The sequence below is a fragment of the Lysinibacillus sp. NPDC056959 genome, assembly GCF_042674095.1.
Lineage (GTDB): Bacteria > Bacillota > Bacilli > Bacillales_A > Planococcaceae > Lysinibacillus > Lysinibacillus zambalensis.
Map to the genome: position 1 here is coordinate 57672 of NZ_JBHURE010000008.1, position 115343 is coordinate 173014.

Here is a 115343-nt window from a genome sequence, read left to right on the forward strand (position 1 = left end):
CAAGCACAATATCAACCTGCTTCATTTCTTTCATGCAAGAATGGACGGAATGCTGTCGCTCTGCACCACCATCAGGTAAACCTTTAACTTTAGTAATTCCATACCTCTCTAGCATGTCCTGAATAAACAAACGCTCTTCAGGCTTTACCGCAAGCCAAATACCTGTACACTGACTATCCTGTTCAAATACCTCTAGCGTGTGTACGAGGATCGGTTTTTCTAAAAGATTTAAAAATAACTTATTTTGCCCTGCACCCATTCGCTTTCCGCTTCCCGCAGCAGGCAATACTACTTCATATTGCACATTTCCCACTTCCTAGTCATCCTTTGGTTTAGCAAAAATCATTCGACCTGCTGATGTTTGAAGAACACTTGTTACGGTTACTGTAATAGCCTGTCCTATATAGCTACGTCCACCTTCAACAACGATCATTGTGCCATCATCTAAATAAGCAACCCCTTGATTATGCTCTTTCCCATCTTTAATGACCATCACTTGCATATCCTCACCTGGAATTACAACAGGTTTGACTGCATTTGCTAAATCATTGATGTTTAGCACTTTAACGTGGTGTAGCTCACAAACTTTGTTAAGGTTAAAGTCGTTCGTCACAATTTGTGTATCGTAACCCCTTTTCTTCGCAAGGCGCACTAGCTTTAAGTCAACCTCTTGAACATCCTCAAAGTCCTCTTCAGTAATCTCAACATTCGTCATACGCTCATCTTGTAATTTTTTCAAAATATCTAAGCCGCGGCGACCTCTTGTACGCTTTAACGTATCCGAAGAATCAGCAATATGCTGGAGCTCAGTAAGAACAAATTGGGGTACAACTAGTGTACCTTCTATAAAGCCTGTTTCCGAAATATCTGCAATACGACCATCAATAATAACACTAGTATCTAACAGTTTATAGCTTCCTCGTACTTCTTGAGGCTCTACACCTTCCGCTAATTTTTTCTTTGTAGTGTTACCTCGCAAAGTAAATAGCTGGATTAATTCATCTCGCTTTTTAAAGCCAACACGGAACCCTAAATATCCAAGCATAAATGACAGTATAATTGGTAAAACCTTTGTAATAATCGGTAAATCAATACTATCGATTGCAAAACCTAAGAAATAAGCAACGATTAGTCCGATAATAAGGCCGAGTGTACCAAAGAATAAGTCACCAACCGGCACTTTAAATAGCACCTCTTCCATCCAGCTAATAAGCCGTACAAAATAATCCGAAAAGGCAAATGATAATGTAAATAGCAATAGCGCTCCTAAAGCTACTGATACGTAAGGGTTATCAAGCCAAGGATTAGATGATAAATGAAGCAATTCGTATAATGGCGGTAAGAAAACAAGGCCTAATGCTCCTCCAATCAGTAAAAAAGCAATTTGAACAAATTTTTTCACAAACTGTCACCTCCCATTTTTAATATATAATTATACATAGTTTACTGCAGAAAATCTTTTATGACCCTATCAAAGCATCGGTAATTTCATCCATTTCCCGATCATCCCGAGTCTACTGAAAATCAATGACTAAAAATTTTTCACACTAAAAACAGAAATGCCCCTTGGCATCCACTCTGCATTAAACAAGCATTTTCACAGACATTATCATAGACGCCAATACGCCTCTTTGAGTTTCCTACCTTCTATCTATGAATTTAAAAATCCAACACCCTGGTGTTCAATTGCGAAAAAGAAGTTAAAAGTGCATGTCAGAACATTATCCAACATGCACAAACTATTTTATAGCTCTCTAAAGCAAGCATTCAATGCATCTTTTATCGTTTCTACACCAACTATCTCAATACCTTGAGGAAAATCCCAACCACCGATATTTGAAGCTGGTATGAAGGCGCGTTTAAACCCGAGCTTTGCTGCCTCAATCACACGTTGTTCAATACGAGATACACGACGCACCTCACCAGTTAAACCTACTTCTCCAATAAAGCAATCCGTGGCCCTAACAGCTTGATCCTTAAAACTCGAAACAATACTTGTCAATACAGCTAAATCAATGGCAGGCTCATCAAGTTTCACGCCGCCAGCAACTTTAATATATGCATCCTGTGCCTGCAGCATGAGGCCCATTCTCTTTTCAAGGACGGCCATAAGTAGTTGCACACGATTTTGATCGACACCTGTTGCCATTCGTTTCGGATAATTAAAGCTTGTTGGTGTTACAAGCGACTGAATTTCAACTAAAATTGGCCGTGTACCTTCCATTGAGGCTACGATTGTTGACCCTGCCGCCCCCTGCGAACGCTCCTGTAAGAACAACTCAGACGGGTTTAACACTTCCCTTAAGCCCCCCTGAAGCATTTCAAAGATAGCAATTTCATTCGTAGAACCAAAGCGGTTTTTTTGGCTGCGTAAAATACGGTGATTATGATGTCGTTCTCCTTCAAAATACAATACCGTATCAACCATATGCTCCAAAATACGTGGTCCTGCAATTTGCCCCTCTTTTGTTACATGTCCGACTAAAAATATGGCAATTCCTTTTGTTTTTGCTATTCGCATAAGTTCTGCAGTACATTCACGCACTTGTGATACACTACCAGGCGCACTCGTTACCTCTGGATGAAAAACAGTTTGAATAGAATCGACAATAACAAACTTTGGCTTCACATCATCAATCGTCTGATTTAATAGCTCCAAATTTGTTTCAGAATATATATAAAGCTCCTGTGAGATTACCCCTAAACGTTCTGCACGCAGCTTTGTTTGACGGATGGATTCCTCACCAGAAATATAGAGCACACGATGCCCCTTATTTGAAAGCAGCGCAGATACTTGTAATAATAACGTCGACTTCCCAATCCCAGGATCTCCCCCAATCAACACAAGAGAACCTGGTACGATGCCTCCCCCTAATACTCGGTTAAGCTCACCCATTTCTGTTGCAACGCGTGATTCCTCAGCAGCTTCAATTTGCATAATAGGGAGTGCCTTTTGGGTAACCGTAGCAGAGTGTTGGAATGCACCGCGTGGCCCTTTTGCAACGACTTCCACCTCTTCAACCATCTTATTCCATTCCCCACAACCTGGACATCTTCCCATCCATTTTGCAGATTCATAACCACAGCCTGAGCATACAAATTTTGTTTTTTTCTTTGCCAAATTGCATCCACCTCGAATATTTGTTCTTATGTTTATTGTACATCAATTTCGCCTTGGCGTAATTGCATCCGGATTTTTAATTGTGCTCAGTCCTGCACGAGGGCCGACACGATGTCGGTCATTTCAGTAGTGCCACAGGACGTGGCGTGTATACCGATGTAGGTCAGTTAGCCGTTTTCGCACAGACAAAATTGCCACAGGACGCGGCGTCCTTAGACTGAGTTACTCTATTTCAGTAGATTTTGGATACCCTCTAAAAAGGAATCGCATCCATATTCATCTCACACCTTTCGAGGTGGGAGATGAATGTGAATGAAGATAAAGAAGGACAGCTTGGCACTATAGCCTCGCTGTCCTCTTCAAATAAAATGTTTACCCCGCATGAGTGTGCAGTAATATCCGTTCGTATGATATGAATTATTTAGAAGTAGAAACTTCCTCTTTTTTCTTCACAACAAACTCATCATTCACATAATCAATGATCACTTGGTCACCCTTCTCTACATTACCTTTCAGCAGTTCTTCCGATAAACGGTCTTCTACTTGTTTTTGTAATGAACGACGTAGCGGGCGAGCACCATATTGAGGGTCGTAGCCTTCCTCTGCAATTTTTTCAAGAGCCGAATCCGTTAACTCTAACGAAATGTCTTGCTCTTTTAGACGTTTTGTTAAAGAATTCGCCATCATCGCTACGATTTCTTTTAAATGTTCTTTTTCTAGTGAGTGGAAGACGATCATTTCGTCGATACGGTTTAAGAATTCTGGGCGGAATGCTTTTTTCAGTTCCTCCAGCATTGTACCCTTCATATCTTTATACTTCGTATCCGTACCACCGACATTGAAGCCAAGGTTTTTCTGATATTTTAAAGCATCCGCACCAACGTTTGATGTCATAATAACAACTGTGTTGCGGAAATCCACCACTCGACCTTTAGAGTCTGTTAAACGGCCATCTTCTAGTACTTGAAGTAAAATATTGAAAACATCTGGATGAGCCTTCTCAATTTCATCTAGTAATACTACAGAATATGGTTTACGACGAACCTTTTCAGTTAGTTGACCGCCATCATCAAAGCCTACATAGCCTGGAGGTGAACCAACTAAACGTGAAGTCGAATGTTTTTCCATGTACTCAGACATATCAACGCGAATCATTGCGTCCTCATCACCAAACATAACTTCAGCTAATGCTCTAGCCAGCTCTGTTTTACCAACCCCTGTAGGGCCTAAGAAAATAAATGAACCAATTGGTCGTTTCGGATCTTTCAAGCCAGCTCTTGCACGACGAATTGCGCGAGAAATTGCCTCTACCGCTTCTCCTTGACCTACAACACGTTTGTGTAACTCTTCTTCAAGTTGTAATAACTTAGAAGATTCCTCGGAAGCAATTTTAGATACTGGAATTCCAGTCCACATAGATACTACCGCTGCTACATCATCCACTGTAACTTTTGATTCGGCTTTACCTTGCTCTTCCTTCCAATTTTTTCTCGTAGTTTCAATTTCATCTTTTAGCTTTTGCTCTGTATCTCTTAATGATGCTGCCTTTTCAAACTCTTGGCCTGAGACAGCTGCATTCTTTTCAGAGCGTACATTTTCCAGCTTATCTTCAAGCGCTTTTAAGTTTGGTGGCACCGCGAATGAACGTAAGCGTACTTTAGAGCCTGCTTCATCAATCAAATCAATCGCCTTATCTGGTAAGAAACGATCCGAAATATATCGGTCACTCATTTTTGCTGCCGCTTCAATAGCTTCATCTGTAATTTTCACACGGTGATGTGCTTCATAACGATCACGTAAGCCTTGAATAATTTGAATCGCCTCTTCTACAGTTGGCTCATCAACTTGAATTGGTTGGAAACGGCGCTCTAATGCCGCATCTTTCTCAATATATTTGCGATATTCATCTAGTGTTGTTGCACCAATACATTGAAGCTCACCACGTGCTAAAGATGGTTTTAAAATATTTGATGCATCGATGGCACCTTCTGCACCACCAGCCCCGATTAATGTGTGCAATTCATCGATAAATAAAATGACATTACCAGCTTGGCGAATTTCATCCATTACTTTTTTCAAGCGATCTTCAAATTCACCGCGATATTTTGTTCCAGCAACAACCGTCCCCATATCAAGTGTCATGACACGTTTATCACGAAGAATTTCTGGCACTTCATTATTAATAATTTGCTGTGCTAAGCCTTCAGCGATAGCTGTTTTACCGACACCTGGCTCACCAATCAATACAGGGTTATTTTTTGTACGGCGAGAGAGTACCTCGATAACACGTGTAATCTCCTTGCTTCGACCAATAACCGGATCTAGAGTACCTTCACGAGCAATTTGTGTTAAATCACGCGCAAGGCTATCTAATGTAGGTGTATTGGCAGCCTGTGCAGCTTGTTGACCAGATTGAGCATTGTCATTATTGCCTAATAACAATAGCACTTGCTGACGAGCCTTATTCAATCCGACACCAGCATTATTTAATACACGAGCCGCTATCCCTTCACCTTCACGAATAAGCGCCAATAGTAAATGCTCTGTTCCAATATAGGAATGGCCTAATTTACGTGATTCATCGACTGATAGCTCTATTACTTTTTTAGCTCGAGGTGTGTAGTGGACAATTGGGCCAACATCCTCTTTACCCTTCCCTACAAGCTCTTCAATACCCGCTTCAATCATTTGAGGGCTAATATCAATGGCTTCTAATGCTTTTGCAGCAATACCGCCACCTTCGCGGATAAGCCCTAATAGAATATGCTCTGTTCCAATTGATTCGTGCTTCCAACGAATCGCCTCTTCTTGTGCAAGCTGTAATACTTTTTGCGCGCGTTGTGTAAAACGATTAAACATCAAATGAATCCTCTCCTTTTCCCCGAATAATAGGCTTACTCATACTTTCTTGAGATAGTGCCTCACGAAGCATTTCAGCTCGTACGCGATCTCGCTCAGCAGGCGGCAAAACGTCGCCTGCATAATTCTGTAAAAAACCAGGTTGCATACTGACTACACATTCGTTTAATTTGGTCGCTTTAATACCTTCAATTAACTGTAAATCTACTCCTAAACGAACATTGGATAGACAGGTAGCAGCTTCCTCACTCGTTAAAACTCGAGCATATGTTAACGTACCTAAAGCACGGTACACACGATCTTCTAGGGCAAGCTCTGCTTTTTCCATTAACTTGCCTCTTGCATGTCGTTCTTTTTGAATTATTTTTTCAGCAACACTTTGGATGTCCGCTAAAATGTCATCCTCTGTTTTTCCTAGTGTAATCTGATTTGACACTTGGTAAACATTACCTATATTTTCGCTACCTTCCCCATAAATTCCTCTTACCGTCATTCCTAATCGTGTCATTGCATTAATGATTTGATTCATCTGACCCGTAAGTGTAAGGGCTGGCAGGTGCATCATGACAGATGCTCGTAAACCAGTACCAATATTTGTTGGGCAACTTGTTAAATAACCAAATGTATCTCGGAATGCATAAGGCAGAGCTTTCTCTAAGGTACGATCAATTTTATTGGCCTGCTCGTATGCCTTTTGAAGTTGAAAACTCGCTGTCATACATTGAATGCGTAAATGGTCTTCTTCGTTCACCATAATGCTAATTGATTCGTCATCCGATAAGAGCATGGAACCAACTTGCTCTTTTTTTGCAAGCTGAGGACTAATTAAATGTTTTTCTACAAGTATTTGCCGTTGTAAAAGTGTTAAATCCTTAATAGCAAAATATGAAAAATTTTCTTGAAGTTCTGTACTGTCCTTTATTGCATGTGTAACTGCCTGTTCTACATGTAATGCTTCATCCTCTGTAAAGGCTAACGGAAAACGATATCCATCTAAATTTCGAGCAAGGCGGATGCGTGTACTAATGACAATATCTGAATAATCGTCCTCCACACTCATCCATGTTGGTGTAGCACGCTCTAAAAACGATTCAATCATCACGACACATCACCACCTTCAAATTGTACCTGTTTCTCAAGTTCCTTCACTTCATCACGAAGCTTTGCTGCCTCTTCAAAATGTTCTTTATCTACAGCCATCTTCATACGTTTACGAATATCCTCAATTTGCTTTTTGATGACATAAACATTGCTTCGAGCGCCGGGCATTTTCCCTGTATGTTGAGGTCCAGCCTGTATACGATTAAAGAGCTTCGGTAAGTGCTCACTAAAGGTATCATAGCAGCTAGAGCATCCAAATTTACCTTCTTTTAAAAACTGTTTATACGTAAATCCACATTGTGGACATGTTTGCGGTTGCGGTGGTGCTTGCTGCTTTTCACCCACTTTTTGTTGCTGCCATGTAGGTGAGCCAAACCAATTGGATAATAGCTGTTGAATAGATACTGGCTCTTGCTTAAATTCAGCATGAAATGGATGGAACTGCGAGGCGCAGACGTCACAATAATGGTGCTCCACCTTTTGACCACTTTGAACTTGTGTTACAGTAACCGTCGCATTACGCTGCTTACAATGTTCGCAAATCATTTCCATCACCTCTTTTATTTTTGCTGTTCATATTTAATCGTCGTTAGCATCGCTCGTAAAATTTTTGCTCGAATATGATCCCGTAACGGGAGTTGCAAATCGATAGTTGAGCGATCAACTGCTGCTAATATTATGTTCGCTTCTCGCCTTGAAATTACCTGCTCATCAATTAGTCGATAAACTAAATCTTCTGCCATTATTTGTGATGCCCCACCTTCAATTTGCCTGAGGACATCATCGATTAGATCAATTTGTGAATTCGCGCGGACACGTAAAATTCGAATGTATCCACCACCACCACGTTTGCTTTCAACAAGGTAACCTCGTTCGGCGGTAAATCTTGTATTAATTACATAATTTATTTGTGAGGGCACACACTGAAATTTATCTGCAATTTCACTACGTTTTATTTCAATATGCCCTTCTCCACCTAATTCAAGTACTTGCTTTAAGTAGCCTTCTATGATGTCTGATATATTACGCATTTTAGGAATACACCTCGCTTACTACACTGACTTTGACTATCTTTGACTTTCTTTGAGTATATTATACAAAACGCTTGAAAATAATTGCAATTATTTCGCACACAGAAAAAAAATCCACCGAATGCTTTAGCTATAAGATACCCTTATTGGCAAAAGAAAAAACGCAAGCATATGCAACTAGCATATACTTGCGTCTATAAAAATTATACCCAGCGACCAACAATTGGATAACGCCAAGACTCATCAGATAAAGCCTTCACAATACCGATAATTGGCGCGATAAAATACATAATTCCAAAAACAATTAAGAACGGTATACCAATGAGTAAGAAGCTAAAAATACCCGAAATTGTAAGTAAAACTATCATCACTACTTGGAACAGCAAGGCTTGCACAGAAATGCTCTTTACCTCTTCCTCCGAACTAATTAAGAAAAATAGAATAGGTACGAACCATGGCGCAAAAAATGCACTTGCGTGTATGATTACCTTAGACCATTTAGTTTCCATTTATATCAACCCTTCCATATAATTTTTTTATTTTATGTACTATTTTTTACGGAAATACACCTTAAATAGTTTCAATTTTAAATTGGATTTATAAAATTTTTTTGAAAGGCATGTGATACTCGATGGAATTTAATAACACACTTGCAAATGAATATGAAAAAGGTATTCGTCGCACGCTACCTAGCTACGATGCAATGCTACGTTTAACACAAACCTTTTATCAATTTGCATTACCTGAAAACGCTGAATTTTTAGTAGTTGGCTCCGGAAGCGGTAATGAAATTTTACAGCTCGCCGAAAAAAGACCCCATTGGTCATTTGTTGGTATCGATCCATCAGAAGCGATGCTACAAATTGCTGGCGAACGTTTAAAGTCTCTACCTAATAATATTTCTTTATATCAAGGAACTATACTGGATACTAAGCTACCTTCAGTAAAATTTGATGCGGCAAGCTGTGTACTAGTGCTTCACTTTATACAAGATGATCAAGAGAAGCTTGCAACATTAAAAAAAATAGCAAATAATTTAAAGCTTGGTGCTCCATTTGTGCTCGTCTCAAAATACGGGCAGCCGGGTACTTTAGAAACCGAGCTACAATTTGATTTATGGCGCGCTTATTGGCTACAGCATACAAAGCTATCACCATCAGACGTAGCGGAAATGGAGAAATCCATCCGTTCTCTTTCATTTATGTGTGAAGAGGACATATTAGCACTATTACAGCAGGCAGGCTTTACAAAACCATCTAGATTCTTTGCCACTACTTTATTTGGTGGTTGGATATGTTATAAAGAAAGCGTCTAAAATTATTCCTTGTGAAGATCAATACACCTGTTAGGATAGAATTAAAAGAATTGAGGTGAATGCTGTGATACGCACTATTGGAATTACAAAAGATCAAAAACTTATAAAGGACTTTCCGCTTGAAGATATACACAAAAACGAATTTGAATGGTACTGGGTCGATTTTAATTGTCCGACCGATGAGGAAGAACTATTGTTAGATTCGTTTTTCCATTTCCATCCACTCGCTATAGAAGATTGTTTAATGCGTTTACAGCGGCCAAAGCTCGATTTTTATGATGATTTCCATTTCTTTGTTATTCAAAGGATGAACGAAGAATTAACAGCTGAGGAAGTAAATATTTTTGTTTCTAATAAATTTATTGTTACGTTCCACAAAAATGTAGCACCGGAAATAGATCGAGTACAAATGATGTTAGAAAAACAGCCAAAGAATTGGGAACGTGGCACAGTATATTTAACGTACCAGGTAATCGATAAAATTGTTGATAACTATTTCCCACTTGTCTATAAAATTGAGGATCATTTAAATACACTTGAAGATGAGCTTACCTATCAAAGTAACCCTAATGCCATGAAAATTGTATTTGAATTCCGTAGTGATTTGCTCGATTTAAGACGCACCATCTTACCAATGCGTGATTTATTATATCGCATCCTTAACTCATACCGATTTTCACTTAATAAATCAGAACGAGCTTATTTCGGAGATATTTACGACCATCTGCTAAAACTCACCGAAATGATCGAATCTAACCGCGAGCTCACTGCTGATATGCGTGATAGTTATATGGCGATGAGCTCTACTCGCATGAATGGCATTATGATGACCTTAACAATTGTTTCAACTATCTTTATTCCCCTAACATTTATTGCAGGTGTTTATGGAATGAATTTTGACCATATGCCCGAGTTACATGGGAAGTATAGCTACTTTATCGTACTCGGAATTATGATTTTTATCGCATTATTCATGCTGGCAATCTTTAAACTTAAAGGCTGGTTCAATTTATTTAAAACATAAAAGTAAGCCATTTATTCATTTATCGACAAGCTAAAGGCACCTTAGGTTTTTTCTAAGGTGCCTTTCACTGTTAGTAAGGACCACGATCATCAACTTTATCTTCACCTTGCTGTGGAAATAAAAAGTATGCGAGTACACCAGATACTAATGTTGCACAGATAGTAATTAATAGTTGATCTAAGTCTGGTACCTCAGCATAGTAGTTTCTTAACATGTAAACCGACCCAATTGCTACAATTACCATAACTGGAATGACAAATTTGAAACGTTTCTTCTCCATATAATACCTCCTCAACACTATCGTTACGTTCAAGCTAAACAGTTCGTATTTTACAGGTTTCCTATTTCAAATTCAATTTACCTATTACCTTTTTAGTAGTCTATTTCATGACTTTTAATCGACAATCATCTGTAACTAATAAAAAAAATATAGAAATAAACTAAAATTTCAACCAAATATAGCACAAAAAATAGTAGAATATATTAAATACTATATATTCAGCAAATTAACAACCCAAGTAATTTAATAGGTATTTAGTTTACTATTCTATACATACTACGGACCTAAGGAATGGAGCAAACAACGATGAGTTGGTTTACAAAAAAGAACGATTCTAGCTACTCAATTACACTAGCGCCTGAAAATTATAAGAGCGATGTACAATTGGATGTATCAAAACATCCAAATCTTCAAAAACAGTTACAACTTTTAGATTTAACTATTGAGGATTTAGCCATCATAAAACAACTACAGCCTTTAGCTAAGGATTTAGTTCCTGAAATGGTGGATCAATTTTATGCAGCCATTAGTTTGAGCCAAGATTTGTTAAATATTATAAACAGAACATCACAAATCGAGCGTTTAAAAGTTACTTTACATAAACATTTGAGTGATATTTTTGAAAGTCGTATTAATGACTCTTACATTAATGAACGAAAGGCAATTGCCGAAACTCACGTTCGAATTGGTCTACAATCGAAGTGGTATATCGCCTCATTCCAATCATTAACAACGACCTTTATACGCTTTACAAATGAGTTAGATGTATCAAAACACGATGCAATTCGTGCTATCAATGCCTTCTGCAAAATCATTAACTTCGAGCAGCAGCTTGTAATCGAAGCCTATGAAAAAGAAGAGGAACGCATTCGTACAGTAGAAGGTGAAACAAAGCATGCACTTGTTACTACCATTCAAAAAACGGCAGAGGAACTCAATGAGATTAGTGAAGAAACGGCAGCTTCTTTATTAGTCATTTCCTCTCAAACAGATGATATCGCAGTAGCTACGAAGCAAGGTTTAACCTTCGTTGCTGATACACAGGAAAAATCCAGACGTGGACAGCAGCAGCTGCAAGATCAAAATGATTTAATACAAGTAATTTTACAAAGTGTAAACAGTCTCGAAGTTACGATGAACCAGCTACGCACATCTTCTCAAAAAATATCGGAAATTGTAGGACTGGTCACAGGAATTGCCGATCAAACGAACTTATTAGCACTGAATGCTTCTATCGAGGCAGCCCGTGCAGGTGAGCATGGTAAAGGCTTCGCTGTTGTTGCAGAGGAAGTTCGTAAACTTGCTGAAGAAACAAAAAATGCGGTACAAAATGTTTCTCATCTCATTAAAGAAACTGAAAGTAATATTACAACAATGTCGACTTCGGTTACTAACGTTGATCAAAAGATTCAACATAGTGTAGATACGCAAAACAGTTTATCTAAATCATTTAATGATATCGCAGATGCAGTTTCTGGCATTCAGCAGCAGTATGTAAATACATCCAGAGATATTTCAGCCATCTCTAATTTGATTACTGAATTGTCACAAGGCGCTACACTTGTTTCTTCTTCTTCCGATTCACTTATTAACGTAGTAAATGAATTACAAATGTAAGCACGAAAAAGGGAAACTGACAGCATACGTCAATTTCCCTTTTATTTTTAATGCGGTAACTCGCGTTTTTGTTTACGATGTTCGCGTCTTGCTGGTCCCGTTTCAAACAGACGTTTTTCCGCATCTGTTTCAGGATAAATTGCCGGAACTGGCTTAGGTTTACCTTCATCATCAACTGCAACCATCGTTACAAAGGATTCCGTCGTTAATTTCTCCTCACCAGTTTCAATGTTTCGTGAAATAACTCGAACATAAACTTCCATTGAAGACCGTCCAGTTGACGAAACAATGCTTTCAATTTCTAAAATAGCCCCTACATGTGCTGGCGATAAAAAGTCAACCGAATCGATAGAAGCTGTGACTACATGACCTTTTGCATGCTTCATTGCTGTAATAGCAGCAATTTCATCAATATACGCTAACACTCTTCCACCAAAAATGGAGTTGTGATTATTTGTATCTGGCGGTAATACGAGACGAGTCTGAACAGTACGTGACTGGCTCATCGGTATTGCGTTGTTTGACATAATTCTTGCGACTTCCCTTCATGAATGTTCTTTCGTCATCGTATCGCAGAACAAGAGTCGATGCAAACTAGAACGATTTTTTCATCGTAATTAATTTCATATCTGTCATTTCTTCGATTGCCCACTTAATGCCTTCACGACCGTAACCACTCATTTTTACGCCACCATATGGCATATTATCAACCCTGAAAGTCGGAATATCATTAATCATAACAGCACCTGCCTGTAATTCATCCGCTGCATATAATGCATCTTGTAAAACATTCGTATAAATTCCAGCATTTAAGCCAAGGTCCGACTCATTCACTAGTCGAATAGCGTCGTCTAATGTTTCATATGAAACAATTGAGACGATTGGCGCGAATGTTTCCTGACAAACAATTTTCATATTTGCCGTCACATTCGTCATAACAGTAGGCGTTAAAGTACGTTCCGTAAATTTTCCTCCTGTAGCAACTACCGCCCCTTGTGACTTTGCTTCCTCAATCCATTGACGAATACGCTCAACTTCTTTTGGGTTAATCATTGCACTAACATCAGTATTTGTATCTAGTGGGTCACCTACCACTAATTTCTCTGTCTCAGCAACAAACGCCTTTGTAAATTCATCCATAATAGATGTGTGTACATAAATACGTTGTAAAGAGATACAAACTTGTCCAGCAAAATTAAAGGCACCACCGACACAACGCGAAATAATTTTATCAATTGGTGTCGACGGCTCGACAATTACTGCCGCATTGGAACCAAGTTCTAAAGTAACTTTTCGCAAACCTACTTTTTCTTTAATGCCCAATCCAACCTTACCGCTTCCCGTGAATGTCACCTTTTTAACAAGCGGGTGAGTCACAAGTGTATCACTTAGCTCCCCACCGCTACCTGTAATAATTTGAAGCGCACCATTAGGTAGACCAGCTTGTTGGAAAATTTCCGCCACTACGATAGAACTTAATGGCGTTTGCGTCGCTGGCTTTAATACAACCGTATTTCCAACCGCAAAGGCAGGACCTAATTTATGTGCCACTAAATTAAAGGGAAAATTAAAAGGTGTAATGGCTGAAATTACACCTAGAGGCTCTCGCTTTGTCCAGCCAATACGATCTCCTGCCCCAGGTGCAGCATCCATTGGTACCGTTTCACCCTTTGCTTGCTTAGCTCCCTCTGCAGCAAATTGGTATGTTGCTATTGTACGTTCTATTTCAGTTAAACCTGCTGATATTGGTTTACCTGCCTCTAAAGCTAAAATTTCAGCTAATTCCTCTTTACGCTGGCGCATTATGTCGACCACTTTATACAATATTTCGGCACGTTCGTAGGCTGTTGTCTTTTTAAACGTTTGGAATGCCTCCTGAGCACCTTCGATTGCTCTTTCAACGTCAGAAATTGACGCCTTAGCTACCTTTGCGATAATCTCACCACTATAAGGTGATTTCAATTCATATGTTTCCTTTGTGCTTTGCCACTCGCCATTCATCCAAAGTTTTGTTTCCTTCATCCTTCAAATGCACCTCCAAAATCAAATTCTTCTTTATTTTATCACGAAGAACTTGCTGCTACAGCTGCTGCACTTACTGCTGCGAACATCGCTGCCTGCTGTGCTTGAATTAGCAATTCAATGGATGACATGATTGACATTGATAAGGATTGTTGTACATTCGCCATATCATAAATAGCAATTTGCGTGGCCATAAATAACACAAATTCACGATGCCATTTTAAAAGTTTCATACCCTTTAACTCATGATATAAATCAACAATCTGTTGAAGCTGTGCTTGATTCACTTCAAGGATTGCTAAAAAGCCCAGTAATGGATAATGCATCGCCTTGACCTTTACATCTTGATTTTTTAGTGTGTCACGGATCGTAACAACATTAGGCACTAACTTATTTTCATATTGAGGTGATAAGAAAGTCAGTACTTGTGATAGCCATTGAAGCTCATTACCTGCATTAAAATTATACGTACGCAATTCTTTATAATAACGATTCATTGTTTCTGCACGTAGCTCAACATCATCAGATTGGCTACTTAACAATACTGCATAGGGAATATCATCGTACGACGTTAAAAACCGGTGGTGCTTGCGGATTGCATCAAATAATGCGCGTGCTACCTGTGCATGTGCGCGTTTCTCACTTTCCTCTTCCGTTAAAAACTGTGCACCTATAAAACTAAAATTCCCGCTTCTGAATTTTACCTCTTTCATTATGCTAACGTTCGTCAGTAAATTTTTCACCGCCCGTTCTGTATCCTCTTGATCCATCAAATTTGCAGCAATACTATAACCTACCGTCGTTCTTAACGGAGATGACCATGACGTTTGCTTTTTCATTTCTTGTAATACTTTTTTATATTTAACGGAATCAAAGGGTTTTCCAGATGCCACATATTTGCTAGCGATTGCCAACACAATTTTACGATCAACCGTCCGACCGACAGCCTTTGAGACATCCTCCACCGTACTTGTAAACTGATTTTCTATCATAACAAAGTCCATGTTTAACACGCTCCTTTTTCCATATTTACGTAATATATTATCGAAAAGATTCAGATGTTTTTTAAAAATCAGCACATACTTAAAACCTTCCATACGCTTTTTCCAGAAGAATGAACATAAAAAAAAGCGGCAATATTCTTGCCGCTGTCCTTAAAAGTAAATTTGCTTAATTGCTTGTTCGGTGCACTTAAAATAATCCTAATTCTTTTAATTCCTCTGCGGAAAAGGCTCTTGACCTTGTTAAAAACCTCTTACCTTCAACACCTTCCAGTGAAAACATACCACCTCTACCGTCGACAACGTCCAAGATTATTTGTGTATGCTTCCAATAATCATATTGATTTTTATGCATGTAGAAGGAAGCACCACCAATCTCTCCAAGACAAACATCCTGGTCACCTAATAGTAAGTCTCCCTCTGGATAACACATTGGCGAGGAGCCATCACAGCATCCACCTGATTGATGAAACATAATGGGCCCATGCTTTTCTTTCAATAATTCGATTAGTGCTAGCGCTTCTTCAGTTGCTAAAACACGCATGACCACGCTCATGCACCTCCCTACTAATTAGAAGAAGCCAAGTTTGTTTTCGCTGTAGCTAACTAATAAGTTTTTCGTTTGCTGATAATGCGCTAACATCATCTTATGGTTTTCACGACCAACACCCGACATTTTATAGCCACCGAACGCTGCATGTGCAGGATAAGCATGGTAGCAGTTTGTCCAAACACGCCCAGCTTGAATACCACGACCGAAGCGATAAGCCGTATTCATATCACGCGTCCATACACCTGCACCTAAACCGTATAGTGTGTCATTTGCGATTTCTAATGCTTCCTCTTTTGTTTTAAATGTTGTTACGGCAACAACTGGCCCGAAGATTTCTTCTTGGAAAATACGCATTTTATTATGTCCTTTGAAGACAGTTGGCTTAATGTAGTAACCATTTTCAAAACCTGCTCCTACATTATTTTTCTCTCCTCCAATTAGACATTCTGCACCTTCTTGCTTACCAATATCTAAATAAGAAAGGATTTTTTCCATTTGCTCACTCGAAGCCTGCGCTCCCATCATCGTATTCGGATCAAGTGGATTCCCAACTTTAATCGCTTCAACACGTTGTAGGACGCGTTCCATAAATTTATCATAAATAGACTCTTGAATTATTGCACGAGAAGGACATGTACATACTTCACCTTGATTTAGGGCGAATAATACAAAGCCTTCAACTGCTTTATCTAAAAAGGCATCGTCTTCATCCATAATATCTTCAAAGAATATATTTGGTGACTTGCCGCCCAATTCTAATGTAACTGGAATAAGATTTTGTGAAGCATATTGCATAATTAAGCGACCTGTCGTAGTTTCACCAGTAAAGGCAATTTTGCCAATCCGTGGGTTCGATGCTAATGGTTTTCCTGCTTCTAAACCAAAGCCATTCACAACATTAAGTACGCCCGATGGTAATAAATCTTCTATTAATTCAACGAACACCATTATCGAAGCTGGCGTTTGCTCTGCAGGTTTCAACACTACACAGTTTCCAGCTGCAAGTGCAGGTGCTAGCTTCCAAACGGCCATTAATAACGGGAAATTCCAAGGGATAATTTGACCTACTACCCCAATTGGCTCATGGAAATGATAAGCGACTGTATCATTATCGATTTGGCTTACCGCGCCTTCTTGTGCACGTAAAGCCCCCGCAAAATAACGGAAATGATCAATCGCAAGAGGGATATCTGCATTTAATGTCTCACGTACCGCTTTTCCGTTATCCCATGTTTCGGCAACGGCTAGCTTTTCTAAGTTTTGCTCTATGCGGTCCGCAATTTTAAGTAAAATGTTTGCACGCTCTGTTGGAGATGTTTTGCCCCATTCTTCTTTTGCGGCATGTGCTGCATCAACTGCAAGTTCAATATCCTCAGCAGTAGAACGAGCTAATTGTGTAAAAACTTGTCCAGTAACAGGTGTAACATTATCAAAGTATTGTCCTTTCACTGGAGGTGTCCATTCCCCACCAATGTAATTTTCATATTTCTCTTTGAATTGAACTACCGATCCTTCAGTGTTTGGAAATGCATAAACCATTTTACTTCTCCCCTTTACACAAAATAATGAGAAAATAATCTACAAAAATCATCATTTTCATCGAAAAAACGATATTTTCATAGATACCCTCTTACTCAATATATTGTCAGAAACGAAGAATAATTTCAACTTTTTAAAATTTTATTGAATTAATACTGAAATCTATTCTTGAACCGATTATTCCTCGGCATAATAGCCTCTGGAATCGGCTTTGTGATTAGGCTTGCAAAGTAGCTTATATTTGCTAGAAAAGCTTCTAGGATTCACGGTTCGACCAACTATAATGTATACTTAAAAATAATATAAATGTATAGGAGAACAGTATGCGAATTAATAAATATTTAAGTGAAACAGGCATTGTATCTCGTCGAGGCGCAGATAAATGGATAGCAGAAGGTAAAGTTACGATTAATGGTGAGCTTGCTACAGTCGGCAGTCAGGTTGAGGCTGGTGATATGGTTTGCGTTGATGGAAAAGAGGTGAAAAAAGAAGAACAGCTCGTTTATATTGCCTTAAACAAACCAGTAGGAATTACAAGCACAACTGAACGTCATATAAAAGGAAATGTCGTTGAATTTGTCAATCATCCTCTTCGTATTTTCCATATCGGACGACTAGATAAAGAGTCAGAAGGGCTATTATTATTGACTAACGATGGGGACATCGTCAATAAGATTTTACGTGCAGAAAACCATCACGAAAAAGAATATATCGTGCAAGTCGATAAACCTATTACAGAGCAATTTATAAAGAAAATGGGCGCTGGTGTAGATATTTTAGATACTACAACCCTGCCTTGTCATGTTGAAAAAATATCTGATAAAGTCTTTAAAATCATTTTAGAGCAAGGCTTAAACCGTCAAATACGTCGTATGTGTTCAGCGCTTGGCTACTCCGTTAAACGTCTACAACGCATTCGTATTATGAATATAAAGCTTGGCAATTTAAAAGTTGGACAGTGGCGCGATTTAACAGACAAAGAACGAACAGAACTATTCAAACTACTTAAATACACACCAAAATAAAGCCATTTAAGGGGATGTGGGAAATCAACCCCTCGTTTTGCCGAAGAGTCATACCTTATTAATTTGACACCTTAATTTCATTAATATAATCATTTTTCAATAGCATAAGCCGTCTCAAATGATTTTGAGACGGCTACTTTTCTTCTATTCTTGAATTGTCGTGTAAGCCATTTTTCGAATAACTTCCTCGTGCTGTGGATAGTCAGCTAATAACTCATCTTGTGTAAATAATTCGAAATCTTCAAAGTCAAAGCCAGGTGCAACCATACAGCCTACTAAACTAAATGTATTTGCATCCTCTACGGATGAGCCAAATATAGTATTTTTCGGTACTGCAATTTGTGGTACTTCTCCTGCCTCTACATTTAAGCCAAGCTTCTTCGCCTCATATGTACCATCTGGGAAAATCATATGGACAGTTAGTGGGCTGCCAGCATGATAATACCAAAGCTCGTCCGATTTCAAACGATGCAAATGCGATATATCCTGTGAACGTAGTAAGAAATAAATACTCGTATAAATTGGTCTCTGTATATCTCTTACAGTCATATCATCCGATGCCCGAAACGAGGATATATAGTACCCGCCTTCAGGATGCTCTGCTAAATTTAAATTTTCAATAAAATATTGTGCTGAATACTTCATAAAACATCACTCCTTTCTTCCACATTACCAAATAATAAAAGATGAAAGCTACTCCTATTTTGTCACTTTGATAAGTGGTATCCGTCGTTTAGACCTTTTTTTCCGTCGCTTTGATTGTTCTATCCGTCGCTCTGGACCCGCTTTCCGTCATTTCGATTGTTCTATCCGTCGCTTTGGCACCGCTTTCCGTCGCCTCACTCCTCCGTTTATACGAAAAAAGGCGTCTCAGAAATTGAGACGCCTTCTCCCTCTATAAACCACCTAAATAAGCGGCCTTTACTTGGTCACTCTCTTGAAGCTCTTTTGCAGTACCTGATAATACAATACGTCCCGTTTCAAGTACGTACGCACGATGCGCTACTGATAATGCCATATTCGCATTTTGCTCAACAAGCAATACAGTTGTGCCCTCTTTGTTGACTTGCTCAATAATATTGAAAATATTTTTTACCATGAGTGGCGCAAGTCCCATTGAAGGTTCATCCATTAATAACAATTTCGGTTTTGCCATTAATGCTCGCCCCATCGCTAACATCTGCTGCTCACCGCCGGATAATGTACCTGATTGCTGTTTCCGACGTTCGAAAAGACGTGGGAATAGTTCAAACACATGATCCATATCTTTTTTGATGCCAGCCTTATCGTTGCGAAGATATGCGCCTAGCTCTAAGTTTTCCTCAACGGACATATTGGCAAAAACGCGACGCCCCTCTGGAACATGTGAAATACCTGATTTTACTATTGTCTGTGCAGCCTTCCCTGCGATAGAGAAGCCTTCATATTCAATGATGCCACCCTTTGGTTTTAATAGGCCCGACAATGTTTTTAATAATGTGCTTTTACCAGCACCATTTGCACCGATTAACGTTACGATTTCACCCTCATTTACTTCTAAAGAGAGGCCCTTTAATGCTTGAATATTACCATAAAATACATCTATATTTTGTACTTTTAGCATTAGCTGATAACCTCCTCACCAAGGTACGCTTCAATTACCTTTGAATTGTTGCGAATTTCTTCTGGTGTCCCATCTGCGATTAGTTGACCGTGATCGAGTACATATATACGTTCACATATCCCCATAACTAAGCTCATATCATGCTCAATTAGAAGAATGGTTAAGCCAAACTCTTTACGAATAAACGCTATTAATTCCATTAAATCTTGCGTTTCCTGCGGGTTCATCCCTGCTGCTGGCTCATCCAATAAAAGTAGCTTAGGGTTTGCAGCTAAGGCACGAGCAATTTCTAATCGGCGCTGCATCCCATAAGGTAAATTTTTCGCAAGCTCATCCTTATAAACATCTAGACCAAAGATTTTTAGAAACTCAATAGATTGATGCTCCATTTCTGCCTCACCTTTAAAATGATTCGGCAAGCGGAAAATGGAAGACCACATAGAATGCTTTGCAAGCGAATGGTTCGCTACCTTAACATTATCTAAAACAGATAGCTCCTTAAATAAACGAATATTTTGGAACGTACGGCTAATACCTTTTTGTGTTACTTGATATGGTGCAAGCCCGTTCAACTTTAAACCACCAAATGTAATCGTGCCTTCAGTTGGCTTATACACTCCGGTAAGCATGTTAAAACTTGTTGTTTTACCAGCACCATTAGGTCCTATAAGACCTACTAGTTCTCCTTGATCTAGGTACATATTAACGCCCTGTACCGCCTTTAAACCACCGAATTGAATGCCCATGTTTTCAACATTGATAAGAAGGTTTCCAGTCATTATTTTGTACCTCCTTTTTTACCAAACTTAAATAAATCCGTAACTTCCTTTGTTCCCATCAATCCTGTTGGACGGTACAGCATTACTACGATTAATACTAAACTGTAAATAATCATCCGTGTTTCCGGGAAGTTTGCTAGATATGCTGAGACTACTGTTAAGAAAATAGCTGCGATGACAGATCCAGAAAGACTTCCTAAGCCACCAAGGACTACAAAGATTAAAATATCAAATGATTTTAAGAACCCGAAAGTTGTCGGTTGGATAATGTAAAAGTTATGTGCAAAAATGGCCCCTGCAAGGCCGGCGAAGAAGGAACCTATCGCAAAAGCTACAACTTTATAATAGGTTGTATTAATACCCATTGCATCTGCCGCAATTTCGTCCTCACGAATCGATATACATGCGCGTCCATGACGTGAATTCGTAAAGTTTGAGATAACTAAAATTGTTAGAACAACACCTATGAACGCATAAGACCAGTTTGATAAATATAGAACCTGCATCCCTGCCGCGCCACCAACATAGTCCGTATTTAAAAAGATAATACGTATAATTTCCGCAAAACCAAGCGTGGCAATTGCTAAATAGTCACCCTTTAAACGTAATGTCGGAATACCTACGATTAAACCTGCTACCGCTGCTGCTAATGCCCCTAAGAAAATAGCTAATGGGAACGGAAGCAATAGCTTAGTTGTAATAATTGCAGAAACATATGCTCCAACTGCTAAGAAGCCGGCATGCCCAATCGAGAATTGACCAGTAATCCCAATGACAATATGCAAACTGACCGCAAGCATGATGTTAATACACATTGTGATCAGCATATTTTGATAGTAAATATCGAGAATGTTTGTTGAAATAAGGATTTGAACAACTGCATAGATGACTAGCGCTAATACGGCATAGCCCCAGAATACTTTAGACTTTTTCATCATTACCGCTCACCTACACTTTCTCACGGGCATTTTTACCAAAGATACCCGATGGTCTGAAGATTAAAATTAAAATTAAAATAACGAATGCCGCTGCATCGCGCCATAAAGAGAAACCAAGTGCACTTACTAATGATTCCACTACACCTAACAACATACCGCCAACCATAGCACCTGGAATAATCCCAATACCACCAAGTACCGCGGCGATAAACGCTTTAACCCCTGGAATAACACCCATTAATGGATCTATTTTCGTATAGTAAACACCAAAGATAACACCTGCTGCACCAGCTAGAGCAGAACCAATCGCGAATGTTGCTGAAATTGTATTATCTACGTTAATACCCATTAAACGTGCTGCATCTGCATCATGAGAAACTGCACGCATCGCTTTCCCGATTTTAGTTTTATGTACGATGAATTGTAAAAGAATCATCAGTACAATTGCTACAGATAAAATTAATATTGATGTACTACCGATTTGAACCCCGAAAACATCAAATGATTTATTTGTAATAACTTCTGGGTATGCCGCCGGTTGCGCCCCTCTGAAGTAGATCGTTGTATATTCAATTAGTAGCGATACACCTATTGCCGTAATTAAAGCTGCAATACGTGTGGCATTTCGTAAACGCTTATAAGCAATACGTTCAATTAAAACACCAAAGATTGCACAGACCACCATCGCCAATAATAGTGCTGGGAAGAAGCCAAGCTCCCATTTAGCAATTGCGTAAAAGCCAATAAATGACCCAATCATGAAAACATCGCCGTGGGCAAAGTTGATCAGCTTAATAATCCCGTATACCATCGTATACCCTAGCGCTATTAATGCGTAAATACTACCTAGTGAAATACCATTCACAAGCTGCTGTATCCATTCCATGAGCGTTCACCCCTTTTATTTTTTGAAAAATGCAAAAATAGAATTTATACTACATGTTATTATTGAAAATAGAGTAAATTGTGTCGTCTTTAAAAAATTTTTTTCATGGTCTATCTAGCAATCTCGCTTTAGAGAAATTGCGTCCGGATTTTGAACACTGTAAAGGAACTATATCCTCATTCATCTCACTACCTTTAATAGCGAGAGCCTTCATTAAATGAAGATAAAACATAAAAAGGAAGGCGTGTTTACCCGCCTCCCCTTGCCAAGAAAACATTAAGGATTAACTTTAGAGTTGAACACTTGTTTACCGTCTTTAAATTCAAGAACTGTTGCTGTTTTAATTGGGTTATGGTTTTCGTCAACTGAGAAAGTACCTGTTACTAAAGAAAGATCTTTTGTATCAGCTAAAGCATTTTTAATAGCTTCCCCATCCGTAGAGCCTGCTCGTTTAATAGCATCCGCAATGTAGTAAATTGTGTCATAGCCAAGTGCATTGAATGCATCTGGTGCTTTGTCACTGTTCGCTGCTTTAAATGCCTTTACGAAATCTTGGATCTTTTGATCTGGATCTTCTGCAGAATAGTGGTTTGTGATGTACGTGTTATTCAGTGCTTTCCCACCAGCTAGTTCTACTAAAGTAGGTGAATCCCAACCATCAGCCCCCATCAGTGGAACATCGATACCCATTTCACGCGCTTGTTTAACAATTAAACCAACCTCTTCATAGTATCCTGGGATAAAAATAAAGTCTGGTTTAGCTGCTTTAATATTTGTTAATTGTGTACGGAAGTCAGCATCCTTAGCGACATACGCTTCTTCTTCTACAACTTTCCCACCATTTTTAGTGATTGTATCTTTAAATGATTTTGCTAAACCTTTTGCATAGTCAGACGCGTTATCCGCGAAAATAGCTACATTTTTAGCTTTCAATTCACCCGAAGCGAAGTTCGCTGCTACAATCCCTTGGAATGGGTCAATGAAACAAGTACGGAATGCATACTCGTTAACGCTATCATCATCATTAACTGTAATGTTAGGAGCAGTACCTGAACCTGTAACGATCGGGATTTTATTGCTGTTTGCGATTTGAACAGTAGCAACTGTATTACCAGAAGTTGCTGGAGCTAGCATTGCTACTACTTTATCTTGTGTTGCTAGTTTAAGAGCTGCTGCAGTAGCCTCTGAGTTTTCAGATTTGTTATCTACTTTAATAAGCTCAATTTTTTTACCGTCGATTCCGCCCTTATCATTAATTTCTTTAACTGCTAGGTCTGCACCTACACCAATCGAAGAACCATAAGAAGCTACGTTCCCTGAAAGCTCTAAGTTTGCACCGATTTTAATAGTATCACCGTCAGAAGAACCACCACCTGATGATGACCCTCCTCCCGAACTTGAACTATCTCCGCCACCACATCCAGCAAGAACTCCTGCAAGTAGTGAAGATGCAACTAGAAGTGAGCCAAACTTTTTAAGCTTTTTGTTCTCTCTCATAATTTTATTCCCCCTAGAATTTTCTCAAATATTAGATATTTCAGATAATTATAAACAATTAATAGCATTTGCTCAATAACAAAAATAGCCAAAATTATAATTTATAACTATCTATCTTTAAGTGAATCAAAATATTATTCATTTAGGACTTTTACATTGTAAAACATTCCTTATATTTAGTCTAGAGTGATTTTTCTGTATAATTAGTAATTTTCGAATTATCTATTAATTTATTATGAATATTCATACAAACCTATCATTTCTGATTATTTTTTTCGATAAAGTCTCGTAAAAAGAAGTCATAAATTGCATGATCTAGAGTATCAGGCATTAAAATGGTTGTATGTAAATGAAATCACTAATAACTATTTATTACCTAGGAAATAAAGAGAAGTAGAGGGAGTAATCATCGGTCGTTTGCTTTTAGTCGCTAAACCTTCATCAATTATGCCTTGGCATAATTGTGCCCGGAATCGGAAAGAAGTAAAAAAACTTAAAGCTGGATTATTGCTCAGCTCTAAGCTTTTTTTAGTGCAAACACACAGAGGCGTTCGTTAATATTTGTTTCATTTTCAAGATGGACCTCATGGATTAATTCAAAAGGTGTCCCATGATGTAAAAACTGCAAATAATCATATGGTGGGTAGTATAAAATAATATGAATTTCGCGCATATGCAGTTCATAAGACTTCCAAATATTATGAATAACTGTACGGAAAATATTGATTGAAAACGGATTAAAGAAAAAGAAAACCGTGCCGCATGGTTGTATAGCATAGTCTTCCGCTATTGAATGAATAAAGGAAATCGGAGCTTGAGCACTCTTCTTTTGAAGATAGCTCTTTTTATTATTCTCAGCTTCTGCATAAAAACCTGCATCCATTTCTACCCCAATTGTAGGAATATGAAATTTATCATGTACATAAATAGGGACTCTCCCTTTTCCACATCCCATATCGATAAACACTGGATGATCAGGCATTTCATACTCCGAAAATAATTGTTCTAAGCCAACATACGGTGTTGGTTCATAGCGATGGTAATGAGCTAGTTTAGGGAAGCCGTATTGTTCGCCCACCGTGTTAATATGTAAATATTTATCAAATTGATGTTCATTCATACTATTACTCCTAAAAAAGAATGATTAATTTTACCACGATAAAAAGGAAAAACCATACCCAAAAGTTTTGGATATGGTTTTTTTTAACGACCTCTTCGGTTAAATTTTAAAACAAAGAGCAGTGCAACTATTAACAACGCAAAACAAACAATCGCTGTAAGAACTGTATTTTTATCGATAACGGTTCCTTGCTTTAGTTGCTCATCGCCTTGGTTCGGCCACATAGGTCCTCCATTTTGGTCAGGTCGTTGCATTGGGCCACCACCATTTGGTCTTTCTCCCTTATTATCGCCATTTTGATTAAACGGAGGAGCTTGTGAAGGATCAAAATCCTCTGGCATTTGATTCGGATCAAAGTCATCTGGTCTTTGCATCGGAATGTTCATGTCACCCATTTCGCCTGGATTAGGCATTGCCATATTCCCTTGTGTTGTTGCTTCCACAACAAGTTCCCCTGACAGCTGCTTTAAAATAGATTCGGAGCGCTGCTTTGCAAATTCAGGGAGACTCTTTTCCCCTTCTATCGCTTCTATAAATTGTTCTGTTGTAGAGAATTTCGTAGGGTCTGCTTCCACATACGTTGTTAAAAGCAATGCTAATTTTTTGGTAATGTTGTGTACGTTATCTTCTGTTAAGTAATTAGTCACTATCTCTTCTAAATAGTCTTCATATTTAGCACGATACTCTTCATTGGAAAGTAAGGCGTTCAATAGCGGCCGCTCCTCTAAAGTTGTGCCAGATACAGGTGTAGTCACACTAAAGTTAATAGCGCTATCTTCCATCAAATCCCCAGACAATCCAAATCCCATATTGAGTCCACCCTGATTCCGGTCAGCATTTGGCTGTTGCTGTTGACCATTATTCGGAGGCTTCATTTCGGATTTATCATTTATCTGTGCATCATTAGGTGCTTTTATATCGGCATTGTCTTGGATTTTATTGTTGCCACCCATTCTACCACCAACACCAAAGCCGCCAAACGACATATTAAAATCCCATGGTATAATCGAAAACATACCATTTTCCTCATACAAATAGTAATTGTGTTTCATAGTTCCCTGATAACTATCAAGATTTACGAGTGCTGTGTTCATAGCAAAGTAACGCAGCATCTCATCGACATCAATATATTTTTCGATATTACCGCCATTATTAATGGCTTCAATCATTTCAATGAATTTTGATTCATCGACATTGCCTTCGTTCGTTTTTAAGCCAATTCCCGTATAATCAGCAATATCATCACTAATATATTTTAAATCACTGCCTGTCCCATCTGGCTTAAACAAAAATCCATCATTAGAGCCGTAGTTATTTGCCAGGAATGTTTCATCCACCGCTTCTACCCCTAAAAATAAACCTCGATCCTTACCATTCACTGTGACATACATATATGAATGAGCGGGTGTAGGTAATCCCATTTGTTCCATGAGCTCATAAGAAACATATTCTCGCATTAATGTTGTATCACTGAAATTATTGTTTAAATTTAATTTTTTCAAGCCATATAAACTTTGTGTATCATCGTAATAATCGAAATCTATTTTTAAGCTATATCGATCCGAGTCGCTATTTACAATCGAGTTCAGTGATGAACTTCCTTTTGTACGAATAGCTACATTCTCTATTCTCTTGCCATTTACCGTGATATTAGCTTGCTTCAACTCCTTATCTGCTGCACTTTCTAGCATGTCTGTCCAATCTTCCTCGGCTATTTCAATATCTAATGTTGTTACTTTATTTTTATTAAACACAATAGTCTCATAGGAAAACTCGGTATTTTTCGTTTCAATGCCCGCGTTTGGAAGCACAGCAAATACAACAACAAAGAGGAGTAGCAGAATTGCCATACAAATATAGACAACCCGTGTTTTAATCATCATCTGCACCTCTCTTCATAGTAGAAAACTCCTCCAGAGTGGTTACTAAGCAGTGAAATTACCATCATAACTAAGCATTACTGCTGATTTTACTCCAGGTACTTTTGTAAGATTGTCCATCAATTTTGTATTATTTTGTTTAACACGAACTTCATAGGTTGTTTCAATTTCAACATCCGACATAATGGATTTTGATTTTAAAGCGAATTTTTTAGACTGTGCCGCAATAATACGCTCTACTTCCTCACAAGCATAATCTTCTTCAAATTTCACAATTAATAGATATGGATTTTCCACAGTAATTTTGTTTACAAACACTAGTAATACAAGACCAATTAAAACTGCGCCAATAATAACAAGTGGAATAAATCCTGCACCACAAAGAATCCCCGAAACTATTGCCCAGAAAATATAGACTAAATCCATAGGATCTTTAATAGGTGTACGGAAACGCACGATTGATAGCGCACCAACCATACCTAGCGATAACAGCACATTTGAACTTATTCCCATAATCACTAGTGCTGTTGCCATTGTCATAATGAGCAGCGAAATATTGAAGGAATGTGAGTAAATCACTCCGTTAAAGGTTTTCTTGTAAACGGCGTAAATAAACAGCCCCACAAAGAACGCTACAACTAACCCTAAAATTGAATCTATTAATGAAAATGATGCTGTTTTCTCTAAAAAGCTGGATTTAAAAATATCGTTAAATTTTATAGTATCCATTGTTTAATTCTCCTTTATACGTACATACGACTAAGCTGATATTTCGAATATGCTTCAGCACGTGTATCTACTGATTGTAATAAGTACTTAATAATATCTGGCAAGTACTCATCATATTTCACTTCTAAAATAACTAAGTTTGGCTCAAGTACATCAACCATCGGCAGTTTCGGATGAAACATATCTGTATTACGTAAGCTCGATTGTACTTTACTATCAAATGTGACACGCACATTTCCAAAGGGATAGATGTAAGCCTCTCGCTCGTAATCAACAACTGTCATCGGTTTCAATTGGTAATACTTCATTTCCTGATATAAATCTTGTATTAACGCTCGTTTGTCTTTCTCCATCCAAGCGATATCCCCAACGCGCATTTGTTCAAATTCCTTTTGAGATATGGCACACTTCGTTTTAAACGTTAAATTATTACGTTTACTTTTCCGCTCCAAATTTATAATCTCTGTGGACTTACCATAAATTCGTACTCGATATTTATCTCGATTGATAAAGCCCTCTTTTTTCTCATTTAGGACCTTGTTTGCAAAATTATCGAAGTATGTGCTGCGAATTAAATACTTACCATTCATCCCAGCATGCTTGTCTAACTGCATCACATGCCGAAGTTTAGTTTTTAATAATGCATAGTCCGGATAGGAGATGGCTTGTTTAATCTCCTTTCGACCGTTAGGGTTAAACGAAGTAAGAGTTGGCATATAGTTCACTCCTTACATTTTTTCAATTTTGTATTGCTCTTGCTTTTCAGCTAACCAAGACGCATACTCTTCATTTATGCGCTCCTCAAGCACCGTTGCATAAACTTCATCTTTTAGATCCTCGAATACTGCCTCTTCTGTCGGTACTTTATCGGTTACTTTAATAATGTGATAGCCTTCTGATGTTTGTACGATGTCGCTGATGCTACCCTTTTCAAGGCCAAACGCTACTTCCTCAAACTGCTCCTCCATTTGTCCTCGGCTAATATAGCCTATTTCCCCGCCAGCCTCATTCGTTGTTGTATCAATTGAATAAGTTTTTGCTAAATCTGCAAAATCCTCACCGGCTTTTATTTTTGCTAGCACGTCTTTTGCTGTTGCTTCATCCTCCAATAAAATATGACTGGCTACGACCTCTTCCTTTTGTCCATAGCTTTCCTTATTGTCTTCAAAATATTGAGCTACTTCCTCATCTGATATGTCAATGCTTGTAGCAATAACATTTTTTGTAAGTTGATACATGCGAATATTATCCTTCACACTTTGCTCTGTCAGTCCATTTTCCTCTAGTGCCGCTTGTAAGGATTCCTCTCCGCCATACGACTCCGCTAACTCTTCATACTCTTCTTGAATACTGTCCTCAGATACAGAAACACCCTCTTTTTTCGCCTCTAGCTCAACTATTTTATTGGTAATTATTGTTTCTAGTACCTCTGTACCGTATTGTTCACGCAATGCGTCATCTAATTCTGTTTGTAATATCTTTTCACCATCAACCTTCGCCACATAATCGTTACTCTCACCACATCCAGCTAGTAGCATTAATAATGAAGCAGGTAAGGCAATCATTCGGAAAAACCTTTTGTTTGCGGCCATCCTTGATCCCGTCCTTTCTTTTGGTTTCTCGTTTACAATGCCTACTATAAAGGTCTAATGTGTCAGTCAGATGTCAGCTTTAACATTTCCTTCAAAATTTTTTACAAAGAAAAAGCTACTACGCCTTTTAGAGCGTAATAGCTTTTTTTAGTGTTATTTCAAAGCATGTTCCTGATGAATTACTGTCAATTAAGCGTAAATCACCACCTATAGATTGCGCCATCATTTTACTAAGTGATAATCCTAAGCCTAACCCACGGACCGCATATTTTTTATTTTCGCCTCTATAAAAACGCTCAAAGATAAATGCTTGATCTTCTTGAGGAATACCGTATCCAGTGTCCCTTACAGTAATTGATACAGCATCCTCTTTTTCCATAAGCTTTACGGTAACGATCCCTTCTTGCATGGCCTGCTTTGCATTCGTCAATAAATTTGTAACGATTTGCTGTATTCTTACAACATCCGCGTGTACATCAGCAGATTCTGTAAGGAGATCCGTTTGTATCTTAACATTTTCATTATCCTGCATGACTTCCCATTGTGCTACAGCATCACGTACTAATTGATTAACACTTACTGTTTCAAGCTTTACTGGAATTGCATCTACCGCAAAATGATTGTAAGCTAGCAAATCACCGACCATCGTTTTCATTTTCGTCGTTTCTACTAGCGCCATTTGAATAAATTCACTAGCGTCTTGACCTGTAACGACTCCATCTTTCACTGCCTGCAATAATCCACTAATTGACGTAACTGGTGTTTTTAGCTCGTGGGTGACGCCTGCTAATAGTTCCGTTCGAGTCTTTTCTAATTGTTCTAGCTTATTCGCCATTTCCTTAAAAGAACTAACGAGCTCATAAATTTCTTCTTCCTTAATATTTTGAGGCAAATCAAATGTATAGTTTCCTTCTTGCACTTGCTTTGCGGCTTCGGCAACTTGTTTTATTGGATACGCTAAACGTTTTGATAAAAAATAAATAGCACCCCAACCTAATACAGCAAGTGCTCCAATTAATAATGCCAGTTGTCCATATGCTTGGTTAACCTTCGTTAAATTGTCCTTTTTCTCTAAGACAAGCACCCAGCCAACTACCTTTTTGTCCTTTTCAAGTTTTCGTTTTACGACATATTGAGCTAACTCTCGTCCCTCACTCGTTAAAGTTATCTTCTTTGTCCCTTCTTCACTATCCAGTAAGTTGGCAACATTTTTTTCACTCCCCGGAGGCATCGGTCGATTGCTGCTTACTATATTGCCTGCCGTATCTACAACATATAAAACGGGATCAATTTCTCGCATAGTAGATCGCTCACGGTTACTAATAAACCCTGGAATCCCCCCCATAGGTCCATTATTTTGTCCAGAAGTATCTGTTAGGCGAAATACAGTCTCGTCTGCTATAAATTCCATCATCTCTAGTCGATTTTGAAACGTCGTATGTCGAATCCATGCCGCAGAAATAAAAGAGATAATTGCTAGACCTACAAAGAGCGTTAGTAAATAGCGGCTTGTCCAATAGTTGCGTAAAGATACTCGCTTATTTTTTGTGAACACTTAGCTGATACCCCAATCCACGTAGTGTCTTTATTTCTCCCTCTTCCTCATCCCACTCCTTAAGTACCTTTCTGAGTCGCTTCACAGCTAAATCCACCGCTCTATCGCTACCTTCATACTCCCATCCCCAAACTTGATCGATCAGTTGATCACGTGTAAATGTTTGATTTGGGTGTTCTGCCAAAAATAAGAGCACAGATAAATCTCTAGGCGTTAAAATAATTTCTTCTCCTTTAAGTAGCACTCGGTGGCCTTTCATATCAATCTCTAGCTCACCAAAGCGTTTTATTTCTGAAGATCTATAACTTCCTTCAGCACGTCTTAAAACTGCCTTTACTCTTGCTACTACCTCATCAGCTATAAATGGCTTTGCAATATAATCGTCTGCCCCTTGATCAAAACCCTCTAATCGATTATTTACATCGCCTAATGCCGTTAGCATGATCACTGGACAAGAGCTACATTCTCTAATTTCCTTTAAAATGAACCAACCATTTTTTTCTGGTAACATAATATCGAGTAATACTAAATCAGGCTGCGCCTTTTGAAACATATCCGATGCCTGTCCACCATTAAAACATTGCACAACATCAAAGCCTACTTTTTTCAAATATGCCTTCAATACTTGACTTATTGCATATTCGTCTTCTACTACTAATATTTTTGCCATGTCCTTCACCTCGTTACCAGCTCATTCGTATTTTCATTATATCATCGGATTATGTCAGTTAAATGTCAGGAGCTAGTGCGTCTGTTCATTCTTATAGCGAAGTATATTTCCATGTATGGTTCCAACACTTCAAATATCGAGCTATTTACAATTTAAATCTATTGACAATGTCTTCCTAAGCCAATTATCATTGATTGCGAATGATAATCATTGATAATTCATTCGTATAGTAGATTTTTTTAACTAAAAATGATTAGGGGGGAAAAACATGATTATTGTTACAAATCGTATTCAAGTCAAACCCGGCTTTGCTGCAAAAATGGCACCGAACTTTACAAAACCAGGTCCTCTACAACAGTTTGAAGGCTTCCATAAAGTAGAGGTACTAGTTTCAACTGATGATCCGACTTATGACGAAATGAGCGTCAATATGTACTGGGAGACAAAGGAGCATTTCCAAGCTTGGCGTAATAGCGATGCATTCGCTGCGGCACATCACCGTCCTGGACAAAGCTCTGAGGGTGGAAAACCTGAAAACAGTCCAATGATCGGTAGCAAAATAGTTATAGCTGAATTAGCTTCTTCAATTGAAGCATTACGCTAACTTTTAACTTTTTCAGCAGGTGTTCAAACTCCTGTACCTGTCGCTACGCTTTCGGTACGTGTCGGCCCTCGTGCAGGCCTAAGCACAAAGCCGATTCCGGACCCAATTATGCCGAGGCATAATTGATTTTATATCTCCTATCCTCACTATTTCCGAGGAAGCGGGATAATAACTAACATATCTTCTGATTCTATCTAAAAAAACCTGCATTTTTAAAAATGCAGGTTTTTTAATACTTTATCGCATGAAAATAACTAAAACATATCCAAGTATTGATAAACAAACAGAACCGATCAGTCCGGCAATAAACGCCTTTACACCTAATTGTTTAAAGGTTTTTATGTCTACATTTAAACCTAGTCCGGCCATTGCCATCCCGATTAAAATATAAGCGGTATTTACAAATGTTTGCGCTACATTAGCTGGTACGATCCCTAACGAATTAATAGCACTCATCGCTAAAAACCCGAGAATAAACCATGGAATGATTGACAGTGAAAATCCTTCCTTTTCCTGCTTCTTGTCCATTCTCCGATATAAAATACCGATGACAATGGCTACTGGTACAAGCAATGCGACACGTGTTAGCTTAACAATAACCGCCATATCAATTGCTTCATTCCCACCAGCAGAGGCTGCTGCAATAACATGAGCAATTTCATGTAAAGTGCCTCCCGCAAAAATACCATATTCAGTAGGGGTTAAATTAAATACTGAGTATAACACCGTATAGACTAATGTGAATACAGTCCCTAATAATGCAACAATCGCTGCGCCCACTGCTGTCTCTTTTTCATTTGCTTTAATTTGAGGAGCAATAGCGACAACGGCTGCAGCTCCACAAATAGCTGTGCCACAAGCTGTTAATATACCGAGTTTCTTATCGACATGAAATACCTTCGTTAAGCCATATACAACAAGTAAAGCAAATACTAGATTAATAAACGCAATAAGGAAGACACTCGCTCCAGCATTGTAAATATCCATTAAATTCAAACGCATACCTAATAAAATAATGCCGATGCGTAATAATTTTTTACTTGAAAATGTGATGCCTGTTTGCCAAGTATCCTGCACTTTAAAGGCTGCTCTCCAAGCCATACCTAATATAATGGCAATGACAAGCTGCCCTAATATTGAGAAGAACGGAAATGTCGAAATATACTTCGCCACTAAGGCAATAATGAGTGTCAACAATATCCCCTTCATAAACGCAGGGGTCAGGAAACTTTTTAACCTACGTTGTCCATTATCCATATTGTTCACTTCTTTCATCCTTGATGATTATTACTTTATTAGAAAGTTAATCATTAGTAAAATACATATATATAATGGCAATTATTAATATTTCTAATGATAGGAGTGACGATATGCAGTATGATGCTTTAAAAACATTTATCACACTGGTGGAAGTCAATAATTTTACGAAAGCCTCCGAAATACTTCATATTTCACAGCCGAGTGTCAGTTTACACATTAAAAACTTAGAACGAGAATTTCAAACGACCTTGTTTATCCGTTCACCAAAATCTGTACAAATCACCCCAACTGGAGAAATTTTATATAAACGAGCTAAACAGATGCTGGCAATTGCGGAAGCAGCAAAGGAAGATATTTTAACCTATCATCATGAAATCCAAGGGACACTTGTGGTTGGGGCTAGTTTTACAATTGGCGAATATATTTTGCCTCCTATCATAGCTAGCCTACAACAGCAATTCCCCCAGTTAGAGCTTCAAGTTATTATTGGCAATACGAAAGAAATCATTCAATATACAAAATTGTTACAAGTCGATATCGGTCTTATTGAAGGACAGGCACACGACCATGAACTTATTATTCATCCGTTTATGCAAGATGAATTATTTATTGTCAGTGCGAGTAATCACCCTCTTGCAAAGGTACCAACTATTACGGTTGCGGACTTACAGCAGCAAAATTGGGTTGCACGTGAAGATGGCTCTGGCACACGTTATTACTTAGATCATTTATTTAGAGCAAACGGGCTCCAAGTACGTTCACTTCTTACTATTAGTAGTAATCAAGGTGTGAAAGAAAGCGTGATTCAAGGGCTCGGACTTTCATTACTGTCCGCTAGTGTCATTGAGCGTGAATTAAAAAATAACGATATAAAAATCTTACCTCTCGAGGATCAACATTTTACACGAACATTTTCTTATTTGTACTCACCTACAATGAAAAACAAACGCAATGTTGACACTCTTATAGAGGCACTATTAAAAAAAGCTTAAATATATAAATCTTCGGCAAAACAAGGGGTTGATTTCCGTTCCGGCTAGGCGCTTTCCTGGGGGTGTCCGATGAGCCGCTTCGCTTCGCTGCAGGGTCTCATCTGTGACACTAATCCCCAAGGAGTCGTCCAGCCTCCACTACAATCAACATTTGCACGGTATACTTTTTAGCAAAATGTCATCTGTAAATTACGATGATGGACCAAAATTTATTAGAAATCACTTGTATGTAGCAATTACCACAAAGAGGGGGTGATTTCCGTTCCAGCTAAGCAGTTTCCTGGGGGTGTCCGATGAGCCGCTTCGCTGCAGGGTCTCATCTGTGACACTAATCCCCAAGGAGTCGCCCAGCCTCCACTCCAATCAACCATTTCACTTAGTTGTTTCTTCGGGTATGAAAATCACCCTCAGCTAAAGCACTACAACATTCACAAAGATCTTCTTCATCATTTTGTTTTTCAACACTACTCTCTAAGCTCACTGTATAAATCTTGGATTTATACGTTTACGCTCCTGCTTTTGCTCAATAATTTCTACGAATTTCAACGTTGCTCGAGATAAAGGCACACTTTTTAAATAACACATGCCAATGCTTCGTGTTGGAATACTTTCTATTAATGTTAACTCATATAAAAGGCCACGTTGCAAATAATCCTTAGAAAATTCTTTCGTTACACAGGCAATCCCTAAATTACTTCGTGCAAATTCAAGCACTAGATCATGTGAACCAAGCTCAAACTCAGGTTCAATATGGATTCCTCTTGCAAACAAATAATCTTCTACGTACTTTCTTGAATTAGACTTTTTCTCTAAAAAAATAAGTGGAAACTTTAGCAGATCCTCAAAGCTTATACTTTTTGAAGCCAACGTTTTGTACTTCTCGCCACATACAAAAATATCTTGAACCTCTGTGCAAGCGGTTAACTGTAATGTCGGATCTTCTATCGGAAAATTGCAAAGTCCTATATCAACCTCACCAGATTTAATAAAATTACAAATTTCCGAAGTCGTTCCATTTAACATTTGTAATTTTATATTTGGATACATCGTATGAAATGCCTCTAGATAAGGCATTAAAAAGAAACGAGAAATAGTATCTCCTACCCCAATTTTCAACTGACCTGTTGTTAAATTTTTAAATTCTAGCAGCTTCTCCTCGCCAGCATCTAAAAGGCCTAATGCTGAATTTGTATATTCATACAGAAGGCTGCCCTCAGTTGTTAATGTCACCCCTTTAGGTGTGCGATTAAAAAGACGTGTGCCGAGCTCCTTTTCTAATTGCATCATAGCTTGGCTAACAGCTGGTTGAGTCATATATAAATCTTTAGCAGCACTTGAAAAGCTATTATTTTTAGCAACGATACTAAAAACGCGATATAAATCTAATTTCCCTATCATATAAGCACCTCTTATAGCTATTATACGAACTATTAATTTTACTTATATCACTAAAGAGGCGTATAGTAAAACCATATTGATTTAATTTCACAATATTTAACTTTTTTCAGTAGGCGAAAAAGAATCAGCAAGGAGTTTTTTTGTGAAACCCACAACCGGTTCCAGACGCAATCATGCCGAGGCATAACTATTAATCATACATTTATCTATTAATAAGGAGAGATTATTTTGGAACGTGTAGTTGGTACAGTAGTAAGAGGTCTTCGTGGTCCGATTATTAACGAAGGCGATAATATTGAGCAAATTGTTGTTGATACAGTATTAAACGCAGCAAAGACTGAAGGCTATTCAATTGAAGATCGTGACATCGTCACAGTAACAGAATCTGTCGTAGCGCGTGCACAAGGTAACTATGCATCCATCGATGACATCGCAGCGGACGTAGCTGCTAAATTTGGTGATGATACTGTTGGTGTTATTTTTCCAATCCTAAGCCGCAATCGCTTCGCTAACTGCTTACGCGGTATTGCAAAAGGCGTTAAAAAAGTTGTTCTTATGCTTAGCTATCCATCTGATGAAGTTGGGAACCACCTAGTTGATATCGATGAGCTAGATGTAAAAGGGATTAATCCTTGGACAGATACTTTAACTGAGGCTGAATTCCGTGAGCATTTCGGCTATAAAAAACATACATTTACAGGCGTAGATTATATTGAATATTATAAAGAACTAATCGAAGCTGAGGGCGCGTCTTGTGAAGTTATCTTTTCAAACAACCCAAAAACAATTTTAGATTTTACGAAGAGCGTTTTAACTTGTGATATTCATACACGCTTACGCACAAAACGTATTTTAACGGTAAATGGTGCTGAAAAAGTATACAGTCTTGATAATATTTTATCTGAGCCTAATAACGACTCTGGCTTTAATGCAGAATATGGTCTACTTGGTTCAAATAAAGCTACTGAAGATAGCGTAAAATTATTCCCACATACTTGCCAACCAATCGTTGATGGCATCCAAGCAAAGATCAAGGAAGCTACTGGTAAAACAGTTGAAGTAATGGTTTACGGTGATGGTGCTTTTAAAGATCCTGTGGGCAAGATTTGGGAGTTAGCTGACCCTGTTGTTTCTCCAGCTTTCACAGCTGGATTAGACGGCACACCAAACGAAGTAAAACTAAAATACTTAGCGGATAACGATTTTGCGGAACTTCGCGGCGAAGAATTAAAAGCAGCCATTTCTGAGTATATCCAAAACAAAGATGAAGATTTAACTGGGCAAATGGCCGCTCAAGGTACAACGCCTCGTCGTTTAACAGACTTAATCGGCTCTCTTTCAGATTTAACTTCAGGTTCAGGCGACAAAGGAACACCAATGATTTATATTCAAGGTTATTTTGATAACTACACAAAATAAAAAGCTATAAAAAATGAACGCCCATTTTCGCTTGGGCGTTCATTTTTATATAGTGGACATGCTTCAATGTCGACACTATATCCAAAAACTAATTTTTCTATTATTTCATTTAGTGAGGTTGACAGGAATCGAACCTGTGAATCCCTATTTTATAAAGGGACATGCAGCCACTGCATACTTCCTCATATACATTATTTTTTATTGATTTCAAATTAAAGAATTACATTTTTCTCAGTCCTTTTTCTTTTAGTAGGTATGCCTCACTTATTTCAATTGATTAGGTATCACTTCTTCGTTTAACCAATGTTCGCTTGTTCGAACATGATTCTGTCTCACAAATTTCCCTAGATTATATCGAAAATCATCATAATGGAAGGAATCCGCATTTCTAATAACATACCCTTCCTGCTCACCTCCAAGAAGTGATTTTCCTGTAAACGTCTTCTTTATTTTTTCTTCATCGAAAATGCCCCGATATAATACAGGCGCCGTTTCAATCCCCAGTTTAGCTGCATAATGGACTGTCTCATCCCAGCTTAAACACATATTTTTTTCGTTCCAAATACTAAATAAATAAAAGTAACTAGTTAATTCATTGTAGTAAATGGAGTGCTTGGCATAAACGTTTTCACCGCATAATCTCCACGCTTCTGGAATTTGGAATGCAAATGTAGCATGAAACGTTTTTACCCAATGCCTAGATGGATGATCTCCTGAATTTAAGCTTCTAGCATGCATATAGTTTTGATACAGTGTTGTTCCTTCCCCATCTAATTTTTCGGTTACAACAACCTCTTTTCCAATAAAATGATTAACATTTTTAGCAACCTTATCATCATGTGTATACCCTCTACTCCACGGCAAATGAAAGCTTCTTGGATATTTCATCAAATTGGTCATAAACTCACTTCCTTTATTTACATCTACTTCGCAAATTGATCTGCCTCACGAAAGAAATAAAGCTTTGTTAATAAGTCACCATCTAATAAATGATAAATCTTACTCGATCCATTATCGCCTCCATATTGAATTAACATATGAAATTGCACTAAATTAACAACCTTTAAAACAAAGTCTTCTTCAAAGCCAAGTTCTAATAAAAAATGGCATACCATTTGAGCAGATACATTTTCATGTCCATAATATCCATATCTTTGTTGTAATTCTTTATATTTTTTACAAAACGGTTTCCCTACATCATGGAATAGAGCAGCTATTTGTAGTGCAAGCTTGTCACTCTCCATATAGTATTCATTCATATATTCATAAACAAAATACGTATGCTGGCAAAGGAAAAATTGATGATACGGATTTTCTTGATTAAATTGATAAATTTCTTTAAATGATTGGACTGATCTTAACTTCTGAAAAAGCTCCTCATATGTGGTTTCACTTTGGATTAGTGAAATAAACTGCTCTTTTGACATTTCATACGGACTCGCTTCATGTACAATATGCACCTCTTCAAACCCTTCCCCCACTATCGGAAACTCCAAATTCTTTCTCATCTTTTCCATAATTACTAACGGAACTTTTCTCTTTCTTTGTTGATTTCTTGACAAACACAATTCATAAGGTGTATCAAAATAATAACACACAAACTTTACATCACGAGACATTTTACCTATAGAAAATATCCTACGTTCTCTCTCGATATTTGTCGCATCAACAATAACAGATTGCCCTTTGGCCACACATTCATTTAAACGCTCATACAAAACACGGAATACTATTCGCGATTGCTGCCTTGTAGCATCACCAAATAACTCTTGACGTATAGCATCACTTGAAAGAATAAGCGCGTTTTCGCTTTTGGCTAGCCCCTTAACGAACGTGCTCTTACCACTTCCAGGTAACCCAACTGTAAATATCACCTTCATTTTTTCACCCCCTTTCAAGTGTCTATATCGTTTATAGAAACATATTCTTTAGTTAGTAATCGACTTCTATTCTTCTTATTTATCAAAAATTAACCATCAGCTTAGCTTTAAAGTATAGAGATTAATTTTTGATGGTTACAATAACAACAAAGAGACACAGGGATAATTATCATAACGTGGAGTTGATCTTCGTTCCCACCGGACGCTTTCTTAAAGGCATCCGTTGAGCCTCTCGGACCAACATCTGTGCGAAAGCGTAGCGTCAGCGACAACACTACATTAATCATAAAGGTGCGTTATCACAAGGCGCGGCGCCAATTCATAAGGAATTAGCAAACCTCCACCTCCATCACCTTAAACTCATGATGCCATACCAAAAGATAGGTGACCATCCATAAAAAGTAACATTCTCCAAAAGAGAGAAATCAGGCTACAAAAAAGACTGCCCTAACTTTTCAGGAACAGTCTTTTATCAAAAATTTGATTTTCTTTTATAATTTAATTATATCATAAATTTGCCAAAATTACTAGACTATACTTCTTTCCAAACTAGCTGTATGATAAATTTCCCGATTCTAAATCCATATTGAAAGGAATGTGAGTAACATTGGAAAAGCAATATGAACGGACAGAAGAAAATCAGTACCTTGTTCTTTGTTTAAATACAGTTGATCACAAAAAAGAGGAGTTACTACAAAAGGAAAAGGATGTTAGAGACAATGTATTAACATTAAAGAAAACCTTTTGGGATGACGTCAGAGTGAATTTAGATACTCCTGAGGATATAGACGAAACTTATTATGCTATTAAACAACAGGCGGAGCTCTTATCCGATTCTCAACATGCTCAGCAACGTGCCATCAAGGATGTAAAAACTTATGACCGCTTACTGCAATCACCTTATTTTGCTCGCATTGATTTTTTACAGGATGGGCAAAACGAACCTTTAAAGATTTATATCGGTGTAGCAACCTTAATGGATGAAGATAATGAAAACATACTAATTTATGATTGGCGAGCCCCTATATCAAGTATGTATTATGATTACACCCCTGGCCCAGCTACTTATGAAACAGCGACTGACGACATTCAAGGTGAGGTGCTTTTAAAGCGGCAATTTATCATTAAGAATGGTCAATTGCAATCGATGTTTAATACTGGATTAACAATTGGTGATGACTTATTACTCGATATTCTCGCTCAAAATGCAAATGAACATATCCGTAGCATCGTAGCAACGATTCAAGCCGAACAAAATAAAATTATTCGACATGTCAACACGCCTTATCTCATCGTAGAAGGTGTCGCGGGTAGTGGAAAAACAGCTGTTGCTCTCCAACGCGTTGCTTATTTGTTGTATCATTATCGAGACCAAATTACTGCTGATCAAATTTTATTGATTACACCTAATCAGCTCTTTAATCAATATGTTCATACCGTTTTACCGGATTTAGGTGAAGATAATATGCAGCAATTAACCTTCTCCGAATATGCAACAAAACGTTTAGGTCGACAGTTCCAATTGGAGTATCCTTACGAGCAATTGGAGTCACTTTTAACAGAGAAAAATGACTTGCTCTACCAAACGAAGCTTACTACTATTTCTTTCAAAGCTAGCCTCCAATATCGAGAATTGATGGACAAATATATAGAGTACCTTGCCGATGACGGTTTGCTATTTAAAAACATTGTTTTTCGAGGAGAAAGAATTATTACAGCGCAAGAAATTGCTGAGTACTTTTATTCGTTCAATGCGACAATTCCCATTCCAAATCGACTACAGTTAGTGAAAGAATGGTTATTACAACAACTATCGAAAATTGAAAAGACAGAACGGACGAAAGAATGGGTAGAAGAAGCTAGTGAACTGTTAGACATTGAAGAATATACAAAAACCTATAGTGAACTTTTACATGAAGGTCGCTTTTCAGAAAACTCCTTTGATGATTTTGAGCAAGAGCGCAAGAAAATAGCCATCCAAATTGTCAAAAAACAGCTCAAGCCACTTCGTCAATCTGTGAAACAATTAAAGTTCGTTCATTTGTTAGGCATTTATCGTCAACTGTTTGATATGAACAAGACTATTCATCAGCAATTACAGAACTTTTTACCCGACCATTGGGAAGAAATCTGTCAACAAACACTCCCTAATTTAACAAAGCGCATTATTTCATATGAAGATGCCGCTCCATTTTTATATTTGCAGGACAAAATAGAAGGTCAACGAACAAATACGATGATTCGTCATGTTTTGGTTGATGAAGCACAAGACTATTCTCCATTTCAGCTATTTGTATTACAACAATTATTTCCACGTGCACGTATGACTATATTAGGAGACGGACATCAAACTATCCATCCCCATACCTTTAAAAACCCTTCACTGCTGACGCCACAATTGTATGGTGAACAAGCAGAAAAAATAATATTAACGAAAAGTTATCGCTCAACAAAACAAATTATTCACCTTACTTCGAAGATTTTACATGAGAACGCAAAAGTAGAAGCCTTTAATCGAACTGGTTCAGAACCGACGATCACGATTGTTTCGAATGAAATAGATTTAATCGAACAGCTTGTCGAAAAGATTAACAGCTTGTCCCTAAATTTCGAAACAATTGCAGTCATCTGTAAAACAGAGCAAGAGTGTACGAAGGTTTTTGAACAAATGAAAGACCAAGTAGATATTCAGCTCATTAGCCATCATACAAATCAATTTAAAAAAGGTATTTTACTGTTGCCTGCTTATATGGCAAAAGGAATTGAATTCGACGCTGTCTTAATATACAATGCTTCCTCAGCTACTTATTTTAGAGAAACAGAACGTAATTATTTTTACACAGCTTGTACACGAGCTATGCACGAATTGCATATCTATTACATTAATGAGTTAACCCATTTTTTAAAACTTTAATTTCAATAAAAAAGAGAATCTGCATGCTTCGATTGAAGGCTAGCAGATTCTCTTTTTTAAATGTAGTAATTATAATCCTCAGGAATTACACGTTTTAAGAATTTCTTCGTGCGCTCTTCTTTCGGATTAACAAATATATCATGTGGGCTTCCTTCTTCTACAACGACACCACCGTCCATAAAAATCACTCGGTTGGCTACGTCTTTTGCAAAGCCCATTTCATGTGTGACAACAAGCATCGTTGTCCCTTCTGCTGCAATGTTTTTCATAACCTGAAGGACTTCTCCTACTAGCTCTGGATCAAGTGCAGAAGTCGGTTCATCAAATAAAATAATATCAGGGTTCAACGCTACTGCCCGTGCAATACCGACTCGTTGTTGCTGGCCTCCAGACAATTGACTTGGGTAGGCATCATATTTTTCTGATAAACCTACTTTATCAAGCGCTTTTTTGCCAATATCTATGGCTTCTGCCTTTGGAATTTTACGTCCTATAATAAGCCCTTCTGTCACATTTTCTAACGCTGTTTTATTCGTAAAAAGATTGTAATTTTGGAATACAAAGGCTACCCGTTGTCGAATAGAATGTACGTCCTTCTTCTTCACATTTTGAAAATCTACTTGGATATCGCCAAATGTCGCATGTCCCTGGTCGGCTTTCTCTAAAAAGTTAATGCAACGTAATAATGTTGTTTTTCCCGAGCCGCTGGGACCTAAAATAACGACAACATCTCCTTTATCAATGGCTAAATCGACACCTTTTAAAATTTCATTGTTACCAAATGATTTATGAATATTTTTAATTTCTAGCATACTCGTTCACCCCTTAGGCTTTTGCCACTTTGAATTTACTTAAATGTTTTTCATATCGTTTAAAAATGTATTCAACCGTACTACATAAAATTAAGTACACAATGAAAATATCAATATATGCTTCCACGTAATTGTAGCCAACATTGGCAGCTACTTTAGCTTTTAATGTAATTTCAGGTAAGGACATTGCATAGCCTAAAGACGTCGCTTTAATGAGATTGACTGTGGCTGTACAAATATTCGGCATCGCTACTACTAAAGCCTGCGGAATAATAATACGGCGATAAGCTTGAAATGTTGTTAAGCCTACTGCTTGAGCTGCCTCTAGCTGACCTTTATCAATCGTACTTAAAGCAGAACGAAATACTTCTATTAAAATTGCCGTCGTACTAAATGCGAAGACAATAAATGCATACCAGATTGGATTGATTTTATAAATGTCATAGGCAATATTATATTTTTCAAAAATAATTTTAAGTACTAATGGAATACTACTATAAATAATAAAGATTTGAATGATTATCGGTGTACCTCGGACAAAGGAGACATATATCTTTGCTATATGATGAATCACCGGGATTTTATTGACCCGTGTTAGTGCTAGTAGGAAGCCTAGTGGTAAAGCAACAAGCATAGCAACAATTGTCACAAGGAGTGCGATAGGTACACCTGATAATGCAACAAAAAATGTTTCAACTAAAAATTGATAATTCACGGTTACGCCTCCTTATGTTGTTTCTAATGTCTTTTTCCCCTTACCAAAAAACTTTTCTAGCATAGCGAAGAATTTTTCGATAATAATCGACAGGACCCAATAAACAATGGCTAAAGCGATATATATTTCTAATGCATGTGCATTAATATTACTTGCGATAATTAAATTTGCCTTACCGACAATATCAATTAAGCCGATTGTATAAGCAAGCGCCCCTTCTTGTAATAACGCAATCATTCCATTCCCAAAGTTCGGTAAAGCGATAACGAGTGCCTGCGGGAAAATAATACGGCGATAAGCTTGGACTGGCGTTAATCCCACACTAACAGCCGCTTCAAATTGCCCTTTATCAATCGCTAAATAAGCAGAACGAATAACTTCTGACATAATCGCCGCAAACTGTAAAGTGAACGTTACGACTACGAAAATGGCTGTTTCAATTGAATGGAGATTTATGCCGAAGTTTTCCGCTAACGCTGGAACACCATAATAGACGAGGAATAATAAGACGATAGATGGTGTACAACGCATAATCGTTGTATATAAGTTCGCTAATTTTCGCAGCAATTTTATTGAACTTAACTTGGCAGCCGCTAATAGTAAGCCAAATATTGTGCCTAGTACAATGGAAGATCCTGCGACTAGGAAGGTCACTTTTAAAAACGGCAATAATACAGGAATTGAGTTCCAAATGTATGATGAATCAAAATACTTCTCCATTTCCTCACCAACTTCTATATAGATGTACAATAAGAGGTGTGTTGATTAGCCATTTTTAATTACTAAAATTAAGTAGAATACGCTGATTTCCGTTACGCGCTATTTGCTTTCCGGCGGGAGTCAAGTAGACCTTCACTACAATCAGCTAAATATGCTCATATATAAGGTAAATCACAAAAAATCCTTTTTTACCCAACAATTGACCAACATTTTTCCCTAATCAACACACCTGATACAATAATTCTCTTTTTATTAATAAAGACTGCTGAGTATACTGACTCAACAGCCTTTTATTTGGTAGTACCGCTACCGCCTATTAGCGCTTCACGGTTTCTAACACTTCAAATAAATCTCGACCGTAAAACTTAGTGCTTAATTCATTTGTTTTCTTTTGCTCTTTAATTTTTGCTATAGCTTTATCGTAAGCATCTGCAAATTCCTGGTCTTTTTTATTGAATAACGGCCATGTTTTAATAACGGCAAATTCGTTGTAAACTACGTCATCCTTTAAATTATGATAGGGGCCATCTTCTGCTATGACTTGTTGTTTAAATGGACCTTCAATCATGACACCGCCATCGACACGTTTTTCATTTACCCATTGCACAACATCGACAGTGAACGCATCACCAGCCTGTAATTTCACTTTATTGTCTGGGTTGGCTTTATTATATTCATCAATAATTGTGTATTGAGCATTATTCGCAGCAATTGGAGCTAATGAATAACCCTTATTCGCAAAGTCGGCTAATGTTTTTACGCCTTCATCCTCTTTACGTAATACTAAACCCGCACTACTTAAGCCTAAAAATTCTTTAGGGAAAATAAACTTTTCCGTACGTTCTTGCGTAAAGAAGGCATTTTTTATTCCTACTTGATATTTCCCTTGCTCAACACCAATTAGTAAATCATCACTAGTCGTGCCTACAAATTCAAACTTATAGTCAGGTAACTGTTCATCCACTAACTTCATGACTTCCACATCGTAGCCAGTCGGATTTCCGTTATCATCAAGATAACTAATTGGCTTAGATGCCTGGTCAAATGCAACCTTCACTGTACGTACTTTCCCGCCATCCTCTGAATCTTTATCTGAAGCTTCACCTGAATTACAGCCTGCTAAAATAGCAAGTGAAGCTAACCCGAGTGCAGCCAATTGGAAAATCTTTTTCTTTTGTTTAAACATATGTCATTTCCCCTTATTCTCCATTGTTTTGTAATTGATGTTCAGTCGATTTCTGCTGTTCAATTGCGGCATTTGCCAATTTAATAATTGTCATATCATCCATCGGTGGATTATGAAGTCCTGCACGAACATTTCGATAATAACGCTGTAATGGATTCGTTAATTGTAGGCTTTTAGCTCCTACTACACGCATTGCCTTATCGACGATTTCAATTGCCAAATTTGTTACGGTATGCTTAGCAACTGCCATTTCATTTACCAAAAGCTCACGTCTAGCTGGGTCATCATAAGCTTCGGCAACTCCATAGAGTACAAAACGCGCTTGATATAGCTTTAATTCAATATCACCTAGGAGTTGCTGCACATTAGGTAATGTACTAATGGGAGCATTTAAACTATTAGGTTGATAATGATTTGCAAAATGCAGCGCATAATCGCGGGCTGCCTGCGCAATCCCTAAGTATGTTGCTGGTATATGTAGAATCCAACCATTTATTTTGCCGCCACTTGGGTGACTTGGTAACTCTACTAAATGATTTGAAGGAACGATTACATCTTTTAACACTAGGTCATGACTACTTGTGCCTCGCATTGCAGACATTTCCCAGTTCTCTTCGATTGAAAGCCCTTTGGCATCTTTATGAATAAGGAAGTAACCAATTTGATTTTTCTCCTCAACCCATGCTGATGTTAAGAAGTAATCTAGTACTGGGGAGGCTGTCGTAAAGATTTTACGCCCATTTATGAGCCAACCAGCCTCTTTAGAAACAGCATTCGTTCCGGGTCGCCCTCCACGTGTTGGACTACCTGTTGCCGCTTCACTCGCAGCCCTATTTATAATTGCACCGTTCTTTATTTCCTGAGCAAACGAACTTAGTAAATCGTCTGTCCATAGCTTTTTCTCATATAGTTCACCTACAACGCCTAATGTCCATCCTAGCGAGAGTGAAGCATTCTCGTCATAGCTTGCTAACGTTTCTTGAACGAGTACCATATCATAGACTGATAATCCTTCACCGCCAAATTCTTTCGGTAAAGTTAGTTTTGGATAACCAATTTGCAGAAGTAGTTTATGTGCTTCGAATGGAAAACGAGATTGTTCATCTACTTCTTTAGCTTCAGCCTTTATTGACTCCGAAATAGATGCTAGCTGATCAAGCCAATACTGTTGTTGCTTTGTTTTAACAAATAAATTTTTCAAGAAAATCTCCTTCTTCCCAAAATGTATAAAACATATATACTTACTAAGAATTAATGTTGTAAAAAATCTCTAACTACGTTTTGTAGCAAGAGAATGTGTGGTACTGAATTTTCTGATTCGTTGACATTTATAATACTTTTCACATTTAAAAATGTCAATGGGATAATAACAAGTTTTTTTATAAGTTTTATATCCATTACTTACATGTCTTCTTTTTTCACCAAGCCATATTTACAGCATATGCTAACACTATAGAAAGAGGTGCATGTATGACTAATAATATGAATCCAGCCTTAAATAATATACCTATTTCGCCTATGACCCCTCAGGTTATTCAGACGAAATTTGGAGATATTAATGGAGATGGCTTACTTGAAACTGTTCTTTTGATGGGGAATAAAACACCAGATAGCCCTTTGTGGAAAAACCTAACGCTTGCGATATTTTACGGACAGACGCACCAATTCGAAAAAATAATGCTAAAACAAAGCGTCGGGTACAACCCAACTATATTTTTAGGTGACTTTACTGGGAATCATCAAGATGATATTTTAGCTATTTCTGACACGGGGGGTAGTGGCGGTATTATCAATGGTGAAATATTTGCCTCAATAAACGGGAAAATACGCTCAATTTTTGATGCAGAAACGTTTAGTAATACGCTAAAATACACTGTTAATTATCAAAACCAATATAAAGTAGCCGTCCGTAGCATGAATCCCAAAAAACAATATATCATAGATTTACAATACAAAGGTCAGGAGTATTTAGCAGAAATTTATAATCAAGACGGTACACTAAAGCACCCAATTCAAGGATGGGTTGATCCAATCAGCGGATTATATCCGGTCGACTATGAACGAGATGGCATATATGAAATTTTAGCGTATCAGACTATAGCAGGCAGATTTCATGCCGATGGATTAGGTTATGTAGAAAATATTTTGAAATGGGATGGCAATAAATTTAGCGTTGACCGTCAAACTGTAGCGATTTTTGGCGAAGATTTAAAATAAGTTACCATGTCCTTATATAAGGACAAAGCAAGAATTTGCCTGATTTCCGCAATCGAAATTGGACAGATTCTTGCCTTTTCTAGGGTAGACAAGGCTTATTTTTCTACTAATGCAAAATAATTATTTTCGTGATCAGCAAAATTAAAAACTCTACCCATTGGCATCATGACTAAATCCCCTACTTTAACGCCTTTTGCTTGAAAATCTTGATATAGATCTTCTATATGTTCGGCATAAAACATTATAGAAGGTGTCCCTAAATTTAAGTCAGGCTGCATTTTTGCAATGATTTCTTTATTGTGTAAAACAAAGGTAGTTTGAGCTTCTTTAGTAGGAGCAATTTCAATCCAGCGTACTCCGCCCTCTTCCTGATCAGCAACTACAACAAATCCAACTTTTTCTGTCCAAAATTTCACGGCAGTATCTTGATCATTTACATACAACATTACTTGTCCAATTTGTCGAATCATGAAACAATTCCCTCCTCTTTTGAGCATTAGTATACATCAAAAAGTAGCTTTATATGTCATTTAGCGGTTATCGTTTTTAGGAGAATTTTAAAGTATTTATTGAAGAAATCTACTATATAGTGAACAGTTATTATAAAATGCTTAACTTTTATCTTATTTTTGGTAAAATGAGCCTAGCTATCTATTGTTTACATAGAAAGTTAATGTATAGACTTTATCACCATCCACTCAGGCATTATTACTTACTCAATATTCGGTGATAAAAAAGTTTAAAATACTATATCATAGTGAGGATAATTCAAGTGAAACAACTAAGTTTAAGGAAAAAGCTCATTTTTTCGTTTTTAGCAATGCTTCTCATTCCAACACTGTTAATTGGAATTGTGTCTTACCAAAGTGCTGGAAGGCAAATTTCAAAAGAACAGCAAGCAAGTGCAACTGAAAGTGTGCGCATGCTTAATACGAATATTACTAACACGATTGAGCCAAAAGTGAAAGACGTTCAATATTTTTCAAACAAGCTCCATCAATCTTATTTACAAGAAGGTAAAACTACAGAACTTAAATCTCTTTTCCACGAATACATGAACATGCATCCAGAGGTGGAGCTAATTTATATCGGAACCTCTGATGGCAGACTACTGGATGAACCTGCCCAAAAATACCCTAGTGGGTTTGACCCTCGTAAAAGATCTTGGTATACGCAAGCTGTAGATAACAAAGACCAAGTATCTATTACAGCTCCATACGTTACACAGACTACAGGTGATATCGTTCTTACGATTACTCAGGCTTTACCAGACGGCTCAGGGGTAATAGGGCTAGATGTAAATATATCTAGATTAAGTACCATCACGAATGATATACGCATTGGAGAAACTGGCTTTGCTTCACTTTTAGATAGTAATAAAATTTATATTGCCCACCCAAATAAAGAAAGTGGTGCTGAAGCAACAGAAAGCTATATTACTAAAATCTATGAACAAGATAGTGGTACTGTTATAGAGAAAGATCGACAACTTCAATTTGTTACAAATAAGCTAACAGGCTGGAAAGTCGTTGGTACCATGTTTACAGCTGAGGCTGCTAACGCTGCTGCTTCAACATTTAATATCAATTTAATAATTATCGCCATTTCTATTACTGTTGGCATTATTTTTATGCTATTCATGATCAAATCAGTCGTTAACCCGATCAATCGACTTAAACAAAGCGCTATAAAAATTAGCGAGGGCGATTTAACAGAGTTTATTGACAATCATTCGAAAGATGAGATTGGACAGCTTGGAGAAGCTTTTATCGCCATGAAGGTTAACTTAAAAAAACTTATTCGTAACGTTGATCAAAGCTCTCAACATGTTCAAACTTCGGCGCATGGCTTATCTGCGAATGCCGAACAAAATATCGCTGCTTCTGAACAAGTTACTGAAGCTATGCAGCAGGTTGCTGTCAGTACAGAAAAACAAACAACTGGTATTGACCAAAATGCTGTTTCTATTGAGGAAATCGCAAAAGGAGTCGTCGAGATCGCTGATAGCTCCATGCAGGTTTCCGATTTATCGAGCCGTGCTATACAATTGGCCGATGAAGGCGGACAAGCAGTAGAACAAACTGTTAATCAAATGGTCTCGATTCATGAATCTGTGACACAATCGGATACGATGATTAAATCACTCTATGATCGAACAAAAGAAATTGGTTCTATTTTAGAAATTATTAGCGCTATTTCAGAGCAAACAAATCTGCTTGCCCTTAATGCTGCTATTGAGGCAGCGCGAGCTGGAGAGCACGGGAAAGGCTTTGCAGTAGTTGCCGATGAAGTGCGGAAGTTAGCAGAGCAATCTCATCAATCGGCAGAGCAGATTTCTGCACTAATTTCTGGCATTCAGCAAGATACGGCTAAGTCTGTTCAAACAATGATGAAAACTTCAGCCGATGTCCAGGATGGTTTACAGCTAACAGAAGATACAAGTAAAAAGTTTTCAAGTATCATTAAGCGTCTCCACGAAATTGCTCCGAAAGTGGAGGATATATCTGCATCAGCTCAGGAGATGTCAGCAGTAGTCGAAGAGGTTTCTGCAACAGCTATAGAACTAACAGATCATGCTAAAATAAATGCTGCAGCGTCAGAGGAAGTTGCCGCTTCAACTGAACAAACATTGTCTTCGATGCAGGAAATGGCTGTAGCCTCAAAAGCACTTCTCGATATGGCTGATGAATTACAAAGCTATGTGAATCGTTTTAAATACTAAAAAGAAAAGCACGATGTTAATGGAGAACTTTCCAAAAACATCGTGCTTTTTAATAGTAATTTTATCTATTCTCCTCATGACTAAATTGCCATTCAACACCAAATTTATCAGTAAGAGAACCATAACATTTACTCCAAAACGTTTCTTGTAGCTCCATCGTAACTTTGCCACCTTCTTTAAGGCCATCAAAAGCTTTTCGCATCTGGGCCTCATCGCCTGAGACAACGGCTAACGTTACATTGTTTCCAATCGTGAATGGGTGTCCTGGAAATGTATCTGAAAACATTACAGTGCTACCAAAAATCGAAAGTCGCGTATGCATGACAAGATCTTTTGCTTCCTCTGGTAATGGATAACTTGGATTCTGTGGTGAATCTCCAAACGTCATAATTTCAGGCTTGTTTGTATTAAAAACTGTCTCATAAAAAGTTACAGCCTCTCGACAATTTCCATTAAAATTTAAATAAACCTCTACTGCCATTTTCAACACTCCCTTTGTCATTTTCGAAACAATTTTATTTTACACGGTTAATAACTAATAGTACAAATCTTAGAATCAATAAATTACTTTCCTTCTTTTGAAAAACAATAACAGCTTACTCCCCTACAAAAGCTCAGGATTTCCTCTAACTACTTTTAACTTTTGAATAAAGTAAACTTACACCGCCTTCCCACTCTAACAAAAAGTGATATATCTATATATTTCGCTTAATTCCTGTTCTTTCCTGCTATTTTTTTATTAATTTAGATAAAAGCTTTGACATTTACTCGAAAATAATGTAAATTACCAAATGACGAACAATTTAAATCAAAACTTAAAAAATATTCGTATTTTAGGAGTGTTTATAATGGATAACGTATTTGACTATGAGGATATTCAGCTAATTCCCGCAAAATGTATTGTAGAAAGTCGCTCAGAATGTGATACTTCTGTTACTTTAGGCGGTCATACATTCAAGCTTCCGGTTGTACCAGCAAACATGCAAACAATTATCGACGAAAGTCTTGCTGTGAAGCTTGCTGAAAACGGTTACTTTTATATCATGCACCGTTTTAATCCAGAAACTCGTATCGATTTCATCAAAGATATGCAAGCTCGTGGCTTAATCGCATCTATTAGTGTTGGTGTAAAAGATGAAGAATACACATTTATTGAAGAATTAGCAGCTGCTAATGTAGTGCCTGATTTTATGACAATCGATATTGCACATGGGCATTCAAATGCTGTTATTCGTATGATTCAGCATATTAAAAAACATCTACCAACTAGCTTTGTAATTGCTGGTAATGTGGGCACACCTGAGGCAGTTCGTGAACTTGAAAATGCTGGTGCAGATGCAACAAAAGTTGGTATTGGACCAGGTAAAGTATGTATTACTAAAATCAAAACTGGTTTTGGTACAGGTGGTTGGCAGCTGGCTGCACTACGCTGGTGTGCAAAAGCTGCAACAAAGCCAATTATCGCTGATGGTGGTATTCGTACACATGGTGATATTGCAAAATCGGTTCGCTTTGGTGCTTCAATGGTAATGATTGGCTCATTATTTGCAGGTCACGAGGAGTCACCTGGTGAAACAATCGAAATCGACGGTAAAACTGTGAAGGAATACTTCGGGTCTGCTTCTGAATTCCAAAAAGGCGAACGTAAAAATGTTGAAGGTAAAAAGATGTTTGTTGAACATAAGGGCAGCATCAAAGATACTTTAATTGAAATGCAGCAAGATCTTCAATCGTCTATTTCTTATGCAGGTGGCAATAAACTAGATGCCATTCGAAATGTAGATTATGTAATTGTGAAGAACTCTATTTTTAATGGAGATAAAGTATACTAAAAACTATAAGAACCCAAACAAGAATGAAATAAATTCTTGTTTGGGTTTTTTGTTGGTTTCCGTTTCTCCTAGGGCAAATACTGAGCAATTTTTCGGACTACCCGAGCGTTCTCGGCTCTTGGTTGACCGATTCTTTTGTTGAAAACATATCTTTGCAGCAAAAGAAAAAATGCTACCAATGAAGTGTAGCATTTCCCTTTAAATTATAGTTTGTTAATAACAGCGTGGATCGTTTCTTTTAATTCTTCATCATGATCAGAAAGGTCTACAAGATTTGCTACACGCTCACGTAATAATGGACGTTCAATTACAAGCTTTTCATCAAGTACTTGTACTAGTAACTCGATAATAAGACGATCACGTACGTTTAATGCTTCCTCTAAACGCTCTGGTGTAATTTTTCCTGTTTTTGCTGCTTTAGCCATTTTAAAAACCCCTTTTAAATTTTATATTCATGCACATCTATTTTAGCATACAGCTAATTTATTTTAAAAACTTTCTTTCGCTAATATATAGGCTCATTACTATAACTTGTGGTTGATTTCCGTTCCGACTGGGCGCTTTTTTTGCTGCCGCTTCGCTTTCATACAGAAAACATTTGTGTTGCGTCGCTACGCTTTCGCACAGCGCAAAGCTTCCCGAGGGCGTCCACTGATCCCCAAGGAGTCGCCAGCCTCCACTCAACCTATACTCATAACATACGTTTTAACAAATATCATCCACAGCTTTCGGTGATAATCCAATATACACCAAAACTTTACAAATAAATGCTCGTACATTTACGATAATTTGTTATATTCAAATCATAAAATGATGACGCTCAATCATATGATTATTTGTTCTCCATTTAGTTTTTTCATTTTCACTTAGGACGATTTACAAGATTGGAGGAATTCTGTGAACCAAAAGAACTCGACCTACTTACAATTAGTAAAGGCTGTACCGAAATTTTTACAATTGTTTCTAAATGTTTGCCTTGTACTTTTAGCACTCATTTTATCCTTCCTACTTTGCAAAGAACTCATTCAATTCCTAAATATTTTATTATTCAACAATGATGGCGGAGACTATAAGCTTTTCCTCGCTAACATTCTTATTTTCTTTTTGTATTTTGAATTTATCACGATGATTATTAAATATTTTAAAGAGAGTTATCATTTTCCACTAAGGTATTTTATATATATAGGGATTACAGCCATGATTCGATTAATTATTGTAGAGCATGACCATCCCATTAATACATTAATTTATTCACTTATTATTTTAATATTAATTATTAGCTATTTTATTATTAATATTACGCCGCTGGAACGACCTGTACGCTCGTCACTCTTTATGAAAAAAGAACAATAGTTTTATTACAGTAAGCAAAATCCCTGAACCTTAGACAACGAGCTCTATATTCGTTGGCGTCCTTTCTTTTTCATGAAGGCCATCAACTATAAATTAGGTCGACTCCCCTCATTGGAATTAAGGTTCATTTCAAAATGATGGAGTCGCAAAACCCATAATACTGAAAATAATGCCTCGTTGTTTTGATTGTGTATAAAAGGGCTCTTTTGTTCAGTAAACCTTCCTGATGTATACAGTCTTCTTCCTTCAATAATCTTCAAATGATTCACATATACATTCCCACCCTACATGGAATTTATTTTAAGCACGGTTTTTTACATTAATTTCAGTTCTTGATAATAACATATATTACCACGCGCAAAAAACTGTGGTGGACTATTAGTGCTTTTTTAGATCAACTACATAAATCGTTTATCGGCTAGCCCCCTATTCAAGCCATTCAGAAGTAACTATGAACTGATCTCGTTACTTCGTCGATTAGAGCATTAGGAAGTAATTATAAATAACTTAGAAATAGGATGGGTTGAGCACATATAGCTCAGCTCGAAAAGGAATGTACAGCTATGAACTTGGGACAGCATGAATTATTGAAGGGAGACGGAAAGAATGAATCTGATTGATGTATATATTCATGAAGTAACTAGGAGAATCCGCAAAGAAAAACGCGATGAAACCAGTCTAGAGTTAAGATCTACTATTGAAAATATGTTACCTGAAGATTATTCAGAATCAGATATTAAGGAAGTACTTAAGAAGCTAGGAAGTCCTGTAGAAGTTGCAGCAAGCTATCAAAACACACCACGATTATTAATCGGTCCAAAAGTGTTTGATACTTATATTAGGACAATAAAATTAGTTATTCCTTGGGCAATAATTATTACAGTTATTGTACAGATGATAGAAAGTATTGTGCTTTATAATGAAGAAGGTGGCGCTCTTCTGTCTGCTATTATTAATACTATTTCTTTAACTATCGCTCATATTATTTCAGTAATCATCTACGTACTCTTCTGGATTACAGTTACTTTCATTGTCATAGAACGATCATCTGGAGAAAATAATATTCGAATACCCCTTTTAAAGGACCATCCAGATTGGACACCTGATGATTTAACTACAGTTAAAATAATTCCTAAAGAAAAAACGATTTCGCTTAATGATAATATTTTAAGTTTCTTAGGTATTGCTATCTTCTCCTTTGTCTATTTCAATGCTCATCACCTTATAGGAATCTATACTTCTCACAATAAAGGTGGCTTTAAATTTATTATGCCTATATTCAATCAGGAAGTCTTACTCTCCTTTGCACCAATTATTTTAATTTGTATCGTTTTAAGTGTAGCTTTAACATTATGGAAATTGAAGGAAGGCCAATGGACAATGTTAATTGCCGTAGTTAATGCTCTTCTTCAATGTACAGGAATCATTGTTTTTATCCTAATGGCTATTCAACCTGATTTTATACACAGTCCCGCTGTACCTTATATTGCTGCGATTACGGAAACGACCTCCGCTAAGATTTTGGTTGCTATAGATCGAATTTTATTCGTCAGCATAGCTATCACCATCGTAGCAAATGCATATGATATTTATAGTGGCTTTAAAAAGGCTAGAATTTGAAAAAATACGTTTTGGGGCTGACTCTTTCTTGTTGGCCCTTACTTACTCATATATTTTTACTACCTACTAAAAAACGGTTAAAAACTCCCCCAATTGATCAAAATACCGTTATTCTCTAATGTTTTGTATAATAAAGTTGAGAGTTATTAAAATTCATTCATAAATAATTTGCACTAATTCAGACAGAATAAGGGGAAATAATTATGACCATTCTTCTTGTAGATGACAATCAAGTCAATCTATTTGTAATTGAAAAAATATTAAAAAATGCAGGTTATGATAACTGTGTTTCTCTAACATCTGCCTATGAACTTTTTGATTATTTACAGTTAGATGCGCCAAATCCAACAGGAAATTCAGTGGATTTAATTTTATTAGATATTATGATGCCTGAAGTAGACGGTATTGAAGCTTGCAAACGCATTAAGCAAAATGAACGATTAAAGGATATTCAAATTATCTTTGTCACCGCTCTAGAAGATAAAAACACGATTGCGGAAGCACTTGATATCGGTGGAGTAGATTATATTACAAAGCCAATAAATAAAACCGAGCTTCTTGCTAGAATTCGGGTTGCTTTACGATTGAAAGCTGAATTAGATTGGCATACTCAGCAAGAAAAAAAAATACAATACGAATTAGACTTGGCTACACATGTACAAAGAAGCCTTTTGAGCGCCCCTGTAAACGAGAAAAATATTCAAATAGAGGTCTCTTATCTTCCTTCTTCTAATTTAGCAGGTGATATGTATTATTGGCATAAAATAAATGATCACCGATACGCCTGCATTTTGCTTGATATGATGGGACATGGTATCTCTGCAGCACTTGTTTGTATGTTTATCTCCTCTGTCCTAAGAGAAGCTGTTAAACAATTAGAAGATCCCGAATTAGTTATAAAAGAGTTAAACCGTTATATGACAATTTTACGAAACGGAAAAGAGGACAATCTTTTTTATTTCACAGCTATTTATTTAGTGATTGATACAGAACAAAAAACCATTGAATATGTAAACGCCGGTCATCCTTCTGGCTATGCTCTAGTTGATGAAAAAACGCTCGTACATTTAAATCGAGGAAGCTGCGCAGTCGGCTTTTTTGATGAGATTGACGTGCAAAAGCAATTCATTCAATACAATGAGGGCGTGCAAATTATTTTATATACGGACGGTGTGTTGGAGGCAATGGGACCATGTGAAATGGAATCCGAGAAGCATTTACAAACGCTAATATCTACGAAATGGGATCATTCTCGACGTCTGATTGACCATATACTGCCTAAGGAGAAACAAGGTAATCAGCCAGATGATATGTGCGTATTAATGATACAGGCACATTAAACTACATAAAAAGTGGCCGTTGCCTAAGTCTCTACTGTGGGAAACTTGGACAACAGCCTATTTTTTATCTTACTTTATCTTCTGATATATTTTTTCATTGCCTACGATTTCTTTATATTTTGAAATAACACCTTCAAATCGTAGTGTCTCTTTATCGCCTAAGCATAAAAATCCATTATCACTTATACTTTCGGAAAACAAATGATGAACCTGGTTTTGTAACTCAGGTGAAAAATAAATCAAAACATTTCGGCACATAATGACATGAAATTCATTAAACGATTGATCTGTTACTAAATTATGCTGTGCAAATATAATGTTTTTTAACAGTGCCGGATGGAAATAAGCATATTGATAATCTGTTTTATAGTATTCGGAAAAAGCATGGATGCCGCCAGCAAGCATATAGTTTTTCGTATATGCCTGCATTTTGTTAATCGGGAATACTCCTTTTTTTGCCTTTTCCAATACTTGTTCGTTCATATCCGTAGCATAAATAACCGCTTTATCCATTAACCCTTCTTCCTGTAGCAAAATAGCCATGGAGTATACTTCCTCACCTGTAGAACATCCTGCATGCCATATCCGAATTTCAGGGTAATCTCTTAAAAAAGGTACAACCTCTTCGCGAAAAGCCTTAAAAAAACTAGGGTTACGGAACATTTCAGTAACATTTATCGAAAAATCATTCAATAGTTGCTCTAAAAACCCATCTTCATGTATTACTTTTTCAAGTACACGAGAAATCGTTGGGATATTACTCATCCCCATCCTTCTATAAATCCTCCGTGATATAGAAGATCGATTATATTGCCGAAAATCAAAGCCCGACAAACGATAAATAGCCTCTAGTAATAAATCAATTTCTAAATCTGTATGCATTTTTTTCAGCAAAGGAAATCGTTCCATTTTATTAACTCCCTTTAGAAACTAGCCATACTCTTAAAACGGATACTAATTGATCTAAATTTAACGGCTTACTTATATAATCTGAAGCACCCGCCTCTAATGTTTTATCTCGATCATTTTTCATAGCCTTCGCTGTTAAAGCAATAATCGGTAAATTCGTAATCTTCATTTGTTTGCGTATAATCGACATCGTTTCATAGCCATCCAAATTCGGCATCATAATATCCATCAAAATAAGGTCAATTTCATCATTAGCTTGCATAATATCTAAACACTCTATCCCATCTTTAGCAACTAAGATATTCATACCTCGTTTTTCGAGTGCATTTTTTAATGCATAAATATTACGGTAATCATCGTCTACAATTAAAATATTTTTTCCTTGAAAAACTTCTACCTCTTGTTGAGAGAAATCCTGAGTTTCCAATAGCTGTTCTTCCATTAGTTCTTCTAATTCATTGGTAGCCCCTACCTCATGAATAGCAAGTTCAAGACATTCTTGCTCCTCGATGCCATTTGGCAAGCTTGGGATGGTTAGTGTGAATGTACTACCTTGCCCTTCATTACTTTGTAAAGAAATCCAGCCGCCAAGTAATCTTGCAAGCTCTTTACAAATGGACAAGCCAAGACCGGTTCCACCGTATTTACGTATCGTTGCCCCATCAGCCTGTTGGAATGATTCAAAAATAAGCTGATGCTTGTCCCTAGGAATCCCTATACCTGTATCGGAAACTATGATTTCTAACCAGTCAGCACTAACATCCTTCATATTATTTGTTAACTGTTCTTCTCTAAGCTGTTTAATGTCCAGACGAACTGAGCCTTGCTTTGTAAATTTAAAGGCATTTGATAATAAATTCTTCAATATTTGCTGGAATCTTTGTTCATCAGTATAGAAAATATCGACTACATTTTCATCTTTCGAAATATAGAATTGTAGATTTTTTTTCATTGCAACAGGCGCAAAGGTTTGCTCAATTTGTACAGGAACCTCACTCATATTCATTTCATCAAAATTAATATCAAGCTTGCCTGCCTCAACTTTTGATAAATCTAAAATATCATTAATTAGTGCCAGTAGATCTCCACCTGAAGAATGGATAACCTTTGCATATTCGGCTTCCTCTTCTGATAATGTATTTTGGCTATTTTCAGCTAACATTTCAGATAAAATTAAAATGCTATTCAGTGGCGTTCGTAATTCATGTGACATATTGGCTAAAAACTCAGATTTATAATTTGAATTTAGTAACAGCTGTTCCGCACTTTCCTCTAATTCTTTTTTAGCTTGTTCTAATTCTCTCGACTTTAACTCTGCCTCTTTTGTTCTTTCTTCCAATTGTTCATTAATCATTGTCAGTTCCTCTGTTTGCAGCTGCAATTCTTCTGATTGTGTCTGAAGCTTTTCAGATTGTGCCTGTAATTCCTCAGTCAAAGCTCTTGATTCATTCAATAAACGGACAATTTCCATACGCCCTAGGACACTATTGATTGTTAATCCAAAGGTTTCAATAACTTGCTTCACTAATTCCCGCTGTTGCTCATTAAAGCCAGTCATTGTAGCTAATTCAACGACAGCTATGACGTCATTTTCAAATTTAATAGGGACGATAAAAATACTTTTTGGTGGTACTTCCCCTAAGCTAGTACCTATTAAACGGAAGTCTTCTGGAATATCATTATAAATTAAAATCTTTTTTTCTAAAGCACATTGTCCAATTAAACCTTGCCCCAGTTTAAAGCTCTCAATTCCAGCATTATCCCTTGCATCTGCAAAAGCAGCCTTTTTTACAAACTGTATATTGTTATCAGTGGTTTCTCTAACATAAAATGCACCAAGAGAAGACTGCGTTTTTTGCGCTATTTCCGAAAGGAAAGTTTCAGCTAATTTGGTGATGGCAGAAATGCCTTGATATTTTGTGACGATTTCCGCGATATTCAGCTGCAGCCATTCTCTTCTCTCGAGTATATTCAACAACTCATTTGTAGCAGCTGCAAGGTCATTGATCTCATCATTCGTTCTAACATGAATCCTTCCTTTTTGACTGCCCTTGGAAGTAGCGATTTCTTGAATCGTTTGCGTAACCTGTGTTAACGTTTTTACGATTGAACGAGAAATACCATTTGCAATGATAATCGCAACAACTGAAATAAATACAAGTATGCCGAGCAGTGTAAGTGTTACGATACTATTCATTTTGTCCAAGTCATTTACTTTGGCTTGCATACTTGCAATTACCTCTGAACGGAGTGATTCAAACTGAGCTCGTACTGTTTCCATGTCTTTACGACCTACATCTACTTTGAAGAGTTCCCCTAACGCTTCTGCATTGTTTTCTTTTTGAAATTCAATGGATGGTTCTCCTGATGTTGTAATCCAATGCTCTATTGTTGCCTTTATCTCGTTTAACTTCTGTTGTTGTGTTGGTTTATTTTCAAAAAGCTGATAAAGTTCATTAAAATCGGATCTCCACTTTTCACCAGCTTCGTAATAGTTCTCTAAATAGCTTGGTTCACCCGTAATAACAAAGCCCCTCTGGCTCGATTCCATATCTAAAATGTATTTTTCAATGCGATTGGTTACAGCATGTATATGTGAATTATTATTGATAATATAATTTCTTTCTTTTTGTAGAGAGATAATTTGATTATTTAAGATGAGCACTGATGCAAGTAAACAAAGTATGATAACAATATAGCCTAACGTAATTTTCCTTCGTATACCTATCTTTAATTTATTGAACATTTGCTTTCCTACCTTTATCTGACGTAAACTCTACTATCTAGTATTATTGTACATCAAACAGGAACAAAGTTTCTTCCTCTTAGGTTAAGAGAAGAATCTCTTTGCGAGGAATACGTAACAAAGTTCAAATTAAAAGAGCTTATCACCATAATGTGTGGTGATTTCACCTTGGCCAAATTGCGGTTTTAACACAGATAAATTGTCACAGGACGTGGCGTTTTGCGACTGAGTTCCCATATTTCTGTAGTTGTTTGGACACCAACTGAAAGGGAACCATATCCACATTCATCTCATTACCTTTAAAGGTAATAGTCTACTACTGAATGAAGATAAATGGCATACGTTTTTACAATTGTCATCCACAACTTGAAGTTAAAAGATAATAAGTCCCATATTCTTTTCATATATATTATATATTGGCCAATTTTGCCGAGGCATAATTAATAGTAAGGAGAGAACAATTGTGGACATTTTCGTAAGACCTGGGGATTCTCTTTGGCATTTTAGTGAAGTGTTTAAAATACCTCTTCAACTAATTATAGATTCGAATCGAACTATTAAACCTCAATATTTAAGGGTTGGACAGCGTGTTCGAATTCCGGGGTTTGTTACAGTCAATTATCAAATAAAGCAAGGAGATACTTTTTGGCAAATAGCCCAAAGCAGAAATCTCCCATTAGTGGCCATTTTGCTTGTCAATCCTGGTCTTAATCCAAATCAATTACACATTGGGCAGACAATTCGCATTCCCCAACGAATCACATGGAGGCTCATCAATGGGAAACAAAATTATACTTACACGACCATGATGAACGATATTAAAAAACTAATCGATGCTTATCCGTTTCTACAAAGCTCTACAATTGGACATTCTGTTTTACAGCATGAAATTCCAGAGCTTCTAATCGGGAACGGAGCTAAGCGTGTCCATTATAACGGCTCCTTTCATGCAAATGAATGGATGACAACTCCAATTATTTTAACTTTTATTAACGACTACCTACTCTCTCTCACTAATCAAAATACAATTCGCGGTTTATCCCTTCTCCCACTATACCAGCAAACAATCCTTTCTATCGTTCCGATGGTCAATCCCGATGGTGTTGATTTAGTATTACAAGGACCACCTAACGACGAAGCATTAAGAAACCAGCTTATTACTTGGAATAACGGTAACACCGATTTCTCTGGTTGGAAGGCAAATATACATGGTGTTGATTTGAACGACCAGTTCCCTGCAAAATGGGAGCTTGAAAGAGCACGAAATCCAAAAATACCTGGTCCAAGAGATTTTGGAGGCCAACAACCTTTGTCCGAGCCTGAGGCCATCGCTATGGCTGACTTAACAAGGAAGCGTGACTTTGCCAGAGTTCTTGCGTTTCATACACAAGGTAGAGTCATTTATTGGGGGTTTGAAAATCTCGAACCACCAGAATCAGAAACCCTTGTTAACGAGTTTAGCCGGGTTAGTGGCTACGAGCCTATCAATTCGGCAGGCAGTTATGCGGGCTATAAGGATTGGTTTATTCAGGATTGGCGTAGACCTGGATTCACTGTTGAATTAGGTAGTGGTACAAATCCACTTCCACTTAGCCAATTCGACGACATCTATGAAGAGGCATTAGGTATATTCCTTGCAGCATTGTATATGTAATAGATTAGTTTAGTTCACAAGAAGATTTTAATGTTTCGTAAAAAACGATCTTGTTTATGAAATCGAAATAAAATATCCCATTCCCCATTCGCTTTTGAAGTGAATGGGGATTTGATTTTTAGCCTCAATTATTACTCCTGGCAAGATTTTGGACGTATTTGGAAAAATTACTTTGACAGGCAGAGTAATGTTTGTTAATATTACTCTGACAGATAGAGCAATAAAAAAATAAGTAGGTGACTTATGGTTCGAAGTGACATCATCCGCGGACACTTGGATTCCATTATTTTAAGGCTAATATTAGAGAAAGATCGTTATGGCTATGAAATTTCTCAGGAAATAAGTATCCGCACAAATAATCGTTTTCAAATTAAAGAAGCAACGTTATACGCAGTTTTTCAACGCCTTGAGAAAAAGGAAATTATTGAAGCCTATTATGGTGATGTTTCACACGGAGGCAAAAGAAAGTATTACCGTATTACCCCATTAGGTAAAGCTTATTTAAATGAGCTAGTAAAAGAGTGGTCGGAAGTAAAAGAAATTATCGACTTATTTATGGAGGGCTTAGAATGAAAAAAATAAAAAACCATATTGATGAGCTTTTTAAAGACATTCCTCGTAATAAAGAAACCGAGATGGTTAAACAAGAAATCATTCAAAATCTTGAAGAAAAAGTTTTTTATTTGATGGATCAAGGGAAAGAACAAGAGGATGCCATTAACAAAGCCATCGTAGAGTTTGGAGATATTGAAGATTTAAAAAAGGAATTAGGTGTGAAGAAGCCCGAAAAGAAAAACATGGCTAAATTAAATTTAGAATTCTCTATATGGGGTAGCGGCTTAATTATTGTATTTTTTATATTTATTAATCTCTACTATACGCCACATACAATATGGGCAATCTATCCGATCTTCGCAATATTATGGTGGCCCCTATCAATGTACTTCGTTTGGTCACGTAAGAAATGGAGTGAATAAAACATGAAGAACTTTATTAGCTTTTCGATTGTTGGTAGTTTAATGACAATGATTTTTTTAGGAATCGTCAATTATACAACATCACCTCAGACGATTTGGTTCATTTACCCGTGTTTACTTGTTCTGCTTTGGCCCATTACTTTATTTTTCATGTCTAAAAGAATGTATAAGGAATATTCTCTAGTTTGCAGTGCTATGATTATTGCTTTTCTTATCATTGAAAATTATTTATACTCCCCCGATCATATATGGTTCATTTATGCGGTTTATCCAATCATCTGGTGGCCAATTCTTATGTATTTAGAGGAAAAAGCAAAAACATTAAAGATTGCGCTGATTGGCTGTGCAAGTACCATCATTTATTATTCTTTATTAAATATTATTTTATCCCATCCATACCCTTGGGCGATTTATCCTGCATTTTTAGTCATTTGGTGGCCATTAGCTTTATACCACGCACAAAGAAAAACGTTTGTAGCATTCTCTGTTACCGCTACAATACTGATCAGCATCTTTTTTATTACAGTAAACGTTGTCTCTTCTCCAAACGTAATATGGGCTTTTTATCCAATCTTTGTCGCCCTTTGGTGGCCACTTAGTATGTACTTTTATGTTTATAAAAGAAAAATGTACAATTCAACAACTCTCCCTAAAAGAGTCTAAAAATTTCGATTATATTTCACATTCACAGAGGGAATTAGATGAAAAAGATAATGAAATTTATAAAATTCACCGGAATAATTACTATCGTATTACTAATAACAGCGCTTTTATTCCCTACATGGACTGCCCATATTAAAGGTAATAACAGTGTAAGTGCATTAGAGCAAGTAGAGATAAATGGAAGTAATCATGAAGTTATGATACGCGGCAAAGATCAGGATAATCCCGTTATTATTTTTGTCCATGGAGGGCCTGGATGTTCAGAAATATCGTATGCCAGTAAGTATCAAAACTTATTGGAAAACGATTTTACGGTCGTGAATTACGACCAAAGAGCAAGCGGAAAATCCTATCATTTTTTTGAGGAATATTCTAATCTTTCATCGGACTTACTCGTAGATGACTTATTGGCCTTGACGGATTATATATCAGATCGTCTTGGCAAAGAAAAAGTAATATTAATTGGCCATTCTTATGGTACGTATATTGCAACGCAAGCTGCCTCTAAAGCTCCTGAAAAATTTACAGCATATGTTGGAATTGGACAGATGAGTGATCCAGCAGGAAGCGAGATTGACGGTTTGAATTTCGTTATTCAGCAAGCTGAATACGATGGTAATGCAGAGGATGTTCTATATTTACAAGGGTTAACTGAACAAGTTGAAAATGGCGAGATGTTTATTCCACGGAAGTATATTGCAAAATATGGTGGAGCTACAAGACTTATTGATAACCCCGATGGGAATATCATAAGTATGTTATTCAGTCGTGAGTATAACTTATTAGATGTGATTCGTTACAACTATGGGCTATCCTATTCTCAAAAAACTCTATTAGGGGAAGTAATGAAAAACCCATTACCTACTAAAGTAAAAAAACTTGAATTACCATGCTATTTTGTTATGGGTAAATATGATTATCAAACTTCATCTAATGCAGCAAAAAAATACTTTGATATGATTGAAGCCGATAAAAAAGAATTTATTGCCTTTGAACAATCCGCTCATTATCCACAATTTGAAGAGAAGGAAAAATTTTATGAATGGATGTGCGATACGTTTGTGAAATAAATTGGCTCTTCACTAAAACATGGGGTTGATTTCCTTTCGACTGGGTACTTTGTTGTTGTTGTTGTTGTTGTCGCTTTGCTTTCGCACATAGCACAGCTTCCTCGGGGCGTCTGATGGGTCGCTTCTGTGTTCTACAATGACAAGAAATCAGTTCTCTTAAGGATAACGATAGTAGCTCACATTATTTATTTACTATATAATTTAGTTATTAAATATTTTAACGGGTAGTGATACTATGTCAAAAAATGAGCAATTGCACAATGTGGAAACGATTATGAGAGAGATGCTTGAAATACAGAATAAATCAAAAATGTTTGTAAATCTCTTATCTGAGGGAGAATCATTATCGCAAAACCAATTGATCCTCCTACTTCAGCTAAAGATTAATGACGGTATGAAGGCAACAGAAATTGCTGAGTTCTTTAGTGTGACGCCAGGAGCCGTTACATCCATGTGCGATAAACTTGAGAAATTAGAATTTGTAGAACGTATTAGAGAGCAAGAAGATCGTCGTGTAGTAAAAATGGTGTTAACTAATAATGGTGAATTAAAGGTTAAAGATTTATTTTTAAAGTTTCCACAGGAAAAACTGATAGACATGACAAAAATATTGCGTGAGGTTAATCAGTTAATGAATAAAATTTTTTAGGATTTCATAAAATTGAAATCCTTTTTTTATTGCCTAAAAAATCCATAAAAAGCTCCTGGCAATTTTTTTGTTCTTGACAAAACAAGGTGGCATATAATTTAATTGATATATATTTTAATTATTGAAATATATATTAATTAAATTAAAATGAGGTGGTTTTCCGTGATTCAAAAACTACGTACAGTAACCCTTACTAACGGCTCTATTAAAGACTTAGCAGCAGATTGTGAGCAATTAAATATCCGTGGCTCTGTTACTTTACATCAGGAAATACGCGTAAAAAAAATCTCTACTCATGGTCATAGCTCTTTTCATTCCCGCGTTGAAGCACAGATTTTAAATAGTACAGGATCATGCTCTATAAAAGATTTTTGTGAAATTAATGAGGTTAAAAGTGCGGGGAGCTTAAATATCCGCAATGGGCGAATAACAAAATTGAATAGTTCTGGGAAGTTGGCTATTGAACAAAACTTACAAGTAGAACAGTTTCATGCAGTCGGTTTTGTTAAAGCGAATGAAATAGAAGCAAAACATTTTCAATTAAAAATGTCTGGTGGAAATGAGATTAAAAAGCTTATTGCAGATGTGATACATGTAGAAAAAGATTCGTTATCTATATCTTTTCTAAAGAAAAAGTTGAATTGTAAATGTATTAAAGGTGAACAAATACATCTTTCCTATACCGATGCAGAAATTGTTGACGGAGATATTGTAGCAGTAGGCGATAATTGTCATATACAAACACTTTATTATACAAAAAACTATTCAATTGCTAAAAACGCCAAGGTGCAACAAATTATACAGAGGGAAAAGGAATGACATTCATAAAAATCATTCAAAGCTTTTTTTGCTCATTAGCCCTTCTCGTACTATCTGTCCTCTATGCAGGGCTGGTCTTCAGTGCATTACTATCAATAGTAGCCGGCATTTTACGAACATTCGGCTTGGAACAAATACACATGAGCATTTGGAATGGCGCTGAGCTTCCGGTCGCTTTCAGCATTCCGCTAGCACTCTTGGTTTCTTTGTTGCTATTCTTTTGTTCAATGTATATCAAACGTTCTATCCAATTTTGTTATTCCAAGCTTAAGTTTTAAAATTAGAAGCACACCTTTTGTTTGCTAGAAAAAGGTGTGCTTCTAATCATTTATTTTGCTTTTATATAAATAAATATTTGTTTCATAAATTATTGCGATTTTGTCATTAATTAATGTCTATTTGAATATATTAGATATTATGGATGAAAATTATCGCTGCAACTCCATTTGAGAAATAAAAAAATAGAACCTTCCACCCTAAATTAGAATGAAGGTTCTATTTTATTTTGTAGAAACAAATCGTTTACATTCTTTGTTTCTACATCTAATTTTATTTTAAACGAAGCGCCTCGTCTGTTGCTTCGTTAATTTCTTTAAGAAGCTCTGGATTTTCTGCTAATGACTTGCCGTATGATGGGATCATGTCTTTAATTTTTGACTCCCACTCGTTAACATGTTGAGGGAAGCATTTATTGATTACCTCAAGCATGACGTGTACAGCAGTAGATGCACCTGGAGAAGCTCCAAGTAATGCAGCAATTGAGCCATCAGAAGCACTTACAACTTCCGTACCAAATTGAAGCGTACCTTTACCACCAGCTTCAGTATCTTTAATAACTTGTACACGTTGACCAGCTACAATAATATCCCAATCATCGCTCTTAGCATTTGGAATGAAATCACGTAGCTCTTCCATACGTTGTTCTTTAGATAACATAAGTTGTTGGATTAAATATTTTGTTAATCCCATCTCTTTAACTCCTGCCGCTAATAACGTTGTAATATTATGCGGTTTTACAGAAGCAAATAAATCCATATTTGAACCTGTTTTTAAGAACTTAGGTGAGAAACCTGCGAATGGTCCAAATAATAAAGATTTTTTGTTATCAATATAGCGTGTATCAAGATGCGGAACAGACATTGGTGGAGCACCAACTTTAGCTTTTCCGTATACTTTCGCGTGATGTTGCTCAGCAACTTCTTGGTTTTTACATACTAGGAATAATCCACTGATTGGGAATCCACCAATATGTTTCCCTTCAGGAATACCTGTTTTTTGTAGTAATTCTAGGCTTCCTCCACCAGCTCCAAGGAAGACAAATTTTGCTGTATGGTATTCCATTTTACAGCCTTTTTTGTCGTGCACTCGTACTTCCCATGAACCATCGCTAGTACGTTTCATACTTTCAACACTATGATTGTAGTTGATGTCAACGTCTTTATTTTTTAAGTGGTCGAATAACATACGTGTTAATGCACCAAAGTTAACGTCTGTACCAGTGTCAATTTTTGTCGCAGCGATAGCTTCATCTGCTGGACGATCTTGCATAATAAGAGGAATCCATTCCTTTAGTTTTTCTGGGTCATCAGAAAATTCCATACCTTGGAATAAAGGATTTTTTGTCATCGTTTCATGACGTTTTTTCAGAAACTCTACATTGTCTTTCCCTTGTACTAAACTCATATGAGGTAAAGGCATAATAAAGTCTTGTGGATTACTGATTAGTTTATTGTTCACAAGATAAGACCAAAATTGTCTTGAAACATTGAACTGTTCATTAACGTTAATCGCTTTGCTAATATCGATTGATCCGTCTTTTTTCTCTGAAGTGTAGTTAAGCTCACAAAGTGCCGCATGCCCAGTTCCCGCATTATTTAATTCGTGAGAACTTTCTTCACCAGCTTTATCAAGCGACTCAAACACTGTAATTTTCCAATCTGGTGCTAATTCTTTAAGCATTGTCCCCAAAGTCGCACTCATGATTCCGGCACCAATTAAGATAACATCTGATTTAATTTGTCTGTTACTCATTTTTACCTTCCTTATATATTAAGATTTGCAGAAAGGATGTAAGCTCTCCTGCTGTCACAGTAAGCTCTAGAGTAACTTAGGAGTACATCTTTTCTGTATCAATTATTACCTTATTGCAGTGTATCATAATTACATAAAGATTAAAATATCAACTATCTATATGAGAGTTATGTGCATTTTTCGAGCCTTCCCCTTAATAAATCAAGCGAAAAACCTACTATTCCCCCATTAAGAATCACTACCTTTATTTAAGCGTTATGGAATAATCGTCCTAAATTTGGCTAGCGTTTTCATAAAATAATGAGGTTTTTTTTATTATTATATTTATATAATAACATAAAAATATGGAACCAGTCTTGTTTTTGCACCAGCTCCACTATACATAAAAATATATAGAATTTTCTCACTATTTTCTAGTGTTTTATTAAAATTATTTCTTTTTAGTCTAACCAAGAAAGTAAAACTCATTCTATTACAGGACTTTTTATTTTCCAACCACCAATATCAAAATCACCCATCCTATTCATTACACGGTTTACTAACTCTTCATATACCTCCATCATCCTTTGTTTATCCGTTTCCATTAAAGCTTTTAAAATCTACCTTTATTTTTTTCTAATAGCTGCTCCATTTTATTATCAGCACGTTGTAAGACTTGCTTTTTTGTTTAATCTCTTTTTCTCTTTGAATCATCTGTTTATACTTATTTTGAAATAATAATTTCATCTGTTGAAGGTTTTGAATTTCCGCTTCTGTCAATTCATCATTTTCGTCCGTATTTTGCGACCATTCAAAAAGTGTTTTAATTTCTTGAAGTGAAAAACCACATTTTTTTAGTTTTAGAATTGTACTAATGATCTCGATCTGATCCTCGTTATACTCACGATGTTTGTTATTTATTTCTGGACGTAATAGACCTATTTTTTCATAATAACGGATAGTGTCTTTACTAAGACTAGTACATGTAGCAAATTCACCGATTTTTATGAGCATCACCTACTCGTAAATAATTATTTATCAATATCGCCTTGGCGTAATTGCGTCCGGATTTTGAAAGGTATGAGTCTTTACTGAATGAAGATAACCATTAATAGCAATATACAATGGAATATGAAGCGAACGATATGATGACTATATCTAAGCTGTTTTTTTGTTACTAGCCCTTCCGCAACTGCTAATACATGTAACAAAACAAATTCAAGAATTAGCAACATCAGTACTAGAGCTTTGTTCGGTAAAAATATCGTTACAAGAATACAGATAGATAAGACCATAAACAAAAATGTTCGTACTTGATATCCTTTCTCTCTCCATTGCTGCAAGCTTGCAATCCCTGTCAATAATGCGTATAACCCTATCAATACATAAGTAATAATAGCCATTCACATCACCCCATTCTTTTAATATTTTCACTTTAAAAGATGGAGTTAGCTCCATGTCAACACCTTCTGAACAATTACTTTAATACAAGTCAAAATATATCGCAGTTGCTAATTATGTTAAAGGTCAAATATTTCACCAGAGTGTACTTTTAATTGTTCAACACCGATTTTCATTGCACTTTCTTCTGTATCCATTAGTGAAAAACCTTGTGTGATAGGATTCCAATACTCATATGAATAGTCGATATCGCCTTCAAACCATCTGAAGATCTCTATTGTATATAGACCGTCATTTCTTTTAATAATTTCAACCTTATATTCTTCACTTGGAGATAAAATTGATTTTACAACTTCATTCATTGTCTCACCACCACTTAACCCTTTAATGACTTATTCTTTAAACATCCTTTCAATATTATGAAGTTCTATCTTTTCTTCCTCTTTTCGATAATCAAGGTAATCATTTTCTTCAGCAATTATTAGCAGTGAAATTAAATAAAGGAATTGGATAAAAATCCAATTCCAACTATGAATAGACGAGTTTTTTAGCCAGTCCTATGTCCTAAAAAATACAATTCTACTTAAAAAATATTAGCTAAATAGGTTTGAACAGATTCAGGTAATAGTTGAAAGAATAATCCTTCATATTTGATATCGAGTATACCAGCAATAAACATAATAATAATGATGAATATTAAAAGGAGTTTCTTGTTTTTAGAAATCCACTTCAATAGGCTCCCCTCCTCTTAAAAATAACGTTTATAGTTTGCCAATTAAGTATATATTGATTCATGTATTATATAAACCTGTCCTTACAATCATTCTCTGTCACCCAAATTGGATATGTTACATAAATTAAAAATAATGCTGTTGATTTTCTTTTAGTCATGAATTCAATTTAGCTCCTTCGGGTAAACAATAAATAACGAAAGCTTTTGCCTCACCAATGATTGCTTGAAATTTTATAAAGAAAGGAATTGCAATGGTAAACTTTAAATCATTTCGTGGTGTCGTTACTCAGATTGATGATTTCCCTATTGGGCAAAATGGTGAAAAGGAAGGCTGTTATAAATTGATGACGGTAGAAGATAGTACTCAGGGCATCGTCAATTTTGTCGTCTCACCTTCCACTTACTTTGTGAATCAAGAAATTGTGACTCCCGGCGATCGGGTTACTGGATATTATGATGGGAATGCACCTGTCCCTTTAATATATCCGCCTCAATATCGAGCACTTGTTGTTGTAAAGGAAAATAACAATCAAAATGTCAAAGTCGACTTTTTTAATAACCAATTAGTTAGTAGTGATGGTCAATTACAACTAAATATTTCTGCTTATACACTTATCTTGCTCAAAAATGGGCAACCTTTTTCAAAAAGCCTAGCCAATCGAAACTTAATTGTGATCTATGGCCCTACTACAAGAAGTATCCCTGCACAAACCACACCGTATAAAATAATCGTTTGGTGTTAATTTAAGATTAAGAACATGTAGTTGATATACGTTCCGACCAGGCGCTTTTCAGGGGCGCCCCTACCTTATCTAACATTCATGACATACGTAAATATCATTCCGACTTTAGTAATAACATAAAATTAAACCGAACATTAAAAATATACAAAAATTATTTCCCAGGAAAGGTGCTCAGTCACCCCGTCTTTCGCAACACTTCGCATAACGGTGGGATTACTGCAAGCAAACAAAAGGAATAAATGAAGCGGCTTAGTCCTTTCAATTATTGGACTTAAGCCGCTTAAAAGTTATTTTTATTTATTCTGTCACTATTTGTCTTGCATTTCGTGTAATTGCTGCTTGATCTGCTCTAAGTACTCTTTATTTTGTTGGACTGTATCCAAATGCTCACCATATTCCTTTGCATTCATAAATGCATTTTCTGCATGTTCGATTTGATTGAATGCATGCTCAATCGCAATCTCCTCTGGGTGTGACTTTACATGCTTCAACAAACGCTCCGCCTTTTGGACGGAGTTCCCAAACAAAGTGCTTGGGTGATCCTTTTTCCAACTCATATCTGAGTGCTTAGCCAATTCTACCTCTCCCCTTCCTGCCATTTAAATAAATAATCTAGATATAGTATTGTAAAATGAGCAGAAAATATGTACGGACAAAGTGCGAATTAAAAAACAAAAAAAGAAGCACTAATGAATGCTTCCTCTACAAAATTTCTTCAACCATTTTCTTATTGTCAGTATGGATGCCTCTCATCCCTTCAAAAAATGAATATTTTTCACTTAAATATTTTTCTAACTCTTCATTATCATGAGGAAGCTGCTCTAAGTAATACTTCGAGCTGTTTATCCTTTTTTGAATTTCCTGTTGATTTTGCGTTGTCGTACCGTGCCCAGGTACGTGGGTCGTTATTTCATGATTAAGCAAAATATTTTCAGCTTTATTGACCGTATTTACATAGTCTTTATAGTTGCTAAAAATAAATGGAAACTCAATATCTGACAAATAATCGCCAGAAAGAAACAGACCATAAGGCTCAATAACTGTAAATAAACCATCATTTGTATGACCAGGTGCTGGATAAAATGTCATGGTAAAGGAATCGAATTCTACTTTTTGCCCGTCCTCTGAAACGACAATATCTACATTTGGATATTGAGGTAAATAACTTCTATTCAAATAATACCCTTGGTCAAATTGTTTAATTTTTTGCATGATGTCTTCTTTGTTAGGATTTTCATCAAATTGTTTTGAGGCAATTACCTTAGCTTCTGGGAATGCCCCAGAACCAATAATATGATCAAAATCGCTATGTGTATAAACAATATATAGTTGTTTATCACCTCTAACCTCGTTTATATGACTCTTAATGTCGTCAATTTCAGTAGGTAGCCAATTAGGATCTGTCATAATTACTGCTTCATTCGTTTGAATGATTGCCGAAGTAGTCATATATAATGCACTTTGAAAAACTGTAATATTATTATTTTGGAATTGAATCACCATGAACCACCCTTTTCCCCTTATTTTCTTTTGATAATGAGCTAGTTTATATTTTGCCCGCTCTATTCCTTAGTTCGAGCACTCTTTATAAAATCCTTCTTTAGGAAAAAAAGTATGCGAAATCAATTTAAATTTCACATACTCTTAGCTTTTTCTATAGATACAAGTATTCATAATTAACGGATCTATTATTTTTTATCCCTTACTTATGATACGATTTCCCATAACTAGTTTAAATGTAGAATCAAATCAATGTCACCTATACATTAGGTAGAAACCTTATTTCAATCAAGGAGAGTCAACATGAACAACAATAAGGACAACACAGAAGTCATCTTACTTTCTGACCCATCAGAATGTTTAAAGCATCCATTTCATCATAAACAAATTGTCTTTACAGGGGCCCTTTCCACTATGACACGTTCAGAAGCTGCAAAAAGAGTACGAGCTTGTGGAGGAATTATGCAAGGGGCGGTTACACAGGATACAGATTTCCTTATTCTTGGGAACAAACGTCGTGGTATAAGTACAAAACAATTAAAAGCCGAGAAGTTAATGAGCCTCGGCTTAGACATTCAAATAATTATTGAGGATGATTTTAATTGGCTCATTTCAATGCAAGAAGAACTACCTAAAATTTAAATAGCTTAGTGATACGTATCTCCTGATTGAAATTATCTTAATAAATCAAAATTCCTTTGTCTAGAACAGAAGTATTTTGCACCTGATTCCCTAAAATATATAGCTTTTTCAAATTACGCAAATTCACCAAAGGCTCTACATTTGAAATGGCATTATTTTCTAAGTGAAGCTCCTCAATTTGTTGCCACTTTTCCATAAAACTTAATGATTGTAGTGAACTATCTTGTAAAGTGAATGAATGCAGAGCTGAAAAGCCAGCGAAGTAAGGCATAACCTTATCAACTTCGTTCACCCAGTCACCATTGTCTATTTGAAAAGATGCATCATTCAAAGTTAAATGCTCCAGGTTGTTGTTGTTAAACGAATTTTGACTATCAATTTGAAACTTACACTCATTACAATTTAACCTTTTTACATGCTGTAAATTGAATAACTCATTCGTCTCTTCATAAAAAGTTGTCTCATTTAAATTTATTGTTTGCAGATTTGGTAGTCGATTTAAAGAAGCGATGCCTATGAAATCACTTCCCTCCATTGCTGTAAGTTGTTCTAGCTGCGGGTATTTTAGTAATTCTTCTCCATTCAAATACGACTGCGCTCCACTTATTTCAACAGTCAAATATTTTAAAACAGGTGCCTCTAGCTTTGGGAGAAAAGAACTTGTTAATTCTGCTTTTTTTAAATGAGGTGCTACAATCGACGATATTTCACCATGATAACCAGTTATCGATAAATCGGTCAGAGAAGTCAGGCTGTTTACAATATCATGCACTTCTAATTTAAAAAGTGAAGCTAAACGCAATTTTGTCAATGAAGACTTATTTCTAAGGCGTTCTACATTTGTAATATCCATATTTTCAAGATCAAGCGATTGCAGGTTGGGCATGTTTTGTATAAAATCAAGCGTTTTTAAATTTCGTACCGCTGTAAGCTTCAATTCTTGTAATTGATTCAGTGAATAGAATGAGCTAAAATCTGTCGCTTCACTTAGATCTATTGTTAGCGACTCTAAATCCGTTAATGAAGACAACCATTTCAAATCATTGGCAGACATTAAGGACAATGATTTTAATGGCAGTTGATTCAGCAGAGGGAAGTCTGTAACCGTCTCAGTGTAGTACGAAATTTCAAGTGATTGAAGATTGGGAAACTCTAATAATAAAGCAAGTTCATCATTACTCCGAATTTGGATAGAAAGCTCTACAACATTAGACTTATCACTAAAATATTCAGCAATTTTACTAAATGATTCATTAAAGCTACCTGTATAGCTTTTTAAACCTTCCAGATGTCGGAAGCTTACATTTCCACTTTGTGATATTTCATAATCGCCCATCAAATTCAATACCGTCAGACCAGAAAAGGCTTCAAAATCTTTTTGTTCGATTTTTTGTGTATTTAATAACTTATCCATAATGATATAGTTAGAAATTTTGGCTTGCTTATTTGTAAATGGGTCATCAAGACTGTAATCAAAATGCCACTGATCTTCAGAATGGTATGCTGCCAAATAACGGATACTTGCGATTTCTTCTTTAGTTGGCAAAGCTTCACCTTTATCAAAAATATCTTTTAAAAAGAGTAAAAGAACTTCGCTTTCAGGCATTTTTCGAACAGATATTTTCTCACGGTCACCATTTTCTGTTTGATTGCTACTTAAGAGGAAATAGCCAAGGAATGCACAAAGGATTACAATCGGTACCATTAAAAGAGCTTTTAAATTCGTTTTTGGACGTGTAGCTTTATTGGCAGAAGTTGTACCATAATAATTATTAATCGTCTGATCAACATAATAAACTTTATTCTCTTTCAACATTATCTCGGTTTCACAAAAAGGACATTTGAATGATTGTTCCTCTTTATATTCAATTTTCCCATTACAATTCGGACAATTTAATTTAATGAATTCCACTGGCAGTCCCTCCCCAGCTCTATTTCCAATTAAGTTTAGTTATCCGAAAAATAAATGTCAATATTTTCTATTGAATACTAATTATCTCCCTCCTTTAGACCTACAACAAAAAGTCGCACAAGAAATTACCACTGTTTGATATATTTAAATTTACTTTCGCTACTTGAAATACAAGGAATACTTCACTTAAAGAATGATTGTAGTCCTACATAAAAAGGCTACTAGTAAAAAGACAAAATGCTCTTAAGATTTTTTTACTAATTTTTATATTTTCTTACCTACCTGTTTATCACTACTGTAAAATGAAAAGACTGGGACATTCGATACGAATTAAGAAATAATTTAATAAAAATTTATACAAGATAAGGATAAAAATGGGGGTTCATATATATGTCTATGGAACAAACGAGGTATTCTCGACTGGCTAATATAACAAAAATGATTAATATGAAGCTAGATTTACGTGAAGTATTAGAGCAGGTAACAATAGCAATTTCTGAAGAAATCGTCACATGTGATTCTGTGGGCATTTATTTACCACAAAAAGATGGTACATTCAGAGGATATGTAGGAAAACCAGCAGTTATTAATGGCTGGACTTTGAATATGCATATAATTGATACCGAAATAGATTTACTAGCAAAAGAAGTAATTGAAACAAAGAAAACCATCTATATTCCTGATACTTCGAAGGATAGTCGACCTGATCCCAGAGCAGTTGAGGGGTTCCATATTAAATCTTTATTAGTTCTTCCCATCTCCTTTGAACAAGAGTTATTTGGCCTTGTTTTTTTATTTGATTATGGAATTCCAATGAACTTAACAGACGAAGAAATTCAAACGGTCGAGGCATATGTGAATATGGCTGCTGTTGCTATTCAAAATGCAAACAACTTAACTTATAAAGAACGCCTTATTAACGAAAAGCAGTTGCTGCTTGATGTTACACGTGACTTATCAATGTGCTCCTCACTACAAGAAAGCCTTGATAAATGCTTTTTCTACTTAGAGAAATTTTTAGATAATAAAAATATAGGGATTCACCTTTTAGATCCTTTAGCAGAAAAAAGAGTGAAACCGGCTAAGTTGAGTAAGGAAAGTGATTGGACAGAAGAAAATTGGCTAAAGACACATAACAAATTTAAAATTGATCAAAGCAATGATGCTGTAATGCAGGAGGTTTTTGAAACCAAAAAAGCCATTCTTATTCCAAATGTATTTGAGGATGAAAGACCTAATCATGAAGTTTGTCGTAATTTCGGCATAAACGGTTTAGTTATGTTTCCTCTAGTTTCAATGGGGGAAATTTTAGGGCAAATATCTATTGTTAATCTTGAAGAAAAAGCATTTTTCTATTCAGAAACTCAATTACAGCTAGCTCAATCCATTGTTGACACTACAGCATCTGCATTATCAAACCTTATATATATGGAAAAGCAAGAAATCATTATTGAGGAGAGAACCTCAGAAGTAATAGTCAAAAATAAAGAGCTTGAAAAAGTTGTAGCGGAGTTACAGCAGCTTAGCCGTGAAAAAGAGTTAATTCTCAACTCTGCAGGTGAAGGTATCTTTGGATTAGATCTTGATCGAAACATTACATTCTGCAATCCAGCTGGTGCACTCATGTTAGGTTATGAAACAGAGCGAGAATTAATCGGAAAATCCGTCGATATTATTATGAGTGGTAATGAAACGGAAGACAAAATTATTATTTCATCCCTTTTAAATACTAATTTCAACAGCTACAAGGTGTTTTTTAGAAAAGACAACTCCAACTTTCCAGTAGAATATGTAACCTCCTTAATAAAAGAAGGAGACAAAATTGTAGGAGAAGTTGTCACATTTAAAGATATAACTCAAAGAAAGCAACTAGAAGAAAAGATTAAATACCACGCTTATTTTGATAGTTTAACGAATTTACCGAATAGAATTCTTTTAATAGACAGACTAACTCAAGGGCTGAAGTATGCAAAAGCGAACGGAGAAAAATTAGCAGTTCTCTATTTGGATTTAGACCGTTTTAAGTTAGTAAATGATTCGCTTGGACATAGCTATGGCGATCTATTACTTCAAGAGGTTGCCAAACGTTTAAGTACTTGCGTCCTAGAAGATGCAACTGTATCACGCCAAGGAGGGGATGAATTTACAATTTATTTGCCTAATATTAAATGTGAAAATGACATTTTGAAGGTTATTAATAGTATTAATGCTTCTTTCTCTAATCCTTTCAACTTAATAGACAATGAAATATACATTAAAACAAGTATTGGTATAAGCCTGTTTCCTGATAATGGGGATACGACAGATACGTTAATCAAAAATGCAGACACAGCTATGTACAAATCAAAAGAAACACCAGGTACTAGCTACCATTTCTTTAGCGAAGGAATGGATACGAGAACTTTTGAAAGTATCAAGCTTGAAAATGATTTATATAAAGCATTAGAGCGAGATGAACTTATTATCTTCTATCAGCCACAAATAAACTATAAAACAAACAAAATTAAGGGCGTTGAAGCTTTACTAAGATGGAATCATCGAGAACACGGAATGATCACACCAGATAAATTTATTCCACTTGCTGAAGAAACCGGTTTAATTGTCCCTATAGGTGAGTGGGTTCTTAAAGAAGCTTGCAAGCAATTGAAAGAATGGCATAACCAAGGATGTCCTTTCATTAGTATGTCTGTAAATTTATCCGTCCATCAATTCGAACAGAGTAATTTATTTTCTATTGTAGAAAATGTCCTACAAGAAACAGACTTGTCACCTGAGTATTTACAATTAGAACTTACTGAAAATCTAATTGTCAAAAATACAGAATTAACATTAAAAACAATGATACAATTAAAGGGACTTGGGGTAAATTTAGCCATAGATGATTTTGGTACCGGATATTCATCTTTAGGTTATTTGAAAAATCTGCCTATTTCCACATTGAAAATTGATAAATCCTTTGTACAAGAGATGTTAACGGATGATGCAGCGGCGATTACAAATACAATTATTACCCTCGCTCAAAATTTAAAGCTTGAAGTTATTGCTGAAGGGGTTGAAACAAAAGAACAGGCCGATTTTTTATTAAGACAAAATTGTTATTTAATGCAAGGTTATTTATTTAGTAAGCCCATGAAGGCTGAAGATATTGTGAAAAAATATTTCTATTAACTTAACGTTCTATTTTATAAAAAAGGGAGATTTTTAATGAAAGCAGCTCGTACGGTCTTAGAATATTTAAAAGGTAACGGTGTTCAATATATTTTTGGTATTCCAGCAGGTTCAGTCAATGCATTTTTTGATGAACTGTATGATATGAAAGACTTAACACCGATTGTAACAAAGCATGAAGGCGCTGCTTCATACATGGCCGCAGCTTACGCAAAATATACAAACCAGATGAGCGTATGTATTGGTTGTAGTGGACCTGGTGGAACAAACCTAGTAACAGGTGCCGCTAATGCTATGCGCGAGCATTTACCAGTTTTATTTTTAACCGGTGCTGTTCCAGTTAGCACAATCGGCTTAAATGCTTCTCAAGAGTTGGATGCTCAGCCGATCTTTCAACCAGTTACTAAATACAGTGTAACAGTTAAAGAATCAAAGGATTTACTGAAAGAAGTAGTAAAAGCCTCCGAAATCGCTATATCCGGAGTGCCTGGTCCAGTACATATTGCTATACCAATAGATGTTCAACACGAAATAGTGCAAAACATAGAAATACCAGCTCCACCAAAAAGAACAGCAATAGTTCCTGCTATGGATACTATTAAAAATGTAGCTGAAGAGCTAATAAAGAGAAAGAACGGATACATTTTAGTAGGACAAGGCGTAAGAAATTCAGTTGAGCAATTACTAGAGTTAGCAGAAATTCTAAATTGGCCGATTCTAACAACACCGCAAGCAAAAGGATACATTCCAGAGAATCATCCTCTTCTAGTTGGCGTTTTCGGCTTTGCTGGCCACGAGGCTGCCTCAGAATTAATAGCTGATGGAGATGGACAAGTATTGTTAATCATGGGTTCAAGTTTAGGAGAAACAGCTACAAATAACTACAACTTAAATCTTACGAAAAACCGTTTTTCTATACAAATGGACTATGATCAATCGGTGTTCAATCGAAAATATGAGATTGATTTACCTGTGCTAGGTGATATCAATTTAAGTTTACTATTACTTATAGAAGAGTTAAGAACTAAAGGGCTTACAACAAAAGAAACTGCTCTTGAGGGTAAAGAAAATAAAGAGCCTCTTGGAGATATGGAAGAATATAATACGAAAAACGTTCTATTAAGTATTCAAAAACATTTACCATCCTCCACTAGATATACAATTGATATTGGTGAATTTATGTCCTATGTCATTCATCACATGAAGGTTTTAGATAATGATACTTATGATATTAATGTCCATTTTGGCGCAATGGGAAGTGGAATTGGATCTGCCATTGGCTCAAAGTTAGCTGAACCTGAACGCCCTGTTGTATGTATCACAGGTGATGGTTGCTTTTTCATGCATGGAATGGAAATATTAACAGCAAAAGAATATAATCTACCGATCTTGTTTATTGTTATGAATAATGCTCGCTTAGGAATGGTATACCATGGACATGCTCTACAGTTCCACCGTACTCACCCATCTTTTGAGCAAAATCCAATTAGTATTAGTGCATTGGCTTCAGCTATGGACATACCGAATTTCCAAGTAACGGAACTAGAAGATATTAACCAAGATACGATAAATAACTTAATGAATTTAAATGGACCAGCAGTCTTGGAAGTAGTTTTAACAGATAATAACACGCCTCCTATGGGAGATCGAGTTAAATTTTTATCTTCCTTTGGAAAGTAAGAGGTTTTAAACAATATGAAAAGTCATATAGATTGGGAATCATATTCCCCTATATGACTTTTTTTCTTACAGAGATTTTCTATCTCCAATTACTTACTTATTTATGTATTCGTTTGTTTATAAATTTGAGAATGAATGTTGGATGACACCAAGTATAGCGCCTATTGTTTTTCCTTTAAATGCATCTGGAACAGCCTCACCTGTTGGATTTGAGAAATAGTAACTATCGATTTTTTCATCGAAGTGATACCCTATACTCGTTAGAGCATGTTGTAAATCAGAAGGTAATGTTACTAACCCAGTTTGTTCAGTGAAATAATTTGTAGGAAAGACCTTTACGTCAATATCACTTGCTCCAGTATATACTACAAATAAGTCTTTTTCATGTTGAACAATCCACTGACCTTTTGAATATAAAGAAATTCTTGCTCCTTCTAATGAAGATATCGCTTCTAAATTAACACCAAAAATTTCATTTATTATTTTTCGAATTTCTGCCCCTGTTATGTCCCTGTCATATTGATTTAGATAGGAATCTATTACCTCTCTCCCTGTTGATGAAGAAATCTCATCTACCTCTTCCTTCTCTTTTGATAAAATAGGTGTCTCATCTAAATTAATCTTGAAAACTAAATCTACAACATGACAAATCTCAGAACTACCAATTCTTTTTCCATAAGAGTCCAAATACTTGTCCATCACTTCTGCTTTTTTCATTGTTAACCCTCCGATAAAAACCTCACTTACTTATAATACGTTGTTGTAAATTGTCTAAGCGCGGTTCATTAACTTTTATATTTACAAAGAATGAACGGTGACGTGCTTCATGTTCATATAGTTCATTAAACATGTTGTTGTCGATTTTCTCTGTATCTAAAGCTGTTGTACCATCCAAAAGATATACACCCGATAAGAAACCAAGAACAATGCGAATTATATAAATTACTGCTAGAGCAACAAACATCCAGAATTTTCCCATTCTTATTTATCCTTAATTTCCTTTTTCTAGATTATCATAAATTTAATTTAGAGTTAATAAAACCACCTAAAACATTGTTATATCAACGTTATAGGTGGTCTTTTTAATAATCTTACTTATGATACAGTTCACCGTATCATAAGTAGGTGCTTCGTCTACTTTCCTAAAGTAATCAACCTTCACGCCTTTTTGAAAACTAAACTTCCCGCACAAGTTGTATGACACAAGTTACTCCAGAATATAATAAAAGCAATAACGAAATTAAATCCTTTTTAAATTTTAAAAGCTCTATCAGCCAAAATTGAATAAATTATGCTCTCTTGAAATTTAAAAAAACTCCTTACATATTTTCAAACTGAAATAAATAAACTACAATGGATTATAAATGGAGAAAATTCTAAATTATACCCATTTATCTTTATTTATACAACTACAATTTAGAGGAGCACGAAGATGAAAAAGAAGGTTTTATCCTTACTCATGACCATAATAATGGTCCTATCCGTTAGCGTATCGGTGTATGCCGATGAAAAGTCGCCATCAGCGACAAGAGGAGAGATTGTAAAAGCCTTGTTGCTGGCAGCAGACGCTTATCAACCAGGAATTAATAAAGAAGCCATTATGCAAGGCTCTAAAAATGGAGATTTAAGAGAGAATGAGCCAGCTAAGAAGGTTGAAGCTTTAGTCATGTTGAGCAGAGCATTCGGCAAATTGCCAAAGCCTGTCGGAAATGATTTGCGCAGTGGAACATTCGGCGTCGAGTTCTCCGATGTACCGGCTTGGGCTAAGAAAGATATCGATAAACTGGCAAAAGCAGGCGTACTGGCGGGCAACCCTGACGGCACATTAGGCGCAACTGACACTATTACGATCGATGAGTTTCAAAATATAATTTCTAGAATTTGGTCGCTTAAAGGCTCCCATTTAAATGACGATTTTTATGAAGCAATCAATAAAGAATGGTTAAATAAATCGGCAATTCCAGCAGGAGAAATCATGGACGGCGTATTTTCCGAGCTGCACAAGCAAAATAACGATAAAATAGAAAAAATAATAGATGAACTCGCTGGCAAACAGTTCGCAGAAGGAACTAAAGAACAAAAAATTGCCGACTTCTATTCGACAGCGTTGGATTCAAAAAGTAGAAATAAACAAGGGATGGAGCCCATCCAAAAATATGTAAAGGCAATTGACGGGGCAAAAACGCTTGATGAACTCGTTCAAGCAGATCTTATCCTGGAGAAAGAATTGGGTCTAACCTCATTATTTAGCTTTTCAATCATGAACGATGCAAAGAACAGCAGTGAAAATGCTTTGTATTACTCTGGATTAACTTCTGTTCTGGATAAGAACAGCTTTGTAACAGAAGACGCGAAAGCGAAAAAAGCCTATGTTCAATATATGACTAAACTTCTTGTGGCATCTGGCGAGGAAAAGTCTGCTGCGAATGCACTTGCCGAAAAAATATATGATATGGAGAAAAGCTTAGCTTCCGTATCACTTGAGCCTCATGAACAAAGCGACGTCAATAAATACTATAATCCGTATACAATCGAACAATTCGATGACATGTTCAAAACAGTAGATATGAAACAAGTCTTGAAATCGATGAAAATCGACAGTGCTGATAAAGTGATCGTAACCGATGTGAAGCTGGCGCAAAAAGGCACGGATTTCTTGACTGAGACTAATCTTAACGTACTTAAAGCTTACGCCAAAGTGCAATTGATTATGGCAACAAGCGGTTCGTTGTCAGATGAATTCAGAGATGCTGCTATTGAGTTTGACGCAACGTTATTCGGCGTTACAGGTGAAAAAACAGCTAAAGAAATCGCTGTAGCCAAGACAACTGGCACAATGGGCGGATATTTGGAGCAAATGTTTGCCGAGAAACACTTTTCACCAGAAGCTAAAAAAGATGTTGAGCAAATGGTAGAGAAGTTAATTGCTACGTATGAGGAAAGAATTAAATCTCTTGATTGGATGTCAGAGACAACAAAAGCTAAAGCAATTAAAAAGCTGGATACGATGATTGTTAAGATCGGTTACCCAGATAAATGGGATACGACGTTAGATAAAGTAGCTATCAAGACATATGACGAAGGCGGTTCACTGCTCTCTAATACTGTCACAGTAAACAAAGCATACATTGATGACATGAAAGCCAAGCTAGGAAAACCAGTGGACAGAACAAAATGGGGCACGAGCGTATATACTGTAAACGCCTTCTACAATCCTTTTAATAATGAAATTACATTCCCTGCCGGTATTCTCCAAGCGCCTTTCTATGATATTAACGCTAAACCTGAAGCAAACTATGGTGCCATTGGCATGGTCATTGGCCATGAGATCAGCCATGCATTTGATAACAACGGATCTGCATACGACGAAAAAGGAAATGCAAATAACTGGTGGACAGAAGAGGACTTTAAGAAATTCAAAGAGAAAAACCAGAAACTGATTGAGTTCTATAATGGAATTGAGATTATTCCCGGTGTATTGAGCGACGGTCAGCTTACACTAAGCGAAAATGTCGCTGATTTAGGTGGAATGGCAGCTTCATTGCAAGTTGTATCCCAAATGAGTAGTCCGGATTATAAAGCATATTTCGAAAGCAATGCAGAAGTATGGAAATTCACAACTACAAAAGAATTTGCAGCAATGCTGAGCAAAAATGATGTACATTCAGCCAATAAAATCCGGGTAAACCGCACGATTGTGAACTTCCAACAATTCTATGATACCTATGGAATTAAGCCTGGAGATGGCATGTATATAGCACCGGAAGAGCGAGTTTCCATCTGGTAAAAATCCGAACAGATAGAGCTAATTCTGATAGCTCTTACAACAGTGTATAAAGGCAAAGGGATTGTCTAGGACATCCTTTTTAGAGTAAATACACACCGAAATAAAAAACCCCAAGAATGGTGATTTCACAGCATTCTTGGGGTTTGCTTTTTAAAGAGCACATTCAATTATTTAGAGAATTTTTTAGGTTTTTTTATGTAGATATCTTGTGTAATAGATTTTAAAACTCTCTTTTTCACTTGTTTATTTCATATAATTTTTTACTAGCTCATAACATCTTTCTTTCGTATATTGAGCTTCAATTTTATACTTTGTAATTTCTTTCATTTCATCTTCAGCATACTTTGAAGCCGCATTTTTGGCAGAACTCTCTTTGTCTTTAATCCACTCTATTTGTACTTCTTTTAAACTCTGCATGTCACCACTAGAAAGTTGCTGTTTTAACAAAGCATAAATTTCGTTTAAGATATTATCCCATCTATTATATGTTTCTTTTTCTGCTTTTAAAATTTCTGTATTATCTTTATTAGTATACAAATGCTCCAGATCTGCTAAACCAGCATCAATCGAATCTAGCTTCTGTATGTACTCATCTTTTTGACTCCCATTTGTAACTTTTTCTTGTTCTTCTTCAAAGGTAGGTTGATTTGTATCTTCTGGAAATTCAAAGTAAGCATATCGGGCATCTGAAGTAATAATATTTGATTGAACATCTTGACCTTTTGAGTTTTTGGCAACAGCATAAATCTTTATAATATCGTTAGCTGAAAGAGGGTACATTTCCCCTATTTCTAAAACAGTCAATTTAGTGGATTTCCCATTTACATAAACGATTGCATCTTCTATGTCAGAATCTAATTCTAAAGATGTCATATCCCAATCAATATCAATTTTTAGCTTATTAGATCCATTTCCTCGGATTGTCAGTTCGCCGCTATTCTCCAAGTTAGCCCACTGGCCATCATACGTATAACTCCAGGCATAAACACCAGGCAAATACTGCCCCAATAATTGTGTGCCTTCGTTATCCGTTTTAACTTTATGATTATTAATCATAATTTCTATATCCTTTAATGGCGCTTCAGTGTAGACTTCTATTGGCACCAATTTGAATTCTACCTTTTTAAAGAGCCCAAACAAGACTTCCTTTTGTAGAACCGTTATCAAATCTGTACCATGACTATCACTAATGGGATCTGCAAATTCACCATTTTCTAAAGAATTTACTTCCTCTATTAAATTATCACGAATTGCGCTCCACCCATTTTCCTTTACATACAAAGAAAAACTTTCAGCATCATAAATCAAATCTTTAGGAATTTGGAATTCTTCTAAAAACGCTTGATAATCTTCTTGTTTCAATGCGGAATCCATCGCTTCAATCTGCTTCATCGGATCTAACATTTTTGTAATAGCAATATTTGCGATTACAACTAATCCGATCATTACTGCAATACCTATGATTGTAAACTTACTCTTCCTCGACATAGGTTTCTTCTTTCCATTTTGTTTAGAATACTGAGGTCCTACAGAATTATTCGATTCAGATTTTGTTTCCCTTACCGAATTAATAGGTTTACCACAGTTCTCACAGAAATTAGTTTCTTCTGCATTTTGATAACCACAGTGAACACAAAAATCCATTTTTTATTCCTCCTTACATATACATCAGCATATTATACATTTTTTTGAAAAAGGGTACTAGTTTTACTTAAAAAACAGTAACTACCACCCAAATCAAAAGAATAAATACACAAAAAGGGAGGCCAACACACAGCGTTACTCTATGTTAGCCCCCCTTACATTTCAAAAATAAAATGTTTAACTCTCAAACTGAAGTAACCTTCACTTACTTATGGTACGGTTCTCCGTACCTGTTCTAACTAAGTGCGTTTTTAACTAGTAACCTACTTTACACGGAAACGGTCAACACTCTGTTTCAATTCATCCGCCAGCCCATAAAGCATAGCTGCAAAACTGGCTACCTCTTGCATGGCTGCAAGTTGTTCTTCTGATGAAGCGGCGATGTGAGCGGCGTCGGCTGAAGATGAATCTGCGATACCCTCCAGCACTGTTAGTGAAGCTGCAACTAACTCACTTCCTGATGACAGTTGTTCCGAAGCAGCAGATACTTCGTCAATCTGATCGGACACTTTCTGAATCGACTCCACGATCGAACTAAATGTTTGCCCTGCCTTATTCGCGATGTGTGTACCTGCCTGGGCTTCTGTCATTGATTTATCCAAAGAAACCACTGTTTTACTCGTATGATCGCTGATGCCTTGGAGTATGTCAGTTATTTTCTCCGAAGAGATTTTGGACCGTTCAGCGAGTATACGAATTTCTTGAGCCACAACGGCAAAACCTTTACCATGCTCACCTGCTCGCGATGCCTCAATCGATGCGTTAAGTGCAAGCAAATTGGTCTGATTAGCAATGCTACCTATTAATGTAACTATTTCACTAACTTGATCGCTTAATTTCTTCAGTCCATGGATTGCTTCGACCGATGTTTTCAAGTTTTGTTCAATTGTGCTCATTTGAGCAACTGTTGTTTCTATATCCTTCATTCCTGCATTTGCGCTATCTGCTGTAACCGAAGCCAATTCTGAGACGACGGAGGATGCATCTACGATTCTATGAATACCCATTCCCATTTCCTTCATTGATTGTTGACACTCATTAGTATGACGAAGTTGTTCATCGAGCCCAACAGCAATGTTTTGAATAGCACCTGTGATTTCTTGTGTAGCTGCTTCGGTCTGGGCAGCGCTTTCTTGTAATTGAGAAGAAGATACAGCAACTTCATTCGAAGAATTTTGTATGTTATGGGTCAATACCCGAAGTCCGCCAATCATCTGATTAAATGAACTTGCAGCTTTACCAATCTCATTATGGTTCAGTACAGGAATTTCAACCGTTAAATCACCTTTCGAAGCATGTTCAGACACTTCTGCTAAACGTGCAAGCGGGCGCAACATTTTACGAAGAATGAATATAACCAACCCGATTAACATAAGTACAAAAAAAATACCAACCGTGATATTCGTCCATAGAATCCGTTGAAGTTCCTTTTTAACAATCCCGTAATCGAAATCGACACCGAACAACGCAACTGGTTTCCCGCTTCCATCATTAATCGGCGCTAAATACGAGATGAAAGTTCCACCTTCATCAGTGTAAACATCAGTTAATGTGCTTCCGTTTCTCATTGCATCTTCGTAACTTTTAAGAAATTCCGAATCTATTTCATATAACGTACCTAACTCTTCAGCATATTCAACTGGATCCCGACCATATTCTGAGTTATATAAGTACTCTTTGCCATCCTTCTTGATAATGTCCGGTGTTAATAAATAGACATCCACTACCATATTATTGGAATTCATAGAATTCAAAATATTAGGGAGTTCCTGGAATGGTTTTCCCTCCAATGGTTGATGCTCAAGAATTGTCTTCGTTGCTTCGGCAACAAGAGGTTCATTTTGTTGAGTTATGGATTTGAATACTTTTCCATATTCATCAAATTGGCGAAAGTACGCCCCACGTTGATCGCGTATGGACAGGGAAATCATTAATCCGATAACGATAATTATGAGGGCGGAGAGAAATAACGAGCTCGTAAATACTAAACTTCTAGATTTTTCTTTTCTAGAGCGCTTAGTTGTCCTACTGGTATTTAATAATTTTTTTCTTCCAATCAAGGGAAAACCCATTTTCATTACACCTTCTAGTTTAGCTTTTATCTATAATAATACACATAATTGCAATTAGATCCCCGCTTCACGCAAATATTGTAATTCTTTTTATTGTGGTGGAGGGCTTAATATTCATAGTAATACACTGCTTCAAATCAACCAGTTATACATAAGTTATACATAAATTATACAATTATAAAATATGTGGAGCAAAGTTTATTTTAGTTCTCCCTTTATCCCTCGTATGTTCAGCAAAGTTAGCAGCAAAGGTATTGAGCTATATTAGAAAATAATCTAAATTTTCTTTACTTGAATTTTCGCTGTCAGGAAAGAGACAGGGTTTTCTATAACAATTTCAGTCGGATAAAATTTAATAATAATTTAGGATGTATTTTCATAATCTCTATGTGTCATAGCATTATACATAGTACAAGAAAATAAAAACAGCCCAACTAATCTCTTAGCTAGGCTGTCATCTCACAGCTATATCAACTTTAGTAACAATTAACCGTCAGTAAAGTAGATAATCTCACTTACTTATGATACGGTTCACCCTTCATAATTCTAAAACTCCTATAAACCTGCTCCACCAAAACAAGTTTCATTAGCTGATGTGGTAATGTCATCTTTCCGAAGGATTGTTGCTCATCAGCTCGTTTCAACACATCATCATGTAATCCAAGGGAACCACCGATGACGAACGCGATTTTACTTTTGCCGTAGGTCATTAGAGATTCAAGATCTGCCGCCATTTGTTCTGAGGTTTTCATTTTGCCGTTAATGGCTAAGGCGATAACGTATGTATCTGGGCCTATTTTAGACAGAATACGTTCACCTTCCTTTTTCTTGACGATATCCATTTCTGCTTCGCTTAGCTGTTCAGGTGCTTTTTCATCTGGTACTTCGATTATATCCATTTTTGCGTAGCCACCGAGACGTTTTACGTATTCATCTATGCCCATTTTTAAGTACTTTTCTTTTAGTTTTCCGACTGATACAATCGTTATATTCACACGTTATCCACCTTTACATTTCATTTACAAACAAATTATCCACAAAAGTTATCAACATATCCACAAGCCATTCCTATATCTTGTGTAAAGTTATTTACTTGATACAAGATATTCTGCTGGTTGTTCACAGTATCTACATTTTGTGGATAACTTTTTATCCTCTTCGATTTTATCCATAATCGGGAACTCTTTTTGCTCTGCCACAAACATGTCTAAAGCGTGTTCTATATGGTTTTCACAGCTGTATTTTTCCATTTTTACACCTCTTCTTATTTTCCGAAATTTCCACAAACTTATTCACAATTCGGTCTATGTTATCCACAATCTATTGTAACAAAGGACAGGCAAGTATGGAAGAATAGGCTTCATACCGCCACTCGCTATGTTAATGTTATTATTCACAATTTTCTAGTTATCCACAATATTTTCTAAATCATTCTTAATAATTCAACAAAAAAATCAGTGGAGATCATATAATCCCCACTGATTTTTAATTTACAATGAATCGCCATTAGTTAATGTTAATGATAGATCCACTAATTTATCTTGGCGGTATACTTTCATCGTTAATGTATCACCAATTTTTTTGTCATTATATAAATGTTTGCGTAAATCGATTCCTGTTTCAATTTTTTTGCCATCCATTTCAACAATTACATCGTATTGTTTAACACCTGCTTTTGAAGCTGGAGAGTTCGGCACAACATTTCTAATTACAACACCTGTTGTTAAATCATTTGGCAATTTTAATGTTTGTTGTTGGATGTATGACGGAACATCCGTTAAGTCTACTAAAGAAACACCCATTGTTGGACGTTTCATTTCACCATTTTTCTCTAACTCCTCGATAATTGGAATTGCTGAATTAATCGGAATGGAGAAGCCTAAACCTTCAACAGAGGATTCCGAAATTTTCATGGAGTTAATGCCGACTAATTCACCAGCAAGGTTAACAAGTGCACCACCACTATTACCAGGATTGATAGCTGCGTCTGTTTGTAATACTTCTTGCTGCCAATCTACTGAACCATCATTGTTCATGTCAACTGGTACAGAACGATCCTTACCAGAAACAACACCTGTAGTAACAGAGCCATAGAATTCTAAGCCAAGTGGGTTACCAATCGCAATTACTGTCTCACCTTGTTTTAATACATCTGAGTTACCAAATGTCGCTACTGTCTTAACATCTTTAGAGCTGATTGAAATAACTGCTAAGTCTGTCCAAACATCGTGACCAACTAATTGTGCCTCTTCTTTCGTTCCATCTGGCATTGTTACTTCTAACTGTTTTGCACCTTCAATAACATGGTTATTTGTCACGATAAAAGCTCTATCACCTTGAACTTTGTAAATAACACCTGAACCGCTTCCTGCAGGCTGATCTATTGCAGGTTGCGGACTCCAGAATCCGCCACTTGATACTTCTTGAATATTTGTGATTCCTACAACAGCATCTGAAGCCTTATCTACTGCTTTCGTAACATCAGTAGTCACTTCTGTTGCAACTTGATTAATGGTTGTTTCATTTTTACCTGTGCTGCTTGTCGTTGTACCTGGCATTTGATTGACAAGACCAGGCATCATGAGCCAAACGAGTAAAGCGCCTATGATGACACCGATAAGACCAGTAAATAAATAACCACCCTTACCTCCGCCACCGCCTTTCTTTTTATGACGCTTCTCTTGCGTTTCTCGCTCCTCTTGTTCGAGTCGCTCCTGAAGAGGTGATTTCTGTATATCATCATTTTTTAGAAAATCATTGTTTTTATCATCATCTTGAAAATAGCTCATTCTCCTCGTCCTTCCTCTTATTAGTATTTGTTAGTTGTTACCTTAATATTACGATTCAAACATTAAAATCAGATGAAAAATAAATAAAATGGACATAAAAATGGCTGTTCAATGCATTTTCTATAAAATGTGATTGAACAGCCTCATTAAAGCTTCATTTTTATATTGTATAATTCGATATGATTAACTCACATTAAGCCAAAAGCAAATGTAGCTAACGTTATATAAAACATTTCTAACTGCCGTTTCACTTACGTTATATAAAACATTTGCTGAAAAAAGTTACACAGTAACTAATTTTGTCGGCTCTTCTGCATCTGTATCAAATAAATTTAAATACTCTCCGGCAATAATGCCGCAGGATTGCAAAGTTTGTGTGACACTCATGCGCGCAAGCTCTTTCATATTATTATCTTTACTTAAATGTGATAAATAAATATTTGTTGGTTTTTCAAATACTACCTCACTCATTGCTATAGCTGCATCCTCATTTGAAACGTGCCCTACATCACTTAAAATACGACGTTTGATAGACCATGGATAGCGCCCCATTTGCAGCATATTCACATCGTGGTTACTTTCAAATACAAAGGAATCAGCACCTCGAATGATACCCTTCATACGGTCGCTAACATAACCTGTATCCGTAATAACAACAAGCTTACGCCCGTTTTCATGAAAACTATAGAACATTGGATCTGCTGCATCATGTGATACAGCAAAGGATTCAACAGCTAATGAACCAAAATGCTTTACAGTATCCATTTCAAATTCAAAACGTTGCTCTAAAGGTATATCACCAACTAGCCCGTCCATTGCTTGCCATGTTTTGTTGTTTGCATAAATAGGTACATTATATTTTCGTGCCAATACACCTATTCCTTTAATATGATCACTATGCTCATGTGTAACGAAAATGCCACTTAGCTGTTTCATATTACGGTCGATTTTTGTAAATAGTTGCTCCATCTTTTTGCCACTTAGACCAGCATCGACAATAAATGCATGATCTTCATTTTCTACATAAATCGAATTTCCTGTACTGCCACTTGCTAAAACACTAAATCGCATCATTCAACTCCCCAGTCTTCCTCTTCACCTTGTTGCTTGTCTCCTTGAATTTCGATAATTTTTCCATCAATAGCATCAACGAAGTACTCTTCTATTTCTCCGTCCGATAATTTCACTTGTACTTCCCATGTTGGTATCAACACTTGCGTTTTATCTAATTTACTAAATGTCGAGTAACCTAACTTTACTTGCGAAATACTTGAGTCTGGCTTTAATAGCGTTTTATTATAAAGTGTTTGGAAAATTTGAAGTGGTGGAATAACAGTTTCCTGTTGATCCATCTCTTGGAAATTATCAATCATTGTCTGCTCATACTCTACCACTTCGTCATCCATATTCCAGTGTACTTTTAATACGGCACTATCATTGTAATAGAACATTCGATTATTTTTCTTCTGGAAGAAGACTGCGACCCGTTCCTCACGGTCTACCTCCCATAATGCATAAGAATCTCCATCTTTAACGTTTGTGTGGACAAAATCGATAAAACTTGCATCATCATTAATATTTCGTAATTTCACAGGATTGATAAAAATAGCACTTATTTGTGTATGTTTGTCATCCATGAAACTCACTCTCTGATTATTATCAGGAGCAGTATTTTTAAAAACATGCACTTCGCCTGTAAGATAAGAAGCAAACTCGTTACCATTAGGCAGTGGTCCATACGTAATATTATCATCTTTTAAACGGGCTTCTATCGTTTTTTCACCTAGTATTTCTACGCTCTGCGCTTCATTATAACGCTCTAAATACAACCAATATAAGAAGATATTTAAGATTAAAAAAACGAATATAAAAATAGATTTTGTTCTATTCCAATCCATTTTTGACACCCCCTACTACTTCAGGCGTCAGTCTCGTGGATACACCATTACGAATGACAAACCAGCACGGCTCTAATGTCACAATAGTACTTTGATCATAAGTCAAATAGAACCCCACAACAATATCATCTATATCTGATAAAGCAATGTTATTTAGCTTTTTAATTTTTTCAACGACTTCCGTTCCTGACGGGAGTTCTTTCATCTCTCTTTCGGGTGAAATCTCTTTCTCAAAAGAAAAGTATGGACGTTTGTAGACGAAAATACGATTATCTCCCCAAACGGTTGAAATTCGATTTATAGCCTGCTCACTATAAATCGGTAATCCATGTATATATAACTGATAATCTAATTGGTTATTGCTTGTACTTGTTGATACTAAGCGATAATCATCTGTAAAGCCTCCGTGTTCATTGATAAATTCAAAACTATCTTTCAAGAGCTTGGAAGGTTCTATTCTTAAACTACTTTCTGCAGCTGGATTTGCATAGGTCAATGATTTCAATTTTGAATCAAGCACCATCTTTGACATTCCATCTTGATATCTTTCAGTAGTTGCACTTTCATCAGTGCGCCGGACATTTTTTAGATTTGTAAATAATACATCTTTAAATAATTCAGGTTTCTCTTCAATAAAATACGTATACTTTGCTGATTCAACTTTATCATTTGCAATATATAGTGAGGTAAAGCCCTCTCGCTCCACCTCTGTAAAAGTACCATATGTTTTCGCTGGCTCAATAATATTTCGTACAAACTGATTAGCATTTTCTAAACTTACATGCGAACGCATCAATGATTCATTATTGCCACTAATGAAAAACACCTGTAACTCTTTGTTACTATAAGTACTCCAATCTATAATCATACGATTAAAGGTTGTTTCAGGTAGCTCCTTATCAGCAAATTGAAAAATTGTATTAAAGGCAGAGTAAGGAATCTCACCAGTAAAAAAGACAGTCATACAATTATTAGTACGAATCATCTCGTTAACAGAGCCGGCCGTAAGATTATTGTTTACAGGCATTAAATCTAGAACATTCCATCCTTCAAATGTTTTCATAATATCTTCCATGACGCCATTAGAAACCGTTCCGGTAAATTCCTTATCAAAACGATAAATAGCTTTATATGGACGAATGACATCTGCCACTTTTTTTTGTGGTCCAATCAGGATTTCTTTGCCCTCGGTCTTTTCAATATATTTATAATCTGGCGTGTATGTCCAAATCATAAAAGTTAAAGCTACACTTAGCACAACGAGTAGAAATAATACAACTGATTTAACTGGTTCTATATATTTCATTCCCACTCACCTGCCTCGTCAAAGTCATCTAAATTAAGTGGTAATGTGAAGAACACTGTTGTTCCATGTCCTTCCTCACTTTCAGCCCATATTTTACCGTCATGAGCTTCAATCATTTCTCTGGCAATAGCTAGCCCTAGACCAGTGCCTCCCATAGAACGAGCTCGAGCTCGATCTACTCGATAGAAACGGTCAAAAATACGTCCCACATTTTCCTTAGGAATTCCCATACCATCATCGGAAATCATAACCTTCAGCATATCTCCTTGCACTGTAAAGCCAAAGCGAATATTACCTCCATCTGGAGAATACTTAATAGCATTGGAAATGATATTATCGATAACTTGTGTCACCTTATCTGTATCAATCTCTACATAATAAGATGCCTCTGGTAATAAACGTTCAAATCTCACTTTGTCTGACTTAGACATTTCAAAACGATCGATAATACGGTTAAAGAATGAATTGAATAGAACAATGTCTTTATTCAACTCATAATCTGAACTATCCATTCGCGATAACTGCAATAAGTCATTAACTAAACGGATCATACGCTCTGTCTCCGTTTGTGTGACATTCAAAAATGTTGGAGCAATATTTTCATCTTTCCATGCACCATCAGCTAACGCCTCTAAATAACTACGCATCGTCGTTAATGGTGTCCGTAATTCGTGTGACACATTCGATACAAATTCTCTACGATCCATCTCTATTTTTTCTTGCTCCGTAATATCATGCAGTACGGTAATAAGCCCATTAATAAAGCCTGTTTCTTTTTGAATAACCGAGAAATTTGCACGTAAAATATACGGCGCGTCTGCTGTACTGAAATTTAGATTCACCGCATCATTCATATGAATTAAATCCTCAAAACTATACTCTTGGTCAATACCTAAAACAGATGCAATCGGACGACCTAATGTAATATCTCTTGAAATATGCAGCAGTTCTAGTGCAGGATCATTAATAAGAATGATACGCCCTTTTCGATCTGTAGCAATAACACCATCCGTCATATTACTAAGAACCGAATCGAGCTTTCGCCGCTCTGCCTCTGTAGTAGATTGCGCCTCCTGCAAGCGATTCGTTAAATGATTGAAGGTGATTGCAAGCTGTCCTATCTCATCTGTACCATAAACCCGCACTTTTCGAGAATAGTTACCCTTAGCCATAGCCTGCGCCTGCTTACGCATATCTGAAATTGGCTGTGTAATTGTTCGTGCCACTAAAATCCCTAAAAAGATAGTGATCACCAAGGACACGGCCGTACCCCCAAGGAAAATACCGTTAATGTCATTCACTTGTTCAAAAACAGATTCAATATTAGCTTCAATGTAGAGTACCCCTACGATTTCATCATCAGGACCTGCACCCTCTCGAATTGGTGAAGCTAATACCCACACTCGATTTCTTGTTTTACTATCAAGTTTAATGTTTTCAAATAAAGTTTCTGCAGAGATAGCACGGCGCACGAGATCATTATTCGAACGCTGTCCAATCAAACTTTGATTGTCCACCTCAGATGTGGCGCGAATACGTTGTCTATTATCAATGACACGGATTTCTAAAATATCGCCATTAGAAACTTCCCTCAATCCTGTTGAAAACTCCATAACTATCGTTTTCAGGCTATCTTCAAGAGATGGCATACTACTTTCATCACGTTCTTTTAACATTTCTTCACGAATGCTATATTCCATCAAATCGACACGTTGAAAAATGGAGTCTCGAAAGTTTCTTTTTAAATTTTGCTCTAATTCTTGCGCAAAATAGATTCCTATTATTTGCAATGCAAGTAGGATGAGTAAAATGTAAATTAGTACTAGCTTGACATGAATTGATTTAAAGAAGCTCACTTTCTGCATTCCTTTTTACTCCTGTTCAGGATTTCGTAAATAATAACCTACACCACGGCGTGTAACAATCCAAGCAGGATGACTAGGATTGTCCTCTATTTTTTCTCGTAAACGACGAATAGTTACATCAACTGTTCGTACATCGCCGAAATAGTCATAACCCCACACAGTTTGCAGTAAATGTTCACGCGTCATTACTTGACCGATATGCTTACCTAAGTAATGTAATAACTCAAACTCCCTATGCGTTAGTTCAATTGCTTCATCACGTTTCAATACTAAGTAAGCGTCTGGCTGAATAACAAGAGAGCCAACTACAATTTCATTGGATTCTTCCTCGACCTCTTCAGCAGTAGGGGCTACTACCTGTAAGCGACGCATATTTGCCTTTACACGCGCAATCAGCTCTCGTGTACTAAATGGCTTCGTCACATAATCATCTGCGCCCATTTCTAATCCTAATACTTTATCGATCTCAGAGCCTTTTGCCGTTAGCATGATGATTGGAAAATCATATTTTTTTCGTACTTCTCTACAAACTTCCATTCCATCACGCTTAGGTAACATTATATCTAAAAGCATTAAATCCGGTTGCTCTTCCTCAACCTTCTCTAGGGCTTCATCTCCATCATAAGCACAAATAACTTTGTACCCTTCTTTTATTAAATTAAACTGTAAAATATCTGCGATTGGTTTTTCATCGTCAACAACTAAAATGGTTTTGTCCATATATTTCTCTCCCTTTCGCTTTTTATCTATTCTTAAACAATGAGTATTTTATCTATAATGATTTGGCTTTGTAGTTAGGCCTGCAGATGTCTTTTGTGCGAAAGCGAAGCGACAGCAACATGTTTTTGACTGTGCGAAAGCGAAGCGACAGCAACAACATGAGGGCCGACACGATACAGGTCAGTTAGCCGTTATCACATGGATGCGATGATTTTAGGCGAATATCCTATAAGCACTCCTTGGCTTTTTCGTAAAATGTGAAGTTCATAGCCTAAGTTCCTCTTTTTCAGCGGACACCCTTTGAAAAATAACTTCACTCCGTATTCAACTCACCACCTATAAAGGTGGGGTATTTTACTGAAAGAAGTTAAAGTAACTACTCTTAACTCTACCATGCTTTTTGCTTCTATGCATTATTCTAAATCCTAAGACATTATACGATATTGTATTTAACTATATTTCGACAAATATTTCTCGGGAAATAACATAGATTTAAATACAACGTATACAAAAAGACAGCCCTATTTTGGACTGTCTTCTATTCGAACTGATTAACGCCCTACATATGTTAATGGATTTTCTAACGAACCATTTTTTTTAACTTCAAAGTGTAGATGTGTACCTGTTGAATTTCCAGTAGAGCCCATAATACCTATAACAGAACCTTTTTCTACCACTTGCCCTACTTTTACTTCAATCGAAGAAAGGTGTCCGTAAAGCGTTGTATAACCATTATGATGATCAATTACAATACGATTACCGTAGCTGCCTGAGACACCAGCAGCGACAACAACACCATTATCTGAAGCTAAAATATTATAATTATTAGGACGAGCGATATCAATACCACGATGGAGCTCCCCCCAACGTTGGCCCATCCCACTTGAAATATAACCACCCACTGTTGGCCATGTAAACTCACCCGTACCACGTGAAGAAATCACTTTCGTACCAACTACTTCAATTTCATCAACTGGTTGTTGTATAATATTTCCTTTTAACGCAACTTTGGATATACGAGTTCCGTTTTCAGACGTTAATAAATAAGATGTTTCTTTACTTCCATTAACACCTTGTTGTTTTATCACTTTCTCACCTTTATACATCGTCGGATCTTCTTCAACTATTTTCTTAAACGGAATAGTATCAGTAACTTTCTTCTCCTGTTTTACTTCAAGTGTTACAAATGGTTTAGCGACTGTTACGTTTAATGCTTGTCCAATCTGTAAAACTGTATCCACGGTGATACCAGGATTTAAAGCTACTAGCTCAGTTGTTGTTAATCCATGTTTTTGGGCAACCGATCCTAAAACATCACCTGATTGAACTTTATATGTTTCTTGTTCAAGAGAGCCTGTCATTAAATATTTCACGGCTTCCGTAGGCGTTACAATAGCATTGGGTGCTACTTTTTGTATTGCACCTGAAACTTTCTGTTTAAAAGAAACATCTACAAGGCGCGCTTCACCAGTCTGTAATGGTGGAATATTCGTTGATTGTTGGTTAACATATAAACTATTTAGCTCTTGCTGTGAAACATATTGTAGTTTAAGCATACGAATAGTATCTTCATAGTCTTTTGCATCTTTTAAAGAAACTACAGGCTCACCATCTACCGATAATGTAAATGATGGAGCTTGAACTACTAAAGATTGCTCCAATTTCTCCAAAATTTCCACATCTTTAGTTTGATTACTAAATACTTTCTCTGGGATTATTTTGACAGAAGAACTAGCATCGATCGATACCTCTTTGTATTGTTGACTTGCTCCTTTTTCCTTTGACGCAATAATTTCTTCAACAGCTTTCTCATTTGAGACCGCACCTATATATTGATTTCCCACGTAAACGTGATAAATTTTATTCAAATCTTCATTATGATTTTCTTTTGCAAAACCTACATCAAACGTTAAACTTGTCATTAACACTGTAATAATGGATATCTTTTTAATTGAAGAAAATTTTTTTTCTTTTCTTGACCAAGACGAACTCATCAATAAAGCTCCTTCCAACTTTAACCTTTAGCAGGATTAATTACCCACAAGGATTTTTTGCACCAATATACTGTACCATAAAGAAAATACGGTTAGATTGTTTTCATCTTTTTGTAATGTAAATGTATTATTTCTCTACTACTTGTTACAAAATTACTATTTTTGTAGCAATAAATAAAAATAATTGTAAGCGCGGATATTCTCTTCAGTCGTGTCTTTTCAAAGGAGATCTGATGTAAATTTCACTCAATACGTTTCGCTTTCGGTGTACAAAAGACATTTACTGAATTCTTTCTGTAAATTTGGAGCGTTTGAGAAAAATGTAGTATTGTATTTATTTTTAGTATGATTTAAGACTTACCACTTTTTAGTTTATTAATATTCCTATAAAATAGAAAAGAGATATACTAGTTGATTGGAGCGATTAATTTGAATGATTCACAAACCTCTGGAATAACCACTAAAGTAAGAAAGCCCCAAAACAAAAATACTGTTCGTAAACTTATAATGAGGACCATTATGGTGTCATTAGGTGCAGTCATTATGGCACTAGGGCTGGAGCTATTTTTAGTACCAAACAACATTATGGATGGTGGAATCGTAGGCGTATCCATTATCACTTCGCATTTATTAAATTTACCTCTTGGGATTTTTATCTTCATTTTAAACTTACCTTTTATCTTTTTAGGCTATAAACAGATTGGTAAAACTTTTGCACTTTCATCAGGACTCGGAATTACAGTACTCTCATTAGCAACACTTTTCTTACATAATATAAAACCATTTACTCAAGACACACTATTGGCCACAGTTTTTGGAGGCATGATTTTAGGTATTGGTGTCGGAATCGTCATTCGTTATGGTGGCTCGTTAGATGGGACAGAAATTTTAGCTATTTTATTTAATAGTAAAACGCCGTTTTCCGTTGGTGAAATTATTATGTTCTGCAATGTACTCATCTTTACAGTAGCAGGATTTGTGTTCACATGGGAACAAGCCATGTACTCTATCCTGGCATACTATATTGCCTATAAAATGATTGACATCGTCATTCAAGGGATGGAGGAATCAAAATCTGTTTATATCATTAGTGACGAAATTGATGAAATCGGACAGACCATTATGGACCGACTTGGTCGAGGTGTAACTTTCCTTCATGGTGAAGGGGCTTATACGGGTAACGATAAAAAAGTTATTTTTACCGTCATTACTCGATTAGAAGAATCGAAACTTAAATCAATCGTTGCGGAAATTGATGATCATGCATTCCTAGCAATTGGTAATATTGCAGAGGTTAGAGGTGGTCGCTTCAAGAAAAGAGATATTCACTAATGACAAAAGGGGCGTACCGTATATGGCATGTCCCTTTTGTTGTGAAAAAATATAACACCAATGAAATTAAGTATGGCTCTTCGGCAAAACGAGTAGGTGATTTCCGTTCCGACTGAGCGCTTTCCCGGGGGCGTCCGATGAGCCGCTTCACTCGCATTGCTCGCTCCAGGGTCTCATCTGTGACGCTGATCCCCAAGGAGTCGCTCAGTCTCCACTCCAATCACCTACTTCTCTTAGTGTATCTTCTGCATATCACTCTAATATGCGAAAATATAGAAGTTGTAACAGTTGTCTTTTGTATGAAAGCGAAGCGACAATAACAGATGTCTTTGCAAAGATTAGCTACAGCAGCCATAACGTTCACTTTGGAATACATAAAATATATCCGTCATCTCTCACCTCAAAATGACAGCAAAGAGAGATTAGGTATAAAAAAGGACGTACCGCATATGGTACGTCCTTTTTTGATTTATAATTATTTTGCTTCCCAAACGTCCACTAATACGTTCGTTTGTTCACGTGCAGGACCAACAGAGAAAGTAGCGATTTCAATACCAGTTAATTCACTTACACGTTCTACATAGCGTCGTGCATTCTCAGGTAGCTCTTCTAATGTTTTGCAGCCTGTAACATCTTCTGCCCAGCCTGGAAGCTCTTCATAAATTGGTTCACATTGTTCAATAATATGAAGGTTTGCTGGATACTCAGTAATTGTTTCATCTTTATATTTATACGCAGTACAAATTTTCACTGTTTCTAAGCCAGATAAAACATCAATTGAATTAAGCGCAAGATGCGTAATACCACTTACTCGGCGTGAATGGCGCACAACTACTGTATCAAACCAGCCTACACGACGTGGACGACCAGTTGTTGTACCGTATTCACGGCCAACTTCACGAATTTGTTGACCTACTTCATCAAATAATTCAGTAGGGAACGGTCCATCACCAACACGAGATGTATAGGCTTTAGATACACCAATAACACTTGTAACTCGTGATGGGCCAACACCAGCACCAATCGCTACTCCGCCGGCAACAGGATTTGAAGATGTTACATATGGATACGTACCTTGATCGACATCAAGTAAAATACCTTGTGCTCCTTCAAATAACACTTTGCCGCCTTCATCTAGTACATCATTTAAGATTTTAGACGTGTCTGTTACATATTTTGCGATTTCTTGTCCATAGCTGTAATATTCTTCGAAAATTTCTTCGAATGTTACACCTTCAACTTCGTAAAATTTCTCAAACAACTTATTCTTAATTACTAAATTTTGACGTAGTTTTTCTTCAAATACATCCTTGTCTAGTAAATCAGCCATACGGATACCGATACGTGCTACTTTATCCTGATAACATGGCCCAATACCTTTACAAGTTGTACCAATTTTATTATCGCCACGGCTTTCCTCATCAGCGATATCTTGCTTTATATGATATGGCAAAATAACATGCGCACGGTTAGAAATTCGTAAATTATCTGTATTAATGCCACGCTCTTGTAAGCCTCTAAGCTCAGTCACTAATGACTTTGGATTTACAACCAAACCATTTCCGATTACTGAAGCTTTATCTTTATAGAAAATACCTGATGGGATTAAGTGTAACTTATACGTTTCACCATCAAATTTAATTGTATGTCCTGCATTATCACCACCTGCAAAACGAGCGATTGCATCGGCTTTTTGTGAAAGGAAATCTGTAATTTTACCTTTTCCTTCGTCTCCCCACTGTGTTCCTACAACTACAACTGATGTCATAGTCAGCACCTCCGTTAGATACAATTTGTATCTCAATTTTTAAGCCGTTAATTATTGTAACAATGATAGAAACGCCTAGTCAACAAAAATACTTAAAAACACGAACGTAAAATCAAAAAACATGATTCAACGTTCGTGTTTAATAACAGAATGGTATGAATATTATCTAACATTCAGATTAATTCCGTTTTGGTATAGTCGCAAACGTTATGTCCCTCTTTTTCAATCAGCATTTGGCCAACATAGTGTATGGTTGATTTCCGTTCCGACAGGGCGCTTTCCTGGAGTTGTCCAATCGTAACGCAGATCAACTTATATACATGGCATATGTTTTACAAATTTCATTTTCAACTACTGATGATGAGCCAAATACATATTTAGTCACGTGGAGGTGGTGGCGGCATTTGCGACCAATCCACATTAATGAATTTATTGAATTCTTTTTTAAAGGCAAGTGTAACTGTACCTGTCGGACCGTTACGCTGTTTAGCAATAATAATCTCAATCATATTTTTACTCTCGGACTCCTTATCGTAATAATCATCACGATATAAGAAGGCAACAATATCAGCATCTTGCTCAATACTTCCCGATTCACGTAAGTCACTCATCATTGGTCGCTTATCTTGACGTTGCTCAACGCCACGAGATAGCTGTGATAATGCAATGACTGGAACCTTTAATTCACGCGCTAAATGTTTTAAAGAACGTGAAATCTCAGATACCTCTTGCTGACGATTCTCCCCTGGTTTACCACTACCTTGAATAAGTTGTAAATAGTCAATTAAAATCATACCGAGGCCATGCTCTTGTGCTAAACGTCGACATTTTGCGCGAATTTCATTAATACGTACACCCGGTGTATCGTCAATAAAAATTCCTGAATTTGATAAACTCCCCATTGCCATAGTTAGTTTACCCCAATCTTCCGTTGTTAAAGCACCTGTACGTAAAACTTGTGCATCTATATTTCCCTCTGCACAAAGCATACGCATAACTAGCTGCTCAGCACCCATCTCTAAGGAGAAGATCGCAACATTTTCCCTTGCTTGAACGGCAACACTTTGTGCGACATTCAATGCAAAGGCTGTTTTCCCTACAGATGGACGTGCAGCAACAATAATCAAATCGTTACGCTGGAAGCCAGCTGTTATATTGTCTAAGTCACGGAAGCCTGTCGGAATACCTGTAACATCACCTTTTTGTGATTGAAGCTGCTCAATGTTATCAAAGGTTTCCACCAATACATCTTTAACATGCTTAAAGTCACCCGCATTTTTACGATTGGCTACCTCCATCATTTTCTTCTCTGCTTCACCAAGTAATGCCTCTACCTCATCTTCACGAGTATAGCCATCTTCTACTATTTTAGTAGCTACACGAATTAAACGACGTAATAGAGACTTTTCTTCGACAATTTTCGCATAGTGTGCGACGTTAGCAGCTGTAGGGACAGCATTGGCGAGCTCTAGTAAATATGATAGCCCGCCAACATCCTCAATTTCTTTTTTAGCTGATAATTCTTCAGTAACTGTGACAACATCTATCGCTTTTCCCAGATCACTTAACCGTAGCATCGTCTCGAAAATTTGCTTATGTGCATTATGATAAAAATCATCTGCTAGTAAAATTTCAGATGCAGTGATTAACGATTGAGGATCGAGGAAAATCGCACCGATAACCGATTGCTCCGCTTCCCGGTTATGCGGTGGAACGCGATCCATCATCGGTTCGTTCATGGATTGTCGCCCCTTATTCTTCCGTTACATGAACTTTTAAAGTAGCAGATACTTCATGGTGTAGTTTTACAGGTACATTTGTAAAGCCTAGCGCACGAATTCCATCACTTAAAGTCATTTTACGTTTATCAATTTTTATGCCATGCTTTTTTTGAAGTGCATCGGCAACTTGCTTTGAAGATACTGAACCAAATAGGCGACCACCTTCACCTGATTTTGCTTTTAGTTCTACCGTTAAAGCTTCTAATTTTTCTTTTAATGCTTTTGCTTCAGCTAATTCGGCAGCAGCATTTTTAGCTTCCAAATTCTTTTGACCTTCTAATTGACTTAATGCTTGTGCATTTGCTTCAGCAGCATAACCGTTTTTAATTAAGAAGTTTTGTGCATAGCCGTCTGCTACATTTTTTATTTCGCCTTTTTTCCCTTTTCCTTTAACATCTTTTAAAAATACTACTTTCATGATTCAGAACTCCCTTCGAGTACCTCATTTATGGCCTCTTCTAAATATTTTTTTACTCCAGCAATGGAATTTGATTCGACTTGGCAAGCTGCATTAGTTAAATGCCCGCCGCCGCCTAGCTTCTCCATAACAAGCTGCACGTTTACTTCGCCAAGTGATCTTGCACTTATGCCAATTTTGCCATCTGACCGATGCGCAATGACAAAGGAAGCACCGACATCTTTCATTGTTAGTAATATATCTGCGGTTTGCGCAATTAGTACAGAGTCATACACTTTCGCTTCTTCACCTACAGCAATAGCAATACCCGGTTTCACGAACTTAACAGTCTGCACTATTTTAGAACGTTCAATATACGTATCTACATCTTCTTTTAATAATCGCTGTACTAGCACTGTATCGGCTCCATTTGTCCTTAAATAAGAAGCCGCTTCAAACGTACGGGCTCCCGTACGCAGTGTAAAACTTTTCGTATCGACAATAATTCCCGCTAGCAATGCAGTAGCTTCTAGCATATTAATCTTCGCACGTTTTGGTTGATACTCGAGTAATTCTGTCACAAGCTCAGCTGTTGACGATGCATATGGCTCCATATAAACAAGCGTTGGATTTTCTATAAAATCCTCACTGCGACGATGATGATCAATGACCACAACTTTTTCAGCCAACTTCAATAGGTGTGAATCGATGACTAAATTTGGTTTATGTGTATCGACAATAATGAGCAATGATTTTTCTGTCATTTTTGTCGCAGCTTCCTCTGGTGTTAGGAAATGTTCATAGAAATCGGATTTACTCTCAATTTCATTCATTAAACGGGTTACACTTCCGTTTAATTCTTCAAAATTTATGATAACGTAGCCCTTCACATCGTTCATTTGTGCCATTTTACGTACACCAACAGAGGCGCCAATAGAGTCCATATCCGGATTTTTATGCCCCATAACAAACACTTGATCACTATCCTGAATTAAATCGCGTAGTGCATGGGAAATAACACGAGCTCTAACGCGTGTACGTTTCTCAACCGGGTTCGTTTTCCCGCCATAGAACTTCAGCTTTCCTGTAGGTTGCTTGATGGCAACCTGATCACCACCACGACCTAAAACAAGGTCTAAACTTGATTGTGCTAGCTCACCAAGTTCTACTAATGAAGATGACCCCGCGCCTACGCCAATACTTAATGTTAATGACATATTTTTTTGCGCCGTTTTTTCTCGAATTGTATCTAAAATAGCAAATTTTTTCTTTTCAAGCTCCATTAAAATCGATTCGTTTAATACAGCTAAAAAACGATCGGATGATATTCGTTTCACAAATATCCCTTGCTCAGCCGCCCAATCATTAACAATTGATGTCACTAGCGTATTCGTTAAACTACGTGGTTGGTCGTCCATTGCTTGTGTAATTTCGTCATAGTTATCAACAAATAAAATCGCAATAACTGTACTATCAGCATAGTATTGTTTTTCAATAGCTATCTGCTCAGTGACATCAAAGAAATATAATAAATTCTCTTCTTTTTTATAATAAACTCGGTACTTACGATCACGAAGCGTAATCGTATCTTCGTTTGTCTCCTCGGTCTTCATTAGCACGTAAATGTCGTCAGATATATTAACGATTCCTTCACCTACTAAATTCTCCATATTTAAAACATTTTGCATATATGGATTCGACCATTCTATTTCATATTGATCATTGACAAGTAATATCCCAATTGGCATTTCAAGCAATGCCTCTTCCCCAACTTTTTTCATGCGGAAAGAGATGGATTCAATATGCTTTTCCGTTTCTTCAAAGGTAATCTTTTCTACCTTCCACGTATAGGCCATTAATAGAACAAAACCTACTCCATAACCGATACCTATCCCGATATTCCAAATACATAGAAGCACGAACGTCACAATGCCAAAAATGGAAAGAACAAAAAGCGGATAGCGGATTGGTCGTTTTCTAAAAGTCCCCATTACATCAGCCCCTTATTCTTTGGTTTTCCCTTTCACAAGTGAACGTAAGTCGAAACCTAAATCTACGATGCCTAGCAATATCATAATGGATGATAGTGGTAAAGCTAACAAAGTTGCTATCCACTTAACAGCATTAGGCATTTCCTTTTTAGAAATAAAGTAATGTATAAAGGAAATCCCCTGCAGGATTAATAACATCCATAAGATAGAAGAAACATTTAACACAATAATATCTAATGTAGATCCAAACTCCGGACGCACAAATAAATTAATGCATAAAACAATCATGTAATACCATAAAATAGATCGTGGTAAACGCATATTTTGGAACGGTGCAAATTTTGGTACGTCTAAACCAAGACGTTTTAATACAGGTAAATTTAACGTTATGATAATAAATGCTGTCATAAACGCAGTGATTGTTACTGTTGCAGGTATTGTCAGCTCAATTGGTTTTAACATAGCCTCAATTTGTTCTTGCTGAAACACTACTTGACCTGTCACCGTTTTTGCAAGTTCATTTGATTGCTCATAATTTTCGCGTAAAAGATCTATGCTCATGCTAATAATATTGATATTAGCAAATTGAACATAGGCTACATAAACAATTGCCATTGACAGAAGAACAGCCACTCCAGACGACATGAATAGGTAAAGTTTGCTCTTCTTTTGATTAATTGCACTTCCTATAACGATACCAAGTAACGCCAAAATAAAGGCAAATGGTAGCATAATTATGCCACTCGTTAAAGCGGTTAAGATACATCCTACTACTGCTACGAGTATTGATGATGAACGCTTGTAATTTGCGCTATACCAAGTAATCGGTAGTGGGGCAAATAGTAGACCTACTATAAAAATGAGTGGTACATATGCAGAAATAAGCATTAGAATCGTAAAGATTGCGACCGTCATTGAGCCTTGTACAAGCGCCTTTGTTTGATTATTCGGCATTGAAAACCTTCCTTTTTTTAGTCAAACTTACTGACCTTTATTGTACCATTTTTTCAGGTTATTGAACAAAAAACGCTAAGAACAACTTATGCTTTGTCATTAATTTTGTAGAACCAATGACTAAAGCATAAAACACATAGCTATATAGGAGATTTTTTACCGAAAAAGCATAACAAATTCATTTATTGGTTATGTTCTTCTATATATATTATTTTTAAATCTTTTTAGCAATAAAAAAAGCAACTTACGACAGTTACTAATACATGAAAAAAGGCTTTTAATCGAAGTGATTATAAGCCGTTTTGTTTTAAAATGTCCTTAGTCGATTGTTTCTCAATCTCTAACGTTCCATCTTTTCTTTATTCATGTCTATTAAGAGTGTAATAAATTCTTATCATAATAGCAAACGGTAATATATAGAGCAATTACTGAGATAAACCAAGCTACCATAGCATGGGAGTTGATTTCCAACCAACATGACATGCGTTTTAACCATCCTCATCTTTCGGTAAAATAAACAATATTACTAAAATCGGGATACTCATTCTCGATTGCCCTACCCTATGTGATTATTCACAAGTTACACCTTATAAAATTTCCATATCAGAGGTTACAAGGTTAGCGACTCCATTTTCACAAATAAAAAAAGCACAATCAAAGCGATTAAACCTTGTTGTGCCTTTATTTATATCTTATTTGTCTTCTGCTACGAATGGAAGTAATCCCATGATACGAGAAACTTTGATAGCTGAAGTTAATTTACGTTGGTACTTAGCGCTAGTGCCAGTTACGCGACGTGGTAAGATTTTACCGCGCTCAGAGATGAATTTTTTAAGTAAATCCACATCTTTATAGTCGATATTCGTAATGTTATTAGCAGTGAAGTAGCAAACTTTACGGCGTTTGCGGCCTCCGCGACGTGGTGCCATAGTGTGTCTCCTCCTTATCATTTTTTATTTTAGAAGTATTAGAACGGTAAGTCGTCCTCAGATACTTCTATCGGTCCTTTGCTATTAGCAAATGGATCCTCATCTACACGTGTATAATTTGGCTGATTCACAGGTGGTTGATTTTGCTGATAAGCATCGCCTCCAAATGAACCCTGTCCTGGCATAGCACCACCAAACTGTTGTTGTGGTTGACCACCGCCATATGACGGTTGGTTATTACCGTAAGTCTGTCCACCACCATATTGAGGAGATGCAGGAGCACCGCCACCATTACGAGGTTCTAAAAACTGTACGCTATCGGCCACTACATCAGTTGTGTATACTCGCTTACCATCTTGTCCTTCATAACTGCCTGTTTGAATGCGACCTTCAACTCCAATTAAACTTCCTTTTCGCATGAAGTTCGCTAGGTTTTCGGCCTGTTTGCGCCAAGCAACACAGCTAATGAAATCAGCTTCGCGGTCACCTTGTTGGTTTGAGAATGTTCGATTTACAGCAACTGTAAATCTTGTAGACGCAACACCATTAGGCGTATAGCGTAGCTCAGGATCTTTTGTTAGTCTTCCAACTAATACGACACGGTTTATCATCAGAAATGCAACCTCCTTTTTTCAGCATTTTGTTAAATGATTATGCTTCTTGGCGAACCGCAATGTGACGAATGATATCTTCGCTAATGTTAGCAAGACGTGTGTATTCGTTAATTGCATCTGAAGTAGCGTTTACTTTAACGATTTGGTAGAAACCTTCGCGGAAGTCTTGAATTTCATAAGCTAAGCGGCGTTTGCCCCACTCTTTTGATTCGATGACTTCTGCACCGTTAGAAGTTAAGACTTCGTTGAAACGTTCAACTAAAGCTTTCTTCGCTTCGTCTTCAATGTTCGGACGTACGATGTACATTAATTCGTATTTTCTCATCTGTTTACACCTCCTTATGGACTTAGGCTCTCCTGTATACAGGGAGCAAGGAGCAAGTAATAATTATTACTCACATCAATGAATTGTAACATATAGATACATGCCTTTCAAGTCGCAACTAAACAATTCTTTCTATATAATGAACTTAATTCATGAATGAACGGAGGATCTTCATGCTACCAGATAAAGAACCAATCGTAATAGAGTTGGATATAAAAAAACTAATGATGGACAATATAGTTGTCACAAGTGGCCTTGTCATATTATTTGTAGCTATTCAATATATTTGCTTTAAAAATTTTGATTTTTCATTTTGGAATATAATACTTGGATCTATCCTTTTTGTTATTCTATATATTATTTTCATTGTCTTACATGAAGCCTTTCATTTAATTGGCTTTATGCTCTTTGGAGGCGTACCCTTTAAATCGTTAAAATATGGCCTGAATTTAGAGCTTGGCATAGCGTACGCAACAACTGAACAACCGTTACCGAATCATGCAATGAAAAAAGCTTTATTGCTCCCATTCTGGACAACTGGCGTTCTCCCGACAATTGCTGGTTTCTATTTTAATAGTACTGTTTTAGTGTTAGTGGGAGCCTTTTTAATCGCTGGAGCAGTAGGTGATTTTTCCATGTATAAAGAATTGCGCAAATACCCAAAGAACGCGTTAATACAGGATGATCCTCATCTACCTAAGCTTTATGTATATATGCCCGAGGAAAAGAAATAACTTTACTGAACGTCACGTTACATATAGAATCTGCTTGTCTCCAAGCAGATTCAATTTTTTTAACACAAATTTATGGCGTTAAAAAACTATGCTGTGCAGCTGTATATAAATTTCTCCAAATACGATTAATTGAAGATGTCTCCGTAATTGCATCCATGCCAAGTCTACGTATTAAGCTATTGGAAATATCTACACAAGCCGCTGCAATATCTTTACTTATTCGTGAAAATTGTTGTAGTTCTTCTTCAGTCAACTCATGATCTTCTTTATGTTTTTTCCAGTATTCATTCAACATTAAATAATATCGCTCTTCAAGCTGTTTAAAGTTTTTCTGTTGCTGCATCAATAAAAATTGGATTGCACCCATACGTTCGGTACGGCTTGGATCATGCTTCCTTTGCTTTACTAAAACAGACGCCTCTTCTAAAAAATTTTCTGTTATTCCAAGACAAACACTTACAAATGAAGCTTCTGCAAATGCACCAAACGGAAAACTATGTACCGCACTTCCATACTTGTTTTTAATTATGCCCAATTGGAATGTTTCCTCTTCAGGTACCCAAACATCTTGCATACGAATCGTATGGCTAGCTGTCGCTTTTAAGCCCATCGCTCGCCAATCATTAAGAACCTCTACTTGATCACAATTTACTGAGCAACTTATTATTTTATCAGTTCTAATACCCTCATACTCGACAAAGCAATTCATCGTAAAAGTTGTAGCATAATCTGCTCCACTACAATACTTCCATTGACCTGTTACACGATAGCCCCCAACTACTTTTACCGCTATGCCCGAAGGATAGCCGCTGCCTGCTATGACTGCATTTCTTGGTGAAAATATTTTTTCACAAATCTCTTTATTCAATGTTGGAATAAACGCGTTACCCCCTGTCCCTATTGTGACAAGCCACCCAAAGTTGCCATCAAGTGCAGACATCTGTTGGAATACTTTAATGCCCTCTAGTAGCTCTAAATCTTTACCGCCTAATTCCTTTGCAGTGAATAGCTTAAACAATTGCTGCTCATAAATAAGCTCCACTATATCTTTTGGCAATCTACCTAGCTCCTCAATTTCTAAACCACGATCTTTTATTTGTAATATGTTCATACTAATCCTCCAGATTGAAAATTCAGATAAAAATATATACAAAAAAGGCAATCTATTGAAAGATTGCCTCTGTTCGTTTTTTACACATTGAAACGGAATAACATAATATCGCCATCTTGTACAACATACTCTTTACCTTCAAGACGTACTTTACCAGCTTCTTTAGCAGCAGGTTGAGAACCAGCTTCTACTAAATCATCGAAAGCAACTGTTTCTGCACGAATAAATCCACGTTCAAAGTCTGTATGAATGACTCCTGCACATTGTGGTGCCTTCATACCTTTACGGAACGTCCATGCACGTACCTCTTGTACTCCAGCAGTGAAATAAGTTGCTAGCCCTAGTAAATCATATGAAGTACGGATTAATTGGTCTAAACCAGATTCTTTAATGCCTAGTTCTTCTAAGAACATTGCTTTTTCTTCATCATCAAGCTCAGAAATTTCTTCCTCGATTTTTGCACAAATTGTGATAACTTGAGCTCCTTCAGCAGCTGCATACTCACGTACTTTTTGCACATATTCGTTATTATCTGCGTCAGCAACTTCATCTTCTGAAACGTTTGCCACATAAAGCATAGGTTTAATTGTTAAAAGATGAAGTCCTTTAATAACCTTTAGCTCGTCATCTGAAAGCTCTGCAGCGCGTGCTGGACGACCGTTTTCTAATTGTTCTTTAACTTTTACAAGAATTGGTTCTTCGATCATTGCTTCTTTGTCTTTTTGCTTTGCCATTTTGCCAACACGTTGTAATCGCTTATCAACAGATTCTAAATCAGCAAGTGCAAGCTCTAAATTAATGACCTCAATATCGTCAATCGGATCTACTCCACCTGATACGTGCGTAATATTTTCATCAACAAAACAACGTACAACTTGGCAAATTGCATCTACTTCACGAATATGTGCAAGGAATTTGTTCCCTAACCCTTCACCCTTTGAAGCGCCTTTTACGATCCCAGCAATATCTGTGAACTCAAATGCTGTTGGTACTGTTTTTTTAGGTGTTACTAATTCTGTTAATTTATCTAAACGTGCATCTGGTACTTCAACAATACCGACGTTCGGATCGATTGTTGCGAATGGATAGTTTGCAGCCAATGCGCCCGCTTTTGTAATTGCGTTAAATAATGTTGATTTTCCAACGTTAGGTAAACCAACGATTCCAGCTGTTAATGCCATGAATGGACACAACCTTTCTATGATCTGTTCAAATTTGTTCTTTTTTCCCGTACTAACGGATACTGTGAGGTTACAGAAGTCCTCACTGATGAATCACTGTATAACCTTATCTATTATATTGATTCACTCATAAAAAGTCTAATACACATCAATTTCGCCTTGGCGTAATTGCGTCCGGATTTTGAATTGTGCGGGCATAATTCATTCCTTTCAAAATCCGTGACATCCGCCGGAGGCTTTATCTTCAATCAGTGGGTATCAGAACACCTACTGATTGAAGATAAAAACTAGTCTTCACTAGCGGAAATTAAAACCTTCTTCATTTTTTTCTCAAATTCGCGGCGTGGAATCATGACGCTATGCTGACAGCCTTCACATTTAATGCGTACATCTGCCCCCATCCGAATAATCTTCCACTCATTTGTGCCACATGGATGTTGCTTTTTCATTTCAACAATATCATTTAAACCAAATTTCTTTGCGTCCATATTACTCACTTCTCCCCTCTTCATTTCCATTCACACCATAGAACATCATTTTCGGATGAGCCATTGGTATATTATTTTCTTCAAAGAGTTTTGTAACATCACGACGAATAGTACGAGCCACTCCATATTGTTGCTGTGGTAATGTTTCTGCGGCTATACGAATCGTTACTTCTGTACCCTTAACATTTTGTACTCCTAAAAATACAGGTACTGCTACAAGTTCCTTATGAATTTCAGGTAAAGTATTTAAATACTTTTGAATAATAGATTCAGCTCTTTCAAAATTGGCATCCGTCGTCATTTGTAAATCTATATAAATTTTAGAGTTGTTGACAGAGTAATTGACAACATCGCCAATCGAACCATTCGGAATAATAAACTGCTCCCCTGTAGCACCATTAATCTTTGTCGTACGTAAGCCTATCTCTACAACAGTTCCTTCAGCTGCATTGATTTTTATATAATCGCCAACACCAAATTGATCTTCAAAAATAATAAAGAATCCCGTAATGACGTCCTTTACTAAGCTCTGCGCACCAAAACCAATGGCTAAACCGACAATCCCTGCTCCTGCCAGTAACCCTGCTATCTTAATGTTTAATATAGAGAGAATAGCAATGATTGCTGAAAAATATACAGCATAGGAAATGACACTTTGTAATAATCTTGAAATTGTTGTTTGGCGACGTTCTGAATGATCTAAAGGCGAACGCATACGCATTAAAAACACTTTTTTAATAAATTTTTTACCTAATCGGACAGCTAACCACGATGCGATCAAAATAACCGTTATCTTAATTGAAGCAGTCATTATCGTTTCCCAAAGCTTTTCTGACATCAGCTTATCCCATAAGTTATTTAATACCCTTTCACTAAACCAATCCATTATTACCACCTCTTGAATAACTTGCTAAAAATTTGCGTATACTGCATAAAAATCGAGCACTTCTTACAAATAAAAAAGAAAGCGAGTTTTTCTATGAATACTATACCAAAATTGTTACTCCCTTATTCTCTTCATCATGAAAGTAAAAATATCGTTTGGCAATTAAGTACATTATTTTTAGAACATATACCCTTTCATCATGAACGCCTTATTTTCTGTTGTATTGGAAGTGACCGTTGTACAGGTGATACGCTTGGGCCGTTAACAGGTAGCTTCCTAAAAAAGTCAGTTAGTTTTCCCTATGAAATTGTAGGCTCTTTAGAAAATCCTTTGCATGCCCTTAATTTAGACACTACTATGCAACAGCTACACAATCATACTATAAAACCTTTCATTATTGCGATTGATGCATGTCTTGGAAGTGAACAAAATGTTGGACATATTTCTGTACAGAACGGACCTATTTTTCCGGGAAAAGCTGTCAAAAAACAATTACCCCCAATCGGTGACATTTCCATTAAAGGAATCGTCAATGTTGGAGGCTTTATGGAAATGCTTGTTTTACAAAATACAAGACTTCATATTTCCTATGCAATGGCTGAAAAGCTTTCAAGAGCTCTATTGCTCGCTGCCCATCGTTACTCATTGAAAAATATAGAAGATAGCAACCACAATACCGACAATAAGGATACCTGGCAACAAGTTAGCAGCCTTGATTTTAGTTAAACCTGCTATATTTAAACCAATGGCAAAAATCATAACACCGCCTACAGCAGTCATTTCATGAATAAACATTTGTAGTGCAGCCTCAGGTATAAAAGAGCTGATAACACCCGCGAAAAGTGCAATTAAACCTTGATAGACAAATACAGGTATTGCAGATAATAGCACGCCAATACCTAATGTAGATGTTAAGATGATCGATATAAATCCATCGATTAATCCTTTCGTAATCAGTACATTATGATCATTACGCAGACCACTATCGAGTGCACCAATGACGCCCATAGAGCCAACTACAAAGATTAAAGAAGCCGTTACAAAGCCTTCTGCTATACTAATTTGATTATTATCAGTTCGTTTTTTACTGAATAAAGATTCTACCCATTGTCCAAGTCTATTCATTTGCTTATCTAAATCTAACCACTCACCAATTACTGTACCGACCACTAAACTTATCATTAAAATAATAAAATTATCACTTTCAAAGCCCATTTTAATCCCTAAAAGTGCAACTGCTAAGCCGATAATCGATAATACAGTAGACTTCATCGATTCAGGTATATTTTTAAAAATACGTCCTACCAATGCTCCTACCATGATGAGCAGCGCGTTAATGAATGCCCCTAGTAATACCACGTCCCTACCTTCCTTCTCTCTAGATAAATAGAGAGCGCCTTGTAGTTTGGCGCTCTGATTACGTTATCGATATTTCTCTTACTCTTCTTGTAAATTTAGTATTTCTAAAATGCGTTCTAAATCATCTTCAGAGTAAAATTCAATTTCAATTTTCCCTTTATTATTAGCTTTTCTAATTTGTACATTTGTTCCAAAATAATCACGTAACTGTGATTCCTTAGCTGCAACAAATATATCCTTTTTCTTCGGTTGAGTTGTTTCACGTGAAACTTCTTCATTTAAGTTGTGTACTAACATCTCAACTTGTCGCACATTTAAACCTTGTTTAATGACCTTATTAGCCACTTCTGATATTCTTCTTTTATTTTTTAATCCTAGTAATGCTCGTCCTTGTCCCATCGATAATGTTCCATCGTTCATAAACTTACGAACATCCTCTGGTAATGCAAGTAAACGAACGTGATTGGCAATATGTGGTCTACTCTTCCCTAATCGTTTTGATAGCTCCTCTTGTGTTAAATGTAAGTTTTCCATTAAGCTTTGGTATGCCTCTGCCTCTTCAATAACTGTCAGATCTTCACGCTGCAGATTTTCTAAAATAGCTAGCTCCATCATTTGCGTATCTGTTAGCTCTTTTATAATAGCTGGAATAACCTCTAACCCTGCTAATTGAGTTGCTCTATAACGGCGTTCCCCCGCTACGATTTCATATTTACGTCCCTTTTTACGTACGGCAATAGGCTGTAAAATGCCATGTTCCTGTATAGAGTCAGCTAATTCTTGTAAAGTTTCTTCATCGAATATTTTACGTGGCTGAAATGGGTTTGCGACGATAAGTTCTAATTGTATCTCTTCCACTTGCCCACTTTGTTCTAAAGACTCCCCAGGAAATAGTGCACTTATGCCTCTTCCTAAACCTTTAGCCATTTTTAATCACTTCCCTCGCCATCTCTAAATACACTTCTGCACCTCTTGATTTTGCGTCATAAGTGATAATTGGCTGTCCATGGCTTGGAGCCTCACTTAATCGCACATTACGAGGAATAATTGTTTTGTATACTTTTTCTTGGAAATATTTTTTTACTTCATCAATAACTTGTAAGCCAAGGTTTGTACGTGCATCAAGCATCGTCAATAATACACCGTCAATGTATAATTGCTGATTTAAATGTTTTTGCACTAAACGGACAGTTGATAACAACTGGCTTAATCCCTCTAATGCGTAATATTCGCATTGTACAGGAATAATGAGTGCATCTGAAGCCGTTAAAGCATTAATTGTTAGTAGCCCTAATGAAGGCGGACAATCGATAATAATATAATCATAGTCTTCTTTTACATCTTGAAGAGCATGCTTTAAACGTACTTCTCTGGAAATAGTCGAAACTAATTCAATTTCTGCTCCTGCTAATGAAATGGTT

The 115343-nt window shown here is 36.6% G+C and carries 106 protein-coding genes (2 of these 106 cut by a window edge); 29 read left to right on the forward strand and 77 right to left on the reverse strand.

All coding sequences use genetic code 11. The features are described 5' to 3' along the window. The 8 genes from ispD to ACFTQ7_RS11820 all read right to left on the reverse strand — a co-directional run. On the reverse strand, positions 1-304 hold the 5' end (the start) of the coding sequence (gene ispD / locus ACFTQ7_RS11785) for a 2-C-methyl-D-erythritol 4-phosphate cytidylyltransferase (protein ID WP_386829011.1). 389 nt of this gene lie to the left of the window's left edge; only the first 304 of its 693 coding nucleotides appear in the window; its start codon is at positions 302-304; its stop codon lies beyond the left edge, outside the window. A 12-nt stretch (positions 305-316) separates the two neighbouring features. Beyond that, positions 317-1402 carry a PIN/TRAM domain-containing protein gene (locus ACFTQ7_RS11790; protein ID WP_079562391.1) on the reverse strand — a complete coding sequence of 362 codons (1086 nt, stop codon included), beginning with the start codon at positions 1400-1402 and terminating at the stop codon, positions 317-319. Between the two features lie 342 nt (positions 1403-1744). After that, positions 1745-3121: a DNA repair protein RadA gene (radA, locus tag ACFTQ7_RS11795; protein WP_386828868.1), complete on the reverse strand. Its 1377-nt coding sequence runs from the start codon at positions 3119-3121 to the stop codon at positions 1745-1747. Positions 3122-3538: 417 nt separating this feature from the next. Beyond that, a complete protein-coding gene (locus ACFTQ7_RS11800; RefSeq protein ID WP_349660248.1) occupies positions 3539-5983 on the reverse strand; it encodes an ATP-dependent Clp protease ATP-binding subunit in 2445 nt (814 codons plus the stop codon). Further along, a complete protein-coding gene (gene mcsB, locus ACFTQ7_RS11805; RefSeq protein ID WP_386828871.1) occupies positions 5973-7082 on the reverse strand; it encodes a protein-arginine kinase McsB in 1110 nt (369 codons plus the stop codon). The genes ACFTQ7_RS11800 and mcsB overlap by 11 nt, the downstream gene beginning before the upstream one ends. Then, positions 7079-7627 carry a UvrB/UvrC motif-containing protein gene (locus ACFTQ7_RS11810; RefSeq protein ID WP_386828873.1) on the reverse strand — a complete coding sequence of 183 codons (549 nt, stop codon included), beginning with the start codon at positions 7625-7627 and terminating at the stop codon, positions 7079-7081. The genes mcsB and ACFTQ7_RS11810 overlap by 4 nt, the downstream gene beginning before the upstream one ends. A gap of 14 nt (positions 7628-7641) precedes the next feature. Beyond that, positions 7642-8112 carry a CtsR family transcriptional regulator gene (locus ACFTQ7_RS11815; RefSeq protein WP_349660245.1) on the reverse strand — a complete coding sequence of 157 codons (471 nt, stop codon included), beginning with the start codon at positions 8110-8112 and terminating at the stop codon, positions 7642-7644. Between the two features lie 203 nt (positions 8113-8315). Further along, positions 8316-8621 (reverse strand): magnetosome magnetite crystal formation protein family, encoded by a 306-nt coding sequence (locus ACFTQ7_RS11820; protein ID WP_386828875.1) that lies wholly within the window; start codon positions 8619-8621, stop codon positions 8316-8318. A 122-nt stretch (positions 8622-8743) separates the two neighbouring features. On the opposite strand from ACFTQ7_RS11820, the gene ACFTQ7_RS11825 reads away from it, so the two are divergent. Both ACFTQ7_RS11825 and corA read left to right on the forward strand, forming a co-directional pair. Next, the gene (locus ACFTQ7_RS11825) at positions 8744-9427 is read left to right on the forward strand and encodes a class I SAM-dependent methyltransferase (protein ID WP_386828877.1); all 684 of its coding nucleotides are present in this window, start codon (positions 8744-8746) and stop codon (positions 9425-9427) included. A 64-nt stretch (positions 9428-9491) separates the two neighbouring features. Then, a complete protein-coding gene (gene corA / locus ACFTQ7_RS11830; protein ID WP_349660243.1) occupies positions 9492-10451 on the forward strand; it encodes a magnesium/cobalt transporter CorA in 960 nt (319 codons plus the stop codon). A 70-nt stretch (positions 10452-10521) separates the two neighbouring features. Here corA and ACFTQ7_RS11835 read toward each other — a convergent pair whose 3' ends face one another. Continuing rightward, positions 10522-10731: a hypothetical protein gene (locus tag ACFTQ7_RS11835; RefSeq protein WP_079562400.1), complete on the reverse strand. Its 210-nt coding sequence runs from the start codon at positions 10729-10731 to the stop codon at positions 10522-10524. Positions 10732-11037: 306 nt separating this feature from the next. Here ACFTQ7_RS11835 and ACFTQ7_RS11840 point away from each other — a divergent pair, with 306 nt between their 5' ends. Further along, positions 11038-12348 carry a protoglobin domain-containing protein gene (locus ACFTQ7_RS11840; RefSeq protein ID WP_386828878.1) on the forward strand — a complete coding sequence of 437 codons (1311 nt, stop codon included), beginning with the start codon at positions 11038-11040 and terminating at the stop codon, positions 12346-12348. Positions 12349-12395: 47 nt separating this feature from the next. Here the strand turns inward: ACFTQ7_RS11840 and ACFTQ7_RS11845 are convergent, their stop codons facing one another. The 5 genes from ACFTQ7_RS11845 to adh form a co-directional block, all read right to left on the reverse strand. After that, complete coding sequence (locus tag ACFTQ7_RS11845; RefSeq protein WP_079562402.1) at positions 12396-12875, reverse strand: acyl-CoA thioesterase; 480 nt, start codon at positions 12873-12875, stop codon at positions 12396-12398. A 67-nt stretch (positions 12876-12942) separates the two neighbouring features. Next, complete coding sequence (locus ACFTQ7_RS11850; RefSeq protein WP_386828880.1) at positions 12943-14370, reverse strand: aldehyde dehydrogenase family protein; 1428 nt, start codon at positions 14368-14370, stop codon at positions 12943-12945. Between the two features lie 41 nt (positions 14371-14411). Further along, on the reverse strand, positions 14412-15374 hold the full coding sequence (locus tag ACFTQ7_RS11855; RefSeq protein ID WP_386828881.1) for a DUF4003 family protein: 963 nt from the start codon (positions 15372-15374) through the stop codon (positions 14412-14414). Between the two features lie 187 nt (positions 15375-15561). After that, a complete protein-coding gene (locus ACFTQ7_RS11860; RefSeq protein ID WP_386828883.1) occupies positions 15562-15921 on the reverse strand; it encodes a DUF779 domain-containing protein in 360 nt (119 codons plus the stop codon). 21 nt (positions 15922-15942) lie between these two features. Next, the gene (adh, locus tag ACFTQ7_RS11865; RefSeq protein WP_197142579.1) at positions 15943-17463 is read right to left on the reverse strand and encodes an aldehyde dehydrogenase; all 1521 of its coding nucleotides are present in this window, start codon (positions 17461-17463) and stop codon (positions 15943-15945) included. 323 nt (positions 17464-17786) lie between these two features. Here adh and rluF point away from each other — a divergent pair, with 323 nt between their 5' ends. Continuing rightward, positions 17787-18488 carry a 23S rRNA pseudouridine(2604) synthase RluF gene (gene rluF / locus ACFTQ7_RS11870; protein ID WP_386828885.1) on the forward strand — a complete coding sequence of 234 codons (702 nt, stop codon included), beginning with the start codon at positions 17787-17789 and terminating at the stop codon, positions 18486-18488. A gap of 144 nt (positions 18489-18632) precedes the next feature. Here rluF and ACFTQ7_RS11875 read toward each other — a convergent pair whose 3' ends face one another. The 13 genes from ACFTQ7_RS11875 to ACFTQ7_RS11935 all read right to left on the reverse strand — a co-directional run bounded on the left by ACFTQ7_RS11875 (position 18633) and on the right by ACFTQ7_RS11935 (position 31737). Continuing rightward, positions 18633-19133 (reverse strand): cupin domain-containing protein, encoded by a 501-nt coding sequence (locus ACFTQ7_RS11875; protein ID WP_386828887.1) that lies wholly within the window; start codon positions 19131-19133, stop codon positions 18633-18635. A gap of 250 nt (positions 19134-19383) precedes the next feature. After that, positions 19384-20091 (reverse strand): ABC transporter ATP-binding protein, encoded by a 708-nt coding sequence (locus ACFTQ7_RS11880; RefSeq protein ID WP_349660235.1) that lies wholly within the window; start codon positions 20089-20091, stop codon positions 19384-19386. Beyond that, a complete protein-coding gene (locus tag ACFTQ7_RS11885) occupies positions 20091-20870 on the reverse strand; it encodes an ABC transporter ATP-binding protein (protein ID WP_386828889.1) in 780 nt (259 codons plus the stop codon). Before ACFTQ7_RS11885 ends, ACFTQ7_RS11880 begins: the two co-directional genes overlap by 1 nt. Then, positions 20870-21805, reverse strand: a complete 936-nt coding sequence (locus tag ACFTQ7_RS11890) for a branched-chain amino acid ABC transporter permease (protein WP_079562454.1) — start codon at positions 21803-21805, stop codon at positions 20870-20872. Before ACFTQ7_RS11890 ends, ACFTQ7_RS11885 begins: the two co-directional genes overlap by 1 nt. Positions 21806-21818: 13 nt before the next feature. Further along, positions 21819-22694, reverse strand: a complete 876-nt coding sequence (locus ACFTQ7_RS11895) for a branched-chain amino acid ABC transporter permease (RefSeq protein WP_386828891.1) — start codon at positions 22692-22694, stop codon at positions 21819-21821. Positions 22695-22970: 276 nt separating this feature from the next. Continuing rightward, complete coding sequence (locus tag ACFTQ7_RS11900; protein ID WP_386828893.1) at positions 22971-24191, reverse strand: ABC transporter substrate-binding protein; 1221 nt, start codon at positions 24189-24191, stop codon at positions 22971-22973. Positions 24192-24708: 517 nt separating this feature from the next. Then, positions 24709-25311, reverse strand: coding sequence for a class I SAM-dependent methyltransferase (locus ACFTQ7_RS11905; RefSeq protein ID WP_386828895.1), 603 nt, complete (start codon positions 25309-25311; stop codon positions 24709-24711). Between the two features lie 83 nt (positions 25312-25394). Next, positions 25395-27194 (reverse strand): CotH kinase family protein, encoded by a 1800-nt coding sequence (locus tag ACFTQ7_RS11910; RefSeq protein ID WP_386828897.1) that lies wholly within the window; start codon positions 27192-27194, stop codon positions 25395-25397. 42 nt (positions 27195-27236) lie between these two features. Beyond that, positions 27237-27920, reverse strand: coding sequence for a DUF4956 domain-containing protein (locus ACFTQ7_RS11915; RefSeq protein WP_386828899.1), 684 nt, complete (start codon positions 27918-27920; stop codon positions 27237-27239). A gap of 14 nt (positions 27921-27934) precedes the next feature. Further along, the gene (locus ACFTQ7_RS11920) at positions 27935-28636 is read right to left on the reverse strand and encodes a polyphosphate polymerase domain-containing protein (RefSeq protein WP_386828901.1); all 702 of its coding nucleotides are present in this window, start codon (positions 28634-28636) and stop codon (positions 27935-27937) included. A 12-nt stretch (positions 28637-28648) separates the two neighbouring features. Further along, positions 28649-29512, reverse strand: coding sequence for a peptidylprolyl isomerase (locus ACFTQ7_RS11925; RefSeq protein WP_386828903.1), 864 nt, complete (start codon positions 29510-29512; stop codon positions 28649-28651). 127 nt (positions 29513-29639) lie between these two features. Next, positions 29640-31067, reverse strand: coding sequence for a HAMP domain-containing sensor histidine kinase (locus tag ACFTQ7_RS11930; protein ID WP_386828905.1), 1428 nt, complete (start codon positions 31065-31067; stop codon positions 29640-29642). After that, on the reverse strand, positions 31051-31737 hold the full coding sequence (locus ACFTQ7_RS11935) for a response regulator (RefSeq protein ID WP_386828906.1): 687 nt from the start codon (positions 31735-31737) through the stop codon (positions 31051-31053). The genes ACFTQ7_RS11930 and ACFTQ7_RS11935 overlap by 17 nt, the downstream gene beginning before the upstream one ends. Before the next feature lie 268 nt (positions 31738-32005). On the opposite strand from ACFTQ7_RS11935, the gene ACFTQ7_RS11940 reads away from it, so the two are divergent. After that, entirely contained in the window at positions 32006-32341 is a 336-nt protein-coding gene (locus ACFTQ7_RS11940; protein WP_197142608.1) for a heme oxygenase, read from the forward strand. Between the two features lie 237 nt (positions 32342-32578). Here ACFTQ7_RS11940 and ACFTQ7_RS11945 read toward each other — a convergent pair whose 3' ends face one another. Beyond that, complete coding sequence (locus ACFTQ7_RS11945) at positions 32579-33598, reverse strand: YeiH family protein (protein WP_386829012.1); 1020 nt, start codon at positions 33596-33598, stop codon at positions 32579-32581. Positions 33599-33711: 113 nt separating this feature from the next. Here ACFTQ7_RS11945 and ACFTQ7_RS11950 point away from each other — a divergent pair, with 113 nt between their 5' ends. Next, positions 33712-34593 carry a LysR family transcriptional regulator gene (locus tag ACFTQ7_RS11950; protein ID WP_349660223.1) on the forward strand — a complete coding sequence of 294 codons (882 nt, stop codon included), beginning with the start codon at positions 33712-33714 and terminating at the stop codon, positions 34591-34593. 477 nt (positions 34594-35070) lie between these two features. Here the strand turns inward: ACFTQ7_RS11950 and ACFTQ7_RS11955 are convergent, their stop codons facing one another. Beyond that, on the reverse strand, positions 35071-35991 hold the full coding sequence (locus tag ACFTQ7_RS11955) for a LysR family transcriptional regulator (protein ID WP_349660222.1): 921 nt from the start codon (positions 35989-35991) through the stop codon (positions 35071-35073). A gap of 228 nt (positions 35992-36219) precedes the next feature. On the opposite strand from ACFTQ7_RS11955, the gene ACFTQ7_RS11960 reads away from it, so the two are divergent. After that, the gene (locus ACFTQ7_RS11960) at positions 36220-37410 is read left to right on the forward strand and encodes a coenzyme F420-0:L-glutamate ligase (protein ID WP_386828908.1); all 1191 of its coding nucleotides are present in this window, start codon (positions 36220-36222) and stop codon (positions 37408-37410) included. Between the two features lie 264 nt (positions 37411-37674). Here ACFTQ7_RS11960 and ACFTQ7_RS11965 read toward each other — a convergent pair whose 3' ends face one another. Together ACFTQ7_RS11965 and ACFTQ7_RS11970 are read right to left on the reverse strand one after the other, a co-directional pair. Next, positions 37675-38310, reverse strand: coding sequence for an RNA ligase family protein (locus ACFTQ7_RS11965; RefSeq protein WP_386828910.1), 636 nt, complete (start codon positions 38308-38310; stop codon positions 37675-37677). Positions 38311-38333: 23 nt separating this feature from the next. Then, positions 38334-39290, reverse strand: a complete 957-nt coding sequence (locus tag ACFTQ7_RS11970) for an AAA family ATPase (RefSeq protein ID WP_386828912.1) — start codon at positions 39288-39290, stop codon at positions 38334-38336. 607 nt (positions 39291-39897) lie between these two features. On the opposite strand from ACFTQ7_RS11970, the gene helD reads away from it, so the two are divergent. Continuing rightward, positions 39898-42204: an RNA polymerase recycling motor HelD gene (helD, locus tag ACFTQ7_RS11975; protein ID WP_386828913.1), complete on the forward strand. Its 2307-nt coding sequence runs from the start codon at positions 39898-39900 to the stop codon at positions 42202-42204. Between the two features lie 56 nt (positions 42205-42260). On the opposite strand, the gene ACFTQ7_RS11980 is transcribed toward helD, so the two are convergent. The 5 genes from ACFTQ7_RS11980 to ACFTQ7_RS12000 form a co-directional block, all read right to left on the reverse strand. Further along, positions 42261-43016 (reverse strand): amino acid ABC transporter ATP-binding protein, encoded by a 756-nt coding sequence (locus ACFTQ7_RS11980; protein WP_386828915.1) that lies wholly within the window; start codon positions 43014-43016, stop codon positions 42261-42263. 13 nt (positions 43017-43029) lie between these two features. Further along, entirely contained in the window at positions 43030-43731 is a 702-nt protein-coding gene (locus ACFTQ7_RS11985; RefSeq protein WP_386828917.1) for an amino acid ABC transporter permease, read from the reverse strand. A 12-nt stretch (positions 43732-43743) separates the two neighbouring features. Beyond that, complete coding sequence (locus ACFTQ7_RS11990; protein WP_349660215.1) at positions 43744-44451, reverse strand: amino acid ABC transporter permease; 708 nt, start codon at positions 44449-44451, stop codon at positions 43744-43746. Positions 44452-44767: 316 nt separating this feature from the next. After that, complete coding sequence (locus ACFTQ7_RS11995) at positions 44768-45637, reverse strand: transporter substrate-binding domain-containing protein (RefSeq protein ID WP_386828920.1); 870 nt, start codon at positions 45635-45637, stop codon at positions 44768-44770. A gap of 13 nt (positions 45638-45650) precedes the next feature. Beyond that, positions 45651-46838: an acyl-CoA dehydrogenase family protein gene (locus tag ACFTQ7_RS12000; protein WP_386828922.1), complete on the reverse strand. Its 1188-nt coding sequence runs from the start codon at positions 46836-46838 to the stop codon at positions 45651-45653. Between the two features lie 269 nt (positions 46839-47107). Here ACFTQ7_RS12000 and ACFTQ7_RS12005 point away from each other — a divergent pair, with 269 nt between their 5' ends. Continuing rightward, positions 47108-47854, forward strand: a complete 747-nt coding sequence (locus ACFTQ7_RS12005; RefSeq protein WP_386828924.1) for a hypothetical protein — start codon at positions 47108-47110, stop codon at positions 47852-47854. A gap of 95 nt (positions 47855-47949) precedes the next feature. Here ACFTQ7_RS12005 and ACFTQ7_RS12010 read toward each other — a convergent pair whose 3' ends face one another. Continuing rightward, the gene (locus ACFTQ7_RS12010; protein ID WP_197142626.1) at positions 47950-48324 is read right to left on the reverse strand and encodes a VOC family protein; all 375 of its coding nucleotides are present in this window, start codon (positions 48322-48324) and stop codon (positions 47950-47952) included. A 302-nt stretch (positions 48325-48626) separates the two neighbouring features. Here ACFTQ7_RS12010 and ACFTQ7_RS12015 point away from each other — a divergent pair, with 302 nt between their 5' ends. Then, a complete protein-coding gene (locus ACFTQ7_RS12015) occupies positions 48627-50576 on the forward strand; it encodes a methyl-accepting chemotaxis protein (RefSeq protein WP_386828927.1) in 1950 nt (649 codons plus the stop codon). 61 nt (positions 50577-50637) lie between these two features. Here the strand turns inward: ACFTQ7_RS12015 and ACFTQ7_RS12020 are convergent, their stop codons facing one another. After that, the gene (locus tag ACFTQ7_RS12020; RefSeq protein ID WP_349660210.1) at positions 50638-51057 is read right to left on the reverse strand and encodes a VOC family protein; all 420 of its coding nucleotides are present in this window, start codon (positions 51055-51057) and stop codon (positions 50638-50640) included. A 367-nt stretch (positions 51058-51424) separates the two neighbouring features. Between ACFTQ7_RS12020 and guaC the strand changes: the two genes are divergently transcribed. Beyond that, a complete protein-coding gene (gene guaC / locus ACFTQ7_RS12025; RefSeq protein ID WP_386828929.1) occupies positions 51425-52408 on the forward strand; it encodes a GMP reductase in 984 nt (327 codons plus the stop codon). 203 nt (positions 52409-52611) lie between these two features. On the opposite strand, the gene ACFTQ7_RS12030 is transcribed toward guaC, so the two are convergent. Next, the gene (locus tag ACFTQ7_RS12030; protein ID WP_386828930.1) at positions 52612-52833 is read right to left on the reverse strand and encodes a phosphate-starvation-inducible protein PsiE; all 222 of its coding nucleotides are present in this window, start codon (positions 52831-52833) and stop codon (positions 52612-52614) included. A gap of 472 nt (positions 52834-53305) precedes the next feature. On the opposite strand from ACFTQ7_RS12030, the gene psiE reads away from it, so the two are divergent. The 3 genes from psiE (at position 53306) to ACFTQ7_RS12045 (ending at position 56721) form a co-directional block, all read left to right on the forward strand. Continuing rightward, entirely contained in the window at positions 53306-53761 is a 456-nt protein-coding gene (gene psiE, locus ACFTQ7_RS12035) for a phosphate-starvation-inducible protein PsiE (RefSeq protein WP_386828932.1), read from the forward strand. 606 nt (positions 53762-54367) lie between these two features. Beyond that, the gene (locus ACFTQ7_RS12040) at positions 54368-55381 is read left to right on the forward strand and encodes an HAAS signaling domain-containing protein (protein WP_386828934.1); all 1014 of its coding nucleotides are present in this window, start codon (positions 54368-54370) and stop codon (positions 55379-55381) included. Positions 55382-55584: 203 nt separating this feature from the next. After that, complete coding sequence (locus ACFTQ7_RS12045) at positions 55585-56721, forward strand: SpoIIE family protein phosphatase (RefSeq protein WP_386828936.1); 1137 nt, start codon at positions 55585-55587, stop codon at positions 56719-56721. 69 nt (positions 56722-56790) lie between these two features. Here the strand turns inward: ACFTQ7_RS12045 and ACFTQ7_RS12050 are convergent, their stop codons facing one another. Both ACFTQ7_RS12050 and ACFTQ7_RS12055 read right to left on the reverse strand, forming a co-directional pair. After that, on the reverse strand, positions 56791-57630 hold the full coding sequence (locus ACFTQ7_RS12050) for a CheR family methyltransferase (RefSeq protein WP_386828938.1): 840 nt from the start codon (positions 57628-57630) through the stop codon (positions 56791-56793). 4 nt (positions 57631-57634) lie between these two features. Next, a complete protein-coding gene (locus ACFTQ7_RS12055) occupies positions 57635-60376 on the reverse strand; it encodes an ATP-binding protein (RefSeq protein ID WP_386828939.1) in 2742 nt (913 codons plus the stop codon). Positions 60377-60839: 463 nt separating this feature from the next. Between ACFTQ7_RS12055 and ACFTQ7_RS12060 the strand changes: the two genes are divergently transcribed. The 7 genes from ACFTQ7_RS12060 (at position 60840) to ACFTQ7_RS12090 (ending at position 66208) form a co-directional block, all read left to right on the forward strand. Continuing rightward, positions 60840-62030, forward strand: a complete 1191-nt coding sequence (locus tag ACFTQ7_RS12060) for a M14 family metallopeptidase (protein ID WP_386828941.1) — start codon at positions 60840-60842, stop codon at positions 62028-62030. Positions 62031-62273: 243 nt separating this feature from the next. Continuing rightward, the gene (locus ACFTQ7_RS12065) at positions 62274-62603 is read left to right on the forward strand and encodes a PadR family transcriptional regulator (protein ID WP_053482886.1); all 330 of its coding nucleotides are present in this window, start codon (positions 62274-62276) and stop codon (positions 62601-62603) included. Further along, the gene (locus ACFTQ7_RS12070; protein WP_349660202.1) at positions 62600-63007 is read left to right on the forward strand and encodes a permease prefix domain 1-containing protein; all 408 of its coding nucleotides are present in this window, start codon (positions 62600-62602) and stop codon (positions 63005-63007) included. The genes ACFTQ7_RS12065 and ACFTQ7_RS12070 overlap by 4 nt, the downstream gene beginning before the upstream one ends. Positions 63008-63010: 3 nt before the next feature. Continuing rightward, complete coding sequence (locus tag ACFTQ7_RS12075; RefSeq protein WP_386828942.1) at positions 63011-63670, forward strand: hypothetical protein; 660 nt, start codon at positions 63011-63013, stop codon at positions 63668-63670. Positions 63671-63708: 38 nt separating this feature from the next. Then, the gene (locus ACFTQ7_RS12080) at positions 63709-64740 is read left to right on the forward strand and encodes an alpha/beta fold hydrolase (RefSeq protein ID WP_386828944.1); all 1032 of its coding nucleotides are present in this window, start codon (positions 63709-63711) and stop codon (positions 64738-64740) included. 235 nt (positions 64741-64975) lie between these two features. Beyond that, a complete protein-coding gene (locus ACFTQ7_RS12085; protein ID WP_386828946.1) occupies positions 64976-65389 on the forward strand; it encodes a MarR family transcriptional regulator in 414 nt (137 codons plus the stop codon). A gap of 162 nt (positions 65390-65551) precedes the next feature. After that, positions 65552-66208: a hypothetical protein gene (locus ACFTQ7_RS12090; RefSeq protein WP_386828948.1), complete on the forward strand. Its 657-nt coding sequence runs from the start codon at positions 65552-65554 to the stop codon at positions 66206-66208. 549 nt (positions 66209-66757) lie between these two features. Here the strand turns inward: ACFTQ7_RS12090 and ACFTQ7_RS12095 are convergent. The 5 genes from ACFTQ7_RS12095 to ACFTQ7_RS12115 all read right to left on the reverse strand — a co-directional run bounded on the left by ACFTQ7_RS12095 (position 66758) and on the right by ACFTQ7_RS12115 (position 70352). Then, the gene (locus ACFTQ7_RS12095) at positions 66758-68239 is read right to left on the reverse strand and encodes a malate:quinone oxidoreductase (RefSeq protein WP_386828950.1); all 1482 of its coding nucleotides are present in this window, start codon (positions 68237-68239) and stop codon (positions 66758-66760) included. Positions 68240-68854: 615 nt separating this feature from the next. Beyond that, positions 68855-69232: a MerR family transcriptional regulator gene (locus tag ACFTQ7_RS12100; protein ID WP_386828951.1), complete on the reverse strand. Its 378-nt coding sequence runs from the start codon at positions 69230-69232 to the stop codon at positions 68855-68857. A gap of 74 nt (positions 69233-69306) precedes the next feature. Further along, positions 69307-69621 (reverse strand): hypothetical protein, encoded by a 315-nt coding sequence (locus tag ACFTQ7_RS12105; RefSeq protein WP_386828952.1) that lies wholly within the window; start codon positions 69619-69621, stop codon positions 69307-69309. Positions 69622-69738: 117 nt separating this feature from the next. Beyond that, a complete protein-coding gene (locus ACFTQ7_RS12110; protein WP_386828953.1) occupies positions 69739-69981 on the reverse strand; it encodes a hypothetical protein in 243 nt (80 codons plus the stop codon). A 221-nt stretch (positions 69982-70202) separates the two neighbouring features. Continuing rightward, positions 70203-70352, reverse strand: coding sequence for a hypothetical protein (locus ACFTQ7_RS12115; protein WP_386828955.1), 150 nt, complete (start codon positions 70350-70352; stop codon positions 70203-70205). A 251-nt stretch (positions 70353-70603) separates the two neighbouring features. On the opposite strand from ACFTQ7_RS12115, the gene ACFTQ7_RS12120 reads away from it, so the two are divergent. Then, on the forward strand, positions 70604-71095 hold the full coding sequence (locus ACFTQ7_RS12120; RefSeq protein WP_386828957.1) for a hypothetical protein: 492 nt from the start codon (positions 70604-70606) through the stop codon (positions 71093-71095). Positions 71096-71403: 308 nt separating this feature from the next. Here ACFTQ7_RS12120 and ACFTQ7_RS12125 read toward each other — a convergent pair whose 3' ends face one another. Together ACFTQ7_RS12125 and ACFTQ7_RS12130 are read right to left on the reverse strand one after the other, a co-directional pair. Beyond that, positions 71404-71670, reverse strand: coding sequence for a hypothetical protein (locus ACFTQ7_RS12125; RefSeq protein ID WP_079563395.1), 267 nt, complete (start codon positions 71668-71670; stop codon positions 71404-71406). A gap of 127 nt (positions 71671-71797) precedes the next feature. Continuing rightward, complete coding sequence (locus tag ACFTQ7_RS12130; RefSeq protein WP_386828958.1) at positions 71798-72598, reverse strand: MBL fold metallo-hydrolase; 801 nt, start codon at positions 72596-72598, stop codon at positions 71798-71800. Positions 72599-72898: 300 nt separating this feature from the next. Here ACFTQ7_RS12130 and ACFTQ7_RS12135 point away from each other — a divergent pair, with 300 nt between their 5' ends. Continuing rightward, positions 72899-73237 (forward strand): BRCT domain-containing protein, encoded by a 339-nt coding sequence (locus ACFTQ7_RS12135; protein ID WP_349660190.1) that lies wholly within the window; start codon positions 72899-72901, stop codon positions 73235-73237. A 37-nt stretch (positions 73238-73274) separates the two neighbouring features. Here the strand turns inward: ACFTQ7_RS12135 and ACFTQ7_RS12140 are convergent, their stop codons facing one another. Then, entirely contained in the window at positions 73275-75149 is a 1875-nt protein-coding gene (locus ACFTQ7_RS12140) for a leucine-rich repeat domain-containing protein (protein ID WP_386828960.1), read from the reverse strand. Positions 75150-75539: 390 nt separating this feature from the next. Here ACFTQ7_RS12140 and ACFTQ7_RS12145 point away from each other — a divergent pair, with 390 nt between their 5' ends. Then, a complete protein-coding gene (locus ACFTQ7_RS12145) occupies positions 75540-78317 on the forward strand; it encodes a bifunctional diguanylate cyclase/phosphodiesterase (RefSeq protein WP_386828961.1) in 2778 nt (925 codons plus the stop codon). 36 nt (positions 78318-78353) lie between these two features. Continuing rightward, the gene (locus ACFTQ7_RS12150; protein ID WP_386828962.1) at positions 78354-79997 is read left to right on the forward strand and encodes a thiamine pyrophosphate-binding protein; all 1644 of its coding nucleotides are present in this window, start codon (positions 78354-78356) and stop codon (positions 79995-79997) included. 117 nt (positions 79998-80114) lie between these two features. Here ACFTQ7_RS12150 and ACFTQ7_RS12155 read toward each other — a convergent pair whose 3' ends face one another. Continuing rightward, entirely contained in the window at positions 80115-80714 is a 600-nt protein-coding gene (locus ACFTQ7_RS12155) for a hypothetical protein (RefSeq protein WP_386828964.1), read from the reverse strand. A gap of 22 nt (positions 80715-80736) precedes the next feature. Continuing rightward, complete coding sequence (locus ACFTQ7_RS12160; RefSeq protein ID WP_386828965.1) at positions 80737-80976, reverse strand: hypothetical protein; 240 nt, start codon at positions 80974-80976, stop codon at positions 80737-80739. 453 nt (positions 80977-81429) lie between these two features. On the opposite strand from ACFTQ7_RS12160, the gene ACFTQ7_RS12165 reads away from it, so the two are divergent. Next, on the forward strand, positions 81430-83784 hold the full coding sequence (locus tag ACFTQ7_RS12165) for a M13-type metalloendopeptidase (RefSeq protein ID WP_386828967.1): 2355 nt from the start codon (positions 81430-81432) through the stop codon (positions 83782-83784). Between the two features lie 243 nt (positions 83785-84027). On the opposite strand, the gene ACFTQ7_RS12170 is transcribed toward ACFTQ7_RS12165, so the two are convergent. From ACFTQ7_RS12170 to ACFTQ7_RS12220, 11 genes are all read right to left on the reverse strand, one after another. Continuing rightward, a complete protein-coding gene (locus tag ACFTQ7_RS12170; RefSeq protein ID WP_386828968.1) occupies positions 84028-85428 on the reverse strand; it encodes a TcaA 3rd/4th domain-containing protein in 1401 nt (466 codons plus the stop codon). A 263-nt stretch (positions 85429-85691) separates the two neighbouring features. Continuing rightward, on the reverse strand, positions 85692-87506 hold the full coding sequence (locus tag ACFTQ7_RS12175; protein WP_386828969.1) for a methyl-accepting chemotaxis protein: 1815 nt from the start codon (positions 87504-87506) through the stop codon (positions 85692-85694). A 509-nt stretch (positions 87507-88015) separates the two neighbouring features. After that, positions 88016-88495 carry a 23S rRNA (pseudouridine(1915)-N(3))-methyltransferase RlmH gene (gene rlmH / locus ACFTQ7_RS12180; protein ID WP_386828971.1) on the reverse strand — a complete coding sequence of 160 codons (480 nt, stop codon included), beginning with the start codon at positions 88493-88495 and terminating at the stop codon, positions 88016-88018. A gap of 90 nt (positions 88496-88585) precedes the next feature. After that, a complete protein-coding gene (locus ACFTQ7_RS12185) occupies positions 88586-88750 on the reverse strand; it encodes a CxxH/CxxC protein (protein WP_386828973.1) in 165 nt (54 codons plus the stop codon). A gap of 240 nt (positions 88751-88990) precedes the next feature. Beyond that, positions 88991-90289, reverse strand: coding sequence for a S1C family serine protease (locus ACFTQ7_RS12190; protein WP_386828975.1), 1299 nt, complete (start codon positions 90287-90289; stop codon positions 88991-88993). Positions 90290-90571: 282 nt separating this feature from the next. Then, positions 90572-91360 (reverse strand): MBL fold metallo-hydrolase, encoded by a 789-nt coding sequence (locus tag ACFTQ7_RS12195; RefSeq protein ID WP_349660280.1) that lies wholly within the window; start codon positions 91358-91360, stop codon positions 90572-90574. Further along, positions 91360-92187: a two-component system regulatory protein YycI gene (locus ACFTQ7_RS12200; protein WP_386828976.1), complete on the reverse strand. Its 828-nt coding sequence runs from the start codon at positions 92185-92187 to the stop codon at positions 91360-91362. The genes ACFTQ7_RS12195 and ACFTQ7_RS12200 overlap by 1 nt, the downstream gene beginning before the upstream one ends. Continuing rightward, a complete protein-coding gene (locus ACFTQ7_RS12205) occupies positions 92174-93493 on the reverse strand; it encodes a YycH family regulatory protein (RefSeq protein ID WP_386828978.1) in 1320 nt (439 codons plus the stop codon). The genes ACFTQ7_RS12200 and ACFTQ7_RS12205 overlap by 14 nt, the downstream gene beginning before the upstream one ends. Next, positions 93490-95358 (reverse strand): cell wall metabolism sensor histidine kinase WalK, encoded by a 1869-nt coding sequence (gene walK, locus ACFTQ7_RS12210; RefSeq protein ID WP_386828979.1) that lies wholly within the window; start codon positions 95356-95358, stop codon positions 93490-93492. Before walK ends, ACFTQ7_RS12205 begins: the two co-directional genes overlap by 4 nt. A gap of 6 nt (positions 95359-95364) precedes the next feature. Continuing rightward, positions 95365-96078 carry a response regulator YycF gene (yycF, locus tag ACFTQ7_RS12215; RefSeq protein WP_049662630.1) on the reverse strand — a complete coding sequence of 238 codons (714 nt, stop codon included), beginning with the start codon at positions 96076-96078 and terminating at the stop codon, positions 95365-95367. A 551-nt stretch (positions 96079-96629) separates the two neighbouring features. Beyond that, positions 96630-98072, reverse strand: a complete 1443-nt coding sequence (locus ACFTQ7_RS12220; RefSeq protein WP_386828982.1) for a peptidoglycan DD-metalloendopeptidase family protein — start codon at positions 98070-98072, stop codon at positions 96630-96632. Between the two features lie 519 nt (positions 98073-98591). Here ACFTQ7_RS12220 and ACFTQ7_RS12225 point away from each other — a divergent pair. Then, on the forward strand, positions 98592-99404 hold the full coding sequence (locus tag ACFTQ7_RS12225) for a YitT family protein (RefSeq protein ID WP_346655559.1): 813 nt from the start codon (positions 98592-98594) through the stop codon (positions 99402-99404). A gap of 475 nt (positions 99405-99879) precedes the next feature. Here the strand turns inward: ACFTQ7_RS12225 and ACFTQ7_RS12230 are convergent, their stop codons facing one another. The 8 genes from ACFTQ7_RS12230 to rpsF all read right to left on the reverse strand — a co-directional run bounded on the left by ACFTQ7_RS12230 (position 99880) and on the right by rpsF (position 108163). Beyond that, positions 99880-101172 (reverse strand): adenylosuccinate synthase, encoded by a 1293-nt coding sequence (locus ACFTQ7_RS12230; RefSeq protein ID WP_349660176.1) that lies wholly within the window; start codon positions 101170-101172, stop codon positions 99880-99882. Between the two features lie 377 nt (positions 101173-101549). Beyond that, entirely contained in the window at positions 101550-102911 is a 1362-nt protein-coding gene (gene dnaB / locus ACFTQ7_RS12235) for a replicative DNA helicase (RefSeq protein WP_386828984.1), read from the reverse strand. A 13-nt stretch (positions 102912-102924) separates the two neighbouring features. Next, positions 102925-103371: a 50S ribosomal protein L9 gene (rplI, locus tag ACFTQ7_RS12240; RefSeq protein WP_079563373.1), complete on the reverse strand. Its 447-nt coding sequence runs from the start codon at positions 103369-103371 to the stop codon at positions 102925-102927. Beyond that, positions 103368-105341: a DHH family phosphoesterase gene (locus tag ACFTQ7_RS12245; RefSeq protein ID WP_386828985.1), complete on the reverse strand. Its 1974-nt coding sequence runs from the start codon at positions 105339-105341 to the stop codon at positions 103368-103370. The genes rplI and ACFTQ7_RS12245 overlap by 4 nt, the downstream gene beginning before the upstream one ends. A gap of 12 nt (positions 105342-105353) precedes the next feature. Then, a complete protein-coding gene (locus ACFTQ7_RS12250) occupies positions 105354-106295 on the reverse strand; it encodes a YybS family protein (RefSeq protein WP_386828986.1) in 942 nt (313 codons plus the stop codon). 692 nt (positions 106296-106987) lie between these two features. Further along, entirely contained in the window at positions 106988-107224 is a 237-nt protein-coding gene (gene rpsR / locus ACFTQ7_RS12255) for a 30S ribosomal protein S18 (RefSeq protein WP_049662616.1), read from the reverse strand. A gap of 38 nt (positions 107225-107262) precedes the next feature. After that, positions 107263-107835: a single-stranded DNA-binding protein gene (ssb, locus tag ACFTQ7_RS12260; RefSeq protein ID WP_079563368.1), complete on the reverse strand. Its 573-nt coding sequence runs from the start codon at positions 107833-107835 to the stop codon at positions 107263-107265. A 40-nt stretch (positions 107836-107875) separates the two neighbouring features. Then, positions 107876-108163 carry a 30S ribosomal protein S6 gene (rpsF, locus tag ACFTQ7_RS12265; protein ID WP_386828987.1) on the reverse strand — a complete coding sequence of 96 codons (288 nt, stop codon included), beginning with the start codon at positions 108161-108163 and terminating at the stop codon, positions 107876-107878. Positions 108164-108336: 173 nt separating this feature from the next. On the opposite strand from rpsF, the gene ACFTQ7_RS12270 reads away from it, so the two are divergent. Next, entirely contained in the window at positions 108337-108897 is a 561-nt protein-coding gene (locus ACFTQ7_RS12270; protein WP_386828989.1) for a DUF3267 domain-containing protein, read from the forward strand. A 70-nt stretch (positions 108898-108967) separates the two neighbouring features. On the opposite strand, the gene ACFTQ7_RS12275 is transcribed toward ACFTQ7_RS12270, so the two are convergent. The 4 genes from ACFTQ7_RS12275 to ACFTQ7_RS12290 all read right to left on the reverse strand — a co-directional run bounded on the left by ACFTQ7_RS12275 (position 108968) and on the right by ACFTQ7_RS12290 (position 112563). Next, positions 108968-110008 (reverse strand): acyl-CoA dehydrogenase family protein, encoded by a 1041-nt coding sequence (locus ACFTQ7_RS12275; RefSeq protein WP_386828990.1) that lies wholly within the window; start codon positions 110006-110008, stop codon positions 108968-108970. An 80-nt stretch (positions 110009-110088) separates the two neighbouring features. Next, the gene (gene ychF, locus ACFTQ7_RS12280; RefSeq protein ID WP_386828992.1) at positions 110089-111189 is read right to left on the reverse strand and encodes a redox-regulated ATPase YchF; all 1101 of its coding nucleotides are present in this window, start codon (positions 111187-111189) and stop codon (positions 110089-110091) included. A 287-nt stretch (positions 111190-111476) separates the two neighbouring features. Further along, a complete protein-coding gene (locus tag ACFTQ7_RS12285; protein ID WP_349660169.1) occupies positions 111477-111677 on the reverse strand; it encodes a DUF951 domain-containing protein in 201 nt (66 codons plus the stop codon). Between the two features lies 1 nt (position 111678). Then, positions 111679-112563: a mechanosensitive ion channel family protein gene (locus ACFTQ7_RS12290; RefSeq protein WP_349660168.1), complete on the reverse strand. Its 885-nt coding sequence runs from the start codon at positions 112561-112563 to the stop codon at positions 111679-111681. Between the two features lie 93 nt (positions 112564-112656). Here ACFTQ7_RS12290 and yyaC point away from each other — a divergent pair, with 93 nt between their 5' ends. Then, complete coding sequence (gene yyaC, locus ACFTQ7_RS12295; RefSeq protein WP_349660167.1) at positions 112657-113289, forward strand: spore protease YyaC; 633 nt, start codon at positions 112657-112659, stop codon at positions 113287-113289. Here yyaC and ACFTQ7_RS12300 read toward each other — a convergent pair. The 3 genes from ACFTQ7_RS12300 to ACFTQ7_RS12310 all read right to left on the reverse strand — a co-directional run. Next, the gene (locus ACFTQ7_RS12300) at positions 113206-113922 is read right to left on the reverse strand and encodes a DUF554 domain-containing protein (protein ID WP_349660166.1); all 717 of its coding nucleotides are present in this window, start codon (positions 113920-113922) and stop codon (positions 113206-113208) included. The genes yyaC and ACFTQ7_RS12300 overlap by 84 nt on opposite strands. A 78-nt stretch (positions 113923-114000) precedes the next feature. Further along, entirely contained in the window at positions 114001-114849 is an 849-nt protein-coding gene (locus tag ACFTQ7_RS12305) for a ParB/RepB/Spo0J family partition protein (protein ID WP_386828993.1), read from the reverse strand. Continuing rightward, on the reverse strand, positions 114842-115343 hold the 3' portion of the coding sequence (locus ACFTQ7_RS12310) for a ParA family protein (RefSeq protein WP_079563360.1). It continues 260 nt past the right edge of the window; the window shows 502 of its 762 coding nt (coding positions 261-762); the start codon falls outside the window, past its right edge — the gene reads right to left on this strand; the stop codon is at positions 114842-114844. Before ACFTQ7_RS12310 ends, ACFTQ7_RS12305 begins: the two co-directional genes overlap by 8 nt.

Bases quoted from the DNA above. Each gene is read 5' to 3' on its own strand.
- ACFTQ7_RS11995 (WP_386828920.1), bottom strand. From the start codon at position 45,637: ATGTTTAAACAAAAGAAAAAGATTTTCCAATTGGCTGCACTCGGGTTA.
- ACFTQ7_RS11910 (WP_386828897.1), bottom strand. From the start codon at position 27,194: ATGATGATTAAAACACGGGTTGTCTATATTTGTATGGCAATTCTGCTA.
- ACFTQ7_RS12245 (WP_386828985.1), bottom strand. From the start codon at position 105,341: ATGGGGACTTTTAGAAAACGACCAATCCGCTATCCGCTTTTTGTTCTT.
- ACFTQ7_RS12170 (WP_386828968.1), bottom strand. From the start codon at position 85,428: ATGGATTTTTGTGTTCACTGTGGTTATCAAAATGCAGAAGAAACTAAT.
- ACFTQ7_RS11895 (WP_386828891.1), bottom strand. From the start codon at position 22,694: ATGGAATGGATACAGCAGCTTGTGAATGGTATTTCACTAGGTAGTATT.
- ACFTQ7_RS11965 (WP_386828910.1), bottom strand. From the start codon at position 38,310: ATGACCAATTTGATGAAATATCCAAGAAGCTTTCATTTGCCGTGGAGT.
- adh (WP_197142579.1), bottom strand. From the start codon at position 17,463: ATGGTTTATGCATTTCCAAACACTGAAGGATCGGTAGTTCAATTCAAA.
- ACFTQ7_RS12040 (WP_386828934.1), top strand. From the start codon at position 54,368: ATGAATCTGATTGATGTATATATTCATGAAGTAACTAGGAGAATCCGC.
- ACFTQ7_RS12110 (WP_386828953.1), bottom strand. From the start codon at position 69,981: ATGAATGAAGTTGTAAAATCAATTTTATCTCCAAGTGAAGAATATAAG.
- ACFTQ7_RS12080 (WP_386828944.1), top strand. From the start codon at position 63,709: ATGAAAAAGATAATGAAATTTATAAAATTCACCGGAATAATTACTATC.
- ACFTQ7_RS12175 (WP_386828969.1), bottom strand. From the start codon at position 87,506: ATGAAAATGGGTTTTCCCTTGATTGGAAGAAAAAAATTATTAAATACC.
- rplI (WP_079563373.1), bottom strand. From the start codon at position 103,371: ATGAAAGTAGTATTTTTAAAAGATGTTAAAGGAAAAGGGAAAAAAGGC.
- ACFTQ7_RS12095 (WP_386828950.1), bottom strand. From the start codon at position 68,239: ATGAGTAACAGACAAATTAAATCAGATGTTATCTTAATTGGTGCCGGA.
- rpsF (WP_386828987.1), bottom strand. From the start codon at position 108,163: ATGAGAAAATACGAATTAATGTACATCGTACGTCCGAACATTGAAGAC.
- ACFTQ7_RS11855 (WP_386828881.1), bottom strand. From the start codon at position 15,374: ATGGACTTTGTTATGATAGAAAATCAGTTTACAAGTACGGTGGAGGAT.
- ACFTQ7_RS12010 (WP_197142626.1), bottom strand. From the start codon at position 48,324: ATGATTCGACAAATTGGACAAGTAATGTTGTATGTAAATGATCAAGAT.
- ACFTQ7_RS12275 (WP_386828990.1), bottom strand. From the start codon at position 110,008: ATGAACATATTACAAATAAAAGATCGTGGTTTAGAAATTGAGGAGCTA.
- ACFTQ7_RS11825 (WP_386828877.1), top strand. From the start codon at position 8,744: ATGGAATTTAATAACACACTTGCAAATGAATATGAAAAAGGTATTCGT.
- ACFTQ7_RS11970 (WP_386828912.1), bottom strand. From the start codon at position 39,290: ATGAAGGTGATATTTACAGTTGGGTTACCTGGAAGTGGTAAGAGCACG.
- yyaC (WP_349660167.1), top strand. From the start codon at position 112,657: ATGAATACTATACCAAAATTGTTACTCCCTTATTCTCTTCATCATGAA.
- ACFTQ7_RS11935 (WP_386828906.1), bottom strand. From the start codon at position 31,737: ATGGCAAAAATATTAGTAGTAGAAGACGAATATGCAATAAGTCAAGTA.
- guaC (WP_386828929.1), top strand. From the start codon at position 51,425: ATGGATAACGTATTTGACTATGAGGATATTCAGCTAATTCCCGCAAAA.
- ACFTQ7_RS12200 (WP_386828976.1), bottom strand. From the start codon at position 92,187: ATGGATTGGAATAGAACAAAATCTATTTTTATATTCGTTTTTTTAATC.
- ACFTQ7_RS12230 (WP_349660176.1), bottom strand. From the start codon at position 101,172: ATGACATCAGTTGTAGTTGTAGGAACACAGTGGGGAGACGAAGGAAAA.
- ACFTQ7_RS11980 (WP_386828915.1), bottom strand. From the start codon at position 43,016: ATGCTAGAAATTAAAAATATTCATAAATCATTTGGTAACAATGAAATT.
- ACFTQ7_RS12105 (WP_386828952.1), bottom strand. From the start codon at position 69,621: ATGGCTATTATTACTTATGTATTGATAGGGTTATACGCATTATTGACA.
- ssb (WP_079563368.1), bottom strand. From the start codon at position 107,835: ATGATAAACCGTGTCGTATTAGTTGGAAGACTAACAAAAGATCCTGAG.
- ACFTQ7_RS11915 (WP_386828899.1), bottom strand. From the start codon at position 27,920: ATGGATACTATAAAATTTAACGATATTTTTAAATCCAGCTTTTTAGAG.
- ACFTQ7_RS12005 (WP_386828924.1), top strand. From the start codon at position 47,108: ATGACTAATAATATGAATCCAGCCTTAAATAATATACCTATTTCGCCT.
- ACFTQ7_RS11950 (WP_349660223.1), top strand. From the start codon at position 33,712: ATGCAGTATGATGCTTTAAAAACATTTATCACACTGGTGGAAGTCAAT.
- ACFTQ7_RS11840 (WP_386828878.1), top strand. From the start codon at position 11,038: ATGAGTTGGTTTACAAAAAAGAACGATTCTAGCTACTCAATTACACTA.
- ACFTQ7_RS12030 (WP_386828930.1), bottom strand. From the start codon at position 52,833: ATGGCTAAAGCAGCAAAAACAGGAAAAATTACACCAGAGCGTTTAGAG.
- ACFTQ7_RS11955 (WP_349660222.1), bottom strand. From the start codon at position 35,991: ATGATAGGGAAATTAGATTTATATCGCGTTTTTAGTATCGTTGCTAAA.
- ACFTQ7_RS12205 (WP_386828978.1), bottom strand. From the start codon at position 93,493: ATGAAATATATAGAACCAGTTAAATCAGTTGTATTATTTCTACTCGTT.
- yycF (WP_049662630.1), bottom strand. From the start codon at position 96,078: ATGGACAAAACCATTTTAGTTGTTGACGATGAAAAACCAATCGCAGAT.
- ACFTQ7_RS11885 (WP_386828889.1), bottom strand. From the start codon at position 20,870: ATGACTGGAAACCTTCTTATCAATGTTGAAAACATGGGCATTCAATTC.
- ACFTQ7_RS12130 (WP_386828958.1), bottom strand. From the start codon at position 72,598: ATGGTGATTCAATTCCAAAATAATAATATTACAGTTTTTCAAAGTGCA.
- ACFTQ7_RS12225 (WP_346655559.1), top strand. From the start codon at position 98,592: ATGGTGTCATTAGGTGCAGTCATTATGGCACTAGGGCTGGAGCTATTT.
- ACFTQ7_RS11940 (WP_197142608.1), top strand. From the start codon at position 32,006: ATGATTATTGTTACAAATCGTATTCAAGTCAAACCCGGCTTTGCTGCA.
- walK (WP_386828979.1), bottom strand. From the start codon at position 95,358: ATGCAGAAAGTGAGCTTCTTTAAATCAATTCATGTCAAGCTAGTACTA.
- ACFTQ7_RS11875 (WP_386828887.1), bottom strand. From the start codon at position 19,133: ATGAAGTATTCAGCACAATATTTTATTGAAAATTTAAATTTAGCAGAG.
- ACFTQ7_RS11815 (WP_349660245.1), bottom strand. From the start codon at position 8,112: ATGCGTAATATATCAGACATCATAGAAGGCTACTTAAAGCAAGTACTT.
- ACFTQ7_RS12045 (WP_386828936.1), top strand. From the start codon at position 55,585: ATGACCATTCTTCTTGTAGATGACAATCAAGTCAATCTATTTGTAATT.
- ACFTQ7_RS11850 (WP_386828880.1), bottom strand. From the start codon at position 14,370: ATGAAGGAAACAAAACTTTGGATGAATGGCGAGTGGCAAAGCACAAAG.
- ACFTQ7_RS12250 (WP_386828986.1), bottom strand. From the start codon at position 106,295: ATGCCGAATAATCAAACAAAGGCGCTTGTACAAGGCTCAATGACGGTC.
- ACFTQ7_RS12070 (WP_349660202.1), top strand. From the start codon at position 62,600: ATGAAAAAAATAAAAAACCATATTGATGAGCTTTTTAAAGACATTCCT.
- ACFTQ7_RS11920 (WP_386828901.1), bottom strand. From the start codon at position 28,636: ATGCCAACTCTTACTTCGTTTAACCCTAACGGTCGAAAGGAGATTAAA.
- ACFTQ7_RS12220 (WP_386828982.1), bottom strand. From the start codon at position 98,072: ATGAGTTCGTCTTGGTCAAGAAAAGAAAAAAAATTTTCTTCAATTAAA.
- ACFTQ7_RS11900 (WP_386828893.1), bottom strand. From the start codon at position 24,191: ATGAGAGAGAACAAAAAGCTTAAAAAGTTTGGCTCACTTCTAGTTGCA.
- ACFTQ7_RS12020 (WP_349660210.1), bottom strand. From the start codon at position 51,057: ATGGCAGTAGAGGTTTATTTAAATTTTAATGGAAATTGTCGAGAGGCT.
- ACFTQ7_RS11880 (WP_349660235.1), bottom strand. From the start codon at position 20,091: ATGCTAAAAGTACAAAATATAGATGTATTTTATGGTAATATTCAAGCA.
- ACFTQ7_RS11810 (WP_386828873.1), bottom strand. From the start codon at position 7,627: ATGATTTGCGAACATTGTAAGCAGCGTAATGCGACGGTTACTGTAACA.
- ACFTQ7_RS12165 (WP_386828967.1), top strand. From the start codon at position 81,430: ATGAAAAAGAAGGTTTTATCCTTACTCATGACCATAATAATGGTCCTA.
- rluF (WP_386828885.1), top strand. From the start codon at position 17,787: ATGCGAATTAATAAATATTTAAGTGAAACAGGCATTGTATCTCGTCGA.
- ACFTQ7_RS12285 (WP_349660169.1), bottom strand. From the start codon at position 111,677: ATGGACGCAAAGAAATTTGGTTTAAATGATATTGTTGAAATGAAAAAG.
- ACFTQ7_RS11905 (WP_386828895.1), bottom strand. From the start codon at position 25,311: ATGAATGAACATCAATTTGATAAATATTTACATATTAACACGGTGGGC.
- ACFTQ7_RS12190 (WP_386828975.1), bottom strand. From the start codon at position 90,289: ATGAGCTATTTTCAAGATGATGATAAAAACAATGATTTTCTAAAAAAT.
- ACFTQ7_RS11925 (WP_386828903.1), bottom strand. From the start codon at position 29,512: ATGGCCGCAAACAAAAGGTTTTTCCGAATGATTGCCTTACCTGCTTCA.
- ACFTQ7_RS11835 (WP_079562400.1), bottom strand. From the start codon at position 10,731: ATGGAGAAGAAACGTTTCAAATTTGTCATTCCAGTTATGGTAATTGTA.
- ACFTQ7_RS12065 (WP_053482886.1), top strand. From the start codon at position 62,274: ATGGTTCGAAGTGACATCATCCGCGGACACTTGGATTCCATTATTTTA.
- ACFTQ7_RS11945 (WP_386829012.1), bottom strand. From the start codon at position 33,598: ATGGATAATGGACAACGTAGGTTAAAAAGTTTCCTGACCCCTGCGTTT.
- ACFTQ7_RS12055 (WP_386828939.1), bottom strand. From the start codon at position 60,376: ATGTTCAATAAATTAAAGATAGGTATACGAAGGAAAATTACGTTAGGC.
- ACFTQ7_RS12150 (WP_386828962.1), top strand. From the start codon at position 78,354: ATGAAAGCAGCTCGTACGGTCTTAGAATATTTAAAAGGTAACGGTGTT.
- ACFTQ7_RS12050 (WP_386828938.1), bottom strand. From the start codon at position 57,630: ATGGAACGATTTCCTTTGCTGAAAAAAATGCATACAGATTTAGAAATT.
- dnaB (WP_386828984.1), bottom strand. From the start codon at position 102,911: ATGAACGAACCGATGATGGATCGCGTTCCACCGCATAACCGGGAAGCG.
- ACFTQ7_RS12145 (WP_386828961.1), top strand. From the start codon at position 75,540: ATGTCTATGGAACAAACGAGGTATTCTCGACTGGCTAATATAACAAAA.
- ACFTQ7_RS12185 (WP_386828973.1), bottom strand. From the start codon at position 88,750: ATGGAAAAATACAGCTGTGAAAACCATATAGAACACGCTTTAGACATG.
- ACFTQ7_RS12100 (WP_386828951.1), bottom strand. From the start codon at position 69,232: ATGCTCATAAAAATCGGTGAATTTGCTACATGTACTAGTCTTAGTAAA.
- ACFTQ7_RS11845 (WP_079562402.1), bottom strand. From the start codon at position 12,875: ATGTCAAACAACGCAATACCGATGAGCCAGTCACGTACTGTTCAGACT.
- ACFTQ7_RS12160 (WP_386828965.1), bottom strand. From the start codon at position 80,976: ATGGGAAAATTCTGGATGTTTGTTGCTCTAGCAGTAATTTATATAATT.
- ACFTQ7_RS12135 (WP_349660190.1), top strand. From the start codon at position 72,899: ATGAACAACAATAAGGACAACACAGAAGTCATCTTACTTTCTGACCCA.
- ychF (WP_386828992.1), bottom strand. From the start codon at position 111,189: ATGGCATTAACAGCTGGAATCGTTGGTTTACCTAACGTTGGAAAATCA.
- ACFTQ7_RS11890 (WP_079562454.1), bottom strand. From the start codon at position 21,805: ATGAAAAAGTCTAAAGTATTCTGGGGCTATGCCGTATTAGCGCTAGTC.
- ACFTQ7_RS12085 (WP_386828946.1), top strand. From the start codon at position 64,976: ATGTCAAAAAATGAGCAATTGCACAATGTGGAAACGATTATGAGAGAG.
- ACFTQ7_RS11990 (WP_349660215.1), bottom strand. From the start codon at position 44,451: ATGGAGAAGTATTTTGATTCATCATACATTTGGAACTCAATTCCTGTA.
- ACFTQ7_RS12305 (WP_386828993.1), bottom strand. From the start codon at position 114,849: ATGGCTAAAGGTTTAGGAAGAGGCATAAGTGCACTATTTCCTGGGGAG.
- ACFTQ7_RS12155 (WP_386828964.1), bottom strand. From the start codon at position 80,714: ATGAAAAAAGCAGAAGTGATGGACAAGTATTTGGACTCTTATGGAAAA.
- ACFTQ7_RS12290 (WP_349660168.1), bottom strand. From the start codon at position 112,563: ATGGATTGGTTTAGTGAAAGGGTATTAAATAACTTATGGGATAAGCTG.
- ACFTQ7_RS12270 (WP_386828989.1), top strand. From the start codon at position 108,337: ATGCTACCAGATAAAGAACCAATCGTAATAGAGTTGGATATAAAAAAA.
- ACFTQ7_RS12120 (WP_386828957.1), top strand. From the start codon at position 70,604: ATGGTAAACTTTAAATCATTTCGTGGTGTCGTTACTCAGATTGATGAT.
- ACFTQ7_RS12075 (WP_386828942.1), top strand. From the start codon at position 63,011: ATGAAGAACTTTATTAGCTTTTCGATTGTTGGTAGTTTAATGACAATG.
- ACFTQ7_RS11820 (WP_386828875.1), bottom strand. From the start codon at position 8,621: ATGGAAACTAAATGGTCTAAGGTAATCATACACGCAAGTGCATTTTTT.
- rpsR (WP_049662616.1), bottom strand. From the start codon at position 107,224: ATGGCACCACGTCGCGGAGGCCGCAAACGCCGTAAAGTTTGCTACTTC.
- ACFTQ7_RS12195 (WP_349660280.1), bottom strand. From the start codon at position 91,360: ATGCGATTTAGTGTTTTAGCAAGTGGCAGTACAGGAAATTCGATTTAT.